Annotated in this window: 114 protein-coding genes and 2 tRNA genes (1 of these 116 running past the window's edge); 35 read left to right on the top strand and 81 right to left on the bottom strand. The window is 43.1% G+C overall.

Features of this window, described 5'->3' with window-relative positions:
* Together QL886_RS11100 and QL886_RS11095 are read left to right on the top strand one after the other, a co-directional pair.
* Positions 1–372, top strand: the 3' end of a protein-coding gene (locus QL886_RS11100) for a DUF2254 domain-containing protein (protein WP_290178738.1). It extends 1245 nt beyond the left edge of the window; the window shows 372 of its 1617 coding nt (coding positions 1246–1617); its start codon lies beyond the left edge, outside the window; it ends in the stop codon at positions 370–372.
* A gap of 154 nt (positions 373–526) precedes the next feature.
* Positions 527–1801: a sodium:proton antiporter gene (locus QL886_RS11095; RefSeq protein WP_201580267.1), complete on the top strand. Its 1275-nt coding sequence runs from the start codon at positions 527–529 to the stop codon at positions 1799–1801.
* Positions 1802–1879: 78 nt separating this feature from the next.
* On the opposite strand, the gene QL886_RS11090 is transcribed toward QL886_RS11095, so the two are convergent.
* The 3 genes from QL886_RS11090 to QL886_RS11080 are packed head-to-tail and all read right to left on the bottom strand — an operon-like array spanning position 1880 to position 4765.
* Positions 1880–2428 carry a DUF2127 domain-containing protein gene (locus QL886_RS11090; RefSeq protein WP_238068996.1) on the bottom strand — a complete coding sequence of 183 codons (549 nt, stop codon included), beginning with the start codon at positions 2426–2428 and terminating at the stop codon, positions 1880–1882.
* Positions 2421–3632 (bottom strand): dihydroorotase, encoded by a 1212-nt coding sequence (locus QL886_RS11085; RefSeq protein WP_290178737.1) that lies wholly within the window; start codon positions 3630–3632, stop codon positions 2421–2423. The genes QL886_RS11090 and QL886_RS11085 overlap by 8 nt, the downstream gene beginning before the upstream one ends.
* 59 nt (positions 3633–3691) lie before the next feature.
* Complete coding sequence (locus QL886_RS11080; RefSeq protein WP_114701674.1) at positions 3692–4765, bottom strand: aspartate carbamoyltransferase catalytic subunit; 1074 nt, start codon at positions 4763–4765, stop codon at positions 3692–3694.
* Between the two features lie 389 nt (positions 4766–5154).
* Here QL886_RS11080 and QL886_RS11075 point away from each other — a divergent pair, with 389 nt between their 5' ends.
* Positions 5155–6138: a class 1 fructose-bisphosphatase gene (locus QL886_RS11075; protein ID WP_290178736.1), complete on the top strand. Its 984-nt coding sequence runs from the start codon at positions 5155–5157 to the stop codon at positions 6136–6138.
* Between the two features lie 105 nt (positions 6139–6243).
* Positions 6244–7038 (top strand): RNA methyltransferase, encoded by a 795-nt coding sequence (locus QL886_RS11070; RefSeq protein ID WP_290178735.1) that lies wholly within the window; start codon positions 6244–6246, stop codon positions 7036–7038.
* A gap of 206 nt (positions 7039–7244) precedes the next feature.
* Here QL886_RS11070 and QL886_RS11065 read toward each other — a convergent pair whose 3' ends face one another.
* From QL886_RS11065 to QL886_RS11030, 8 genes are all read right to left on the bottom strand, one after another.
* A complete protein-coding gene (locus QL886_RS11065; protein ID WP_057758839.1) occupies positions 7245–8177 on the bottom strand; it encodes an FAD-binding protein in 933 nt (310 codons plus the stop codon).
* Between the two features lie 152 nt (positions 8178–8329).
* Positions 8330–9079 (bottom strand): electron transfer flavoprotein subunit beta/FixA family protein, encoded by a 750-nt coding sequence (locus QL886_RS11060; RefSeq protein WP_057758837.1) that lies wholly within the window; start codon positions 9077–9079, stop codon positions 8330–8332.
* 449 nt (positions 9080–9528) lie between these two features.
* Positions 9529–10098 carry a YetF domain-containing protein gene (locus tag QL886_RS11055; RefSeq protein ID WP_290178734.1) on the bottom strand — a complete coding sequence of 190 codons (570 nt, stop codon included), beginning with the start codon at positions 10096–10098 and terminating at the stop codon, positions 9529–9531.
* A 264-nt stretch (positions 10099–10362) separates the two neighbouring features.
* Positions 10363–10575 (bottom strand): cold-shock protein, encoded by a 213-nt coding sequence (locus QL886_RS11050; protein ID WP_057758834.1) that lies wholly within the window; start codon positions 10573–10575, stop codon positions 10363–10365.
* A 363-nt stretch (positions 10576–10938) separates the two neighbouring features.
* Positions 10939–11370 (bottom strand): hypothetical protein, encoded by a 432-nt coding sequence (locus QL886_RS11045; RefSeq protein WP_101204855.1) that lies wholly within the window; start codon positions 11368–11370, stop codon positions 10939–10941.
* A 297-nt stretch (positions 11371–11667) separates the two neighbouring features.
* Positions 11668–12684: a ketol-acid reductoisomerase gene (gene ilvC, locus QL886_RS11040; RefSeq protein ID WP_290178733.1), complete on the bottom strand. Its 1017-nt coding sequence runs from the start codon at positions 12682–12684 to the stop codon at positions 11668–11670.
* Between the two features lie 134 nt (positions 12685–12818).
* Positions 12819–13316 carry an acetolactate synthase small subunit gene (ilvN, locus tag QL886_RS11035; RefSeq protein WP_057758828.1) on the bottom strand — a complete coding sequence of 166 codons (498 nt, stop codon included), beginning with the start codon at positions 13314–13316 and terminating at the stop codon, positions 12819–12821.
* Positions 13316–15028 (bottom strand): acetolactate synthase 3 large subunit, encoded by a 1713-nt coding sequence (locus QL886_RS11030; RefSeq protein ID WP_198551526.1) that lies wholly within the window; start codon positions 15026–15028, stop codon positions 13316–13318. The genes ilvN and QL886_RS11030 overlap by 1 nt, the downstream gene beginning before the upstream one ends.
* Before the next feature lie 990 nt (positions 15029–16018).
* On the opposite strand from QL886_RS11030, the gene QL886_RS11025 reads away from it, so the two are divergent.
* A complete protein-coding gene (locus tag QL886_RS11025) occupies positions 16019–16516 on the top strand; it encodes a DUF4124 domain-containing protein (RefSeq protein WP_101204858.1) in 498 nt (165 codons plus the stop codon).
* A 22-nt stretch (positions 16517–16538) separates the two neighbouring features.
* Here the strand turns inward: QL886_RS11025 and QL886_RS11020 are convergent, their stop codons facing one another.
* The gene (locus tag QL886_RS11020; protein WP_290178731.1) at positions 16539–18362 is read right to left on the bottom strand and encodes an NAD(P)H-hydrate dehydratase; all 1824 of its coding nucleotides are present in this window, start codon (positions 18360–18362) and stop codon (positions 16539–16541) included.
* A gap of 244 nt (positions 18363–18606) precedes the next feature.
* Here QL886_RS11020 and queG point away from each other — a divergent pair, with 244 nt between their 5' ends.
* On the top strand, positions 18607–19764 hold the full coding sequence (gene queG / locus QL886_RS11015) for a tRNA epoxyqueuosine(34) reductase QueG (RefSeq protein WP_290178730.1): 1158 nt from the start codon (positions 18607–18609) through the stop codon (positions 19762–19764).
* A gap of 146 nt (positions 19765–19910) precedes the next feature.
* Here the strand turns inward: queG and lysM are convergent, their stop codons facing one another.
* From lysM to QL886_RS10985, 6 genes are all read right to left on the bottom strand, one after another.
* Positions 19911–20420 carry a peptidoglycan-binding protein LysM gene (lysM, locus tag QL886_RS11010; RefSeq protein WP_057758817.1) on the bottom strand — a complete coding sequence of 170 codons (510 nt, stop codon included), beginning with the start codon at positions 20418–20420 and terminating at the stop codon, positions 19911–19913.
* A gap of 283 nt (positions 20421–20703) precedes the next feature.
* On the bottom strand, positions 20704–20940 hold the full coding sequence (gene acpP / locus QL886_RS11005; protein WP_057758815.1) for an acyl carrier protein: 237 nt from the start codon (positions 20938–20940) through the stop codon (positions 20704–20706).
* 271 nt (positions 20941–21211) lie between these two features.
* A complete protein-coding gene (gene fabG / locus QL886_RS11000; RefSeq protein ID WP_057758813.1) occupies positions 21212–21940 on the bottom strand; it encodes a 3-oxoacyl-ACP reductase FabG in 729 nt (242 codons plus the stop codon).
* Complete coding sequence (gene fabD, locus QL886_RS10995) at positions 21937–22905, bottom strand: ACP S-malonyltransferase (protein ID WP_290178729.1); 969 nt, start codon at positions 22903–22905, stop codon at positions 21937–21939. Before fabD ends, fabG begins: the two co-directional genes overlap by 4 nt.
* A 425-nt stretch (positions 22906–23330) precedes the next feature.
* Positions 23331–23513 carry a 50S ribosomal protein L32 gene (gene rpmF, locus QL886_RS10990; RefSeq protein WP_057758809.1) on the bottom strand — a complete coding sequence of 61 codons (183 nt, stop codon included), beginning with the start codon at positions 23511–23513 and terminating at the stop codon, positions 23331–23333.
* 318 nt (positions 23514–23831) lie between these two features.
* A complete protein-coding gene (locus tag QL886_RS10985; protein ID WP_238068989.1) occupies positions 23832–24425 on the bottom strand; it encodes a YceD family protein in 594 nt (197 codons plus the stop codon).
* A 203-nt stretch (positions 24426–24628) separates the two neighbouring features.
* On the opposite strand from QL886_RS10985, the gene QL886_RS10980 reads away from it, so the two are divergent.
* Positions 24629–25351 (top strand): elongation factor P hydroxylase, encoded by a 723-nt coding sequence (locus tag QL886_RS10980; RefSeq protein WP_290178728.1) that lies wholly within the window; start codon positions 24629–24631, stop codon positions 25349–25351.
* A 232-nt stretch (positions 25352–25583) separates the two neighbouring features.
* On the top strand, positions 25584–26204 hold the full coding sequence (locus QL886_RS10975; RefSeq protein WP_290178727.1) for an L-threonylcarbamoyladenylate synthase: 621 nt from the start codon (positions 25584–25586) through the stop codon (positions 26202–26204).
* 110 nt (positions 26205–26314) lie between these two features.
* On the opposite strand, the gene rplQ is transcribed toward QL886_RS10975, so the two are convergent.
* From rplQ to QL886_RS10810, 33 genes are all read right to left on the bottom strand, one after another.
* Positions 26315–26674 carry a 50S ribosomal protein L17 gene (gene rplQ, locus QL886_RS10970; protein ID WP_021813387.1) on the bottom strand — a complete coding sequence of 120 codons (360 nt, stop codon included), beginning with the start codon at positions 26672–26674 and terminating at the stop codon, positions 26315–26317.
* Between the two features lie 19 nt (positions 26675–26693).
* Positions 26694–27701 (bottom strand): DNA-directed RNA polymerase subunit alpha, encoded by a 1008-nt coding sequence (gene rpoA / locus QL886_RS10965; protein ID WP_021813386.1) that lies wholly within the window; start codon positions 27699–27701, stop codon positions 26694–26696.
* Positions 27702–27781: 80 nt separating this feature from the next.
* Positions 27782–28423 carry a 30S ribosomal protein S4 gene (gene rpsD, locus QL886_RS10960; RefSeq protein WP_057758723.1) on the bottom strand — a complete coding sequence of 214 codons (642 nt, stop codon included), beginning with the start codon at positions 28421–28423 and terminating at the stop codon, positions 27782–27784.
* Between the two features lie 48 nt (positions 28424–28471).
* Entirely contained in the window at positions 28472–28861 is a 390-nt protein-coding gene (gene rpsK, locus QL886_RS10955; protein ID WP_010196728.1) for a 30S ribosomal protein S11, read from the bottom strand.
* A gap of 20 nt (positions 28862–28881) precedes the next feature.
* Complete coding sequence (gene rpsM, locus QL886_RS10950; RefSeq protein WP_021813384.1) at positions 28882–29238, bottom strand: 30S ribosomal protein S13; 357 nt, start codon at positions 29236–29238, stop codon at positions 28882–28884.
* Positions 29239–29485: 247 nt separating this feature from the next.
* A complete protein-coding gene (rpmJ, locus tag QL886_RS10945) occupies positions 29486–29602 on the bottom strand; it encodes a 50S ribosomal protein L36 (protein ID WP_010196721.1) in 117 nt (38 codons plus the stop codon).
* 31 nt (positions 29603–29633) lie between these two features.
* Complete coding sequence (gene secY / locus QL886_RS10940) at positions 29634–30965, bottom strand: preprotein translocase subunit SecY (protein WP_166739245.1); 1332 nt, start codon at positions 30963–30965, stop codon at positions 29634–29636.
* Between the two features lie 19 nt (positions 30966–30984).
* On the bottom strand, positions 30985–31425 hold the full coding sequence (rplO, locus tag QL886_RS10935; protein ID WP_102077937.1) for a 50S ribosomal protein L15: 441 nt from the start codon (positions 31423–31425) through the stop codon (positions 30985–30987).
* Entirely contained in the window at positions 31425–31604 is a 180-nt protein-coding gene (gene rpmD / locus QL886_RS10930) for a 50S ribosomal protein L30 (protein WP_057758718.1), read from the bottom strand. The genes rplO and rpmD overlap by 1 nt, the downstream gene beginning before the upstream one ends.
* 20 nt (positions 31605–31624) lie before the next feature.
* Positions 31625–32140 carry a 30S ribosomal protein S5 gene (rpsE, locus tag QL886_RS10925; protein WP_057758716.1) on the bottom strand — a complete coding sequence of 172 codons (516 nt, stop codon included), beginning with the start codon at positions 32138–32140 and terminating at the stop codon, positions 31625–31627.
* Positions 32141–32142: 2 nt separating this feature from the next.
* Positions 32143–32493, bottom strand: coding sequence for a 50S ribosomal protein L18 (gene rplR, locus QL886_RS10920; RefSeq protein WP_057758713.1), 351 nt, complete (start codon positions 32491–32493; stop codon positions 32143–32145).
* A gap of 11 nt (positions 32494–32504) precedes the next feature.
* On the bottom strand, positions 32505–33038 hold the full coding sequence (gene rplF / locus QL886_RS10915) for a 50S ribosomal protein L6 (protein WP_057758710.1): 534 nt from the start codon (positions 33036–33038) through the stop codon (positions 32505–32507).
* Positions 33039–33214: 176 nt separating this feature from the next.
* Positions 33215–33613, bottom strand: coding sequence for a 30S ribosomal protein S8 (gene rpsH / locus QL886_RS10910; protein ID WP_101204864.1), 399 nt, complete (start codon positions 33611–33613; stop codon positions 33215–33217).
* An 11-nt stretch (positions 33614–33624) separates the two neighbouring features.
* The gene (rpsN, locus tag QL886_RS10905) at positions 33625–33930 is read right to left on the bottom strand and encodes a 30S ribosomal protein S14 (protein WP_010196705.1); all 306 of its coding nucleotides are present in this window, start codon (positions 33928–33930) and stop codon (positions 33625–33627) included.
* A 12-nt stretch (positions 33931–33942) separates the two neighbouring features.
* Positions 33943–34479: a 50S ribosomal protein L5 gene (gene rplE / locus QL886_RS10900; protein ID WP_101204865.1), complete on the bottom strand. Its 537-nt coding sequence runs from the start codon at positions 34477–34479 to the stop codon at positions 33943–33945.
* 21 nt (positions 34480–34500) lie between these two features.
* Positions 34501–34818 (bottom strand): 50S ribosomal protein L24, encoded by a 318-nt coding sequence (gene rplX / locus QL886_RS10895; RefSeq protein WP_101204866.1) that lies wholly within the window; start codon positions 34816–34818, stop codon positions 34501–34503.
* 8 nt (positions 34819–34826) lie between these two features.
* Positions 34827–35195: a 50S ribosomal protein L14 gene (gene rplN, locus QL886_RS10890; RefSeq protein ID WP_010196702.1), complete on the bottom strand. Its 369-nt coding sequence runs from the start codon at positions 35193–35195 to the stop codon at positions 34827–34829.
* Positions 35196–35378: 183 nt separating this feature from the next.
* Positions 35379–35654 carry a 30S ribosomal protein S17 gene (gene rpsQ, locus QL886_RS10885; RefSeq protein ID WP_021813375.1) on the bottom strand — a complete coding sequence of 92 codons (276 nt, stop codon included), beginning with the start codon at positions 35652–35654 and terminating at the stop codon, positions 35379–35381.
* Positions 35651–35848 (bottom strand): 50S ribosomal protein L29, encoded by a 198-nt coding sequence (gene rpmC, locus QL886_RS10880; protein WP_025644397.1) that lies wholly within the window; start codon positions 35846–35848, stop codon positions 35651–35653. Before rpmC ends, rpsQ begins: the two co-directional genes overlap by 4 nt.
* On the bottom strand, positions 35848–36261 hold the full coding sequence (rplP, locus tag QL886_RS10875) for a 50S ribosomal protein L16 (protein WP_025644399.1): 414 nt from the start codon (positions 36259–36261) through the stop codon (positions 35848–35850). Before rplP ends, rpmC begins: the two co-directional genes overlap by 1 nt.
* A gap of 3 nt (positions 36262–36264) precedes the next feature.
* On the bottom strand, positions 36265–36987 hold the full coding sequence (gene rpsC / locus QL886_RS10870) for a 30S ribosomal protein S3 (RefSeq protein ID WP_057758704.1): 723 nt from the start codon (positions 36985–36987) through the stop codon (positions 36265–36267).
* A 3-nt stretch (positions 36988–36990) separates the two neighbouring features.
* Complete coding sequence (gene rplV, locus QL886_RS10865) at positions 36991–37320, bottom strand: 50S ribosomal protein L22 (RefSeq protein ID WP_021813373.1); 330 nt, start codon at positions 37318–37320, stop codon at positions 36991–36993.
* Positions 37321–37330: 10 nt separating this feature from the next.
* Positions 37331–37606 carry a 30S ribosomal protein S19 gene (rpsS, locus tag QL886_RS10860; protein ID WP_010196682.1) on the bottom strand — a complete coding sequence of 92 codons (276 nt, stop codon included), beginning with the start codon at positions 37604–37606 and terminating at the stop codon, positions 37331–37333.
* A gap of 12 nt (positions 37607–37618) precedes the next feature.
* Positions 37619–38446 (bottom strand): 50S ribosomal protein L2, encoded by an 828-nt coding sequence (gene rplB, locus QL886_RS10855; RefSeq protein ID WP_057758702.1) that lies wholly within the window; start codon positions 38444–38446, stop codon positions 37619–37621.
* Positions 38447–38457: 11 nt separating this feature from the next.
* On the bottom strand, positions 38458–38808 hold the full coding sequence (gene rplW, locus QL886_RS10850; protein WP_057758700.1) for a 50S ribosomal protein L23: 351 nt from the start codon (positions 38806–38808) through the stop codon (positions 38458–38460).
* Positions 38805–39407: a 50S ribosomal protein L4 gene (rplD, locus tag QL886_RS10845; RefSeq protein WP_057758698.1), complete on the bottom strand. Its 603-nt coding sequence runs from the start codon at positions 39405–39407 to the stop codon at positions 38805–38807. Before rplD ends, rplW begins: the two co-directional genes overlap by 4 nt.
* 14 nt (positions 39408–39421) lie before the next feature.
* The gene (rplC, locus tag QL886_RS10840) at positions 39422–40060 is read right to left on the bottom strand and encodes a 50S ribosomal protein L3 (protein ID WP_057758696.1); all 639 of its coding nucleotides are present in this window, start codon (positions 40058–40060) and stop codon (positions 39422–39424) included.
* 49 nt (positions 40061–40109) lie between these two features.
* Positions 40110–40421, bottom strand: a complete 312-nt coding sequence (rpsJ, locus tag QL886_RS10835) for a 30S ribosomal protein S10 (RefSeq protein WP_010196670.1) — start codon at positions 40419–40421, stop codon at positions 40110–40112.
* A 410-nt stretch (positions 40422–40831) separates the two neighbouring features.
* Positions 40832–42433: an Rne/Rng family ribonuclease gene (locus QL886_RS10830; protein WP_102092408.1), complete on the bottom strand. Its 1602-nt coding sequence runs from the start codon at positions 42431–42433 to the stop codon at positions 40832–40834.
* A 120-nt stretch (positions 42434–42553) separates the two neighbouring features.
* Entirely contained in the window at positions 42554–43237 is a 684-nt protein-coding gene (locus QL886_RS10825) for a Maf family protein (protein ID WP_290178724.1), read from the bottom strand.
* A gap of 105 nt (positions 43238–43342) precedes the next feature.
* The gene (gene mreD, locus QL886_RS10820; RefSeq protein ID WP_290178723.1) at positions 43343–43828 is read right to left on the bottom strand and encodes a rod shape-determining protein MreD; all 486 of its coding nucleotides are present in this window, start codon (positions 43826–43828) and stop codon (positions 43343–43345) included.
* 141 nt (positions 43829–43969) lie between these two features.
* Positions 43970–44830 (bottom strand): rod shape-determining protein MreC, encoded by an 861-nt coding sequence (mreC, locus tag QL886_RS10815; RefSeq protein WP_102077941.1) that lies wholly within the window; start codon positions 44828–44830, stop codon positions 43970–43972.
* A gap of 313 nt (positions 44831–45143) precedes the next feature.
* A complete protein-coding gene (locus tag QL886_RS10810; protein WP_082624553.1) occupies positions 45144–46172 on the bottom strand; it encodes a rod shape-determining protein in 1029 nt (342 codons plus the stop codon).
* Positions 46173–46206: 34 nt separating this feature from the next.
* Here QL886_RS10810 and QL886_RS10805 point away from each other — a divergent pair, with 34 nt between their 5' ends.
* The 7 genes from QL886_RS10805 (at position 46207) to QL886_RS10775 (ending at position 52925) form a co-directional block, all read left to right on the top strand.
* Positions 46207–46335: a hypothetical protein gene (locus tag QL886_RS10805; RefSeq protein WP_259358613.1), complete on the top strand. Its 129-nt coding sequence runs from the start codon at positions 46207–46209 to the stop codon at positions 46333–46335.
* Positions 46336–46863: 528 nt separating this feature from the next.
* Positions 46864–47178, top strand: coding sequence for an Asp-tRNA(Asn)/Glu-tRNA(Gln) amidotransferase subunit GatC (gene gatC, locus QL886_RS10800; RefSeq protein ID WP_057758683.1), 315 nt, complete (start codon positions 46864–46866; stop codon positions 47176–47178).
* A gap of 81 nt (positions 47179–47259) precedes the next feature.
* Positions 47260–48756 carry an Asp-tRNA(Asn)/Glu-tRNA(Gln) amidotransferase subunit GatA gene (gene gatA, locus QL886_RS10795; protein WP_290178722.1) on the top strand — a complete coding sequence of 499 codons (1497 nt, stop codon included), beginning with the start codon at positions 47260–47262 and terminating at the stop codon, positions 48754–48756.
* A complete protein-coding gene (gene gatB / locus QL886_RS10790; RefSeq protein ID WP_102092404.1) occupies positions 48756–50282 on the top strand; it encodes an Asp-tRNA(Asn)/Glu-tRNA(Gln) amidotransferase subunit GatB in 1527 nt (508 codons plus the stop codon). Before gatA ends, gatB begins: the two co-directional genes overlap by 1 nt.
* A gap of 114 nt (positions 50283–50396) precedes the next feature.
* Positions 50397–50473, top strand: a tRNA-Pro gene (locus QL886_RS10785).
* 141 nt (positions 50474–50614) lie between these two features.
* Entirely contained in the window at positions 50615–51565 is a 951-nt protein-coding gene (locus tag QL886_RS10780) for a hypothetical protein (protein ID WP_290178721.1), read from the top strand.
* Between the two features lie 382 nt (positions 51566–51947).
* Positions 51948–52925, top strand: a complete 978-nt coding sequence (locus QL886_RS10775) for a DUF1853 family protein (protein WP_290178720.1) — start codon at positions 51948–51950, stop codon at positions 52923–52925.
* Between the two features lie 81 nt (positions 52926–53006).
* On the opposite strand, the gene QL886_RS10770 is transcribed toward QL886_RS10775, so the two are convergent.
* The 7 genes from QL886_RS10770 to QL886_RS10740 form a co-directional block, all read right to left on the bottom strand.
* Positions 53007–53549 (bottom strand): DUF2726 domain-containing protein, encoded by a 543-nt coding sequence (locus tag QL886_RS10770; RefSeq protein WP_057758628.1) that lies wholly within the window; start codon positions 53547–53549, stop codon positions 53007–53009.
* A gap of 251 nt (positions 53550–53800) precedes the next feature.
* The gene (locus QL886_RS10765; protein WP_290178719.1) at positions 53801–55006 is read right to left on the bottom strand and encodes a LysM peptidoglycan-binding domain-containing protein; all 1206 of its coding nucleotides are present in this window, start codon (positions 55004–55006) and stop codon (positions 53801–53803) included.
* A 258-nt stretch (positions 55007–55264) separates the two neighbouring features.
* Complete coding sequence (folC, locus tag QL886_RS10760) at positions 55265–56623, bottom strand: bifunctional tetrahydrofolate synthase/dihydrofolate synthase (protein ID WP_290178718.1); 1359 nt, start codon at positions 56621–56623, stop codon at positions 55265–55267.
* Positions 56624–56822: 199 nt separating this feature from the next.
* Positions 56823–57770, bottom strand: a complete 948-nt coding sequence (gene accD / locus QL886_RS10755; protein WP_205962091.1) for an acetyl-CoA carboxylase, carboxyltransferase subunit beta — start codon at positions 57768–57770, stop codon at positions 56823–56825.
* Positions 57771–58167: 397 nt separating this feature from the next.
* Complete coding sequence (gene trpA, locus QL886_RS10750) at positions 58168–58992, bottom strand: tryptophan synthase subunit alpha (protein ID WP_290178717.1); 825 nt, start codon at positions 58990–58992, stop codon at positions 58168–58170.
* A gap of 142 nt (positions 58993–59134) precedes the next feature.
* Positions 59135–60409, bottom strand: a complete 1275-nt coding sequence (gene trpB / locus QL886_RS10745; protein WP_057758619.1) for a tryptophan synthase subunit beta — start codon at positions 60407–60409, stop codon at positions 59135–59137.
* A 160-nt stretch (positions 60410–60569) separates the two neighbouring features.
* Positions 60570–61241: a phosphoribosylanthranilate isomerase gene (locus QL886_RS10740; RefSeq protein WP_290178716.1), complete on the bottom strand. Its 672-nt coding sequence runs from the start codon at positions 61239–61241 to the stop codon at positions 60570–60572.
* Positions 61242–61442: 201 nt separating this feature from the next.
* Here QL886_RS10740 and QL886_RS10735 point away from each other — a divergent pair, with 201 nt between their 5' ends.
* Entirely contained in the window at positions 61443–63107 is a 1665-nt protein-coding gene (locus tag QL886_RS10735; protein ID WP_290178715.1) for a deoxyribodipyrimidine photo-lyase, read from the top strand.
* 22 nt (positions 63108–63129) lie between these two features.
* Here the strand turns inward: QL886_RS10735 and QL886_RS10730 are convergent, their stop codons facing one another.
* A complete protein-coding gene (locus tag QL886_RS10730; protein ID WP_290178714.1) occupies positions 63130–63870 on the bottom strand; it encodes a DUF4230 domain-containing protein in 741 nt (246 codons plus the stop codon).
* Between the two features lie 593 nt (positions 63871–64463).
* Here QL886_RS10730 and QL886_RS10725 point away from each other — a divergent pair.
* Positions 64464–66182 (top strand): proline--tRNA ligase, encoded by a 1719-nt coding sequence (locus QL886_RS10725; RefSeq protein WP_102093514.1) that lies wholly within the window; start codon positions 64464–64466, stop codon positions 66180–66182.
* Between the two features lie 123 nt (positions 66183–66305).
* Here the strand turns inward: QL886_RS10725 and queF are convergent, their stop codons facing one another.
* The 4 genes from queF to QL886_RS10705 all read right to left on the bottom strand — a co-directional run bounded on the left by queF (position 66306) and on the right by QL886_RS10705 (position 69995).
* On the bottom strand, positions 66306–67190 hold the full coding sequence (queF, locus tag QL886_RS10720) for an NADPH-dependent 7-cyano-7-deazaguanine reductase QueF (RefSeq protein WP_290178712.1): 885 nt from the start codon (positions 67188–67190) through the stop codon (positions 66306–66308).
* Positions 67191–67255: 65 nt separating this feature from the next.
* Positions 67256–68029, bottom strand: coding sequence for an ABC transporter permease (locus tag QL886_RS10715; RefSeq protein ID WP_057762348.1), 774 nt, complete (start codon positions 68027–68029; stop codon positions 67256–67258).
* A gap of 29 nt (positions 68030–68058) precedes the next feature.
* Entirely contained in the window at positions 68059–69021 is a 963-nt protein-coding gene (locus tag QL886_RS10710) for an ABC transporter ATP-binding protein (protein ID WP_057758608.1), read from the bottom strand.
* Between the two features lie 317 nt (positions 69022–69338).
* Positions 69339–69995, bottom strand: a complete 657-nt coding sequence (locus QL886_RS10705; protein ID WP_290178711.1) for a c-type cytochrome — start codon at positions 69993–69995, stop codon at positions 69339–69341.
* Positions 69996–70347: 352 nt separating this feature from the next.
* Here QL886_RS10705 and QL886_RS10700 point away from each other — a divergent pair.
* Positions 70348–70424 (top strand) — tRNA-Arg (locus tag QL886_RS10700).
* A 136-nt stretch (positions 70425–70560) separates the two neighbouring features.
* Here the strand turns inward: QL886_RS10700 and QL886_RS10695 are convergent.
* Positions 70561–70923, bottom strand: a complete 363-nt coding sequence (locus QL886_RS10695) for a hypothetical protein (protein ID WP_290178710.1) — start codon at positions 70921–70923, stop codon at positions 70561–70563.
* 35 nt (positions 70924–70958) lie between these two features.
* Between QL886_RS10695 and QL886_RS10690 the strand changes: the two genes are divergently transcribed.
* Positions 70959–71759 (top strand): NAD-dependent deacylase, encoded by an 801-nt coding sequence (locus tag QL886_RS10690; RefSeq protein WP_290178709.1) that lies wholly within the window; start codon positions 70959–70961, stop codon positions 71757–71759.
* A 103-nt stretch (positions 71760–71862) separates the two neighbouring features.
* Here QL886_RS10690 and QL886_RS10685 read toward each other — a convergent pair whose 3' ends face one another.
* The 4 genes from QL886_RS10685 to QL886_RS10670 all read right to left on the bottom strand — a co-directional run bounded on the left by QL886_RS10685 (position 71863) and on the right by QL886_RS10670 (position 75602).
* Positions 71863–72861 (bottom strand): adenosine deaminase, encoded by a 999-nt coding sequence (locus QL886_RS10685; RefSeq protein WP_290178708.1) that lies wholly within the window; start codon positions 72859–72861, stop codon positions 71863–71865.
* Between the two features lie 204 nt (positions 72862–73065).
* Positions 73066–73590, bottom strand: a complete 525-nt coding sequence (locus QL886_RS10680) for a TPM domain-containing protein (RefSeq protein ID WP_101204947.1) — start codon at positions 73588–73590, stop codon at positions 73066–73068.
* Positions 73591–73661: 71 nt separating this feature from the next.
* Positions 73662–74846 (bottom strand): TPM domain-containing protein, encoded by a 1185-nt coding sequence (locus QL886_RS10675; protein ID WP_290178707.1) that lies wholly within the window; start codon positions 74844–74846, stop codon positions 73662–73664.
* Between the two features lie 123 nt (positions 74847–74969).
* Positions 74970–75602, bottom strand: coding sequence for a LemA family protein (locus tag QL886_RS10670; protein ID WP_101204949.1), 633 nt, complete (start codon positions 75600–75602; stop codon positions 74970–74972).
* 956 nt (positions 75603–76558) lie between these two features.
* On the opposite strand from QL886_RS10670, the gene QL886_RS10665 reads away from it, so the two are divergent.
* Positions 76559–78106, top strand: coding sequence for an alanine/glycine:cation symporter family protein (locus tag QL886_RS10665; RefSeq protein ID WP_201569401.1), 1548 nt, complete (start codon positions 76559–76561; stop codon positions 78104–78106).
* Between the two features lie 409 nt (positions 78107–78515).
* Here QL886_RS10665 and QL886_RS10660 read toward each other — a convergent pair whose 3' ends face one another.
* Together QL886_RS10660 and QL886_RS10655 are read right to left on the bottom strand one after the other, a co-directional pair.
* Complete coding sequence (locus QL886_RS10660) at positions 78516–79121, bottom strand: fasciclin domain-containing protein (RefSeq protein ID WP_290178706.1); 606 nt, start codon at positions 79119–79121, stop codon at positions 78516–78518.
* Between the two features lie 422 nt (positions 79122–79543).
* Entirely contained in the window at positions 79544–80098 is a 555-nt protein-coding gene (locus QL886_RS10655; RefSeq protein WP_290178705.1) for a fasciclin domain-containing protein, read from the bottom strand.
* 572 nt (positions 80099–80670) lie between these two features.
* Between QL886_RS10655 and metH the strand changes: the two genes are divergently transcribed.
* Complete coding sequence (metH, locus tag QL886_RS10650; protein WP_290178704.1) at positions 80671–84474, top strand: methionine synthase; 3804 nt, start codon at positions 80671–80673, stop codon at positions 84472–84474.
* 199 nt (positions 84475–84673) lie between these two features.
* Positions 84674–85603, top strand: a complete 930-nt coding sequence (locus QL886_RS10645) for a bile acid:sodium symporter family protein (RefSeq protein ID WP_290178703.1) — start codon at positions 84674–84676, stop codon at positions 85601–85603.
* A gap of 247 nt (positions 85604–85850) precedes the next feature.
* Here the strand turns inward: QL886_RS10645 and QL886_RS10640 are convergent, their stop codons facing one another.
* The 7 genes from QL886_RS10640 to QL886_RS10610 form a co-directional block, all read right to left on the bottom strand.
* Positions 85851–87248 (bottom strand): hypothetical protein, encoded by a 1398-nt coding sequence (locus tag QL886_RS10640; RefSeq protein ID WP_290178702.1) that lies wholly within the window; start codon positions 87246–87248, stop codon positions 85851–85853.
* Between the two features lie 214 nt (positions 87249–87462).
* A complete protein-coding gene (locus QL886_RS10635; protein WP_290178701.1) occupies positions 87463–87609 on the bottom strand; it encodes a DUF2256 domain-containing protein in 147 nt (48 codons plus the stop codon).
* Positions 87610–87660: 51 nt separating this feature from the next.
* Positions 87661–87831, bottom strand: coding sequence for a DUF2256 domain-containing protein (locus QL886_RS10630; protein WP_010196547.1), 171 nt, complete (start codon positions 87829–87831; stop codon positions 87661–87663).
* 68 nt (positions 87832–87899) lie between these two features.
* Complete coding sequence (locus QL886_RS10625; protein WP_290178700.1) at positions 87900–88871, bottom strand: Xaa-Pro aminopeptidase; 972 nt, start codon at positions 88869–88871, stop codon at positions 87900–87902.
* 304 nt (positions 88872–89175) lie between these two features.
* A complete protein-coding gene (locus tag QL886_RS10620) occupies positions 89176–89661 on the bottom strand; it encodes an META domain-containing protein (RefSeq protein WP_290178698.1) in 486 nt (161 codons plus the stop codon).
* 369 nt (positions 89662–90030) lie between these two features.
* Positions 90031–91137: a lipase secretion chaperone gene (locus QL886_RS10615; RefSeq protein WP_290178697.1), complete on the bottom strand. Its 1107-nt coding sequence runs from the start codon at positions 91135–91137 to the stop codon at positions 90031–90033.
* 56 nt (positions 91138–91193) lie between these two features.
* The gene (locus tag QL886_RS10610) at positions 91194–92270 is read right to left on the bottom strand and encodes a triacylglycerol lipase (RefSeq protein ID WP_290178696.1); all 1077 of its coding nucleotides are present in this window, start codon (positions 92268–92270) and stop codon (positions 91194–91196) included.
* 295 nt (positions 92271–92565) lie between these two features.
* On the opposite strand from QL886_RS10610, the gene map reads away from it, so the two are divergent.
* Both map and glnD read left to right on the top strand, forming a co-directional pair.
* Positions 92566–93360, top strand: coding sequence for a type I methionyl aminopeptidase (gene map, locus QL886_RS10605; protein WP_101204961.1), 795 nt, complete (start codon positions 92566–92568; stop codon positions 93358–93360).
* Positions 93361–93599: 239 nt separating this feature from the next.
* On the top strand, positions 93600–96356 hold the full coding sequence (gene glnD, locus QL886_RS10600; RefSeq protein WP_290178695.1) for a [protein-PII] uridylyltransferase: 2757 nt from the start codon (positions 93600–93602) through the stop codon (positions 96354–96356).
* Between the two features lie 81 nt (positions 96357–96437).
* Here the strand turns inward: glnD and QL886_RS10595 are convergent, their stop codons facing one another.
* Positions 96438–97109, bottom strand: a complete 672-nt coding sequence (locus QL886_RS10595; RefSeq protein ID WP_290178694.1) for a hypothetical protein — start codon at positions 97107–97109, stop codon at positions 96438–96440.
* Between the two features lie 260 nt (positions 97110–97369).
* Here QL886_RS10595 and dapC point away from each other — a divergent pair, with 260 nt between their 5' ends.
* From dapC to QL886_RS10555, 8 genes are all read left to right on the top strand, one after another.
* Positions 97370–98599, top strand: coding sequence for a succinyldiaminopimelate transaminase (dapC, locus tag QL886_RS10590; RefSeq protein WP_290178692.1), 1230 nt, complete (start codon positions 97370–97372; stop codon positions 98597–98599).
* 153 nt (positions 98600–98752) lie between these two features.
* The gene (locus tag QL886_RS10585) at positions 98753–100735 is read left to right on the top strand and encodes a DUF294 nucleotidyltransferase-like domain-containing protein (protein ID WP_290178690.1); all 1983 of its coding nucleotides are present in this window, start codon (positions 98753–98755) and stop codon (positions 100733–100735) included.
* Between the two features lie 82 nt (positions 100736–100817).
* Complete coding sequence (locus QL886_RS10580; RefSeq protein WP_290178689.1) at positions 100818–101423, top strand: 3'-5' exonuclease; 606 nt, start codon at positions 100818–100820, stop codon at positions 101421–101423.
* A 151-nt stretch (positions 101424–101574) separates the two neighbouring features.
* Positions 101575–103617, top strand: coding sequence for a D-alanyl-D-alanine carboxypeptidase (locus tag QL886_RS10575; RefSeq protein ID WP_290178688.1), 2043 nt, complete (start codon positions 101575–101577; stop codon positions 103615–103617).
* 69 nt (positions 103618–103686) lie between these two features.
* Positions 103687–104172 (top strand): ABZJ_00895 family protein, encoded by a 486-nt coding sequence (locus QL886_RS10570; protein ID WP_290178687.1) that lies wholly within the window; start codon positions 103687–103689, stop codon positions 104170–104172.
* 185 nt (positions 104173–104357) lie between these two features.
* Entirely contained in the window at positions 104358–104894 is a 537-nt protein-coding gene (locus QL886_RS10565; protein WP_290178686.1) for a YetF domain-containing protein, read from the top strand.
* A gap of 84 nt (positions 104895–104978) precedes the next feature.
* Positions 104979–105467: a 23S rRNA (pseudouridine(1915)-N(3))-methyltransferase RlmH gene (rlmH, locus tag QL886_RS10560; RefSeq protein ID WP_290178685.1), complete on the top strand. Its 489-nt coding sequence runs from the start codon at positions 104979–104981 to the stop codon at positions 105465–105467.
* A gap of 84 nt (positions 105468–105551) precedes the next feature.
* Complete coding sequence (locus QL886_RS10555; RefSeq protein WP_290178684.1) at positions 105552–106442, top strand: class III extradiol ring-cleavage dioxygenase; 891 nt, start codon at positions 105552–105554, stop codon at positions 106440–106442.
* 35 nt (positions 106443–106477) lie between these two features.
* On the opposite strand, the gene QL886_RS10550 is transcribed toward QL886_RS10555, so the two are convergent.
* Both QL886_RS10550 and QL886_RS10545 read right to left on the bottom strand, forming a co-directional pair.
* Entirely contained in the window at positions 106478–107971 is a 1494-nt protein-coding gene (locus QL886_RS10550; protein ID WP_290178683.1) for an amidase, read from the bottom strand.
* 323 nt (positions 107972–108294) lie between these two features.
* Positions 108295–111627: a DNA translocase FtsK 4TM domain-containing protein gene (locus QL886_RS10545; protein ID WP_290178682.1), complete on the bottom strand. Its 3333-nt coding sequence runs from the start codon at positions 111625–111627 to the stop codon at positions 108295–108297.
* Positions 111628–112213: 586 nt separating this feature from the next.
* Between QL886_RS10545 and trxB the strand changes: the two genes are divergently transcribed.
* From trxB to QL886_RS10530, 3 genes are read left to right on the top strand one after another with little or no spacing between them, the layout of a single operon-like run.
* Positions 112214–113236: a thioredoxin-disulfide reductase gene (trxB, locus tag QL886_RS10540; RefSeq protein ID WP_057758497.1), complete on the top strand. Its 1023-nt coding sequence runs from the start codon at positions 112214–112216 to the stop codon at positions 113234–113236.
* A complete protein-coding gene (gene aat, locus QL886_RS10535) occupies positions 113237–114043 on the top strand; it encodes a leucyl/phenylalanyl-tRNA--protein transferase (RefSeq protein ID WP_290178680.1) in 807 nt (268 codons plus the stop codon).
* Between the two features lie 29 nt (positions 114044–114072).
* Positions 114073–114507, top strand: a complete 435-nt coding sequence (locus QL886_RS10530) for a MerR family transcriptional regulator (RefSeq protein ID WP_102078510.1) — start codon at positions 114073–114075, stop codon at positions 114505–114507.
* A gap of 94 nt (positions 114508–114601) precedes the next feature.
* On the opposite strand, the gene rimI is transcribed toward QL886_RS10530, so the two are convergent.
* Positions 114602–115096 carry a ribosomal protein S18-alanine N-acetyltransferase gene (gene rimI / locus QL886_RS10525; protein WP_290178679.1) on the bottom strand — a complete coding sequence of 165 codons (495 nt, stop codon included), beginning with the start codon at positions 115094–115096 and terminating at the stop codon, positions 114602–114604.
* Positions 115097–115343 lie beyond the last annotated feature (247 nt).

Below are 115343 nucleotides of genomic sequence, written 5' to 3'. Positions count from 1 at the left end.
CGACTGGCCATATTGGCACTAGTCACTCATATCCCCAAAATTTCTGACTTTATCAATGTATCACTCGGTGAGATACGTCGTTATGCAGCTGCTGACCTAATGGTCTTAAAAGCATTATGTCAGGCAATGGTCAATTTGAACTATGCACGGGTAAACAGCGCACAGCAGCAAACGCTATTACATGAATTGCATCTGATTCAGCGCGCCGGAGAAGAGAACTTAAATTATCAAGAGTTGGTCGATGATTTGGTCGCTATGTGCGAACAAGCCAAGCAATTTATCCTTGATAATGATGCTCAGCACAAGCATTTTAATTACGTGAGTGAGTTTGAAGCGAATATTCGTCAAGCGTTACAGACACAGTCTAGTTAATGATATGACCAGTTAAGTGTTTAAATAGATGGCAATATTAGCCTTTATAAACACATTACTTATAATCACAATACCTATAGCTAGCAACACTTATAACGTCCCTATAAGCCCTGCGCTTTAGATACTTTTTATATTTATATGAGACCTACTTTTTATGGCATCTGCAACCAGCCTCACCATCCTAGAAATCAGCGCCATATTTTTGTCGATTACTGCTTCATTAACTTATATTAATCACCGCTTCATTGGTTTGCCGACCACTATCGGTGTCATGGTCATCTCTATCTTACTGTCAATTGGTGCGATATTTTTGGGCTTCTTAGGGTTTGATCAGCTGATCGATTACGAAGTCAGTTTATTGGAACAGCTTGATTTTACCGAAGTTCTCTTAGACGGTATGCTATCGATGTTGCTATTTGCAGGCGCGTTACACGTCAATATTGGCGACTTAAGACGTTACAAGTTACCTATCGGCATCCTTGCGGGACTTGGTACGATCATATCAGCGATGCTCATTGCGACCGCGATTTATTTTATGCTGCCGTTGTTTGGTTTCGGCCTGCCGTTTCTCTGGTGCCTGTTGTTTGGGGCGCTTATCTCCCCTACCGATCCTATCGCCGTCATGGGTATCCTCTCATCAGCAGGTGCTCCAAAGAGCATCGAGACCGTCATCGCTGGCGAGTCATTGTTCAATGATGGTATCGGCGTGGTTATTTTTGTCTTACTGCTGGGGATTTTATCTAGCGGTGATATTCCTACTGCCAACTACGTCGCACATACATTAGCGGTTGAAGCTGGTGGCGGCGTTGTATTCGGACTGGTACTTGGTGCGATTTTGTATTACTTGCTCAAGAGCATTGATAGCTATCAAGAAGAAGTGCTATTAACATTAGCAGGCGTCATCGGTGGCTACGCGTTGGCCAGCCATTGGCATTTATCAGGGCCACTCGCCATGGTCATGATGGGTCTGATGGTCGGTAACCGTGGTCGCGAGCTAGCAATGAGTGATAAGACACGGCACTATATTGATTTGTTTTGGGAATTGATTGATGAGATTTTAAACGCCATTTTGTTTGTGCTCATCGGTCTAGAAGTGGTCATGATTGCTTATTCAGGCAATTTATTTATAGCGAGTGGTTTGACGATTTTGATTGCGCTCGTTGCCAGATTTATCGTGGTAGGCATGACGACCAAGACCTTTCATCGTCAGCTTGATTTGCCTACGGGCGCATGGAAAGTTCTGACGTGGGGCGGCTTACGCGGTGGTATCTCAGTCGCGCTAGTATTACAGCTACCAATCGGGGCTGAACGAGAGATTTTATTGGCACTCACTTATGCGGTGGTGATTTTCTCTATCTTGGTACAAGGTCTGAGCGTTGGAAAAGTCGCTAAAAGCATTCGTACGGATGAAAAACCAGTAGACGTATAAGCTAAAAATATAACAGGCACAAAAAATCCAGCATAAGACAAGTATCTTATGCTGGATTTTTTGACTTAAACTTAAACGTTATATCAAGCCCTTTCGTTTCATATTGCGATAAACCACAATAATAATGAGCAGATTAGAAACCAATATTCCAAGCTTAAACCAGTCAAACGGGCTAACGATCAGATAGTAGATTTCTATAGGAATAAATACCCCGTAGCCTAATACCCCAAACCAATACGCCCATGTTTTGTCATGCCATAAGCCATAGGCTTCGAGGAAGCGCAAACTGGCGTAAGCAAATATCAATAATAAAAACATCGGCCAGTTTTTACTTGCTTGCTGAGCAATACGTACGGCACTATCGATTTGCGGGGCAAGCATATGCCCGAAGCTGCGCTGCCAAGTAACCGTTGCGGTCGTTAGCCAATGCTCAAGATTGGTATGCCACCACCATAATGCCCCTGCTCCTAGTAACGCACCAACACCTTTGACTACCTCATAAATGGCCACCGCTTTAATAGACTCACTCGCCGTACTGCGCGATTTTTCTTGCTGACCATTCATAGCAACCCCTTTATCCTTCGAGGATGGCGGCAGACGGTCATCCTGTCGGGGCAAATTAGCCAAAGAATGTCTCCACAACACGTCCTTGCAACTGCTGATTGAAAAACGGCGTGTTTTTACCACTTGATAGCATCGATTGCGCGGTTACTTGCCACTCAAGGTTAGGATCGACCAATACTGCACCGCCGATAGCTTCATACTGCTCACTAATACCTGCGATTTTTGCAGGATTCAGGCAGATTTTATCTACCAGTTGCGAGAGTGTTAAGACATCGTCATTTACCAGCTGACAAGCCAACGCCATAAACGTATCGAAGTTTGAGATACCTGGCGTACTTTCAGCAAATGGTGCTTTTTTGGCGGTACTGTTCAATGGCTCGTGATGACTACAGATAGCATCGATAGTGCCATCCTTTAATCCACGGCGGATTGCCTGTTGGTCAGTATTGCTACGTAGCGGTGGCAACACATATGCCTGAGCATTAAAGCCTTCAAGATTGTCATCAGTTAAATACAGCTGATGCATCGCAACATCACACGTAACCGGCAGACCTTTGTCTTTTGCCCAGCGCATGAGCTCAATGGAAGACTTACATGATAACTGGCTAAAATGAGCAGCGATTCCAGTCTCTTCCACCATCAATAGCTGCGTAGACAGTGCAACAGTTTCTGCAATCCAAGGAATCCCTTGCAGACCATGATAAGAAGCAATATAGCCCTCATGTGCCACGCCATCTCCAGACAGACTTGGCTCATCAGGATAAAAGAATACTTTCATACCAAAAGTCGCCGCGTATTCTAATGTACGTAGCAATACTAAATCATTGCGAAAAGGTCTACGCGCATTGGATACTGCGATACAGCCGCCCTTTTTAAGCCCTGCGATGTTAGAGGGTCGTTCGCCCTCTAACCCTGTGGTCAATGCACCCAAAATATGCAAGTAAATCCCGCCATCACTTAAGGCGCGCTCACGCAAGCCCTTTAAAAGTGAACCATTTTCTAAAATAGGATTGGTATCAGGAGGTGTGACTACATGCAAAAATCCATTACCACGAGCTGCGCTGCCTTCTGATTTTAGCGTGCCGTGTTGCTGCTGGCCTGGCTCACGCAAGCGCGCGCATAGATCTACTAGTGGTGGCAATAACCACATCTCACGGTCAGAATCGAGTGTAGACAGTTTTTCTGTTGCAGTTTGTGGCAATGCATCTTTAAATGCTTTTGGTAAATGGTCAAGAATGGGTGCATCCGTATTAAGCATGGTAGACATAACGTTATTACCGTATCAATAAAATGAAATAAATGAGAATAAGTCGCGCGGCAGGCTGTTTACTTGCCAGCCGCTTGATGAGCACGTTGACCTTCCATCGCAAGCGACAAGACCGCCATGCGAATGGCAATACCGTTATTTACCTGCTTTAAGATAACGGATTGTGCGCCATCAGCCACACTAGAGGCAATCTCAACACCGCGGTTCATCGGCCCTGGATGCATAACTAGCGCATCAGGTTTGGCAAGCGCTACTCGCTCCGGCGTGATCCCATAATGCTTATAGTATTCACTCGATGATGCTAAGAGCGGCGAACCGATACGCTCATTTTGTATTCTTAATCCCATGATCACATCACAATCAGTGACACACTCATCCATGTTTTCATATACTTGCACGCCAAAACGTTCGATACCTTTAGGCAGTAGAGTACGCGGCGCACACACACGGATGTCTGTCACACCTAGTGTTTGCAGTGCACTGATATCAGAGCGTGCCACGCGTGAATGCTTAATATCACCAACGATCGCGATAGACAGCTCTTCGAATGGACGCGGTGCCTCACGATGAATAGTCAACATGTCGAGCATTCCTTGAGTAGGATGCGCATGCCAGCCATCACCACCATTAATGATAGCAATATCAGGCGTCACCTCTGTCGCCATAAAATGCGCGGCACCTGATGCTGAATGGCGTACTACAAAAATATCTGCCGTCATCGCCTGTAGATTCCACAGCGTATCGCGCAGACTCTCGCCTTTTTTGGTACTAGAACGTTCGATATCGATATTGAGTACATTAGCACCCAAGCGTTTTTCTGCCACCTCGAATGTCGTCCGGGTACGAGTCGATGGTTCGAAGAACAAATTCATGACCGTATAGCCGTCTAACTCAGGACGATTGATTAGCTGTCCGTTTTCATCAAAGAAAGTCTCTGCTTTTGCGATAATAGCTTTGAGCTGTGCTTTATTAAGACCTTCAACACCTAAGAAATGCCTGATACTGCCATCGGTGTTGAGCTGCGGACGACTTAGTGAGGTATTGAGCCTTTGATGAATCGTATTGGGATCAAATTTTGCATAATCAGTCGGTGAGACTGGTTGTGTAGCGCTACTATCGATAGAATTTGACATAATGGCGAGTCTTTATTGTGGGTTTATATGAGTCTATAGTAATCACTTATTCATCTTTGTTCGATCATTTATCACTGATAGGTATATATACAAAGGACATTTTGACGCTTATTTGCTACAATTTACCGTAATCAAATTCGACCAAAAAATAGCCTCAGCAGACAATCAGAAAGCGTGAGTAGACATGCTGTATTCTCATAGAGAATAATTCTGACAAAACTATAAATGAATAACAATAGATATAGTGTAGCCGATTTTGTGGTCGGGACAAAGATGCCGTATTAGCTATTTAAGAATTTACCTATTTCAGGTGTGCTAAATGCCACCTACTTCTTTACTTTGACACCTATCCGTTCTTTTACTTTCCATACCATTTATTAGGAAGCCTTATGACGACCTTAGCAGACTATCTAAACCAACATGCTACTAGCCCTGCACTTAACGACGTGATTACCACTGTCACTGATGTCGGTAAGACGATTTCACAACTGCTCAGAAAAGGCGCTTTAGCAGACATTTTGGGCGAAGCTGGTAATCAAAACGTTCAAGGCGAAGATCAGAAAAAGCTAGACGTACTAGCAAATGACTTACTGCTAGATGCATTGGCAAAAAATGCACATTGTGCTGGTGTTGCGTCAGAAGAGCTCGATGACGCGACCCCTGCTAATGACGATGGTAGCCTATTGGTACTATTTGACCCATTAGATGGCTCATCAAATATCGACATCAATATGGCAGTAGGTACGATTTTTTCTATCTTACCGTATGATCGCCAAGGTCAAACCAGTGAAAATAGCGACTATTTGCAAGCAGGTAACAGACAGCTAGCAGCCGGTTATCTGCTATATGGCACCTCTACTGTACTAGCGCTAACCATCGCTGATAAAGTCGTGATGTTTAGCCTAGATCCAGAGACTTCTGACTATGTGCTGATAGAAGACAATGTTCAAATTGATGCCGATACAAGCGAATATGCTATTAATGCCTCAAATTATCGCTACTGGCGCGTACCGATGCAGCAGTACATTGATGAGTTAATCGCTGGCGAGACAGGCGTACGTGGACGCGATTTTAATACGCGTTGGGTAGCCGCCATGGTTGGTGACGTCCATCGCATCTTATGCCGCGGTGGTCTGTTCACTTATCCGTTTGATACCAAATATGCTCATAAAGCGGGTAAACTACGCTTAATGTATGAAGCCAATCCGATGAGCCTATTGATTGAACGCGCGGGTGGCGGTGCGACAGACGCTGTCAATCGTATCTTAGATATCGAACCGACTGATATCCATCAGCGTGTACCAGTGGTACTCGGTAGCAAAAACGAAGTCAATTACGTGAAAGACTTACACGTCAATTATTCTGAAAAATAATTGATTGACGCACCTGTTAAGAGTAGCCAACGTAATGCTAAATCAATAATAGGCGTTATGCTGGTTATCTAAACAACTCCTTTACTCTTCTCTAAGCGATCCACTATGGTATTAAATCCCACCGAGCTGATTACCTCAGATAAGAACACAACAGTGAAGCTTGTGAAAGCACTGTTGTCCCAAGCACGCCAGCGTAAAAAGAACGGTCAGACAGTCATAGAAGGCGTCCATTTGATAGATGCTGCGCTGCGTAGTGACTATCCTTTCGTCCAGATACTACTGTCTGAGTCAGCGCGTAGCCACCCTGAAGTTCAGCAGGTATTGACTCGCCTGCCCACTTATACGCCTATTCTTACTTTGCCAGACTCACTTTATGAGAGTATTCGTAGCTTGGGTACTGGCATTGATATCATGGCGATAATCAAAGTACCAACGCCTAGCCTATCGATGATCGATGAGGACTGCTTAATCTTGAACGACGTGCAGGATAGCGGGAATGTTGGTACGCTGCTACGTACAGCAGCAGCCGTCGGTATCCGCAATATTCTATGTACCAGTGCGACCGCTCAAGCTTGGTCTCCCAAGACGCTACGAGCAGGTATGGGTGCACAGTTTGCCCTGACTATCTATGAGGGCTTGAGTACGCAAGATATTTTAGATCACGTACAAGTGCCGCTTTTGGCGACTAGCTCACATACAGATACTATCATTTACGAGCACGATTTATCTGCGCCTGTGGCTTGGATTATGGGTCATGAAGGCCAAGGCGTTAGCGACGATTTAATGCAATGTGCTACGCCTATCGCTTTACCACAGCCAAATGGTCAAGAGAGCTTAAATGTAGCGATTGCAGGGTCTTTATGTCTTTACGAAACCTTACGCCAAAGACAATACTCTTAGCGTCCATTTATAACTGCTATTAAAATCCTACCTATCAAGCATAAAAAAACCCACTATCAATTGATAGTGGGTTTTTTATTATCTGTCTACTACTGATATAGTCAAAGAAGTCTAAAACGAATACAAGGCAGCCGACTGCAGACTGTACAAGTAGTACATCTAAGGAGGTTAACGCCGTAGCCGTTTAGTAGTTCTGTGACTATATATTAAACCTTGCTGGTTAGCTCAGGTAGTGCTTCGAATAGATCAGCTTCTAAGAAGTAATCAGCAACGCTAGCGATAGGTGCTTCTGGGTCATTGTTGATAGCAACGATGACTTTAGAATCTTTCATACCAGCCAAATGCTGAATCGCGCCTGAGATGCCAGCTGCGATATATAGCTGCGGTGCAACGATTTTACCCGTTTGACCGACCTGCATATCGTTTGGTACATATCCTGCGTCAACAGCAGCACGTGATGCACCAACAGCAGCGCCTAGCTTGTCAGCCAATGGCTCAATGTACTTGGTGAAGTTTTCACCGTTTGCCAAGGCACGACCACCAGAAACAACAATACCAGCTGACGTCAATTCTGGACGATCAGACTTAGCCATTTCTTCGTTAACGAAGCTAGCTTTACCAGTTTCTTGTACATTGTCGATAGTTTCAACAGTAGCTGAACCACCTTCGCTTGCCACTGGGTCAAACGCAGTGGTACGTACGGTTAGTACCACTTTGTCTTCTGTGGTTTTTACTGTCGCTGTCGCATTACCTGCATAGATAGGACGCTCAAACGTTTGCGCATCTACTACACCTGAGATTTCAGACAGCATGCTGACGTCAAGTAACGCAGCAACGCGTGGCATAAAGTTTTTGCCAGTCGTGGTCGCAGCCGCTAGGATATGGCTGTAATCACCAGCGATATCAGCAACCAATAGCGCCACGTTACCTGCCAATTGATGCTCATAAGCAGCATTGTCAGCCAATAGTACTTTAGTCACACCTTCTGCTTTTGCCGCTTCATCCGCAACAGCTTGGCTACCACTACCAGCAACCAATACATGGATATCATCACCCATTTGTTTAGCAGCAGCGATGGTGTTTAAAGTTGCCTTTTTTAGACTGGCATTGTCATGTTCTGCATATACCAAAATTGCCATGGTTTTAGTCCTTTATATATTCGTATTATCTATTCATGCGGTTGTTTGTGTACAAAGCTATTTGAGCAACTATCATTTAATATAAGATAAAGCAGTCAAATTTACAGCCTTGTACAGGATATGCCGTAGCGAAGTATCCAATCATTAAAACATTAAATGACTTTTGCTTCGTTTCTTAGCTTATCGACCAACTCATCAACTGACCCTACTGTAATACCAGCTTTACGGTCAGCAGGTGGCACGACTTTAATAATTTCTTGCTTAGATGTCATATCAACACCGAAATCTGCTGGCGTTTTCTCATCAAGTGGCTTTTTCTTCGCTTTCATGATGTTAGGCAATTTAGCATAACGTGGCTCATTCAAACGTAGATCAGTCGTGATAACCGCTGGTAAATCAAGAGCAACAGTTTGTAGGCCGCCATCGATTTCACGCGTTACGTTTACTTTGTCGCCTTCAACTTTCACTTCTGATGCAAACGTACCCTGACCGATACCCATCAATGCCGCTAGCATCTGACCAGTTTGGTTGTTGTCATCATCAATCGCTTGCTTACCTAATAAGATAATATCAGTGCTTTCAGCTTCGGCGATACTTTTTAGAATCTTAGCAACTTGTAGTGGATATGGTTTTTCGTCACTTACTACTAATACACCACGGTCAGCACCTAGCGCTAGGGCTGCACGAATCTGCTCTTGTGACTCTTTTGGACCGATTGAAGCAACAATGATCTCATCAATGACGCCAGCTTCTTTTAGACGAACCGCTTCTTCTACTGCGATTTCATCAAAAGGGTTGATTGACATTTTAGTGTTTGATAAGTCAACGCCAGAGTTGTCGGCTTTTACACGAACTTTTACGTTATAATCAATGACACGCTTGACCGCTACTAATGCTTTCATACGTTCCTCGTTTATTAATGTTATGAGTTAAAAATTGTCAGTTAAGAACCAAAGGTTCGTTGTGGTTCAAATTGTCGTTCAAAATACTGCTCAAGGTTATTACTACATCAACAGAATATAGTTAACTAAGAAAGATGAGCCAATATCTAAGAGCATATTAGCATTGTATCTCTTACTAATGAAATCTGCTAAAGCTAAGCCAACCGTTATTATCAGACCTATGTATCTTGCGTCAGCAGGCAGATAAGGTCAAGACAACGCCGTGAATAATGCGTCATAAATTTGTCAACACTCTATAATAAATAGTCTATAAGCACATCGTTTCACGATTTTTATTGTTCAGTAGCTTAAAATACTCGTACCTTTATAGCATTCTAAGCCTTAGCTTTACTTAATATTTTGTTATTATTTATCTCTTCAAAGTTAACGGATGAGAATAGTTAGGCAAGCTAGACCTGCGACTTACCATTCTTACTAGCACCAAGCAATAATTCACTATCACGTATATCATCAAATAAAGACCAATCAGGTTCAACGTTATTATTCTTAATGACACTCATATCACCTGTCGTCTCCATAATCACTGCAAACACTTCTGTTTTCGCTTTGATACCATTTTTACGTAGCACTTCCTGCACATCGCTAGTACTAAGATTGGCTTCTTTTAAGTTGTCTTGTAGATACTCACCATGAGCCATTAGGATAATAGCTTGATTATCTATCAAAGCTTTTAGCGGTTTTATTTTGCGCCTGATAACTGAAATAACGCCCTGAATCAAGAATAATACTGCAACAGCAAATAACCCTTGAAGTAGAGAAGGCTCATCTGACAATACCGTCGACGCCAATATACTACCAATACCAACCGTCATCGCAAAATCATGGCTTGATAGCTTGGAAAAACTGCGTAAACCCATCAATCGAGTAAACAACATCAGCCCTACATAAAAGCCTATAGCGGATAAAGAAATCCCGAGCACCTGTTGCCAGTCAATTGAAAGCCAATTTTCCCACTTCATAATACAACCTTATCTATTACATCTTTATTAAATCATTGTTCATTATTACCTGATGATGTTGATCGTCAAAATCAATAGCACTTTATCTAAAGAACACTTTGTCATACCAAAAAAGTCCCATAAAAAAAGCAACCTGATAAGAGGTTGCTTCTTTTTAAAGTCGATACAGTATTTTTATTGTTTTAACAAACAAAGTAATCAATGCATATTGATAATCTTATTGTCATTAAGTTTACTGACAAGCAGTTAACCTAATAAATGAGATTAGATAGCTTCGATTTGCTCAGCTTGTGGGCCTTTTTTGCCATCACCTAAGATGAAAGACACTTTTTGGCCTTCGGCTAGAGTTTTGAAACCGTTACCTTGGATAGCGCTGTAGTGAGCGAATACGTCTTGTCCGCCATTGTCTTGAGCGATAAAACCAAAACCTTTAGCTTCATTAAACCACTTTACAGTGCCTTCAACTTTATCTGACATAAATTTTCCTGACTCTTTAACTGTTGGCGAGACTTGTGTCATCACCGATTAATTGATATATACCCTAATATTTTCTGCTAAATGCGGCGGCCAAAAATGCTAAATGTTCTTAAAGAAAATTTGAATTTTTTGCCTCAAATATTTTGAGTACCGTCTGATTATAACAGTTTTCCATGGTAGGAACAGTCTAAATTGCTGATTTTTGTAAATAAATACTAACTATTGTTGCAAGCTAACATCGATAGTAATCAGTTCCATATCTAATTGATATAAAATATTTTTTATTTATAGATGTACTACAACTTCATCAATAAACTACTAATTAAATAAGTCAATATAGATGATAGTAGGTCGGAATATTAGTTATTGCAATGGTGATGTTGGTAGCCATGCTGAACTCAATACAAGCAAACATAACGCAAAAAACACCAATGAAAATGACTGACTATAGGCAATATACTTGGCTGGAATGACCAAGTCTTTAGGAGAGTCAGGGATGCCTTTGCGCTTCAGCAGCTTGGTACCATATATCCAACCAAAGGTCGTGTATATGCCATATGCTGCAGGCACTGCGATAGCTAATGGGGTCAAATCAATAACGTATAAAATCACTACCGATATAAAGAACCATAGAGTATCTAACAATGAACTGACTTTAAAGAATTTAGATTGAGGCAGTTTACCATCGGTCTGTTTGAGCATCTCCCCTTCTATCCAAATTAAAACTGCTACCACAGCGCTAAGAGTAATATATACGAATTGCGGCGTTAGCCAGTCTGAATAAGATATTTGCACAGCATACAACCTATTATCTATAGAAAGTGAGAATGAAGCATCCGTCCGCTTCAATTACTTAGAAACGAATGAGAACAATGATGAATATTGATCGCAAAGGCGCTTTAGCCAATGTTAAGGTGCATGCTTATATTGGGCAGCAATTAATGGTTTTCAACCGATAACCCTGATTCAAATCAAAGCGGAAAACATCTATCAAATACTTTGCATAAAAAAACCCATGCTATCAAGTGATAACACGGGCTACTTCATCTAAATTAGATTATTATCTGATTTAGACTTTTATCTGTATAAAACTTAGTTTTTGTCTTTATCGATGATTTTGTTGCCGCCGATCCATGGCATCATGCCACGTAGCTTAGCACCAGTGATTTCGATTTGATGATCAGCATTGTTACGACGACGCGCAGTCATTGATGGATAGTTGGTTGCGCCTTCAGAGATGAACATCTTCGCGTATTCACCAGACTGGATGCGCTTTAATGCATTACGCATGGCTTCACGTGACTGCTCATTGATAACCTCAGGGCCAGTAACATATTCGCCGTATTCAGCGTTGTTACTAATTGAGTAGTTCATGTCAGCGATGCCACCTTCATACATCAAGTCAACGATAAGCTTTAGCTCATGTAGACATTCGAAATAAGCCATTTCTGGTGCATAGCCTGCTTCTGTTAGTGTCTCAAAGCCCATTTTAACTAGCTCTACTGCGCCACCACAAAGTACGGCTTGCTCACCGAATAGATCCGTTTCAGTCTCATCTTTGAACGTTGTTTCGATGATGCCTGAACGACCACCACCAACACCAGCAGCATATGATAATGCTAACTGTTTGGCTTGACCAGAAGCGTCTTGATAGATAGCGATAAGATCAGGGATACCGCCGCCTTTAGCGAACTCTGAACGTACAGTATGACCTGGTGCTTTTGGTGCAACCATGATGACATCAAGATCGCCACGTGGTACAACTTGGTTGTAATGAATCGCGAAACCATGAGCAAAAGCTAGCGTAGCGCCTTCTTTGATATTTGGCTCGATCACATCATTATAAAGCTCTTTTTGGAACTCATCAGGCGTCAAAATCATGATAACGTCAGCAGCTTTTACCGCATCTTCTACTTCAGCGACTTTTAGACCAGCATTTGCAGCTTTTTTCCATGAGCTTGAGTTTGCACGTAGACCAACAGTTACATCGACGTCTGAATCTTGTAGGTTAAGCGCGTGTGCATGGCCTTGTGAACCGTAACCGATAATGGCAACTTTTTTACCTTGGATAATAGATAGGTCACAATCTTTGTCATAATAAACGTTCATAAATAGAGTCCTTGTTCTCAATCATGGCTTGCCATGGATAGTAAACGCTTATGCTGTAGTCAATATAATAACTAAGATAAGCGCTTTGTTGATTATATAAATAACTATTGGTTTACACTGGTTTTGATAAATAATTAAATGCTTAGGGTTTTTTCACCGCGGGCAATACCAATCACACCTGAGCGAACCACTTCCATAATGCGCTCACGGCCAATCACATCGATAAAACCATCAAGTTTGGCTTTGTCACCCACGATTTGAATCGTATATAAGTTCGAATTTACATCGACGATTTGTGCGCGGAAAATATCTGCACTACGTTTGATCTCTTCACGAACACCGCCTGTTGCACGGACTTTAATGAGCATCAATTCACGCTCAACGTGTACGTTCTCCGTCAGGTTAAGTACTTTAACCACTTCAATCAATTTATGCAATTGTTTGGTGATCTGCTCAATTCTTTCAGGTGATGTAATGGTCGTAACCGTTAGACGTGAGATACTCGGGTCATCAGTAGGCGCGACGTTCAAAGTTTCGATATTGTAGCCACGTTGTGAGAACAAGCCGACTAACCGCGACAACGAACCCGCTTCGTTTTCCATCAATACCGAAATCAGATGTTGTTGTTGCATTAGGTACGCTCCCCTTTTGTTAACCACATATCACGCATGGCCTGTCCAGCGATTTGCATTGGATATACATGCTCATTACGATCGACGTAAACATCGATAAATACCAGTTTGTCTTTCATAGCCATTGCTTCAGCCAATTGTGCTTCCATAGTCGCAGGATCAGTAATTTTGATACCGACATGACCATAGCTTTCAGCCAATTTGACAAAATCTGGTAAGGAATTCATATAAGACTGGGCATGACGACCTTCATACAGCATATCTTGCCACTGCTTCACCATACCTAGCTGCGCATTGTTAATGTTCAGAATTTTAACTGGTAAGTTATATTGCAAGCAGGTCGATAGCTCTTGGATATTCATCTGAATAGAGCCTTCGCCAGTAATACAAACCACATCACGCTCAGGGTTGGCAAGTTTGGCAGCCATTGCATACGGCAGACCAACACCCATGGTACCAAGACCACCTGAATTCAGCCATTGACGTGGCTCATTGTAAGTATAGTAAAGTGCCGCAAACATCTGATGCTGACCGACGTCACTTGTGATAATAGCGTTACTGTTAGTCACTTTATCTAGAGCTTGTACGACACTTTGTGGCTTAATACCATTATCTGTGCTGGTGTCATAACGTAAGCCATGACGCTTACGCCACTCATTAATTTGTGACCACCAATCGAGCAATGCGTGCTGCTCTAACTGCTTGTCTTGACCAACAATCTCTAGCATGTCCGTTAAGACCGACTTCACATCACCTACGATAGGAATGTGCGCAAGAATCGTTTTTGAAATTGACGCAGGATCGATATCGATATGAATGATGGTTGCGTTAGGGCAGAATTTTTTAACGTTATTGGTCACACGATCATCAAAACGCGCGCCGACAGCTAAAATCACATCAGCGTGATGCATGCTCATATTGGCTTCGTAAGTACCGTGCATGCCAAGCATACCTAAGAACTGACGATCAGAGCCAGGGAACGTACCAAGACCCATCAAGGTATTGGTCACTGGTAAATTCAGACGATGTGCAAGATCGGTTAATTCTTCGTGCGCATTGCTCCAAATCACACCGCCACCTGCATATACAACAGGACGCTGCGCTGCTAATAGCGCTTCAATGGCTTTTTTGATTTGACCACTATGACCTTTGAGTGAAGGCTGATACGAGCGTATAAATACTTCTTCTGGATATTCGTAAGCGAACTTTTCGCTAGGCGCAGTCATGTCTTTTGGCACATCAATGACAACAGGGCCTGGGCGACCAGTCTGGGCAATATAAAATGCCTTTTTTACAATCATTGGAATTTCGCTAGCATGGCGTACTTGAAAGCTATGCTTAACGATAGGACGTGATACACCTACCATATCTGTTTCTTGGAAAGCATCTTCACCGATTAGGCTGCTTGGTACCTGACCTGCGATTACAACCATTGGTACAGAATCCATAAAGGCAGTAGCAATAGCTGTCACGGTATTGGTCGCACCAGGGCCTGATGTGGCCAACACGACACCAGTATTACCAGTCACTCGCGAATAAGCATCGGCCATGTGGCCCGCTGCTTGCTCATGACGTACTAAGATGTGCTCAATATTTTCTTGCTGAAACAGCGCATCATAAATGTGTAAGACCGCGCCACCTGGATAGCCAAAGATGTATTCGACACCTTCGTCAGTCAGTGCTTGCACCAGCATTTCAGCGCCCGATAGCATCACAGGCTGTGCACTACCTTCTGCAAGACGTTGTTGCTTTTGTTCAAAATTTTTGGCGGCATTACCCGTCTGGGTATGTCCCGTCATGTTCGGACTTTGCGTGGTTTGCGTCACTGTCATCACCTTTTTTTGCGGCGAGAATTTGCGGGATTCTATGAGTAAAAATAATTACTTACCGTCATTATTTCTACTTACTGAATGATCGCTAATTCTTGTCCATATCAAGAATATCTGCCCAATAGGTTTAATTAAAACTGTCTCATAGGACAATACTAATCAAACATAGCAGTGTATTTTAGGTCAGCTTTGTGATGGATGTTTATCGATATACAGTGACAAGATGCGAGTGCATCTATAAAAGAAGGCGCTTATTATTGAGGTTCGATACTAGCAAGTACCTATTGTGACTTTATTTGTGTGACTTTATTTGTACAGATGCATCGATATACACAAGCAAAAAAACTTCATAGCCAATGCTAAATTATAAGATGTTTAGAACTTACAATAGGCTTTGGGGAAATCTCTTAACAGCATACTATATCGCGTTTGATACAACTGCTAAAAACACATTTAGCACATTTCAAATAATAAGTTTATCTTAGTCATTGTAGACAGATAAGTCCGGAGACAATGTATCGCTATCAACAGTGGTCGTTATGCCACTATACTTGCTATATCATTATCACAAAGGAAATAAAACTGCGTAAGCTACCGATAAGTAACTCGTCGTTTTCTTTCTCAAGTGCCACGGCAACATCGTAAAAGCCGCTCACTGACCAATCAACTGCTATTATATTCGATGGTTTACGAGTTATTGTCAAGAAAAACTTCTAAAGCCTATCCCAAACTAATAGTTATTAAATAATACACATTGATAAGTATTATTTGCTAGAATCGATAGTCGATACATTATTACTACCAATAAAACGTTCAAGTGTTATATTTACACCCATATACATTTGATTTTTATTAAATAAGAGGATTGCTACTATGGCATATGCGTCTAAGATATATACCGCTGCCAAACTGTTGATGAGTACCGCGTGTATGCTAATGCTGTCCATGAATGCCAGTCAAGCCATTCAAGTTTATAAATCTATTGGTGCACATGGTGAAGTAAAATATAGCCAACATGCGCCCCAAGTCGGTAAAAATATTGAACTGATTGAGTTTCGTAGTGACGGTAGACAGAACAACGCAGGACAAATGGCAGGGAAAACAGATCCTAACCAAAGCAGCAATGCTCAAACGGCAGAAGAACAACGAGTAGCAGCACTTGAAGCACGTATTAAAGAACAAGAAGCTCAGGCTAATGCTCAGCGCTGCCAATCATTACGTAATAACTTGACCAACCTAAATGTAGGCGGCCGTATCTATGAGATGGATGCTAACGGTAAACGTCAGTATCTAGATGGTCGTGAGATTGAGCTTAAGCGCGAGCGCGTTCAGCAAGCGATTACTCAGTATTGCTCCAACCCTTCTACCTAGTCAGACCTACTGAAAGCAAATATCAAATTATCATAAGCTGCATTACGTGACGAATGGCTGCTGGCATATCTTGAGCTTGTAGCCCTCGTTGCCCTACTAGCAATGTATTGGTGTTGCTATTCGCTTGATTGACTAATACATCTCCTGCAAACCCATGTATAAGAACCGCTTGATGTAAGCTACGTGCCTCTGCTGATAAGTCTTGCTGTGACAATAGTCCCGCGGTCACCCCAGATAGCACATCACCCATGCCAGCGGTTGCCATGCCAGCATTACCCACATCACAGACGTATACGTTTTCTCCTCCCTCTTCTTGTTCTAACACTAAAGATCCTGCCCCTTTTAATACCCAATTACCACCATATGTTGCAGCGCACTGTTTTATAGCTTGTAGTCTATTGGACTCAATCTCACTTATCTTTTGATCAAGCAATCTAGCTGCTTCCCCACTATGCGGCGTCAAGCAAACCCGATGATTAGTACTATATTCTCGTAGCTCTGTTATTAGCTCATGATTATCCGTATGCAGTGATGCCAAGTGATAAAGTCCATCAGCATCTATAACTATTGGCTTTTCCGCTGTCATAGCAGCTTGTATATAATTTACGAATAATGCTTGTGCTTTATCGTCACGGCCCAACCCCATCCCAATGGCAACAACACTAGCCTGCTTTATTAAATCTTTTACACCGCTTATGTCATGTAAATTAATAGTCATCGCGTCTGGCAATGAGGTCAGCAACGACCCATGAAAAGCTTCATGGCAGGCAACTGTTATTTTACCAGCGCCTGTCGCCATCGTACTGGCCGCAGACAGTATGGCAGCACCGCCCATACCCTGAGAGCCATCGACGCGATTTCCGCCAATGACTAGCACATGACCATAGCTGCCTTTGTAGCTGTTTTGGCGACGCAGACTCATACTATGCGCAGCTATCAGCAGCGTGGCAACTGGCTCAAATGCTTGGCTAGCATTTTTCTCAGCTATCATATGATGGCTAGCTGTTTGCTGACACACCTTTTGATGAGGTATCAACGGTATATCGACTATGTCTCCGCTATAGTCTGTACCATCTTTGGTGTGTAGACCAAACTTACGCGCAATCAAACATAGAGTCACGTCAGCTTGTATTGCTATTCGCTCAAACACCTCACCGGTAGAGGCCACTAACCCACTCGGAACATCAACTGCTATTGCTAAGGCGTTATTTTGCTGAGTAAAGTTATTAAAAGCTTTAATAGCTGATTTATAAACGCCTTCTGGTGCACGATCTAAGCCAATACCGAATAATGCATCGATATAAACATCAGCTGGCAAGTTTCTTTTATCCGCATCATCGTGACTAATAATGTCTTCAAATCGTTGATAGTGACAGCTGCTCGCTAGGGCTATCTGTAATGCCTTTGTCGCGTCAGTAATATTGCTACTATCGCTATCTTTATCGCTAGGAGTTTTAGAAGTTACTGATTGATCATGGATATCAAAATCATTTTCGCTAAAGCCAACCGTCATTACTTCTACTTGCCAGCCAGCTTGCTGTAAATAATGAGCGATAAGCCAACCATCACCGCCATTATTACCTTTCCCTACCCAGATACTTGCTCGACGAGGATGAACACTACGGTGATAAACGTTAGTATTAGTAGAATGGCTGGCACTGACATTTCTTCGCTCATAAATCTGCTCTATTTGCTGTGTCATTTGCCAAGCGGCTTGTTTCATCAAACCAAAACTGTCGTATCCTTGTGCAAACCAAGCCTGTTCCATCGCATAAATCTGCTTACTACTATATAGCGCAATAGGTTTTGTATTTTTTATAGGTGATAACTTGGTACTATTTCTCATAACTTATCCTTGGTGGTTCTACTCATTTTTTATTTTATCTAAATTTGGTTGCTCATTTCTCATATCAGCTTAGCAAAAGCTTACCTCGACTTATGTATCAATATGAATGTGAGTTTATTTTCTTTTATACTTGCACTCATTGCTCACTGGCTTATCATAGCGGTATTTACATTATCTCTGATTGTCAGATATGAATAATCTGATTAAAACAAACGAGAAAACATCTAATAAGCACCTACTATCTATGCCTACTGATAAAAACAAAATTACCATTACCAATCCAACTGTATTTACAACCACAGCTGATGTTAAGCAGTGGATTACAGCACAAGCACAGGAACTAGGGTTTGCTGATTGTGGTTTTTTATCCGTACATCATCCTTTGTTTACTAAGCAGATTGAACAACTACAGAAGTGGCTAGATAAAGGTTATGAAGGTCAACTGCAGTTTATGCATAATAATCATGATCTGCGCGCTCACCCTGATCAGTTAGTCGAGGGCGCAAAGACCATCATCAGCGTACGTATGGATTATCTAACTCAATCACCGACGCCGCGAGCTGTCACTGATAACGACCATCCTAATAAAGGCATCATTGCGCGTTATGCAAGAGGGCGCGACTACCATAAAACGATGCGTAGCCGTTTAAAGCAATTGGCTTTGAAGATAGAAACAATGCTTCCTGAATGGCAACATTTGGATATCGGTTCAGAGAAAGAGTTTGTGTTTAGACCTTTTAGCGATTCGGCGCCTATCTTTGAGCGGCCTATTGCAGATGCAGCAGGTCTCGGTTGGACAGGTAAACATACACTACTTATAAATAAGCAAGCTGGCTCATTTTTTGTACTCGGTGAGCTGTTTTTGAGCCTTGAGCTACCCGATGACAAACCAGTCAAGGAGCATTGCGGTAGTTGTAGCGCTTGTATTGACATATGTCCTACTCAAGCAATTGTAGCGCCTCATGAGCTCAATGCCGCTGCTTGTATCTCTTATTTGACTATCGAGCACGATGGAGTCATCGATACCAAATATCGACGCGCAATTGGCAATCGGGTTTTTGGCTGTGATGATTGTCAGTTAATCTGTCCATGGAATCGCTATGCAAGCCTTACGACCGTCAATGACTTCGCACCAAGGCATGGATTGGATAATAGTAGCTTGCTTGAACTATGGCAGTGGCAAGAAGCCGACTTTATGAAGAACACTCAAGGTAGCCCATTAAGACGCACCGGCTATGTGAATTTTTTACGTAATATTGCTATCGGCCTTGGCAATGCTAATGCCAGCTTAGAAGTGGTCGAACAGTTAAAATCTAAATTAACCATACATAATGACATGCTAGATGAGCATATCGAATGGGCTCTAACTGAGCAGCACAACAAGCTAGACTCGACTAATTAACCAATCACTTTATAACTATCAAATATCCCTGAGATAAAATGGTTATTTGAAGTGTACAACATAAAAAAAGCCTCTTAATAATAAGAGGCTTTTTTTATTAGAATGTCATATTTAAAATATTATTTTTCTATACGCTTCTTATAGAATTATGGCTTCGGAATGCGTAGTACTTGACCTGGATAGATTTTATCTGGATCAGATAACATTGGCTTGTTCGCTTCGAATATCTTCATATAATCGCCAGATGAACCATAAACTTCTTTAGCAATCTTAGATAAGCTGTCACCAGACTTTACCGTATACATCGTAGATTCAGGTGCATCTTCTTCGATATCGATGTTATCAATAACTTTTGCAACGTTTTGCACGTTACCGATAGCGATAATGGCTTTTTCACGATCAGCTTGAGTTTTAGCATTACCGCTAATCTCTGCAGTATCTGTAGAACCATTATATTTAATTTTTAGGTTACTGATATTGAGGTTTTGCTGCTGAATACGGCGCAACAGAATATTGGCAACTGATTGTGCACTCGGCTCACTGCTTTGTACTGGTGTATTGGCATCTGCTTTTGTTTCTGTCTTAGCATCATGCTTTTCGTCATCACGGTTAAAAATCTTATCACCGATATCTTTTGCAAAGCTAAACATACCCATATATCTACTCCTTGAAATATTATTATTTATCATTCTTTTAATAAAACACATAGTCAGACAATATACTGAAAATCTAACTGGCGTCTTTTTCTACGACTTACCATTATGAGTATAGATAAAGTTAGTCGATGTAGATAGTAATAGTATGTTGAATAATGTTGAATTGACGTAGTCAATGTTAAATTCGATTACTGCGTTTAAAAATAACAATCACGCGCCCATAAAAAAAACCGCCTATCTAATCAGATAAGCGGCATTATAAATCTGCTAAATAAGTAGCAAATTATAGTTGGGCTTGTACGTAATCGATTGCTTTTTGAACAGTAGTCAATTCTGCAGAATCTTCATCAGGAATAGTGATACCAAAATCACTTTCAAATGACATAACCAATTCAACTAGGTCTAAAGAATCTGCACCTAGGTCTTCCATGAATGAAGCATCGTTATTGATGTCTTCAACATTCATACCTAGTTGCTCAGCTACTGCTGCTTTTACTCTTAGCTCGATATCATTACTCATGTAGATCACTCCGTTATCATCTATTATTTTTAATAAACTGCTATATCGCCTTGTTTAAACGCTATAGCATGGTATATAAAATGCGTTTGCCAGACCAGCAATGCTGTCTGAGTACTCTATGACATGTTATACAGTCTGTCTGATGTCTAATAAAACCCTGCTATCATACAGGGCTTTGACTCAAAAGTATCCGTCATTATAGCACCCTTTATTATAGTTTACACTCGTTCACACAGTTTTTTATTATAACTATGTAACGCTCGTATATTGACTACATATACATGCCGCCATTGACAGGAATGACAGCACCTGTGATATAGCTGGCCTCGTCGCTAGCCAAGAAATGTACCGCTGCAGCGATGTCTTCTGGCTGACCAAGACGGCTGATAGGTACAGCATCTAACATAGAGTTCAATAAGCGCTCATCAAGCTCATCTGTCATATCTGTTTCGATCAAGCCTGGTGCCACACAGTTGATGGTCACTTGGCGTGAACCAATCTCACGTGCAAGTGTACGGCTAAACCCTTCTACGCCAGCTTTGGTCGCCGCATAGTTAGATTGCCCGGCATTGCCCATTTGAGCGACGACAGAAGTGATGTTAATAATGCGGCCACGGCGTGCTTTCATCATACCGCGTACAGCACGTTTGCTCATGCGATATACCGATGTCAGATTGGTATCGATAACATTTTCCCAATCTTCGTCTTTCATGCGCATCAGTAGACCATCTTGGGTAATACCAGCATTGTTAACCAATACTTGTACCGCACCATAGACGCTTTCAATCTCTTCAAATAGTTTGTCAATTTGAGCAGTATCACGTACGTCTAAAACACGACCAATACCACCAGTGTCATGAAGGTAGTCATCGATAAGCTCTGCGCCCTTTTCAGTGGTCGCAGTTCCAATGACAAAATGTCCTTCTTTAGCAAAACGTTTGGCCACTGCTTTGCCAATACCTCGGCTAGCGCCAGTCACTAATGTAATCGTACGGCTCATAATAACACCTCCAATAATTTTTCTAGACGGGCAGGCTTATCAGTAGGATAGCTTGCGATTGGCTGCGCTTGACGCTTCGCCAAATTGCTCAGTACATTACCACTGCCACATTCGATTAAGATATTGATTTGCTTGTCAGCTAACTCTTGCATGGTTTTTGACCACAGTACTGGCTCGCTCAGCTGTTCGGTCAATGCTTGCTTGATACCGACCGCACTGGTTTCGACGCGTGCATAGCGATTTTGTATAACAGGAATGGTTGCCTGATCAAACTTGATACCCGCTAGTATCTCAGCCAATGCATTGCTGGCAGGTTCCATAAGTGCGCAATGAGAAGGCACACTCACTTTTAGAGGAACAGATTTTTTGCCCGTGTTTTTGACTTTATCAATAACAGCATTAACACCAGCAGCGTTACCTGAGATAACCACTTGTCCTGGACTATTAAAGTTGGCTGCACCGACTACGGCATCATCAACGTGTTCGGTTGCTTGTTCACACAAGTTTTCGACTCGGTTGTCTTCTAGTCCTAGTACTGCTGCCATAGCAGTATCGACACCTACAACGGCCTCTTGCATCAACTGACCGCGCTTATATACTAAGGTGACTGCATCACCCAGCGATATCACATTGGCAGCACACAGGGCACTGTACTCGCCTAGAGAGTGACCAGCTAAATAACAAGGCGTCTCTTCTATTTTTTGTTGTAGGACACGCCAAATAGCAATACTAGCTGTCAAAAGCGCAGGCTGAGTATATTGGGTTTGATTGAGTTTTTCTTCGTCCTGACAGATTGCCCACAAATCCTCACCAAGCGCCTCACTCGCTTCGGTAAATGTATCGCGTATCTCTGGATAGATTTCGGCAAGCTCACTCGTCATTGCGACTGCTTGAGATCCTTGTCCAGGAAAAATAACCGCGATACGAGCGGGTTGCTTTTTTACCATATCGGGTACAGAAGCCATAACCAATATTCCTTATCTGATTAGAAATATCCCTAAAAACAATGGGGTGTATTATATTATTAGATGTTATACAAAGCCGCTACTTCAAGTATTTATGCAAGAAAACGGATTGTCAGTAAACTATACACTGACAGACACTATTATCATAGCGGATGCAAACCAAACAGCAAGAGTAACGCTGCTCAAATTAAAGGAGCAGATTATATCAGTACATTTTTGAATCTACCAAAAATAACAAGCGAATTAAGCAATAAGTCTAGTTATAAATAACAAAAAGCCAAGTTATCCAGCCACATAATATATGATAGCGAAATAACTTGGCTTTTTTTAGCTCAAAGCTTATTGACTAATAATAGCTAGGCAAAAACAATAATAGTCACCAGTACTATTATCATCTTCGCCTAAGCTATCATAGAGCCAATGTCTTAGGCGTCTTGGCTGACTTTGAACAGTTGACGACCACGGTAGAAACCATCTTTAGTCATGTGATGACGACGATGTTTTTCACCAGTAGTAGCATCTACGCTTAGTTCAGCAATTTCCATACGGTGATGTGAACGGCGCATGTCACGACGAGAACGGCTTTTACGACTTTTTTGAACAGCCATGATATAGCTCCTATACTTAAAAGGGATAAGCTTGAAATTCAGCTTAAGTCGATACTGACAGAGGCTATATAATCACAACAACCTAAGTCTTAAGCATCATTAGTTAAATAGATTGCCACTCACATAAAGCACTGACCAAGGCTGAATCTTATAAAAAATTTACCCAGTCAGTTTCTATCAGCAAGCAACAGGTTGCTCGAATGCAATAAACCGGACATTATACGCATGTTTATTAAATTAATAAAGCCCTGCCTCGCACTCTTCTGTACAAAGCTGATAAAAGGTTTTTTAAATGCATCGAGTAGATAGTTTTAGTGCTTATAGTTTGCCTTTTAGCGAGGCTAAAGCAGCGAAAGGATTTTCACCTTCCTCTTCTTCTGGTATTTCACCAAACTGCTCAACAGACATTTCACAATCGTCATGCTTTGGTGCCATTGGGGTTTTGAGCAAGATTTCGTCTTCTACCAATTTCTTAAATGGTAACAGACGCTCTGGAGATTGCTCGGTAACGATTTCATCCAGTAATAAATAATCTTGTTCATCTTTAACTAAACGAACCTGACTATCGTTTTCGAGTAGCGCGATGTCATAATCATCAGACAAGTCTATAGCGATTGGTTGTAAACAGCGCTGACAAGTTAGCCAAACATCACCTGTCAAAGTAAATGCTAGATGCAAGACGTTGTTACGACGATATAAGTTAGCGTTGAGCTGTATATCTGACTGCTCATGTTCAGTACTCAAAGTAGTAGCAAGACGATCAAACGAGCTTGGTTTGACCTCTCCTGACCATTCATAACCAGTATCTGCCCATTTATCTAAGGAGATGTGCTCAGGCATGCCAGTAGATACAGGCACTTTTTTGTTGTCAGCGTGAGATGCTGACGGTTTAGTTTCTGGAGTGCTTGACATGCGCGGCCTCATTCATAAAAACGGTGTATAATATTGCCTGCCATACTAACGGAAAGTGCCATATTCTGCTAGCGCTAGTATGTTAAGATTTTTTGATAGCAAATTTGTTTAAGCTCTTTTACTACTTACCTTTTTACCTAAAGTTTTTTGTCTTTAGTATTTATTAAGTCAATGTCTTCTCTATGAATCTATCCGATAATAAAATGAATTTTTCTGATTTACTTTCTCCTACTGAAGCAAGTTCGTTGCTGCAACAGCTTACTCAGTTAGGGAGTCATACTGAAAATTCAGCCAACAACAAACTGAATCTTGATAAAGATGAGTATTTAAACGAATGCAGAAGTCAGTGGCAAAGGCTGTATAGTACTCAATCTGACAATACCTACTCAGCAGAATCGATAGTTGATAGCGAACGATTAGCTACCGATTGGCTCATACAGTTATTTAATACTTTATTCGCTGATCAGCAAGTTATATTGGTTCGTAGCAATGATGAACCCGAATATTTTCCAGCTCAAAATGATAAGCCTGCCAGAATTGAATTCGCTCATGGCTTTTTTGCTAGTGCTCTGCATGAAATCAGTCATTGGTGCGTAGCTGGTGACGCTCGTAGACAACTATCTGACTTTGGCTACTGGTATGCGCCAGATGGACGCTCAGCGGCTCAGCAGCAGGCATTTGAGCGTGTAGAAATCAAACCTCAAGCATTAGAGTGTTTATTCACCTTGGCGTGTGGACGAAATTTCCAAATCTCCCAAGATAACTTGTTTGCCGACTTCGACACCAGTAGTAGCACCTTTGCTATTGATGTCTATCAGCAAGTCCAAAGCTACATAGCCAAACCTCATACTCTGCCGCGTGACGCTAAGACTTTGCTGACTGCGTTACTTAGCGCTTGCACCTCTTCATCTGAAATCAACGCTTAATTCAAATTACTAAGCGTTCCTACTTATTAACGATTTTCTACGGTTGGTAACGCCTTGCCACTAAACTTATATCTACTTTGAGCTATACTGGTAACTGAAGTGGTATTTTGAAGATATCGATCTGCTTTAGTTCTAGAATAGTTTTTCTAATATATCCAGTGGTTGAACCACATCTAATTAATGAAAAATTCGTCTCAATTAAAAACCAATAATTATAAAATAAGGAACCATTATGGAAGTCTTCTATATTCACCCCGATAATCCGCAGCCACGTCTCATTGAGCAAGCCGCTGACCTATTGCGCAAAGATCAGCTAATTATTTACCCAACTGATACCAGTTATGCTTTTGGTTGCCGTTTGGGTGCAAAGGATGCCCTAGCTAAGCTTAAGCAAATCCGTGAACTCGATGATAAGCATCAATTTACCTTGCTATGCCGCGACTTGAGCGAAATTGCCAACTATGCAACAGTTGATAATGTGCAATTTAAACAGCTAAAAGCCCACACCCCTGCCCCAATTACTTTTATTCTTACTGCCACCAAAGACGTACCGAAAAAACTGGCGCATGCAAAGAAAAAAACCATTGGTATTCGTGTACCTAGCAACCCTATTGCTCAAGCATTATTAGAAGCGATGGATGAACCTATCTTAACCAGCTCACTGATTTTGCCTAATCAAGACGATATTTTGGATGACCCATTTGAGATTGAAGACTTACTAGGCAACCAAATCGATGGACTGATCAATGCAGGTATAAAGACGACCAAGCTTACTACTATCGTAGATATGACTAGCAGCGTTCCTGAAGTTATCAGGCAAGGTGCTGCCAATGTCGATTCGTTATTACTCTAAACAGCTAGGTATTGCTTTAAACAGCTACTAGTATATTTAGTCAAATTTAAGACAAAAAAAAGCTCCAATTGCATTGGAGCTTTTTTATGGAATATGTCTTAGGTGTAAAACTAGTCACGATCAACCAATTCTACATAAGCCATTGGCGCATTGTCACCATCACGGTAACCGCATTTTACGATACGCAAATAACCACCTGGACGCGTTTGGTAACGAGGACCTAACGTGCCAAATAATTTGCCTACCATAGCTTTGCTACGCATACGGCTGAATGCTAAACGACGGTTAGCAACGCTGTCTTCTTTAGCCATAGTGATCAATGGCTCGGCAACGCGACGTAGTTCTTTAGCTTTTGGTAAAGTTGTTTTGATCAGTTCATGCTCAAATAATGAGTTAGTCATGTTCTGAAACATTGCCTTACGATGACTGCCGGTACGACCCAGCTTGACTCCACTCTTACGATGGCGCATAGTCAAAAATCCTTAAAGTTTAACGGCTACGATAAGAAAAGCGATCATCAACACGTAAATCAGCTGGTGGCCAGTTATCTAGGCGCATACCGAGCTCTAAATCTTTAGACGCTAATACGTCCTTGATTTCTGTCAATGATTTCTTACCAAGATTTGGGGTTTTTAGAAGTTCAGTCTCTGAACGCTGTACCAAATCACCGATATAGTAAATGTTTTCAGCTTTCAAGCAGTTGGCTGAGCGAACCGTTAGTTCAAGATCGTCCACAGGGCGTAATAGCACCGGATCAACCTCTTCTTTCTCTTTCACAGGCTCAGGCGCTTCTTCAGCTTCTAGGTCAACAAAGATAGAAATCTGTTGTTGTAAAATAGTGGCTGCTTTACGAATTGCTTCTTCTGGATCTATAGTGCCATTAGTTTCAAGCTCAATGATAAGACGATCAAGATCAGTACGCTGCTCTACACGAGCGTTCTCAACCTGATAAGCAACACGAAGCACAGGACTAAAACTTGCATCAAGCTTTAAGCGTCCAATTGCTTTAGTATCACCATCTTCACGGCGCTGGTTTGCTGGCTCATATCCACGACCCATCACTACACGCAAACGCATCTTAAGATGACCACGATCGCTCAATGTACCCAAGACCAATTCTGGATTGATGATGTCAACATTGTGCGGCAACGCGATGTCTGCAGCAGTAATAGTGCCTGGACCTTGTTTATCCAAGGTCAAAAATACTTCATTTTGGTCATGAAGCGTAATTGCTAAGCCTTTTAGGTTCAAAAGCAAATCAAGTACGTCTTCTTGCAGGCCTTCAAGCGTTGAGTATTCATGGTCAACACCATCAATCTCAGCTTCAATGACTGCAGCACCAGGTAATGAAGATAATAAGATGCGACGCAGAGCATTACCTAGGGTATGCCCAAAGCCGCGTTCTAACGGTTCGAGCGTGACTTTCGCAATCGTTTCGTTAACCGTATCCACATTAATGGCATTCGGCGTTAGAAACTCAGTTGCATTTAGCATCATGATGTCACCTCGATTTATTAAACTGGTTTAATTAACGTTAATTGCTCAATGCCATTTTCATAACATTGAGCATTACGTCATTACTTAGAGTATAGCTCAACGATCAAGCTTTCGTTGATTTCAGCAGGTAGATCAATACGATCAGGCGCATGTTTAAACGTGCCTTGTAGTTTGCTGTGATCAACATCAAGCCATTCTGGAATACCACGTTGTGTCGCTAATTCGATAGCGTTTTTAATACGTAGCTGTTCGCGAGATTTCTCTTGGATAGCGATGACATCACCATCTTGAAGCTGAATTGAAGGAATGTTCACACGAACAAACTCATCACGGCCAGCTTTTTTTACCATAACAGTACGATGACTGACTAGCTGACGTGCTTCTGCGCGAGTTGAGCCAAAGCCCATGCGATATACAACGTTATCTAGACGGCTCTCAAGCATTGCTAGCAAGTTTTCACCAGTAGCGCCACGCTTACGAGCAGCTTCTTTATAGTAGTTCGCGAATTGACGCTCTAGTACACCATAAATACGCTTAACTTTTTGCTTTTCACGCAACTGTAGAGCATATTCTGAGGTCTTGTTACGGCTTACGCCGTGCTGACCTGGTGGACGACCAGCTTTCTTCGTTTTTACGTCATACGGTTTAACGCCAGACTTAAGGCCTAAATCCGTACCTTCACGACGTGATAATTTCAGTTTTGGTCCAATATAGCGGGCCATTGTTATGTCTCCTATAAGCTTTTAGTATAAAAAGCTTCGTCTTTAATATTAGACGCGGCGCTTTTTCGGCGCACGGCAACCATTGTGTGGGATTGGGGTTACATCAGAGATGCTGTTAACTTTATAACCCAATGCACCTAGTGCTCTTACCGCAGACTCACGACCCGGTCCTGGTCCTTTGACCAAAACATCGATATTCTTAACACCATATTCTTGGGCCGCTTTACCAGCGACTTCAGCTGCAACCTGAGCTGCAAATGGTGTAGATTTACGTGAACCACGGAAGCCTTGTCCACCTGAAGTGGCCCAAGCCAATGCATTACCTTGACGATCGGTAATCGTAACAATGGTGTTATTAAAAGACGCATGGATATGGGCAATGCCCTCCGATACTGAACGACGAGCCACCTTTTTGCGACTGCGAGTGTCTTTTGCCATCTTTTAGCTTCCTAAGTTAATTATCTTTTGAGAGGGCGTGTCGGACCCTTACGAGTACGAGCGTTGTTCTTGGTGTTCTGACCTCTAACTGGTAGGTTACGACGATGACGGATGCCACGGTAACAACCAAGATCAACTAAACGCTTGATGTTCATTGAAACTTCACGACGAAGGTCACCTTCAGTCATGTAGTTTGCAACTTGTGCACGGATAGCATCTAACTGTGTATCATCTAACTGACTGACTTTAGTAGTAGGGGCGATGCCAACTGCTTCTAAGATTTTCTGAGCAGTGGTACGACCTACACCAAAGATGTAAGTTAGTGAAATAACAGCATGCTTATTATCCGGAATGTTTACGCCGGCAATACGAGCCATTGATTTCTCTCCATTAAAGAAAAATAAGCGTTATCTAGCGATAAGGCTTTACTCTTCAGATTTGTTGCTGTTAATACTAGAGCTTTTATAGTCATTATCGATGTTTTGACTATAAGTCTGCTCATCGATTCTATTATAAAAGATTTTGTATAAACACGGCAAGTGGCGGATGATATCGCATCCGCCGTTATTTTTCAAGTATTAATTTAATTAGCAGCGAAAACTAGATGTTTTCTAATACTAAATATTAACCTTGACGTTGCTTGTGGCGAGGTTCTGCTGTACAAATAATATGTACACGGCCTTTACGGCGCACAACTTTACAGCTACCACAAATCTTTTTAACTGATGCTTGAACTTTCATAGCATGCTCCTTGAAATATCGTACCACTCATTTAAGGTTGAGTGGGCGATTGAATTAACGTCTGATCATGATATTGATGGGTCATCAAATGCGCTTGAATCTGCGAGATGAAGTCCATTACCACAACCACCATAATCAGTAAAGACGTACCACCGAGTTGAAACGGCACACCAAACGATGACTGGACGACCATTGGCATTAAACAAATAACCGTCATATACATCGCGCCAATAAAGGTCAGTCGGTTTAATACATGATCGAGGTAACGCTGAGTTTGTTGTCCTGGGCGAATACCTGGGATATACGCACCACTACGTTTAAGGTTCTCTGCTACTTCACGCGGACTAAATACCAGCGCCGTATAAAAATAACAGAAGAAAATAATCATTGCGCCAAACAGTACTAAATATAGCGGCTGCCCTGGAGACAGTACCAATGCCATATTTTGAAGTATTTTCTGTACAAAGGTAGGATCAGTCGATTGACCAACCCACTGCCCTAAACTTGCAGGAAACAATAACAAAGAACTGGCAAAAATAGCTGGGATAACCCCTGCCATATTTAGCTTAAGCGGCAAATGTGATTGCTGCTGAGCATAAATTTTGCGACCTTGTTGCTGTTTTTGTGCGTAGTTCACAGGAACACGGCGTTGAGCACGTTCAATATAAACGATACCCGCAGTAACCGCGATACCTAGCAGTACAAAAATAAATAGTACAATCAAGTTCATCTGACCTTGATTGACCTGTTCAATAGACTGCGAAATCATACCTGGCGTACCAGCCACAATACTCGCAAAAATGAGCATTGAAATACCATTACCTACGCCGCGTTCTGTAATCTGCTCACCAAGCCACATTAAGAACATTGCGCCTGCTACTAAAGAAGTAACAGCTGGAATATAAAAGGTAAGACCAGTAGATAAAGTAAGGTTTTGGCTGATTAAGCCGGCACACATTCCTAATGACTGTACTAGGGCTAAAGCAAGCGTTCCCTGACGGGTATACTTGTTTAGCTTGCGTCGTCCCGCTTCACCTTCTTTTTTGAGGGCTTCAAGCGATGGCAATACTGCAGACATCATCTGTACGATAATCGATGCTGAGATATATGGCATGATGCCAAGTGCCATGATAGACATACGCTCTAGCGCACCACCTGAAAACATATTAAACATGCTCAGAATGGTGTTTTCGTTGCGCGAAAACAGATCAGCCAAGTTAACTGGGTTGATACCCGGAACTGGAATATGTGACCCTAAACGATAAACAATCAATGCGCCGATTAAAAATAATAAACGCGTCCATAGCTCATCATACTTACGTATAAATGCGAATGGATTAAGCGGTATACCAGCCGATGACATTGATTGTTTTGACACGTTACTACTCCTCGATGCTACCACCAGCAGCTTCGATAGCTTGCTTAGCACCTTTAGTCACTTTAATACCTTTGAAAGTATAAGCTTTAGTGACTTCGCCTGATAGCATTACACGAGCACGTTTCATATCGTGACGGATAAGGTTAGCAGCTTTAAGTGTTTCAAGGCTAACTACATCGCCTTCAATTTTATTCAGTTCAGAAAGACGTACTTCAGCAGTCTTCATAGCCAGTTTACTGGTAAAACCAAATTTTGGTAGACGACGATATAAAGGCATCTGACCACCTTCAAATCCTGAGCGAATGCTAGAACCTGAACGAGATTTCTGACCTTTTACACCACGACCACCAGTCTTACCAAGACCTGAACCGATACCACGACCACGACGTTGGGCAGTTTTCTTTGCGCCAATACCTGGTGATAATTCATTTAATCTAAGACCCATTACGCTTCCTCCACTTTTACCATGTAGTTAACGCGATTGACCATACCACGAGTCGAAGGAGTATCTTCTACTACTACAGTATGATTAATACGGCGTAAACCCAATCCTTTCAAGCTCGCTTTGTGGCTCTTTAGGCGATGGGCACCCGATTTAAATTGAGTGACTTTCATTTTTTTCATCGTAACTCACCTAGTCTAAGTTAACCCAAGATTTCGTCTACAGATTTACCACGTTTAGCTGCCATCTTCTCTGGAGTTGACATATCACGTAAACCGTTAAACGTTGCGCGAACAACGTTAGCAGTATTGGTAGAACCATAACATTTAGTCAAAACATCTTTGACACCAGCAACTTCTAATACAGCACGCATTGCGCCACCAGCGATTACGCCAGTACCTTCAGATGCAGGTTGCATATAGACTTTACTAGCACCATGACGTGCTTTGATTGGATGATGCAAAGTTGCATCATTTAGCTCAACAGTAATCATATTACGTTTGGCAGCTTCTAGTGCTTTTTGGATAGCAGCTGGCACTTCACGTGCTTTACCGCGACCAAAACCTACACGACCATTGCCATCGCCCACTACAGTCAATGCAGTGAAAGAGAAAATACGACCACCTTTAACAACTTTCGCTACGCGATCAACGGTAACTAAGCGTTCTACTAGACCGTCAGTCTGTTCATTTTTATCATTTTTATCATTTCTAGCCATGATTAAAACTCCAATCCGTTTTCGCGAGCAGCTTCTGCTAAAGCTTTAACTCGACCATGATATTTGAAACCACTACGGTCAAAGGCAACTTTAGTAATGCCAGCTGCTTTTGCGCGTTCTGCGATCATTTGGCCTACAGACGTTGCTGAATCAGCATTACCAGTCGCGCCTGAACGCAAGCTGCTGTCTAAGGTAGATGCCTGAGCAATCACTTCACCACCATTTGGAGAGATAATCTGGGCATAAATATGTTTTGACGTGCGGTTAACCGTTAAGCGATGAACGCCTAAGAAACGGATATGCGCGCGTGTTTTCTTAGCTCGACGCAGACGAGCTGCTTTTTTATCAAACATTTCAACTCACCTTATTTTTTCTTAGCTTCTTTGCGAATCACATGCTCGTCACTATAACGAATACCTTTGCCTTTGTAAGGCTCAGGTGGGCGGAAACCACGGATGTTGGCGGCTGCTTGACCAAGCTGCTGTTTATTGTTTGATTTCAAAACAATTTCAGTTTGCGTTGGCGTTTCAGCTGATACACCTTCAGGTAACGTATACTCTACTGGATGAGAATAACCAACGTTCAAGGTTACTTTGTTACCAGTAACTTGCGCGCGATAACCAACACCAATCAACTGAAGACGTCTTTCAAAGCCTTCGTTCACGCCAGTAACATAGTTGTTAACAAGAGCGCGCATGGTGCCAGTGTGCATCATAGCTTCTTTTGAATCGACTGTAGGTGAGAAAATGATAGCATCATCTTCCTGTTTCAGCTCGACCAATTCATGCAGGCGTAAAGACATAGAACCGTTCTTGCCTTTAACTTCGACCTGCCGATCGTTCAAAGTAACGCTTACGCCGTTTGGCAGCGTCACTGGGGCTTTAGCCACACGAGACATAGGAATATTCCTTAAAAAATTTAACTTCTTTATATTAGCGAAAAAACTAACAGGCTAAAAAGCGTGTTAGTTTAGCATAGTTGACTGTGTTAGACATCTATCAATTCGAAATAATTTAATATTACTCAATCAATAGAAGCCTAACAACCATCAAATAGACTTCATCGTCGTATAGCTTACGCTACAAATGCGACGATTTCACCACCGATACCAGCAGCGCGTGCAGCACGATCGCTCATGATACCTTGGCTAGTAGATACGATAGCAACACCCATACCTTGCTTAACAGTAGGGATAGCGTCTTTACCGCGGAACTGGCGTAAACCAGGACGGCTATAACGTTGGATAGTTTCGATGACAGCACGGCCTTCGAAATATTTCAATTCAATAGTAAGGGTTGCTTTGTTGTTTTCTTCTTCAGCAACAACAGCGCTAGCCACATAACCTTCGCTAACTAGTAAATCAGCAATTGATTTACGTAATTTAGAGCTCGGCATTGCTACCGATACTTTGTTAGCCATTTGTGCGTTACGGATACGGGTTAGCATATCCCCAACGGTATCTTGCATACTCATATAGTTACTCCTTACCAGCTTGCTTTACGAACACCAGGCACATCGCCTTGCATGACACGCTCACGCAGCATATTGCGTGATAAGCCAAACTTGCGGAAGTAACCGTGAGGACGACCGGTGATAGCACAACGATTACGCAGACGTACTGGTGATGAGTTGCGTGGAAGAGCTTGTAGCTCTAACATCGCTTCCATACGAGTTTCGTCACTTGCAGTCATATCACTGATAGTTTCTTTTAGCTTGATACGCTTTTCAGCATATTTAGCAACCATTTTTTCGCGCTTTAATTCGCGGTTAATCATGCTCTTCTTTGCCATAACGTCTTTACCTTATTTAAATGGGAAGCCGAATGCTTTAAGCAACGCACGACCTTCTTCATCAGATTGAGCTGACGTGGTGATTGTCACATCCATACCACGGATACGATCAATCTTGTCAAAATCTACTTCTGGGAATACGATTTGTTCTTTGATACCCAATGAGTAGTTACCACGTCCGTCAAAGGCTTTAGGTGAAAAACCGCGGAAATCACGAATACGAGGAATTGCAATGGCAACGAGACGATCTAAAAATTCGTACATTTGCTCACCGCGTAGCGTTACTTTACAGCCAATTGGCCATTCTTCACGAATCTTAAAGCCAGCAACTGATTTACGCGCTTTGGTGACAACAGGTTTTTGACCAGCAATCGCGGTCATATCAGCTACAGCACCTTCCAACAATTTCTTGTCTTGAGACGCGCCGCCTACACCCATGTTAAGTGTGATTTTAGTGATTTTAGGCACTTGCATCACATTTGCCAAACCAAGCTCTTCTTTGATTTGCTGCTTTAGTTCATCGTTATATAAAGATTTTAATCTTGCCATTACCATTACACCCTTAGTGTCTTACGCAGTCGCCACTACTTCACCGCTTGAACGATAGACGCGTTGTTTCTTGCCGTCTTCGCCAAACTGATAAGTAATACGGTCTGCTTTTTGGGTTTGCGCATTTAAGATTGCGACATTTGAGATATGCAGAAAAGCTTCTTGCTTAAGAATGCCACCTTCAACGCCAGTTGCCTGATTTGGCTTCTGATGTTTAGTGACAATATTAATGCCTTCAACTTTAATACGATCGTTTTTTACAGCTTGTACAGTACCTTGCTTGCCTTTGTCTTTCCCAGCAATCACGATAACTGTATCGCCTTTACGTAATTTTGACATGGATTACCTCACAATACTTCTGGTGCTAGTGATACAATTTTCATAAACTGATCACCACGTAGTTCACGAGTTACCGGTCCAAAAATACGAGTTGCAATCGGCGCTTTGTTTTGGTTCAACAATACCGCAGCATTGTCATCAAAACGTAACACAGAACCATCTGGACGACGAACGCCTTTTTTGGTACGTACAACTACTGCATTCATCACGTCGCCTTTTTTAACACGACCACGAGGAATGGCTTCTTTAACCGTTACTTTAATAATGTCGCCAACTGATGCATAACGACGATGAGAACCACCCAGTACTTTAATGCACTGAACTCGCCTTGCACCGCTATTGTCTGCAACTTCCAGCATTGACTCAACCTGAATCATAGCGTTACTCCACACGTATGAGCAATAAAAACCAGTTGCTGCCGCTAGCACAGAATGAGTAGGACGGCATTTTAATATAAATAACCGCGACTTACTCTTAATGTGAGTGATATACGCTCGGCGCAATCAGCATCCTTAAAAAGGCGGCTATTTTAACAGCTTCTGGCTTTTAATGCAATTTACTTAGATTTTTTCTACTTTTTCAACCACATCAACTAAAGTCCAAGACTTAGTTTTTGAGATTGGACGCGTTTCTTTGATGCGGACAAGGTCGCCTTGTTGGCAAACGTTATTCTCATCATGAGCTTTGATTTTCGTAGAACGACGAAGCTGCTTGCCATACAAAGGATGACGAACCAGACGCTCAATCAAAACTGTGATGGACTTGTCCATCTTGTCGCTGACAACTCGTCCTGTCAATACGCTAGCATTGGTAGCTGTTTGATTGTTATCGCTCATGAGTCGCCTCGTTGTTTCTCGTTAATCAAAGTCTGAAGCTGGGCAATCGTGCGACGATTGGCTCTAACTTCATGGGTATTACCCAACTGACCAGTTGCTTTAGCCATACGAATACGGAAAGCATCAAGTTGCTTTTCATCAAGTAACTGGGTCAGTTCTTCTAATGATTTATCACGTAATTCACTGATCTTCATTACATTATCGTCCGCTTAACAATGGTAGTTTTAAAGGGCAATTTTGCTGCAGCGAGCGTTAATGCATCACGAGCAAGCTCTTCAGATACCCCTTCAATTTCATATAGCACTTTACCAGGTTTGATTTCGCATACCCAATATTCTACTGGACCTTTACCTTTACCCATACGTACTTCTAATGGTTTGTTGGTAATCGGTTTATCAGGGAATACACGAATCCAAATCTTACCGCCACGCTTAATTTTACGAGTGATGGTACGACGTGCTGCTTCGATTTGACGAGCTGTCATACGACCACGCGTCAATGATTTTAGACCAATTTGTCCGAATGCAACGGTGCTTCCACGATGAGCTAGCCCAGTGTTACGACCTTTGTGCATTTTACGAAACTTGGTACGTTTTGGCTGTAACATAGTTTAACCTCTGTCTGAGTTTCGACGGTTTCCACGACCACGGCGTTTTGGCGCACGAGTCTGCTCTTCTTTGACGGGATTATATACACTGTTCATACCGTCAAGGATTTCGCCACGGAAAATCCAAACTTTAACACCGATGGTGCCGTAAGTTGTCTCTGCACGAATTGACGAGTAGTCAATATCAGCACGGAGTGTATGCAATGGCACACGACCTTCACGGTACCATTCACTACGAGCAATCTCAGCACCGCCTAGACGGCCAGACAACTCAACCTTGATACCTTTAGCACCAGAACGCATGCTGTTCTGTACTGCGCGTTTCATCGCACGACGGAACATAACACGACGCTCAAGCTGGCTACCGATGCCGTCTGCTACCAAACGTGCATCAAGGTCAGGTGACGTGATTTCTTCAATGTTGACCTGAGCAGGTACGCCCATAATTTTGGTCAATTCTTTTTGAAGTCTTTCGATATCTTCGCCTTTCTTGCCGATAACAATACCAGGACGCGCAGTGGCGATGGTAATCTTAGCAGCGCCAGTAGGACGCTCGATCATGATGTTGCTGATCATAGCGTTGTCTAGCTTTTTGCGTAGATATTCACGAACTTGAATGTCGTTGATTAGGTATTCTGAGTATTGTTTAGGGTTAGCATACCAGTTTGCGTTATGCTTTTTTACAACACCAAGACGAATTCCGATTGGATGTACTTTTTGACCCATAACTTATTCTCCTACCTTTATAGTGATGTGACAAGTACGCTTGCTGATACGATCAGCACGGCCTTTGGCACGTGGTAGGATACGTTTTAGCGTAATGCCTTCATCAACATAGATAGTAGCGACTTTTAGGTCGTCAATATCTAAGCCGTGATTATGTTCGGCATTGGCGATGGCTGAGTTAAGGCATTTCTTAACAAACACAGCGCCTTTTTTATTGCTATACGTTAGGATATCCAAAGCACGCTCAATAGATTTGCCACGAACTTCATCAGCAACGAGTCTAACTTTTTGTGCCGATATGGCGGCACCGCGTAATTTTGCAGTTACTTCCATGGTAAGCACCTTATCTCTTAGCTTTTTTGTCAATGCCGTGACCACGATACGTACGAGTCGGGGCAAATTCACCTAGTTTATGACCAACCATCTGCTCGCTCACGATAACCGGTACATGAGTACGGCCGTTGTGAACAGATAAAGTTAGGCCAACCATTTGTGGCAGAATCATCGAGCGGCGCGACCAAGTCTTAATTGGCTTGCGTGAGTTGGTGTCTAATGCATTCTCAACTTTAGCAAACAAGTGCGCGTCTATGAATGGACCTTTTTTCAATGAACGAGGCATGAAATTCTTCCTTTATTTCTTCTTGGCGCGACGGCGGATGATCATGTTGTCAGTACGCTTATTGTGACGCGTTTTAAGTCCTTTAGACTTCTGACCCCAAGGGCTGGTTGGATGGCGACCTTTGTTACGACCTTCACCACCACCGTGTGGGTGATCAACCGGGTTCATAGCGACACCACGAACAGAAGGACGAACACCACGCCAACGTGAAGCACCGGCTTTACCAAGTGATTTCAAGTTGTTTTCAGTGTTAGAAACTTCACCAATAACAGCGCGGCAATTTACGTGTACACGGCGAGTTTCGCCAGAACGCATACGTAGAATAGCATAAACACCGTCACGACCCAGTAACTGAACGCTAGCACCCGCAGAACGAGCCATCTGTGCACCTTTACCGATTTTAAGCTCGATATTGTGAATCACAGTACCCAATGGGATGTTTTTTAGCGGTAAGCAGTTACCTGGACGAATTGGAGAAGTCTCGCCTGACATTACTGTATCACCAACTACTTGTTTCTTAGCAGCGATAATGTAACGACGTTCGCCATCAGCATACTTAAGTAGAGCAATATGAGCAGTACGGTTAGGATCGTATTCAATACGCTCTACCGTTGCTGGGATATTGTCTTTAGTACGTTTGAAATCGATAATGCGATAATGTTGCTTATGACCACCGCCAATGTGACGAGTAGTAATGCGGCCATTATTGTTACGACCACCTGACTTGCTTTTTGATTCTAGAAGTGCTGCAAACGGACGACCTTTGTACAGGTGTGGATGCACTACTTTTTCAACAAAACGACGGCCTGGTGATGTTGGCTTTGCTCTTACGATAGGCATGAGTGTAATCCTTATTCGTTATTCGCTGTTTCACTAGTAGAATCAGTAGTATTCGCTACTTCTTCACCAGCATCAGCCATTTGTACATCTTGACCAGCTTTTAAGGTAACATAGGCTTTTTTGTAGTCGTTACGACGGCCGATGCTTTTACCAAAACGCTTTGTCTTACCTTTAACATTCAAAGTGTTTACTTTAGTGACTTCAACACCTTCAAACATCAACTCAACTGCTTTCTTGACTTCAAGCTTAGTAGCATTAGAATCAATTTTAAATACCTGCACACCAAGTGAGTCGCCAAGCATTTGAGATTTTTCTGAGAATACAGGCCCTCTTAAGACCTGATAAAGTCTTGCGTTATTCATGCTAGTGCTTCCTCAAATTGTTTCGCAGCTTCAACTGACATGATCACTTTATCAAATGCGATCAAGCTCACTGGGTCCACTTCATTTGTACCAAGTACATTGACATGTGGAATGTTGCGAGCAGCTAAGTATAAGTTTTCATCAACTTCTTTAGTAACGATTAGTGCACGAGGTGCATTTAAATCGTTTAACTTAGCAATCAGTTCTTTGGTTTTCGGCCCAGAAACGCTCAACTCTTCTACCAAAATCAGACGCTCTTGACGAATCAATTCTGCTAGGATGCACTGCATCGCACCGCGATACATTTTACGGTTTACTTTCTGTGACCAATCTTGTGGTTTTGCAGCGAATGCACGACCACCTGAACGCCAGATTGGGCTACGAATAGAACCCGCACGAGCGCGACCAGTACCTTTTTGGCGCCATGGCTTAATACCACCGCCAGAAACTTCGGCACGTGTTTTTTGTGCGCGTGTACCTTGGCGAGCACCAGCTAAATAAGCGGTGACGACTTGATGCACTAGTGCTTCGTTGAATTCACGACCAAATGCCGTATCAGAAAGCTCAACCGCCGCACCTGTAACTGTTTTTAAATCCACGTTAATCCCCTTGCTTAGGCTTTGACTGACGGACGTACGATAACATCGCCACCGGTGGCACCTGGGATAGCACCCTTGATGACAAGTAACCCTTTTTCGGCATCAACCGAAATCACTTCTAGGCCCTGAACGGTAACACGTTTGTTACCCATCTGACCCGCCATCTTCTTGCCTTTGAATACTTTACCTGGTGACTGGTTTTGACCAGTTGAACCATGCGCACGATGAGACACTGAGTTACCATGAGTAGCATCTTGCATACTAAAGTTGTGACGCTTAACAGGGCCTTGGAAACCTTTACCTTTGCTCTGTCCTGTCACATCAACCATCTGACCTTGTTCGAACAAGTCAGCTAGAATCTCGCCACCAATCTCACGACCTTCAAGATCGCTTTCGTTGGCACGGAATTCCCAAACACCACGGCCAGCTTTAACACCAGCTTTAGCGAAGTGACCCTTTTGTGCAGCTGTTACGCGGCTGTCACGACGAGTACCTGTGGTAATTTGGATGGCTTGATAACCATCTACATCAGTATTTTTTACTTGAGTAATGCGGTTTGCATCGACCTCAACAACTGTTACAGGGATAGATGCGCCTGTTTCAGTGAAGACACGGGTCATGCCGCACTTTTTACCGACTAAACCGATCGCCATTTTAGACCTCTTTATATCTTATATTAATGGGTTGGGTGTTTAATGTGCATTAACCCAAAGCAATTTGAACGTCAACACCCGCCGCTAAATCTAATTTCATTAGCGCATCCACAGTTTTGTCAGTTGGCTGAACGATATCAACCATACGCTTATGAGTACGGATTTCGTACTGGTCACGAGCGTCTTTGTTAACGTGTGGTGAGGTTAGAACGTTGAAGCGCTCAATGCGAGTCGGCAACGGTACAGGACCACAAACTTGCGCACCGGTGCGCTTTGCAGTATCAACAATCTCTTGTGCAGATTGATCAATCAGACGATGATCAAAAGACTTAAGACGGATACGGATTCTCTGGTTAGCCATGCCAGCAAGCTCCTAATATGTGCCTTTGTCATTCTTGCGTCGCAAGACCATGATCAAAAGCAGTTTGGTTAAATATTCACTTAAAGCGGCCTTCTGTTCTTAACCAGAATGAGTTCTTTATCCGAACTTATAGCGTGCCAAAAGCAAAATAGTTTAAAGCCCCGCCAACCCTCCTATTAATTGGAAAGTAGCAAAGACATAATGAAATAGTGCTAGAAACGATGCTCTAGCTGTCATAGCGCCAGCTTTTTTTATTCAGCTGCGCATATATAATTCAGTGGTGTATATTATACATAGTATTTTAGGTATTGCAAGAGCAATCTCTAATGTGATTAGAGATGCTCTTTCTTAGACTGGTTACTAACCGCACAAATATTTTTATCTAAAATTATCATTTGTTTTGAATAATATTAATCTAAAACAATATCATATTGCTCTTGGGTATATAGATTCTCTACATCAAAAGTAATGACCCTACCCAGTAAATACTCTAAATCGGCCACTGTGTCTGACTCTGTCGTGAGTAGTAAGTCAATGACTGCCGCATGAGCCACCACTGTGAACTTCTTAGGAGAATTATAAGTGCGTGCGCAGCGCATAATCTCACGGAAAATCTCAAAGCAAACGGTCTCTGCCGTTTTGACAAACCCACGACCTTGACAAGTTGAGCATGGTTCACAAAGCTGCTGACCTAATGATTCACGCGTTCGCTTACGTGTCATTTCCACTAAGCCAAGCTCACTGACCTGCGTAATTTTGGTTTTTGCATAATCTTGGGTAAGCTGCGCCTGTAAGCTCTCAAGAACATCATCTTTATGCTGCTGTTCAAGCATATCGATAAAATCTAGAATAATAATGCCGCCTAGATTACGTAAGCGCAACTGTCGAGCGATAGCATGTGTGGCTTCTAGATTAGTCTTATAGACCGTATCCTCTAATGAGCGACCGCCCACAAAAGAACCTGTATTAACATCAATCGTCGTCATGGCTTCGGTCTGATCGATAATCAGATAACCGCCAGACTTTAGATCGACACGGCGCTTTAGTGCATCACGCAAGTCGTCCTCGACACGGTGTACATCAAACAACGACTGCTCTGCGGTGTAATGCACGATTCGGTCATAGACAAATGGAACAAACTCTTTGGCGAAGTATCTGACTTGCTCATAAATCTGCGTATTATCAATGATGACTTTTTCGGTATCAGCGTGAACCAAGTCACGGATAGAACGTAATGGTAGTGACAGTTCTTGATAGATCAGCTCTGAGCTCTGATGATGATTAATCTCTTGACGACGAGCACAGATAGTACGCCACAGCTGCAATAGATAATAGATGTCCTCTTCTAGCTTATCGACAGGCACACGCTCAGCAGCGGTACGGGCAATCAGTCCACCTTTTAGATTGACCGTCTGCATTAGGCTACTAAGCTCAGTCTTTAATCGGCTACGCTCTTCTTCACCATCGATACGCTGCGATATGCCAATATGATCACTCGATGGCAAATATACTAGATAACGTGATGGTAGTGAGATATTAGTTGTTAGACGGGCACCTTTACTTCCTAACTGGTCTTTGGTTACCTGTACCAAAATACGCTGACTTTCATGCAGACGATGCTGAATCAATGTTTTAGACGCTGGTACGATCTCTGTGCTTTGCGCACTGACAATAGGCGGTGTCACAGCCAAGCTATCAGCAGAAGCATTGGTAGTCGCATCGTCCTCATTTATCTCGTGCTTAGTAGCCTTAGCCGCTTTATTTTTTTCTGCAACGGGTCGTGGTTCACGCTGCATATCATTGACATGTAGAAATGCGGTCCGCGACTGACCAATATCTACGAAGGCTGCCTGCATACCAGGAAGGACACGTACGACCGTCCCCAGATAGATATTGCCGACCAATCCCAGTTTGTGATGTCGTTCAATATAAATCTCGCCCAAAATACCATTGTCTAAAACCGCAACACGGGATTCCATTGGACTAATATTAATCAGCAGCTCTTCGGACATAGTTTTTTCTCTTATCTCTCAGCTTTCTTATTAGACGGTCATCGTCTATTAGATTGACAGTGTAACAAATGCGACTTGCTCTTGCCCATTACCCTACCGTGTCATTATGTGCATATCCCATTATAACGGGTTGACTGTGTCCACACTGCCTTCTGTCATTCCTTTAATTAGTGCCAGCGTTTGTGCCAGTGGCAGACCAACGACATTGGTATAGCTGCCGTTGATACGACTGACCCAAGCAGCACCCAGTCCTTGAATGCCATAGCCACCTGCTTTATCAGCAGGTTCGCCACTATCCCAGTAGTCGCTCATCATCTGTGTCGTCAGGGGTATAAAAGTCACTTCCGTACGCTCAGTAATTCGCTGTTGGTTGATAATTTGCAAGCACTGTGTAGGTTTTGCTTTGCTTGGTTCTGCTTTAGGCAATAACTGTACTTGAGTCGCCTGCACCGCAGTCCATACTTCGTGGACGTTATCAGACATACGCTGCCACATACTATATGCGTGTTCACGATCGATGGGTTTGACCAATACTGTATTACCATCTGACAGCACGCCAATAGTATCAGAGGTCAAAATCATAAATGGTGATGTGAAGCTATCGTAATCCGCTTGAGAGGTATCGCTTAATTGTTGTATCGCGGCATCAGCTTTGGTTGCGACCATGCGTTCGATATAGTCTGTTGGCGACTCATTATCTAACGGCGTCTCATCAATATCCACGCTTAAGATAGTAAAGTCTAGTTGCGCTCTTTCTAGTAGCTCACGACGACGCGGAGAGCCAGATGCCAAAACGATATCCATCGATATTCTCTTCATTTATAAATTTATGATGTGGGTGGTCATACAGTATTGTGGGCCGAGCAAGCTAAGCTGTTAATCAGAGTAACAGCTATAACTAGTGATTCATTAACGCGAAAACTTGCGCAAAGCAAACAGCACGAGTGGCCAGCTGATGATACTCATAAACAGTGACAAAGCAGACTGGGCGACAAAGACGTTTTGAATAAACATCTGTAGTATCCATAGATTTAACTGAAAGACAACCAGTCCTAGACTAGCAATCAGCCACGCACTAACGGTATTCAACTGTCTGACATAGATACTGGTAATTTTGATAACCAGTGCAACCACAACAGCGGCGAAAGCTTGCTGACCTAAATGCGTATCCATCAATAAATCAGCAATTAGCCCAACCGTAAACGCGGTAAAAATGCCGACATAGCGCGGCTGAAACAGTAACCAATAGATCAGCACCATGATCATGACCATGGGACGCAATGTGGCCATGCTTGGGCTTAATGGATAGACATTGAGTGATGATGCAGCGATGAAACTCAGAACAATCACAACTATCAATAGTACCGTGGCATTCTCAGAATCAGGATACGACATGGGTACTTACCTTAGCGAGTGTTTGATGGTTGCGGCGATATTGTTGATTGAGTATTGGCAAGATGAATACCATAAATGGAAAGCTTTAAAACATTAATAAGCCAGCTAATTAGCCGTCAATACTGTGGCTTACGTCGTTATCTATGGAGCAATAGCAGCAGCATTGTTCTCATTTAACAGCTTGTCTTGAAGTATTAAGACATAGGCATTGTCAATAAAGTTAGCGGCTGGAGTAACTTCGATCGTTCTAAAGTTGTCAGTTTGCTCATCTTTGACATGCGCGATACGCCCTACTCGATAGCCTGCCGGAATACGACCGCCCAATCCTGACGACACTAGCTCATCACCTACTCGCACATCCGATGTTTTGAAGACGTAGTTGAGACTTAATGAAGATGGGATGCCTTGACCTGTGACGATAGCGCGCTGACCGGTACGCTTAACAGTGACCGCAACTGACTGCTGCTCATCTGTAATCAACAACAGACGGCTAGTATTCGGATAGACATTGATAATCTGCCCTAATACACCGTCTTCATCGATGACCGTTTGCCCAACTTGTACGCCATCTTGCTCACCTTTATTAAGCACGACAATCTGTCTGAGCAAATTGGTATCTGTACCGATGACTTGCGCCAAATTAAGATCGAACTGCTCAGGCTTAGTGGTAGATAAGATACCTTGCAGGCGTGCGTTCTGCGCCAAAATATAATCTTGCTGTTGTAGCTTGGCATGCGCGTGTATCAATTGCGACTTCAGCTGCATGTTTTCGCGACGCAATGCTTCTTTTGATTGCAGACTACCACCAGCCCAATGCTTGGCATAGCTTGGTAGGAGAGACAGCTCATAGATTGGCTGCATGGCGGCATGGCTGGTGCTACGTACAGGCTTGAACCAATCAGAGTTTTTGCTATCAAACCACATCAAAATTAAGGCTGCTATCAATACAATAACAGTCTTACGAAGTGATAACGGCTGGCGCGCAAAAATACTTGGAGTCATAAGTCGTCTGATTTAAGGATTCTAAAATGAACAATAGCACTTATTTACAGCATGAGTGTTTATCGAGGATATTGGGTTCTAGCACAAATGAATGCAATTAAAGGTAGCACAATCGGCTACCTTTAATTTTATATATAGTCAATTTTCTATAAATTGGATACGGTGTCAGTCACGCTCAGCCTAATACTTGTAGTACTTTCGCTTGCCTTCCCTGTATCCAAGTTTTATTAAACCGACTATATTGATAGTTTCATTATTCACATACATCATCATATATTGCCAAGACTATATAGCAATTAAGGATAAAGATGAATTAAACAAAAATCATGTTCAAACTTTTGTTATTGATAAAATCAAGCGCGATACCACCACCGCGACTAACGCAGGTTAGTGGGTCTTCTGCTACCGTCACTGGCAAACCGGTCTCTTGCGAGATAAGTTTGTCTAAGTCACGTAATAGCGCGCCGCCACCTGTCAATACGATGCCACGCTCAGCGATATCTGACGACAACTCTGGCGGAGTCTGCTCAAGTGCTACTTTTACAGCGCTAACAATACCACTCAATGGATCAGTCAATGCTTTTTGCACTTCTTCTGAGTTGACAGTAAAGGTCTTTGGCACACCTTCTGCCATGCTACGACCACGAACTTCTACTTCTAGTTGGCTGTCTTCATTCAATGCCGAACCGACTTCTTTTTTGATGCGCTCAGCGGTCGTCTCACCGATGACACAACCATGCGTACGGCGTACATGGGTGATGATCGCTTCATCAAACATATCACCACCGATACGAATCGACTCAGCATATACGCAACCAGATAGCGCGATAACGGCAATCTCAGTCGTACCACCACCGATGTCCACCACCATAGAACCACTGGCTTCATGAACTGGCATACCAGCACCGATAGCCGCAGCCATTGGCTCTTCTAGCAATAGTACTTTGCTCGCACCTGCTGATGATACTGCCTCACGAATCGCCTTGCGCTCAACTAGAGTAGACTTACATGGTACACAAACCACGACGTTAGGCTGTGCCATAAAACGCTTGGCTTTTACTTTAGCGATAAAGTGCTTAAGCATTTTTTGCGTCACTTCAAAATCAGCAATCACACCGTCTTTTAACGGGCGAATTGCTGTGATGTTCGCAGGCGTACGACCTAGCATCTGCTTGGCATCGATACCAACAGCGGCGACGGTCGGGTTCTGAGTACGATTGCTTCGTAACGCGACCACCGTAGGCTCGTCAAGCACGACGCCTTTATTAGGAATAAAAATTAGGGTGTTCGCAGTACCGAGGTCGATAGCGATATTATTTGATAAAAATCCAAACAGGTTCATGACTAATATATCCAGCGTCTTACGAATGAGGCGAATGAGATTGACTGAGGTGTTACTCGTCAGTGTTGAGCAGGTCGTCGTTAAACATTACTTGTGGCAACAGTTAATCATTCCAACAAGTCAAAATCCAAACAATAATGATGAAATGAAAAAACTGAGCTAAATTATACCGATTTAGCTCAAAAAAAACATAGATATTTGCATCAGTAAGTAAGGATTTTTGTCTTAGACGCCAAAAGTTGTTACAAAGTTTGAAATAGTAGTGAATATCATTCAACTCAATGAAACATCATTTAATCTGATAACTAACAAGGCTCTACAGGCAGATGAATGTTTTGCTTAATAGCAGATGCATACTGTAACGTATTTTAGAAGCTAATTGGAGAGCAATTGAGGAACAATGATGAATTAGGGGATCAGTTTTGCAATTCTCTGTAAATCATTGTGTCTTAATTGGCATTATGGCTTGTCTGACACCATATCTTATTTAATATTACGTCTTTATCAATTCAGTCTCTTGGTTGAGATTGTGCATCAATCAAGCGTCATGCTCTGTAAACTTGAGTCAGATGCTTTATAATAAGCCCACTTACTATTTGTTTGTATTTTAGTTGTTTCTATTTTAGCGCTTATGTATTTTCGTTTTCGTAATCAACTATTCTAACAAAAACTGTCCTTAACTGGAGAAACTATGTCTCAGCAGCCAGCAACGTCTGACAGCAACGTCAGCCGTGAAGAAATCCTAGAAGTTGCCAACCTTGCCCGCTTAGGTGTCGATGAAAGTACAGCCGATAGCTATGCTGATGATATCAGTAAAGTATTAAAACTGATGAATACGCTATCTAATGTTGATACTACAGACATCAAGCCACTAGCCAATATCCATGAAGCTTGCCAAGAGTTACGTGCTGATGTAGCAAAACACGATATTAATCGTGAGCGTAATCAGTCAGTCGCACCCGCCGTAGAAGAAGGCTTATATCTAGTGCCTCAGGTGATTGAATAATAGTGGCTGAATAATACAATCACGCATTTGCCATTATCTCATTTTATTTTATGCTATTAACATTTTGACGGACGACACCTTATGTCTGAACTTCATTTATTAAGTACCGAGCAGCTCATTACTGGCTTGCAAAACAAACAATTTAGCAGCGCAGAATTAACCGAACACTACATCAAGCGTATCGATGCGCTAGATAGCAAGATTAACAGCTTTATCACTCATACTTCTGAGACAGCACGCGCACAAGCAAAAGCGGCAGACGGGATGCGTGCACAGGGCGACCAACGTCCACTACTTGGCGTACCAATGGCGCACAAAGACATCTTTTGTACTCAGGGCGTACTGACCACTTGTGGCTCAAAGATGCTACATAACTTTGTCTCACCATATGACGCGACTATCGTTTCTAACATCGACAAAGCTGGCATGATTAGCTTAGGTAAGCTCAATATGGACGAGTTTGCGATGGGCTCAGACAACAGTAGCTCTTACTACGGCACCGTACAGAACCCTTGGAACCTAGAGCGCGTCCCTGGTGGCTCGTCAGGTGGTAGTGCTGCCGCCGTTGCCGCTGGTTTTGTCCCTGTTGCTACCGGTAGTGATACGGGTGGCTCTATTCGTCAGCCTGCTTCATTTTGTGGCCTAACAGGTATCAAACCTACTTATGGCCGTGTGTCACGCTTTGGTATGATTGCCTACGCCTCAAGTCTGGATCAAGCGGGTAGCATGGGACGCAGCGCTAAAGATTGCGCCTACCTACTCCAGCCAATGATTGGTCATGATCCGCGCGATGCCACTTCTATCAAATACGAGATGCCTGACTATGTACAAGACATCAATAATGCAGAAGCCGCTGCTGGTGATAAGCCATTTGCTGGCTTGCGTATTGGTGTGGCCAAAGAATACTTCGGCACAGGGCTTGATAGCGAAGTTGAGCAAGCAGCACGTGCTGCGCTCAAAAAATACGAAGAGCTGGGCGCAACAATTGTAGAAGTAAACATCACTGACCCTGAGATCACGCTTGCCACCTATTATATGCTAGCGCCTGCTGAAGCATCATCGAACCTGTCACGTTTCGATGGCGTACGTTTTGGCTATCGCTGTGAGAACCCAACGGACCTTATCGATCTATACACGCGCTCACGTTCTGAAGGCTTTGGCCCTGAAGTACAGCGCCGTATCTTGACAGGGACGTATGCGCTATCGGCTGGCTACTTCGATGCTTACTATACTAAAGCACAGAAGATTCGCCGCTTAATCGTCAAAGACTTTGATGAAGCCTTTGCTAGCTGTGATGTGATTGCTAGCCCAACCGCACCGACTGCGGCTTATAAGCTCAGTGAAGACCTAGATCCTGCAACGATGTATTTAGGTGACGTTTATACCATCGCGGTCAACCTAGCAGGTCTACCCGCTCTTAGTCAGCCAGTTGGTTTGACGAAAGAAGGCCTACCTATTGGCTTGCAATTGATCGGTAAGCATTGGCAAGAGAGTCAATTGCTCACGACTGCGCATCTATTCCAGCAGCATACTGATCATCACCTACAACACTCTACCATCGCAAAGGAGACGGTATAATGAGTACAGCTACTACTGATAACAATGCCGTCCGTGAACACGCCGTGCGTAAAGAGCTATTTGTCGATGGCTATGAAGTGGTCATCGGTATCGAGATTCACTGCCAGCTAAATACGGAAAGTAAGATCTTCTCAAGTGCGCCGACTGATTTTGGACATGAGCCAAACAGCCAAGCAAGTATCGTCGATTTGGGTTTGCCTGGCGTATTGCCAGTGCTAAATGCTGGCGTGGTCGATCGCGCATTAAAATTCGGTATCGGTGTCAATGCTGAGCTGGGCCTGTTTAATACGTTTGACCGTAAAAACTACTTTTACCCTGACTTGCCTAAAGGCTATCAAATCACTCAGATGGCCAATCCTATCGTGGGTGAAGGCTATATCGATGTCGTCGTCAACGAAGGCGAAAAGAACGAATATCCTAAACGTATGGGTATCACCCGCGCGCATCTAGAAGAAGATGCGGGTAAATCTGTCCATGACGCAGTCGATGGTATGACAGGTGTAGATTTGAACCGTGCTGGTACGCCGCTGATCGAAATCGTCTCTGAGCCAGACATGCGCTCAGCTCACGAAGCACTTGCCTACATCAAAGCCATCCATCAGCTAGTCACTTGGCTAGGTATCTCAGACGCAGTAATGGCTGAAGGCTCATTCCGCTGTGACTGTAACGTCTCTGTGCGCAAACCAGGCGCTGATCTCGGTACGCGTACTGAGCTAAAGAACCTAAACTCGTTCCGCTTTATCGAACGTGCTATCAATCGTGAAATCGAGCGTCAAATCGATATCCTAGAAGATGGCGGCAAAGTTGTCCAAGCAACGATGCTATATGATCCAGAGCGTGATGAAACGCGTACCATGCGTACCAAAGAAGACGCCAACGACTATCGCTACTTCCCTGATCCTGACCTGCTACCTGTCCGTATCGAGCAGCATACGGTTGATGCGATCAAAGCAGCGATGCCTGAGCTACCAGTTGCTCGTCGCGCACGTTTTGAAGAAGCGCTTGGTCTGTCAGAATACGATGCTCGTATCTTGACTGGTAGTCGTCAAATTGCTGATTACTTCGAAGATGTGGTGGCTGAAATCGGTCAGCAAGATGCTAAAATGGCTGGCAACTGGGTCATGGGCGACTTGCTCGGCGCCCTGAACAAAGATGACACAGACATCATCGACTCCCCTATCAGCGCCAAGCAATTGGCTGGCATGCTCAAGCGTATCAAAGATGACACGCTATCTGGCAAACTGGCCAAGAAAGTCTTTAGTGCTCTATATGAGCGCGAAGGCGGCGATGGCGATGATGCAGCAGATAAAATCATCAAAGATAAAGGCCTCAAACAAGAAACCGATACTGGCGCTATCAAAGCGATGGTCGAAGAAGTCATCGCAAAAAATGAAGCGATGGTCGAAGAATATCGCGGCGGTAAAGAAAAAGCCTTTAACGGTCTGGTCGGTCAGGTCATGAAAGCCAGTCGCGGTAGTGCTAACCCACAGCAAGTGAACCAAATTCTAAAAGAATTATTGGGTTAATATTGGCTGCTAAGCGATTATACTGACTATGCTATGCAGAATAATATTGTAGAGTTTGGCTGCTATAAATAGCCCTTGCAATATACATAATTTTGCGTAAAATAGTCAGTCACTCGGGGCGTAGCGCAGTCTGGTAGCGCACTACACTGGGGGTGTAGTGGTCGCAGGTTCAAATCCTGCCGTTCCGACCAAACATGGCAGTAAAGAGAAAAGCCAATCATTGTTTTCAATGGTTGGCTTTTTTTTGTGCTAAATTTGTTTAGTTAGTTTGTGGTGTACTAAATAGAAAGTGAGCTAGACTCGTTCAATCTAAAGATGTAGGAATATAAATTATGAGTTTAATGGATAAACCTAAAACAGACTTCTACAAAGAATATGTATCCATAAAAGATTTTCTTTTCTACGTTGCCTTCACTCAAAAAGAAACAGTTAGCGACGTTGCTTCATGGTTACTTTACAACGCCTTTTCAAAGGATATTACATCTTATGAAATTGATCGGCACTACAGAGTCTTTAAAGGGAAGATAAAATCTGGAGCTGATAAAAACATAGAAAGATTTTTTGAACAGATTACCTTTGATGGTTACCATGCTTACCATGCGTATGTATGTTTCATTAGAGACAAAGAAGACGGTATAGATAGTAGTCATTGGAAAGATAGCTTTATAAACGAAGATTACTATAAATTAGTTTATTCCAACTTCTACCTAAATAAAGCAGAGCTTTACGAGTTAGATTACATAAAAGGCTTGAATCTCAATTTTGATCAAGCAAGTGATTATATTTATCATACTTATAGCTGTGATGGTATTGATGCTACGGTAAAGCCTGAGGGGATTTCTAGCGGTACGGGTTGGCATCCTATTACTTTACAACAGAAAAAAATAAATTTAGCTAAAGAGCGTGATAAAGATGTCCCACAACCTAAGCTGTCATTAGAGACATTAAACAAGGCTATAGATCTTATAGCATCAATGCCTAATGAGATACCACAAAAAGAAGCGCTAACAAAAACTATAAATGAAGAAGTTAGTAGTAGAAGCCAAGATAAAAAATTGATAGCAATGTTAGCGATTTTACTTGCTCAAAAATCCAATGTATTCCAAGTAGGTAATAGACCTAATGCGACACAGATAAATGAAGCTATCGTTAACCTTGCACAACAAGAACTACAAGTTATTGATGATGATATGTTTGGACTAAAAGGTAATACAGCTAAAATAAGCAACGCCATTAAAGAGTATTCTCACATTATTAAAAATAAGCTGAAAGATGAACTTTAACTTTAACTAATCAACCTTAATTTATTCACTAACTTCACCTCATAAAATACTTCCATACCAGCCGTAGCAATCGAGTTACGGTAAATTATGGAGCTAGACAATGACCCAGCAAAATTACAACCTTCTCAATTCAAAGCAGCAGCCACCGCATAACGCACCCAGAAATCCATCAAAATGGTTATTACTAATAATCAGGACAATACTCAGTATTCTATTACCCTACCTGCTATCACCGCCTGATATCAGCATTCATATTTATCACATTAATATCATATTTTAGCGCCAAAAAGCTTAGTACTACCCTAGCGGATACTTGTCATCTATAGACTTTTATAGAGCGAGCCGTTAGGGTAAATGCTACATCTTTACACTGGTTTACTCTATGATCGAGCCTGTCAATCAGCCCACATTTAATCACCTCATAGATAGCGCACCTTGGGAACGTTACCGCCGACCTTATGTGCGTGATTTGGCTTATGTACTGGCATGTCCCAATGTTTTGACGCAGTGGCTAGACTTTGCGCCACATCAGAATACACATACGGTTGCCGTGCATAGCGCGCAATTTTGGCAGGCGCAGTTTGAGGCGTATGAGCAGCGATTAACAGAGCTAGACACCACTGCCGCCTATCAAGAGCTGACTCGCTATTTACTCAAACGCCCTAGCCCCAATCGTCTGGGTTTTCATTTTGAGGGCTTACTGTCATTTTGGTTAGAGGATGGATTTGCGCGCAAGCTGCATCCGTATGAGACACTGGCTAGCAACGTGCAGCTCTATAATGGCAAGCAGACGACTGGTGAGCTTGATTTGATTTTATATAACCATGCAGAACAGCTGGTTGAACATTGGGAGCTAGCGATTAAGTTTTTTATGGGGTCAGCACCTTTTGAGCCTGTAAACTGGGTTGGGATTAATTCTAATGATAATCTACAGCGCAAGATGACACACATGCAAACCAAGCAGTTTCGAGCGGTGTGGGTAGATACGGAAAATCATGGACAGGTAAAAATCGATAAGCGTTATGGCGTGATCAAAGGCCGATTCTTTCTACCGATTAACACAACTGGTTGCGGTGATTATGACTGGCCATATTGGCTAACGCCGAGTTTTCCAATACATGAGTGGTGTGATAAAAGAGACATGGCAAGTCTTGCAACGATTGACACTACAGATTTGCGAGCCGCGCATTATATTGAGTGGTTCACCAAGCGCGACTTTTATGATGAGCGAAATGCTTATGATAGTCGCCAGCAGCCGATAGTTTGGTCAGATAGCGAACTACCTAAGACAGGTTTATATTTTGAAGGCAATCGACCAATCGTTATTTATCCAAGGCAGTCAGACCAACTCGATGAATAAATTTAGCTAACCTAAAGTTTTAAAATGAAACTGCTTAGATAATATTCTGGTCTTAACAATCAGACAGCTTTCACAGAATGCTTAATAACTCTCAATCACTTGCATTAGCTCATATCTAAGCATATCGGCACTCGGCATACGCTCAGCGTGGAAGCGCACCATCGCAATACCTGCACTGGCAAGCGCCTTATCTTTTTTATCATCCGCTTTTTGGCGCGCTTTGCTGCTATGCGTCCAGTCATCAAGCTCGATAGCCACCAATGTGGTCTGAGCATCGACATCCACGATCACATAGTCAACGCTCTGACGGCAGATACGATTGAACCAAAAGCTACGCTCTGATGTCTCACTACTATTAGCCTCAATGATCCGTGACAGCTGTACTTGAACAAATATGTGATACTCCGGCAGCGCATTTTTTAACTTATTAAAAAATATCACTTCCGTATCGGTCATGATTGGCATCGGCGCAAATGGCCAAATAGCCAACTCATCGCCGCGCACAGGTTTTGGGTCTGGCTCAACGACAGGGCGCTTCGTCAGTAGTGTTGGTAGCAGCTTCGGTAACGTAATCAGCCCCAAAAAGCCAACGGCCAATATCAAAAATATAACACCAAACGACATGGTTCTACCTTATACAATATGAGAGTGATGGGCTAATTGTCATTATTGATAGCAATTAATAATGCGCCGACCACGACAAGGCAACCTATATAGGCTGACAGGTTATACAACAACGGATTATAAAAATGGCGCTCATCTTAACTAAGGCGGCGCCAATCAGCAATCTATAAAACAAAAAACACGACAGTATTTGTCGTGTTTTTATATAAAGTAGATAAAAGCCGAATCGAGACCGCTAGAAAAGCTCTAGCTTAACGCCAATAAAGCACCCAAGCACTGGTTGTATTTACTTTAGGGTCACTATTGATTTTATCTTTTAGTGCCAATGCTGCGACTTTGCCGCGTTCAGGCCCAACCACGACACGGACACCGCGGCTAGTTGCACTGGTCTTGACTTGATAACCTGCTGCTCGGAACTTTTTCGCTAACTCATCCGCTTTGGCTTGGTCATTTGCTAGAGCTACTTGCACCCCAAAGCTACCTTTAGCGTCTGTTTCTTTGACTTCTTTACGCGCTTCACTCAGTTTTTGTTGCGCTTCACGTTTTGCATCGGCAGATTTCTTAGCCAGCGCTTCTTCTTGTTGGCGCTTCTTCTCACGCGCTTGTTCGGCTGCCGCCGCTTCACGCTCTAAACGCTGTACCTGTTTGCTCGATGGGATGGTAATGCTTTGACCCAGTTGTAGTGCTGCTGATGGAGATAGGTTGTTGGCTTGAGCCAATACTTCTACAGGCATATTGTATTGTCTTGCCAGTTTGATAAGTCCATCGCCTTTCTTGATTTGGTATTCAGAAGGCGATTTTGGTGGCTCGTTTTTAGCCGCTTCAGCTGCTTCTCTTTTTCTCTCAGCCGCTGCTTGGGCTTCCGCCTGCTTTTTTGCTTCGGCTAGTTTCTCTGCCTCCGCTTGTTTTTTACTCTCGGCAAGTTTTTTAGCGGCCGCTTGCTCTTTGATAGCCGCTTGCCTTTGGGCTTCTTGTTGCTCTTGAGCCGCTTTTTGCTTCTCGGCTTCGCTAGACTTTGTAGTATCAGTAGTAGACTGACTCTCAGTACGAGGCTGAACGGTCAGATCTGCAGTAACGTCTTTTGTAGACTCGGTACTGCTGGTTTCATCAGTAGCTGGCGCACTATTATCGACATATTGCTGGCTCTCAGCACGTGCCTTAGCCAACGCTTCTGCTTCTGCAACTTCCTGCTCTGTCAAAAACTCTTTTGCACGTTTTTCTTGCTCTGCAACGCGGGCTGCACGTTCTTTTTGCTTTTGCGCAAGGATACGTTTTTCTGTTTCGATATCAGTCGTAAGCGGCTGCGGAGACTCTTGCTCCGAGCTTAGTTTGTCAACCATCGCTGACATCGGCTCTGGTTGATCGCTATCGCCAATCTGTTGCACCATGGCGTATAGCATCACGCTACCGCCGATAATCATCCCAATGCCCAATAAGGCTTGTCTCGAAAAGTTCATCCGTTTACGTCTCTTAGTTGGTAATAAGGTTGATTGAGCGGCGCAGCGACTATCTCAAAGCAGTATATCCAATCGCTTTAATCATGATCTCTTACCGCCAGTTACTGTCAGTTAATGCCATCAGGGTTCAAAATTTGTGCCGACCATCTTCTACTGGTCTGGCAAATCATTTTGATTATAAAGCATATTTTTCATGCTGTCTGCTATCAGGCTATGACTAAGATTAACATTAAACAGGTACTACTTTAACTTAAATTATCATACGCTAAGGGCACTTAATGCTTCCCCAATCGTATGAAACGAACCGCATACGACGATAAGGTCTTGCGGTTGGCTCGCCTCTATCACTGCATGGGTCGCTGTATGCAAACCATCGAACTCATATATATTGGTGCTATCGATATATTTAACCAAAACATCTTGTAGCTGCTCAGTAGTCGCAGCACGAGGGTAATCAATCTCAGCGATAAACCAATCACTAATCGGTAAGCCTGCTTGGGTTAAGCGCTGCATAACCTTATCAATATCTTTATCACCTAACATAGAAAATAGCATTTTTATCTTTGGTGTAGGGATATTCGCTAAGCTATCTTGATTACTTTGCTTGGCTACATGCTGCTGCCAAAATGGTAATAGCTGCGCTAGTAAGAACTCAACGCCTTGCTCATTATGCGCCACATCAAACAACCAATGGCGGCTATGGCTCTCACGATAATCGAACCGACCTGCCAGTTTGACAGTTTGTAGCGCTTGCTTAATGGCATTGATATCGATATCCAATGGGCTTGCTAATACTGCTGATAAGGCATTGGCGGTGTTAGTCAACGATAGCGCAGGACGTGGTAACTGCAAGGTAACCGCCGCGTTACTGTATTGCCAAGTCGTTGAATTAATATCGCGGTAGCTAAAATCTTGTCCAATCTGATAACAAGTTGCCTGCTGAGTAACGATAGCCTGTTGCACGCTAGCTGGCATCTCAGTAGCACCATAAATCAGAGGAATGCCGTTGCGCAAGATACCTGCTTTTTCGCGACCAATATCCTCGACATTGTCACCCAACCAGTCAACGTGATCGATACCGATATTGGTAATGACCGCCATGTCAGGATCAATAATATTGACCACATCTAGCCGTCCACCCAATCCTACTTCTAATACCCACACGTCACAATCTGCCTCAGCGAATATCAATAGCGCTGCTAGTGTGGTCATCTCAAAGAACGACAACGTCAACTCGCACTGTAAGCGTGCTGCCTCTACTTTGCTAAAAGCCTTAATCAGCGTCTGATCGCTGACCATCTCGCCATTGATACGTACACGCTCGTTGAAAACGCTAAGATGTGGCGACTGATATAGTGCCGTCTTATAACCTGCGGATTTACACATTTCGGCGATGACAGCAGTTGTAGAGCCTTTGCCATTGGTACCTGCCACAGTAAATACATAAGCGTCATCTTTGGCTGACTGCACTACGCCTAACGCTTCTGCGACAGGCAATACACGTGACAATCCCATATCAATTGCAGACACATGAATCTGCTGCATATAATCGAGCCATTCAGTTAGGCTAGCACTTTCATTAGGACTATGGGCATTGGGGCTGCGAAGGTCAGACATGGATAAAACCTATATAAAATTTAATAAGAGATAAAAATATATGTGTTAGCTAAAACCAAAAATAGCACTTACCGTGCAATGACGATAAATGCTATTAGGGGTCTTGCATATGCAGTAGATGTTAGCACGCAGCTAAGTCATTATGCACTCAATAAATGATTCATTACACTGAGTCACCTACCTTATTGAGTATCTCATTTTACTGAGCATCTACATTTGGTACGCGGCATAGTTTTGCAAGTAGACGATAGATCGTATCGATTAGCTGATGGCGATGTACCACTTCATCTACTACACCATGCTCTAATAAGAACTCAGCGCGCTGGAATGGCTCTTCTAACGTCTCACGTACAGTCTGCTCAATTACACGCTTACCAGCGAAACCGATCATCGCTTTTGGTTCTGCTAGATGAATATCACCCAGCATCGCCAGTGATGCAGTTACGCCGCCGTACACAGGATTGGTCAATACCACAATGTAAGGAATCCCAGCGATTCTTAGACGCTCAATCGCTGCTGCCGTGCGTGCCATTTGCATCAACGATAGCAGGCCTTCTTGCATACGTGCACCACCAGAAGCGGCAAAGCAAACCAAAGGTACTTTTTGCTCTAGCGCTTTTTCAGCTGCTTGGACGAAACGATCACCAACGACTGAACCCATTGACCCGCCCATAAAGCGGAAGTCAAAAGCACAGGCGACGATATCAAGGTTACGCAGTTTGCCATACATAGCAACCAACGCCTCAGACTCACCTGTTTTTTCTTGTGCTTCACTCATACGCGCAGGATATGGCTTACTATCCACAAAGCTCAATGGATCTTTTGCCGTAAACTCTTGTCCTGTCTCGCCGTCTACTTGATCAAGTAACCAGTTCAAACGCTCACGAGCACTCATCGGTAAATGATGATCACAGTGTGGGCACACATAGCAGTTAAAAATCAGCGCTGTGTTGGTAATCATTGAATGACAATTACTACACTTAGTTGACGGTTCAGTCTCTACCGCAGACAGTGGCGCAGTCAAATGCTGTTTGATGCCTGGAATAGGACGGTTAAACCATGACTGCCTATCCGTATTGCTGTTTGGCACGGCTTTAGCAGTATTGTTATCGGGTTTTGTTATTGTATCAGTCATATTATTTGCCATCATAAAAGGCTTATTGACAAGTTTGCTCATTCGCTTGTCATTGAGAGTTTAATGGTTGTCTAAACAAAGCGTCTAATACCGTCATAACATGAGCAGTCATGCGACATACTGATAAATAAATCTCGTATGTCGGTAATTTGATTATGCGCTTGTTGATAGATAATGTATTCGCCAATCAAAATGACGAATAAACCACTGCTATCAGACACCATATAATAGTGATGTTAGTTTACACTCGTAAACTAATTTTAGCAAAGTCATTTAGTATTGTCTTCACGTAAAGCATTTACGTAAAGTCTTAGGTAAACAATAGCTGCAATTTGACTTTGCCGTTTCAAATAACTACTTCTTCAAATAACTATCTCTTCAAGTAACAACAATATGAAAGCAATAGCTATTAGGCGCTTAAGCTGTCTAACGCTTCGCGTAGCTCATCCATTTTTGCCATGATGTTCTGCTGCGCGTTTGCAACCGCCGCGGTATCATTAGCATCAATATCGGCAAAATTCTGTACCAAGGCACTACCGACGATAACGCCATCCGCATGGGTACCAATCGCTTTTGCAGAAGCACCATCACGGATACCAAAGCCGACGCATACTGGCAGGTCTGTTTCTGCTTTGATCGCTTTAACTTGCGTGGCAACGTCATCAGTATCTAGTGTGGCTGAACCAGTCACGCCTTTTAGTGATACATAATAAATATAGCCGCCACAATGAGTCAATACTTGCTCACGGCGCTCAGGCAAAGTTGTTGGCGATAGCAAGAAAATCTCATTCATCGAATGATCGGTCAAATGCTGAGTGAAGCTGCCCGCCTCTGCTGGCGGTAAATCTACCATCAATAAACCATCAACGCCTGACTGCTCACATAGCGCCACAAAGTTGTCATAGCCGATGATTTCAACAGGATTTAGATAACCCATCAGAATAATTGGCGTTTGCGTATCTGTTTGACGGAACTCTGCGACCATTTTTAGCGCATCACGAGTACTTGTACCTGCTGCTAATGCACGCTCGCCAGCCAATGCCACAGTTGGACCATCGGCCATTGGGTCAGAGAATGGTAAGCCGACTTCGATCATATCAGCGCCGTGTTTCACTAAGTCGTGCAACAGACCTACCGTAGTGGTCGGATTAGGATCGCCTGCCATGACATAAGGAATCAAGGCTTTTTTATTTTGTGATTTTAAGGTTTCAAAGGTACTTTCAATTCTGGTCATAGTGGTCTCTTAATTGTTATAAACTGGCTTGTTTGACCTTTCGTTTAATAATCCATATTGAACAATAAAAGGTCAAACAATTTTTCTTATAAAGAAAAATCTAGTAACTTATAAATTTGATAACTTATAAAGATACTCGTTACTACAACTCAATCCCTTCTGCTTTCATCACTGAATGCAGATCCTTGTCACCGCGACCTGACATATTAACGATGATCGTTTGGTCAGGCGTCATGGTTTTAGCCAGTTTCAATGCATAAGCGACGGCATGAGCAGTCTCAAGCGCAGGGATGATGCCTTCCTTGCGAGTTGCTTCATGGAAGCCTTCCAACGCTTCTTTGTCAGTACAGCCGACATACTCAACACGCTTCATATCTTTTAGGAAGCTATGCTCTGGGCCGACACCAGGATAATCAAGACCCGCTGAGATAGAATGCGTCTCTTGAATCTGGCCATCATCATCTGCCATTAGGTAAGTACGGTTACCATGCAGTACACCGATACGACCAGCAGCCAATGGTGCTGAATGACGACCTGACTCGATACCATCACCTGTTGCTTCAACACCATACATTTTAACTTCAGTATCGTTTAGGAAGTCAAAGAACAAACCAATCGCGTTCGAGCCGCCACCGACACACGCAACCAATGCATCAGGCATTTTGCCTGTTTTTTCTAGATGCTGAATGCGTGCTTCTTTACCGATAATCGCTTGGAAATCACGAACCAATAGCGGATAAGGATGCGGGCCTGCCACAGTACCGATAATGTAATAGGTGCTATCGACATTGGTCACCCAGTCACGCATGGCTTCGTTCATGGCGTCTTTGAGCGTGCGTGAGCCAGAAGTGACTGGCACAACTGTTGCGCCAAGCAAGCGCATACGATAGACGTTCATTTTTTGACGCTCGACATCGTCAGCACCCATATAGACGATACACTCTAGCCCTAAGCGTGCCGCAATCGTTGCCGTCGCGACGCCATGCTGTCCTGCACCAGTCTCAGCGATGATACGTTTTTTGCCACACATTTTGGCAAGCAGTGCCTGACCAATGGTGTTATTTACTTTATGCGCGCCTGTATGGTTTAGATCTTCACGTTTGAAGTAAATTTGCGCACCGCCAATCTCATCGCTCAAACGCTTAGCATGATACAGCGGCGTTGGACGACCGACATAATTGACCAAATCGTTGTGATACTCTTCCCAGAATGCTGGGTCTGCTTTTACTTTGGTATAAAGCGTTTCTAGCTCTTCTAGAGCAGCCATTAGCGTCTCAGAGACAAAACGCCCCCCATGTACACCAAAGTGACCGCGCGCATCAGGATACTGGTTAAAGTCCTGTACATTTTCAGGGTTGGTAAAAGTATTTACAGATTGTGCGGTAGCAGATAAATCTTTGTTCTCGACATGACTCATGATAATTCCTACTGTAATAAGTGGTATTTTTTAGATAACTTTAGATAAATAGAGAGAAAATAATAAAAGGGATAACAATCTAATAAGATTTAAGCAGAAAAATCGGAATAACGATCAACTAAGCAGATTACGTATAGCGAATAGCTTGATACAAACCTACTTAGATGGCGCCAGTGACCGTAGCGTTTTGCCATCGATCGCGCTTGACCGCTTTCATAAAGGCACGCATTTTGGCAGCATCTTTTTTACCTTTATCAACCTCAATACCACCGCTCACATCGACGCCATAAATAGGTAAATCTAATGTCGCGGCAACATTGTCAGCATCGAGTCCACCAGCCAAAACGATCGGCAGTGCGCTGTCATGTGGAATGAGACTCCAGTCAAAACGTGCGCCTGTACCGCCATACTTATGCTGATGATAAGCATCCAATAAAATACTACTGGCACCTGCGGTCGCAAATTGATTAATTTGGACGCGAACACTATCGAGACTGTCTTGCTCTGTATTGATACGCAATGCTTTGATCCAGCGTTTATTGACCATACCTGCCAGCTGTTGGCATTGCTCAGGTGTTTCATCACCATGGAATTGGATAATATCAAAAGAGACGTTGTTTGCTAATTTGATTAGCTCATCTTTGGGCATATTGACTACCAATGCCACCACGCTGACAAAAGCAGGTACGGCAGCACTCAGGGTTTGCGCCTGCTCTATCGTGACCGCACGTGGACTTGGTGGATAAAACACCAAACCCACTGCATCTGCACCTAACTGTGCCGCAGTCTGTATATCACTAAGCTGAGTAAACCCGCAAAACTTAACGTGCATTTTGTGACCTTGCGTTTCATGGTACTAAATATGACACCAATTATAGCGGCATCAGATAGGTTCAAGCCAAAGATAAATCGTTAGATGTGATGAGGTTTTGTTAACCAAACAGCAAAGCCATTGCATCCAAAAACTTATCCTAGCATACTTTTATCCTTAGTTTTGTTTATGATTGCGATTGATTAATATAGGGATACTTTGATGTCTAAGACTGCACAGACAGCCGCTACTGATACTGATACTGATACTGATACTGATACTGATACTGATACTGATACTGATACTACCGACAATGCTACTAGCAAAAATCCACCGCATTACTTGATGTGGTTTCGTCGTGACCTACGCATTCATGACAATACCGCTTTAGCAGCGCTTTGTGAACGTGCAAAGGAAGACAACGCTTCAGTGTCTGCCGTATTCTTTTTGACGCCTGAGCAGTGGAAAGCACACGATACGTCCCTTGTACAAGTCGATCATATTGCTCGCACGCTACCTATTCTAGCAAAGGAATTGCAATCAAAACTGAACATCACCTTAACAGTACAACACTGTCCAAGCTTTACTGACTGTATAGAAGCGCTCACGACTTTATGCAATGACAATGAAATCAGCTGCGTCATGGCTAATCACGAGTACGAAGGCAATGAGATTGATCGTGATGAACAATTAAGCAAACAACTTGCAAAAGGCGATATCGAGTTTGTCCGCTGGCATGACCAATGCATTTTGCCACCGCAAAGCATTACGACCAATGATGGCGATAGTATGTATAAGGTCTTCACCCCATTTTATAAAAAATGGCGACATACGTTGGACGTCAGCACCATCCAAATGCATGAAGCATCCGCAGTGGATAGCGATTATAAAATCAAACTACCATCATCGCAAACGTTTGCCAATACAATCGACGATATCGAAGCACTAAGTGAGAAAATGCTCAGTGACTATCAGCAGACATTAGAGAACAACGAGTCATTGCAACATATCGATATGACAGCTCAGCTTGACCAAGCAAGAGACGCCTATCCTGCAGGTGAGTCTGCCGCTTGCCAGCGTCTAGAGGCATTCGTCGATGATGATATCAATGATTATGATGTGAGCCGTGATGTACCGCACCTACATGCCACCAGCCAGCTATCAGCTTACCTCACCATAGGCTCTATCAGTCCTAGACTCTGCTATCTACAGGCGAGCAAAGCACAAGAAAAGCTACACGGCAATGATGGTGATAATGAAGACATCAATCGCTGGATAAGTGAGCTTGCGTGGCGAGACTTTTATCGCCATGTACTGGTCGAAAAACCAAATCTGATTCGTCATAAGGCTTATAAAGAAGATACCGACAATAAGGTTAATTGGTCATATGACAATGATGATTTTATGACATGGTGCACTGGTAAGACAGGCGTACCGCTCGTAGATGCAGCAATGCGTTGCCTGAATGCGACAGGTTTTATGCATAATCGCCTGCGAATGGTCACCGCGATGTTTTTGACGAAGGATTTATTGATTGATTGGCGCTTGGGTGAGCGTTACTTTATGCAACAACTAATAGATGGGGATTTTGCGTCCAATAACGGCGGTTGGCAATGGAGCGCGTCGACAGGTACGGACTCAGCGCCCTACTTCCGTATTATGAACCCCTTTAGCCAAGCCAATACGCACGATTCTAAAGCTCTGTTTATTAAAACTTGGCTACCAGAGTTAAAAGATATTCCTAACAGTATCTTGCACAACGAAGACAAGATGCGTAAAGAATTGGCAAAAGGTGGTAAGTTTGCCGATGTCGACTATCCTGCGCCAATGGTCGAGCATAAATCGGCACGCAAGCTAGCTATTGCCGAATTTAAAAAAGAAGCTTAAGTTTAAAAAAATAACTGGCAGACTAGCCATTGGTAGTGACTGGCAACTGACACGCGCCCGCGCCCTGAGTGGTAACCGTCACTACCGCTCCTGTGAGTGCAAACAGCTGCTGCAATTGGGTTTGGGCATTTTGCAGCGCCATATTCATGACATCTCCTCGGCAGGCACGCTCTAACACTTCTTTTTTTGCCATGGTCTGTGCTTGTGCCAATATCTTAGGATCGACTTGCATCATGCCAAAAGCTCCTGTCTGCCAGTCATAAATCTCAATATCATCTAGATATACTGAAAATATCTCTATGGGCGGCAAAGTAATATTGATTTGTGGCATAGTGGCAGCTGGAGAGCTGGGCTCAGCTACTTGCTCTTCATCCTCATTAGCTTGAGCAGGTTGCACTACTTGTACCATCTCAGGTGTCAGTGCACTCAAATCAACGCCTGCTTCTACGCGACCATGAGCGATAAACAATGCCTTTTGCTCATCCTGCCACAGTTTCATCCAGCTCCCAGGTCGCTCGCTCGTAATCACTGTATCGACACTAAATGCGACGGTATGTAAGCGATTTAACTGCTGAATTTGCGTAACCACCCCTTCGCGAGTAATAGTTTCTATCGGCGCTTCTTCTGGTTTGTTTTGCGCGCTATAAATAGCAAAGACAATCGCTACTAAGCCAATGAGTAATATCACCCACGACATTGTCGCAATAGGACGTTTCTCAGGCTTTTGAGTGGCTTTAGCGTTATTCATATCAGGATTATCCATAGAAGCTACCTTTATAATATTGCATCGTTTGGTAAGGCTAAGAGCGTTGTAAAAATGGAACAGATGCTTAGTCTATAAATGCGACTATTGTGCAGTAACTTCAAGTAATGGCTACCATTCCTCTACATAACTTTATCCATAAACCTCTACGCAACCACCTCAATAAACTGTCGCCAAAATAAGCAGTACTTTCGCTATAAAATCATATGAATAGTTCAATTATTTATCCCTTATTGAAGCCTTTGCGTCACGTTCGGTCTGAAAAGACAAAAAGTCATTGCGTCTTAGGCGAACTTTACCTAACATAGTCAGATTGTATGAATAAAATGTCAGTCTTAAAGCATTTATCAGGGTTTTGACCTGAATATATTGCATTTTTGGCATATTGATACATCAAATCAAATTTGCCTCTCTTTTATGAGAGTGGTTTTTACTGATGTGCTTTGTATATAAGCAGGTTGGTAACTAGGAAATACCCTAGATTATTGCTAAGTGATAAAGGTAAGCTTGCGGCGGCAATGAAACGATTAGCCATACGCTCAACATCCTACTATTTCTTATTTTTTTATCGTTGATAAGGTTACGCTTTATTTATGAAAGCCAGTCAATTTTTATTTGCCACACTAAAAGAAACCCCAAGTGACGCCGACATTGCCTCAAGCCAATTGATGGTGCGTGCTGGTCTTATCCGCAAGATTGCTTCTGGATTGTATATTTGGTTGCCTATGGGTCTGCGCGTCTTGCAAAAGGTCGAACGCATTGTTCGTGAAGAGATGCAAAACGTTGGTGCACAAGAAGTGCTAATGCCGATGACTCAGCCTGCTGAACTTTGGCAGACGACCGGACGTTTTGATGATTATGGTCCTGAGTTATTGCGCTTCAAAGACCGTCATGATCGCGACTTTGTACTTGGTCCAACGCACGAAGAAGTCATCACCAATCTAGCACAAGGTGAGCTACGTAGTTATAAACAACTACCGATTACGTTCTTTCAGATTCAAGGTAAATTCCGTGATGAGATTCGTCCACGCTTCGGTGTGATGCGCGCACGTGAATTCACCATGAAAGATGCTTACTCTTTCCATGTGGATCAAGCCTCATTGGCCAAGACTTACCATGACATGTATGACGCTTATACACGCATCTTTACCCGCTTGGGCTTAGATTTCCGTGCGGTACAAGCAGATACAGGCTCTATCGGTGGTTTTGCCTCACATGAGTTCCATGTATTGGCAGATAGCGGCGAGGACGATATTGCGTTTTCGGACTCATCTGACTATGCAGCCAACGTAGAGCTAGCAGAATCTGTCAGCACTGCTGAGCGTCAACCGCCAAAAATGGAGCGTGAAGACGTTCTAACTGAAGGCATGACCAGCTGTAAAATGGTTGCTGAACACTTGGATATCCCGTTAGAAACGACGGTTAAAACCTTGATCGTTCATGGTCATACCGAGAATGATGAGCCACAACTGATTGCTATCGTGTTGCGCGGCGATCATCAGCTCAACACTATTAAAGCTGAGAAAATCGAAGAAGCCAACGTACCATTGACATTAGCATCTGACGAAGAGCTAAAAGCAGCAGGTCTGCATAAAGGCTATATCGGCGTTAATTTAGATATGCCTGTATTTGTTGATCGTTCAGCAGCGGCGCTTTCAGATTTTGTCTGCGGTGCAAACGAAGTGAACAAACATACTATCGGTATGAACTGGGCGCGTGATACTCGTATTACTCGCATCGTTGATGTGCGCAATGTACAAGAAGGCGACCCGTCTCCTGATGGTAAAGGCAGCCTAAAAATCAAACGTGGTATCGAAGTCGGTCATATCTTCCAGTTGGGTGATAAATACTCACAAGCGATGAACTGTACGGTTTCTGGTGAAGATGGCAAACCTGTCACCTTGATGATGGGCTGTTATGGTATTGGTGTTAGCCGTATCATTGCCGCTGCTATCGAGCAGAACAATGATGAAAACGGCATCATGTGGCCAAAAACGCCAACGGTTGATGATTCAATCGCTCCTTTTGAAGTCGCTATCATCCCGATGAAGTCTAAAGAAGAGACGGTCATGCAGACGGCAACCGCTCTGTATGAAGAGTTAAAAGCTCAAGGCATCAACGTACTACTGGACGATCGTAACGAGCGCCCAGGCGTTAAGTTTGCTGATCTTGAGTTGATTGGTATACCGCATCGTATCGTCGTTTCTGATCGTAACTTGGCTGAAGACAAGTATGAGTACGTCAATCGCCGTGAAGCCGAAAAGCAAATGCTAAGCCGTGAAGAAGTCATGGCAAAAGTAAGCGGTAAATAGTCTTGTAATTAAAGACTATATAACAAAAAGCGCCTATCTCACCATGTGAGATAAGCGCTTTTTTATGAGCTTAAAAACTATTTAACATTGTATTTTTATGAACATCGTATTTTTAGCAAGAACTTACTGGCGGATCAAACGGCTTGGCTTAGGCAATAAACGTATATCACTGACACGGCATGGATTGATATCGATACCACCGCGGCGCGTATACCATGCCCGTACCATTAGCTCACTTGGCTGATAGTATTGGCTTAAATCAGCAAATATCTGCTCGACACACTGCTCATGGAAACCATTGTGCTGACGGAAGCTCAATATATAACGCAGCATATTTGCATTATTAAAAGGCTTATCAGTAGTAATTGATACGGCCAACGTACCCCAATCTGGTTGATTGGTCACTGGGCAGTTACTACGCAGTAGATTGGAATAAAAGGTATACGGCTGCGTACCATCACTTGCCACGCTTTCGTCGCTAGCCTCTAATTCGTTAGTACTTAGCAATGACGCATCAGGATGTTCCGTTAATGCAACTTTATCCGTGCTATCTGCTAGTGCCTCATCAATACAAACACCCTCAGGCTGAGCGATCAATAACGCTGTTTCGTTACCATCTAGATCATCATTCAAACCAAATAATGCTACCTGTACGTCTGCTTGCAAACAAGCTGACAAGTCTTTCGCAATCAACGCTTGTACATCGTTCCAACTGGCGAACTCGGTAAAGTTAATACTATTCAAATATAGCTTAAGCGATTTTGATTCTACGATAAACGGTGAGCTAGCAGGGATACTAAAGCGTGCGATAGCCACTTGCGAGATACCTTGCGGATTTAACCAAGATATCTCAAAAGCCTGCCACCAATCGACACCAACGGCTAGCTTGTCGTCTTGCCAACCAATCGCATCACGTCCCATGCTGCGCGCAATCGGATATAGCGTCTCTGGGCTATACTCAGTTGGATAGTCTGTAGTTTGCTCACCCAAGATACCGTGAATACTCATCTGTCTTCCTAATATTAAACCGTTTTAAATTTGCTCTAAATAATATGCTTAGCGAATAATACACACTACAAACGTACACGTGAACCGTTACTTAGCAAGCGATAGGCGATGGTATAGAATATCGCACAGAACACAAAAATAGCCGCCATCGAATACCAAACATTGACATCAGAATAGCCAAGAATACCGTAACGGAATGAGTTGACCATATAAACGATAGGGTTCAATAGCGAGATATTTTGCCAAAATGGCGATAAATTCTCCATCGAATAAAACACACCGCCAAGATAGGTCAATGGCGTCAATACAAAGCTTGGGATGATAGAGATATCATCAAATGAGCGTGCAAATACCGCATTGATAAAACCGCCTAATGAAAACAAGATAGACGTGCCAAGTACCGTAAATACAGTCACAAATAAATGCTCAATACCAAGATCGGTAAAGAACAGCGCCACTATCGATACAATCACACCGATAGCCAGTCCACGGAAGATACCACCACTGATATAACCCATCAAAATAGCATGCTTGGATACGGGTGAGACCAAAAGCTCTTCGATACTAGACGTGAACTTAGCACTAAAGAAGCTTGAGACGACGTTAGAGTAACTGTTGGTAATGATCGACATCATGATCAAACCAGGCACAATGAACTGCATGTATGGCACACCGCCCATCTCACCCACACGCGAGCCAATCATCTTACCAAAAATGACAAAATACAGACTCATCGTGATAACTGGTGGTAGCAACGTCTGCGGCCAAATACGTAAAATACGGCGCACTTCTTTGAACCAAATAGTACGAAACGCAATCCACTTCTTACTCAATGACATGGTTTTATTATGATCGATTAGTTCCTGACTCATAATCCCGCCTCCTTCATGCTATCTGCACTTTGAATGTTTTTGTCTACCAAGCGCATAAATAACTCTTCTAGTCGGTTGGCTTTATTGCGCATACTTGCCACACTGATACCTTTCTCAGACAACTGATCAAAGACACCGTTTAGTGACTCACCTTCTGTCAAGGTAACTTCTAACGTTTGCTCATCTGGTTGCGAGACCCCTGTGACTCCTGTCAGAGCCAATTGCTCAGTGAGCGGCGTATCCAAATCAAATACAAACGTCTCTACCGACAACTGCGCCAGTAGCTCTTTCATTTCTGTATTGATTCGAATCTCGCCGTGATCCAAGATCGCAATGCGTTTACATAATTGCTCAGCTTCTTCGAGATAATGAGTCGTCAGAATAATAGTGGTGTTTTCTTCGATATTAATCTGCTGCATGAATTCCCACATTGAACGGCGAAGCTCGATATCAACACCAGCAGTTGGCTCATCAAGAATCAATAGCTTTGGTTTATGAATCAAAGCACGGGCAATCATCAAGCGGCGTTTCATACCACCAGATAGCTCACGTGATTTACTGTCGCGTTTATCCCATAGTCCTAGCGCGGTTAATAGTCTCTTTGCGCGTGGTTTGGCTTCTTTTGCAGGAATACCAAAATAACCCGCTTGCGTAATCAGGATATCTTCGACTTTTTCAAACATATTAAAGTTAAATTCTTGCGGTACAACGCCAAGATATTGCTTGGCAATCGAAGGGTTCTCTAATAGGTCTGTGCCGAAAATATGAACGCTACCGGTGGTTGGTTTAAACAATGAGCTAATAATACCAATCATGGTAGATTTACCTGCGCCATTTGGCCCAAGTAACGCAAAGAATCCACCTTGTGGTACCGTTAAATCAACCCCTTTTAATGCCGAAAACCCATTGTCGTAGGTCTTGGATAGGTTTTTTATGGAGAGTGCTGGTGCATCAGACATGAAGACCTCTTTATTTGTTATCAATTTGTATAAAATGCGATTTTAGAATAATAGGCCGTGTTGAACATTCGACTATCATTATCATATAGGCAAAAGCCGTATAAGAATGTTCAACACACTCTACTATCTAAAGGTGACAATGTACGGTAATAAACGAACTAATCTCATAAAATGAGGCTACTCATGACGAATTTCAACTGCCTTATATTCGAAGTACCATATTAATAATACTCATCATGAAAAAGCGCCTATCTCATCACTGAAATAGGCGCTTTATAGATAACTATCGTAAAAGCTTGGAAGGTAATCAACAAAGATTAGCTTGCTTCTGCGACCATATAATCTACGGCATTTTGAACTTCTTCATCAGGAATATCAGCGCCACCTTTGGCAGGCATCGCATTGAAACCATTAATAGCATGGGTATATAGCGTATCTTTACCTTTTGCGATACGTGGGCCCCAAGCGCCAGCATCACCAAAGATAGGAGAGCCTAGCAAGCCTGCAGTATGACAAGTATGACATACAGCATTATATACCGCTTTACCGTCACGAGGACCGTCGCCAGCAGCTGGGCCAGATGAGCGTGCCGTTACATCACAAGCTTCACCGTCTTCAAAACAGATATTGGCAACAGGCTGGATACGCGCAATCAGATTAGGATACAAAGCAATTAGCTTCTGTACTTGCGGCGTATCTTGTGGAATTGGCTCTTCATCAGCGGCAGGCGCTGTTGCTGCAGTTTCTTCGCCTTCTGCTGGAGCGGCTTCGTCAGTAGGCGCAGCACCATCTGTCGTATCTGCAGCAGCTTGGGTATCGTCACCTAGCGTTTCAGGAGCAGCGTCTACGACCTCTTGGCCTTCTGCTACGTCTGACGCAGTTACGGGAGTGTCTACAACATCTTCAGCTTGGCTCACCGCGATACTAGCGATTCCTAGAATGGCAGCTGCCGATAACATAACTACTTTTCTCATTCGTCACGTTCTCTTATTACGTATACAAGGACTAGCACGGCTCGGACATTCTGTCTGTCCTCCTTTGACGACCTCTAAGTCTTCAATAGCAGACAGCCATCCCGCGTGCCAGCGCACTTGCAATCGGTGATTATAAATATGAATTCTCCCCAACATTATAAGGGAAAAGGCAGGTAAATTGCCATGCTTGTTTAATGACTTGGCTGTTTTTTCTTAAAAAACCTCAATCGCGACTGTCATTTATTGGCTTTATGCTTTTTATTTGTTAGACTAAGCGGTCTTTATTTCTAGACACCTTATGCTAATTATCATGCGCATCTAAGCGTGACAGTCAGACATATCGTTATCGTATGCGCTCGTAGCTCAGTTGGATAGAGTATCGGTCTCCGAAGCCGAGGGTCGTGGGTTCGATTCCCGCCGAGCGCACCAATCATATTGTTTATAACCTCGCTCTACCCTTCCCTTAGTACTACCTTAAAATTCCTATACTAATCAAACCTCCATATCAAAATGTTTGCGGTTTTTCTGTGCTTATATACTTCTAGTGCTCTCACCTATATAAAACTCACTCTGCGTCCTGTAAATTAGCTGTTAGCTGAGCACGGCTAGGTATACGGTGATAATTAATCACGGGCACATCACCCAAACGGCGCTGACCTTCAGCAATCTTTTTATCAATCGTAATCATTGCAATTTTTTTGTCTTGTTTGCTAACGAGTAAATGATTTGCCTTACGTGTGACTCGATAATCAGAAAAATTCTGCTTTAATATCGCTGATGTTTTTTGCAGCGCATCATTCGGTGTTGCATTTTTTGGTTTTGCACCGCTATGCTTTTCGCCTGCTTTTGCACCTCGCGATTTTGCCACGAGCCATAAAGCTGCGATGACAGCGAACAATATGACAAGCCACCAAATTCCGTCTATCATAAGTAAAAATATCCATTATTAGCAAGGGTTGGCTCATGTTAGCAGAATTATCACCAGCGTTAATAGCAGAAGTAAAACTTGCAGCACAACTGTTGTCATCGAAACAGCGTATTTGCGTTTTGACTGGGGCTGGCATTTCAGCAGAAAGCGGCATCCCAACGTTTCGAGATAAGCAAACAGGACTGTGGGAAAACTACGGTGTCGAAGACTTGGCAACCCCTGAGGCGTTTACTCGTGATCCAAAGTTGGTGTGGTCATGGTATCAATGGCGTCGGCAAATGGTCGCAGACAAAGCGCCAAATCCAGCCCATCATGCGTTGGCTCAGTGGCAATATCATGCGCAAACCTCCGAGCAGCAGGTGACACTTATCACCCAAAATGTCGATGATTTGCACGAGCAAGCTGGTAGCGCGGTGACTCACCTGCATGGTCATCTTTGGCGTAACCGCTGTGGTCAGTGTGAGATACCTTATCAAGATCAATCGAGAGCATCGTACGATAATCGAGGCACCATGAGCTTTGATGAATCACTGCTTAGCTGTCCGCATTGCGATGGTTACATCAGACCAGATATTGTTTGGTTTGGCGAAGCTCTACCTGTACAGGCATGGCAGACTGCCGAAGAAGCTGCGGCTAATTGCGAGGTGTTTATCAGTATCGGTACCTCAAGCTTGGTTTATCCTGCTGCTGGATTGGCACAATCAGCCAAACAGAATGGCGCGCAAGTTATTGAGATAAACCCTGATCCAACACCAAATACCATCGTCGATATCACATTAGCAGAAAAGGCTGGAGTAATACTACCACTGCTTATAGCAGAGATTACTACTTTATAAACGCTACTACTTATAAACATTGCTGCATGACAGACAATAAAAAAGGCTTAACGATTTATATAAACCGTTAAGCCTTTGCTATTAAAAACAAGCTCGTTATAGCTTATTTTAATGCCAGATCAACTCTCGCCAAGTAAGCTTCTTTTAATTCATCACTGATAAATGCCGATTTAAATGAGTTTTTTACTAAGGTAATAACATCGTCTTCCGTAATCGGTAAATTTTCATATAGATTGACAAAGTTTTGATTCACATACCCTTTGAAATACGCAGGGTCGTCTGAGTTAACACTAATATTCAGACCATAATCTAAAAGCTCTTTAATATTGTGCTCTTTATAAGTCTCAAAGACTTTTAGCTCGATATTTGAGTTCGGGCAAACCGTCAGTGGCATTTGCTCATCTTTAAGTCTTTGCATCAACTCTGGGCTTTTTATAGACTGCACACCATGATCGATTCTATTGATATTCAATAAATCTAATGCTTCGTAGATGTACGAAAAGTCTGCTTCTTCGCCTGCGTGAGCGACCAATTTAAAGCCTTCTTCTTTGGCTTTTTGGAAAACTTCTTTAAATTTCGATGGTGGGTTGCCCAATTCTGATGAATCAAGGCCAACACCGATGATGTCATCTTTATACTCTAGTGCTTGCTCTAACGTTTCAAACGCTTCTTCTTGCGATAGATGACGCAAGAAACACATGATGATGCATGACGTGATACCGTATTTTGCTTTGGCATCGGCGAGCGCTTCTTTGATACCTGTGATGACCGCTTCAAAAGGCACGCCGCGTTCGGTATGCGTCTGCGGATCAAAGAATATCTCTGTATGGATGACATTATCTTCAACACATTTAAGAATATATTCCCATGTCAAATCATAAAAATCATCTTTGGTGAGCAGGACGTTTGCACCCGCATAGTAGATATCTAAAAAGGTCTGTAGGTTGGTGAAGTTATAGGCACTGCGTACATCTTCGATATCTTTATAAGGTATCTCTACATTGTTCTTCTTGGCCAATCTAAACATCAGCTCAGGCTCTAGCGAACCTTCAATATGTAGATGAAGTTCAGCTTTCGGTAGTTTCTTTATTAATTCAATCATAGTATTCCAATAATGGTGTTATCGAGACGAGCCCTAGTAGATATTGCACAGTAGGATAATCAAACCATACATATATGAGGCGTTATTTGTCTCAGAAAAATTATTTTAACACTAAAAGCATATCGCCTAAAACAAAACCCTTTGACCGTATAGATAAGCTACTTATAAAAGCAACCTTCTTAATAAAACCGTGTAAGGTGCAAACTACTTTAAAAATACCACTGTATCAGACAGCTCATTACCTTCTGGATCATGCTCTAAATGATAGTATTGACGTAACACTTGCCCCACTTCGTCTAGCAGTTCAGCCAAGCTCTCTTCTGTCTTTTGGGTAGCAATACCAGATACTGCCTTTTCGCACATTGCATTCCATACCGTTGGACTCACATGGGCACTGATACCTCGGTCTGCGACAATCTCTAGTTTTCGCTCGCATACATTGACATAGATTAAGACACCCGTATTTTCTTCCGTGTCCCAGACGCGATATTCGCTAAACAAATCAATCGCACGCTCACGGCAGTTCATGCGATAGGCTTCTTGGATAGGCAAATGATTTTCTACAATCAAAAACACCTCACCACGATGCCCACGCTCGGCTCGTGTCACAGCATCTGTTAAACGCGCCTTAGATTCTGTTGTTAGCCACTTACTATGTAATAAAGGGACGAACAAAACTTGACGCCACCAGCGGGCAAAACTGGGGTTTGAAGCGTTGTCTTCTACCATTATATTATTTCCTCAAGTACGTCGTTTTCGATGGTTATGTAGAGTTTATTTTGTTTGAGTGTGTGAAATACTTACCACGAGCCACCTGCGCCGCCGCCGCCGAAACCACCGCCGCCACCGCCAAAGCCGCCGCCTCCGAAACCACCGCCGCCAAAGCCGCCTCCACTGCCGCCGCCCATACCGGGTAAGAAAATCATGCCGCCTCTGCGCCCACCTTTACCGCCGCCGCCTTTTCCACCGCCACCGCCGCGTGAGATCAAAAACATCCAGATAAAGATTGCCATAATCAGCGTCATGAAGAAACCGCCGCCTAAGGCCATCGAACCTGCAAAAAACCCGCCAGCGGTAATGATAGAACCAAATACTCGGCCCAATATATTAGTAATAAAGCTACCAAAAATCATCGCCATGATAAATAAGAAAATAGGTGATGGCAGCTCGTCTGAGCTTTGCTGAGCAGTGCGTTCTGCGGCTTGTGCATCAGCACGGGCTAAGACTTCAGGATCAGCAGTTAGGCGTGTTTTGAGCGCTTCAACGCCAGCGATTATCCCTGCACCATAGTTATTTTGCTTAAATAACGGCGTGATATCTTCCCGAATGACACGGTTGACTGCCGCATCAGGTAAGACACCTTCTAACCCATAGCCAGTTAAGATATACATATCACGGTCATTGACAGCGACGACAATCAGTAGACCATCATCGATAGCTTCATCACCCAATTCCCACTTTTCAGCAACTTGCAATGCATAATCAAATATTGGTACGCCATTGGTAGTTGGTACGATAACCACCGCTGCTTGTGCTAATCCCTGCTGATAGATACTTCTAAGCTGCGCCTCTAGGCGTAGCTTCTCTTGAGGATTTAAAATATTGGCTTGATCAACGACTGGTTCATTGAGTATCAACTTATCAGCGTCAACACCCTCGGCACTGGAGCGTACGGGTGGCTGAGCGGTTGTTTGGGCATTGGCTGTACCATTTACTGTGCTTTGGTTATCTGCGTTTTGATTGATAGCGTCGTTGCCAAGCACTGCCCCATTGATAGCATCGTTATTTAAAACAGCATCATTGATTGCTTCGTTAGACTCGCCTGCTTTAGCAACGGCCACCAACTCTTCGACACTACGGTTTTGCAGATCCGAGGTGCTATCTGTCGCCACCGCTGTATCATTGGGTGCAGCATGCAATGCAGGCACGCTGACGACACCTAACGTAAACAGTAATGCTGATAAGATTGCTTTTGAATTATTCATCTAATCTATACCACCTCAGATAACATCTTTACCAATTGATAAACTCTAACTAATCATCATTGAACCATTAGCTAAATAAACAGAGCTGCCTATGCTGCTCTGTCGTCACGTTCATTCTAAATTTTATTCAGCTGACTTTTCTGCAGAGTCGCCAAAATCAACACTTGGTGCGGTTGAAATCGCTTCTTCATTGGCCACACTAAAGTTGGGCTTAGTGTCCATACCAAATACTTTTGCAGTGATGTTGGTTGGGAACTGACGTACCGTTGTATTGTATCCCTGCACTTCTTGAATATAGCGGTTACGAGCGACAGCAATACGGTTTTCAGTACCTTCTAACTGTGCCTGCAAATCCTGAAACAGTGCATCTGATTTTAGATCAGGATAACGCTCAGACACTGCCATCAAACGCGATAACGCACCTGTCATCTGCTCTTGCGCTGCTGCATAACGCTCCATCGCTTCTGGATCATTAAGCACTTCTGGCGTCACCGTGATACCACCCGCACGTGAGCGAGCTTCTGCCACTTGGGTGAAGACTTCTTGCTCTTGCTCGGCATACTGCTGTACGACTTTGACTAAGTTTGGCACCAAATCAGAACGGCGCTGATACTGGTTGACCACTTCTGACCATGAAGCAGTGACCTGCTCATCTTGTGCCTGCAGGTTATTGTAGCCACAGCCGCTTAGACCAACCGTAGAAGTTGTCAATAAAGCGGCTAGCAACATCGGCTTCATAATAGATTTACGCGTCATTGTTGATTCTCCTAATAATGATAAATAACAAATATCCAGTACCACGTTTTTAATATTTTTAAGTTTTCTTGGTATTCATACGGCAGTCATACGCTCTATATATTGTATATCTGCGCATCACTCTATCAGCATGATATCAAAAGAAGTTGTCCTAATGATGGCGTTATATACGGCTTTTTACAATTGACCGTTACCAAAACACAACCGCATAGCGTTAACGATAACGCGTTTTTATCATGATAGATATAGAGCAAAAATCTAGCAGTCTAGCGCAATCAGACTAAATGTTATGAAAGTACAAACAATTATTTATATATAATCTAAATTTTGCTAATGTATCAGCAAAATAAAATACGAATATATCTACCGTCTACAAAGAAATTTCTAGTAATTAGTACAAAAATATGGCAAATTGCAGTTACGTAGCCGTACGGTTTGAATACATTTGGTAGTGGACTTATAGTTTGATTAGTATTAGCGAGTTGTTAATTTCTTAATAAAAACATCAATTAACTGTCAAATTATCGCTAAATACTGTCAATTCGCCATACCAGTCATGTATTTATTCAAGACAGCTCATAGTAAGTTGAATGCCATCATGGTGATGGATATTTAATTATATAACCGCCTGTTTTATCCGCCGGTCAACTTATGACTCATCTGATGTATAACATGATGATAGAAGACCGCAGTAGTTGAGGTTGTAGAATAATAGTAAACGCAGCTGATATTAATATTATCAGTGATAAGCGCTATGCAAATAGTCCGTATTACTGATGAGATACGCGGGTAAATACAGACAACTACAGTCCATTCTTGGTGGCCAAGCACATGAGACTTAGACAATAAATAAGTCGATGCAGAGACTTTAACTGCTTAACTTAAATAAGTAAGTTAACCAGTTAGTTTACTCCTAGCAAACAGTGCCACCTTGAGACAGTACTAGGAACATAAATATGGAAGGTTTAGTTAACTTAGTAAATGGAATTATCTGGAGCCCAGCGCTGATTTATCTCTGCTTGGGTGCCGGTCTGTTCTATTCCATTATGACGCGCTTTGTACAAGTACGTCTATTCGGTGAGATGATCAAACTCCTATTCACTGGTAAATCTAGTGCACAGGGTATCTCATCATTTCAGGCACTTGCCGTCTCACTCGCCGGCCGTGTGGGTATGGGTAACATCGCTGGGGTAGCTGCTGCTATCGGCTTCGGTGGCCCAGGTGCCGTTTTCTGGATGTGGATCGTAGCCTTCCTAGGCGCATCTACAGCCTATGTCGAATCTACTCTTGCTCAGATTTACAAAGAAAAAGATGTGGTAACTGGCGAGTATCGCGGTGGCCCAGCTTATTACTTTGAACGTGCCCTTGGTCAAAAGTGGTACGGTATCCTCTTCGCAATCGCTTCTATTTTATCATGTGGTATGTTCTTACCTGGTGTACAGGCGAACGGTGTTATCAGTGCATTTGCACAGGTAATGGGCGAAGGTACGATCATGAATGTTGCAGGCCTAGAAGTTGGCTCTATGCGTTTGGTCGGCTTGGCTATCATCTTAGTGGTGCTAGGTATCATCATCTTCGGTGGTATTAAGCGTATTGCAACCTTTACTGAGTTTGCAGTACCTTTCATGGCATTAGGTTATATTGCCCTAGCGCTAATCATCATGTTCAGCAACTTCAGCTTGATTCCAGATGTATTTGGTATGATCGTTGGTGATGCATTCACTGCACAAGCAGGTTTTGGTGCTGCTATCGGTTGGGGTGTGAAACGTGGTATCTACTCTAACGAAGCTGGTCAGGGTACGGGTCCTCACGCTGCTGCTGCTGCTGAAGTTGAGCATCCATCACAGCAGGGTCTCGTTCAGGCATTCTCAGTATATGTTGATACATTACTAGTATGTTCTGCTACTGCATTCATGATCTTGTCTACTGGTATGTACAACATTCAAGGTACGCTACCAGATGGTCAGTTCATCGTACAGAACGTTGCTGCTACTACTGAAATCAATGCTCCTGCGTTCACGCAAATGGCAATGGAATCTGTATACGGTACGTTTGGTAATGCCTTTATCGCAATCGCTGTATTCTTCTTTGCCTTTACAACAATTCTGGCTTACTACTACATCGCTGAAGTCAACGTCGCTTACTTAACACGTTTCCTTGGTCGTAGTGCGAACAGAACTGGTTTATTCCTAGTGAAAGTGCTTATCATGGCGATGGTTGCTTATGGTGGTCTAAACTCAGCTGGTTATATCTGGGCAATCGGTGATATCGGTGTTGGTCTTATGGCTTGGCTTAACATTGTTGGTATTCTTGTCATTTTCATCGTGGCTCGTCCAACACTTACTATGCTTAAAGACTATGAAGCTCAGCGTAAAGCTGGCGTAACTCGCTATAGTTTTGATCCTGCTAAATTCGGTATCAAAAACGCACCATATTGGGAAGAGCGTCATCTAGCACAGCAAAAAAGCATGAACGCTGACCCATTACGTAAAGATAAAGTGTAAGTTGATTTAATAGGATTGCTATTTAATCTTATTGAATAAAAAAAAGCCCGAGACCATGTTCTCGGGCTTTTTTGTTTGGATGTTTTTCTACACCGCTACAGAATGGCTTACCGAAAAAACATTGAAGCCCACGTTCATACGAGCTGATTTAATACCTTAAAATTACCTTTCTAACTTTTAAAATTAACTTGTATTTGGCACAACATATAACTGTCATTTTGCATTTTTCCTGCCTTTGTATAGAGCTTACTTTGGCATTTTATATTTCCATACTGATCGGGTAGCCGTACCAGTATAGGTAAACCACAACTCCCCTATTTTTAATTTATAGACATAAAAAAGCCTAGCACGATGGCCAGGCTCTCTTTAAATAACTTGTAGATTCAAGACCTACAAACTAAGAAATAGCTTATTCAGGCATTAATACTGCATCGATAGTATGAACCACACCATTGGTTGCCATAATATCTGTACCAGTGATATTTGCTGTGTTACCAGTAGCATCAGTAATTACATTGTCTTCACTGATAGTGATGGTTTTACCGTTTGCTGTTTCAATCTCAGTACCATATGGGATATCAGCCGCTTTAACTTCCATTGCTAGTACATGGTAAGGAAGGACAGTTTTTAGCAAATCTGTATTGGCCAACAACTCTTCTTTAGTCACGCCTAATTTTTCTAGTACTGGCGCAAATGCATCATCAGTTGGGGCAAATACAGTATGCTTGGTTTCTTCCATTAGCATGGTATCAAGACCAGCAGCCTGTAGCGCAGCGGTTAAAATAGTTAGATTTTCGTTTTCTGCTGCGATTTCAGCGATAGTTTGAGTCGCTTCCATGTCCATTTCGGCCATTGGCTCTGCTGCAACAGCTTCTGTCTCAGCAACTGGCTCAACTGCCATCTCTTCAGTCGCTTCTGGTTCAGTTGGCTCTGCAACAGTCTCAGTGTCGTTACACGCTGCTAGTGACATGGCTGCGGTTACAACTGCGATAGATAACAAGTTCTTCTTTAACATAGGTAATTCCTTTTTGGATAAATAATTGATTAAGGGATTTATTTAAATTAATAACTTTCGATAAATATAATGGCGACCAATGATTAATAAATGTATCAATTACTTAGTCATACTATTTGGTCCATTATATTGATAGTTCTCAGTCTAACTGTTTAATTTTTAAATGGTATTTACTTAAGTAGCAACACTGTATCAATCACGTATATAGCATTGTTTGCTTGTATATCAGTTATTGCGATATTTGAGACGAAATGATGGTGATTAACTATTTCCGGATTTTTACTTTAAAAATCTAACCTAAATAGAAACTTATATAGATAAAGCTCTACAGTCTAAAACAGCCATTGTCTGATAATGAAATCATCACAAACAATGGCTGCTTAGTCTTACAATAAATACAGTGGGTATGCCTCAGTTAATACTTATTTAGGCAACAATACTCTATCAATTACATGGACGACACCATTGTTGGCAGCGATATCAGTCTTCACGATATTCGTTGTGCGACCATTCTCGTCCATCAATTTGCCTTCTTTGGTTACCATCAACGTATCTTTGCTAGCGGTCATTACGTTACCAGGCTTCACATCTTTGGCATACATAGCCATATCACCAGCGACTACGTGATAACCCAATAATTTGGTTAATAGTGGTTTATTGGCAAATAACTGTGCTTTGGTCATGCCTGTTTCTTGCAATGCTTGCATAAAGGCAGCATTGGTCGGTGCAAATACCGTATAGTGAGCATTAGGATCAGACAACATATCGACTAAGCCTGCTGCTTGTACCGCTTCTACCAATACTGAAAAATCAGGATTGCTTTGGGCAACTTGTACAACATTCATCTTAGCCATACTCTGACTGTGCATCGGTGCTTTCATGTCGCCCGTCTTCGCTGGCATCATATTATTACAAGCACTTAGACCTGCGATTGAGATAGCCAATGTACCGATGGTGGCAATTTTAGTAAGTTTCATAACATTTTCCTTAATGATTTGAATTTCTTTGACGTTGGTATTGTTTCAACTATGATATTACTGTCTTACAGATCATCCTGCCTGCTAATGCCATTTGCTCACCATACTATACTGCTAACATTGATACTCTTAATACCAGTTATTGTTAATAAATGAGCCTGTATTTATAAGTAGGACTTACTAAGACCTTGTATTTCTGAAATTAAATTAACATGTAAGCAATCTTTATCAACCTGCCTTTGCGCAATTTTTTGTAGTATGGGTGTAAATTCTGTCTGACTTCTGAGCGTTCCCGTTGGCTTTCATTTGCAAAAGAAAAGCTTTATGTAAGCCCTTAGCGAAATGATATTCATTTGTGCGTATCTGCTTTATGAAATAGACTCTAATACCTTGCTTTGTTACTTAGCTCTCCTCTTATTTATCTATTGCCAAAGAGGAATATGCAGTATCCATATGTAGCAAACTTTTCATGCTAAAATAATGCAAATTTGCGGTCCTCTTCGTGAGACTCTGCACGCTACTGGTTTGTTATTCCTTCTTTTTTTAATAATTACGATATAAGCAGCACACCTATGATTCCAACGACGACCTCACCAAACGATTCTCATACCGATACCGCCTCTAGTTCCTCATCCGCTAATGACTTTATATTGACGCCACCTGCTGTATTTCCGTTTAAGGAGCAGCAGCTAACCGCTCGTGCCCGTATTACTGAGCAGATGGCATCACGCATTTTGATGTTAGACGGTGCGATGGGTACGCAGATTCAGACTTATAAACTAGAAGAAGCGGATTATCGTGGTGAGCGTTTTGCTGATATTGACCAAGATGTACGCGGCAATAACGACCTGCTGGTACTGACTCAACCGCACATGATCAAAGACATTCATCACGATCATCTGCTAGCGGGCGCTGATATCATCGAGACCAATACCTTTAATGGTACGCGTCTGTCGATGGCTGACTATGACATGCAGTATTTGGTCCCAGAACTGAACAGGACGGCGGCCAAGATTGCTCGAGAAGCAGCAGATGAATTTACCGCAAAGACGCCTGAGAAACCGCGCTTCGTTGCAGGTGTTGTGGGTCCGACTTCACGTACGTGCTCGTTATCGCCTGATGTTAATGATCCTGCATTTCGTAATATTACCTTTGATGAGTTGGTACTCAACTACCGTGAAGCGACTTTGTGCCTGATAGAAGGCGGCGTCGATATCATCTTGATTGAGACAATATTTGATACGCTAAATGCCAAAGCGGCGATATTTGCGATCACTGGTGTGTTCGATGATATTGGCTTTGAGTTACCAATTATGATTTCGGGTACGATTACCGACGCGTCAGGTCGCACGCTATCTGGTCAAACAGCTGAAGCGTTTTACAACTCTATCCGCCATGCCAAGCCTCTATCTGTTGGCTTTAACTGTGCGCTAGGTGCTGATGCGCTGCGTCCACATATTCAGACATTGTCAAACATCGCTGATACTTACGTCTCTGCGCATCCAAACGCTGGTCTGCCCAATGAGTTTGGTGAGTATGATGAAACCGCTGAAGAAACGGCTGCCCTACTTGAAGGTTTTGCCAAAGCAGGTATCTTAAACATTGTCGGCGGCTGCTGTGGTACGACGCCTGAGCACATCCGTCAAATTGCTAAAGTTGTGGCAAACTATCCACCGCGAGTTATCCCTGAGATAGCACCTGCCTGCCGACTATCAGGTCTAGAGCCATTTACCATCAATTCTGATAGTCTGTTTGTCAATGTCGGTGAGCGTACTAACGTCACAGGCTCTAAAAAATTCTTACGTTTGATTAAAACCGAAGCCTATACCGAAGCACTCGATGTCGCTCGCGATCAGGTCGAAGGCGGCGCGCAGATCGTCGATATCAATATGGACGAAGGCATGCTCGACTCCAAGCAGGCGATGATTCATTTCGTCAACTTGGTTTCAGGTGAGCCAGATATTAGCCGTGTGCCACTGATGATTGACTCGTCTAAATGGGATATTATCGAAGAAGGCCTAAAGCGTACGCAGGGCAAATCTGTCGTTAACTCTATCTCGCTAAAAGAAGGTCATGCTGAGTTCGTTGAGCGTGCAAAATTATGCATGCGTTATGGTGCCGCGATTATCGTCATGGCATTTGATGAAGACGGACAGGCTGACACTTACGAACGCAAGATTGAGATATCTAAGCGCAGCTATGATGTGTTGGTTAACGAAGTCGGTTTCCCATCAGAAGACATTATCTTTGACCCAAATATCTTTGCCGTCGCCACAGGTATCACCGAGCACAACAACTATGGTGCTGACTTTATTAATGCCACACGCTGGATTACAGAAAACCTGCCGAACGCCATGGTCTCGGGTGGCGTATCCAACGTCTCGTTTAGTTTCCGTGGTAACCCTATCCGTGAAGCGATCAACTCCGTATTCTTATACCACGCGATCAAAAACGGTCTGACCATGGGTATCGTCAACCCAGCTATGCTTGAGCTGTACGATGATATTCCAAAGGAAGCCCGTGACGCTATCGAAGACGTCATGCTCAACCGCAATCAAGGTGAGACTGGTCAAGATGCGACTGAACGTCTGATGACCGTCGCTGAAAACTACCAAGATGGCGGCAAGAAAAAAGACAGTACTGTCGATATGAGCTGGCGCGAAGGCACGGTAGAAGAACGTATCGCCCACGCACTGGTCAAAGGCGTGACCACCTTTATCGAAGCGGATACCAAAGAAGCATGGGAGAAGTACCCTAAACCGCTAGAAGTCATCGAAGGGCCGCTCATGGACGGTATGAATATCGTCGGTGATCTATTCGGTGCTGGTAAAATGTTCCTACCGCAAGTCGTAAAATCTGCCCGCGTGATGAAGCAATCCGTCGCATGGCTAAACCCATATATCGAAGCGGAAAAAGTCGAAGGCGAAGTCAAAGGTAAAATCCTGATGGCAACTGTCAAAGGCGACGTCCATGATATCGGCAAAAATATCGTCGGTGTGGTACTCGGTTGTAACGGTTATGATATTGTCGATTTGGGCGTGATGGTGCCATGTGAAAAAATCCTCGATACTGCCATCGCAGAAAAAGTTGATATCATCGGTCTGTCTGGTCTGATTACCCCAAGTCTCGATGAGATGGTCTACGTTGCCAAGCAAATGCAAGAGCGCGGCATGACGCTACCATTGATGATCGGCGGTGCAACGACGTCGAAAGCGCATACTGCCGTCAAGGTCGAGCCACAATATCAAAACGATGGCGTCATCTATGTATCGGACGCTTCGCGCTCAGTCGGCGTGGTGACCAAATTGCTATCAAAAGAGCACCGTCAAGCGCTCATCAATGAGACACGTGAAGAATATGTCAAAGTGCGTGAACGTCTGGCTAAGCGTCAACCAAAAGCCGCCAAAGTCACCTATGCTGAATCGGTCAAGATTGGCTTTCAGTACGACTGGGAAACTTATGTACCACCAGTACCAAATAAGCTAGGACAAGTCATATTGGATGACTATCCAATCGCGAATCTGCTACCTTATATTGATTGGACACCGTTCTTCATCTCTTGGGGTCTGACCGGTAAATACCCGAAAATATTGCAAGATGATGTGGTTGGTGAAGCAGCTCGTGATCTGTTTGGAAATGCAGAAGAGCTACTACAAAAGATGATTGATGAGAAATCAATCGTGGCTAAAGGCGTGTTTAAACTGATGCCTGCGCGCCGTACTGGGGCCGACACCGTGACTGTGTATGATAATGACCCACAAAATGGTGGCAGCCCAACGTATCAGTTCGAACACTTACGTCAGCAAAGCGACAAAGCTAGTGGCAAGCCGAACTTTAGCTTGGCAGACTTTATCTCGCCATCAGAGACGCATACTGATCACTTGGGCGGCTTTACTGTCTCCATCGTCGGTACAGAAGTACTTGCTGAGCAATATAAAGCAGCAGGCGATGACTATAATGCCATCATGGTACAGTCACTGTCTGACCGCTTAGCCGAAGCATTCGCCGAGCATCTACATGAGCTCATCCGTAAAGAATACTGGGGCTATCAGCCGACTGAATCACTTACCAATGATGAGATGATTAAAGAAAAATACGTTGGCATCCGCCCTGCCCCTGGCTACCCTGCCTGTCCTGAGCATACCGAAAAAGGCAAATTGTTTGACTGGCTCGGTACGGTAGATGCTATCGGTACAACGCTAACCGAGAGCTATGCGATGTGGCCTGCGTCATCGGTCAGCGGCTTCTACTATTCACATCCTGACAGTGAATACTTCAACGTCGGAAAAATCAGTCGTGATCAGTTAGAGAGCTATGCTGAGCGTAAAGGCTGGGATATGAAAACGGCTGAGAAGTGGTTAAATCCAAACTTGTAGTCTATTGGCTAATGCAATTATAAAAACCTAACAGTTCTTTTTTGGCTTACTTATTTAATATGGGTAAGCCATTTTTTATGGCATTCTATTTTGCCTACCCTCAGCAAACTTATCGCTACGTTCATAGCAAAATACTTTTATCATTTACTGACAAGAACCATGCTAGATTATTGTCTACTTTATTATTTTGAGACAGGCTATGAATCAGATTGCATTACTTTCTAGTTGGATTGGCAAAACTTTTGCAATTTGGGCATTGGTCAGTGCTGTTTTGGGATTTATTTTTCCTGAGTTTTTTGCCTCGTTGGCTTTTTTGATCGTTCCTATACTTGGCATCATTATGTTTGGGATGGGCATGACGCTCAAAACGGAAGATTTCCTAGAGATTGTCAAACGCCCCAAGCCTGTACTGGTTGGACTATTAGCACAATTCACGCTAATGCCTCTCATTGCTTACTTGTTGACAGTGATTTTCAACCTTGATCCTTTAATAGCAGTCGGTGTTATTTTGGTTGGTTGTTGCCCGGGCGGCACGTCGAGTAACGTGATTACGTTCTTAGCCAAAGGTGATGTGGCATTGAGTGTGGCGATTACCTCTATCTCTACCCTGCTTGCGCCTTTTTTGACCCCGATTCTATTAAATGTGTTTGCTGGTCAGCTCATTGATATCAACCTAGCCAGTATGATGATGACCATTACTAAGATTGTCATTTTACCGATACTGCTAGGCGTCGTCTTTCATAAGTTTTTGGGTAAAAAAATCGAGTTCGTCACTGAGGTATTACCGATGGTGTCGGTATTGGGTATCTCTATTATCATCGCGGCAGTGGTTGCCGTGTCTAAAGCAACCATCTTAGATAGTGGTGCTATCGTCTTTATCGTCGTTGCCTTGCACAATATGACGGGTTATACCTTGGGATATGTAATCGCTCGCTTGTCTGGATTTACGGAGAAACAACGCCGCGCGATTATGGTGGAAGTGGGTATGCAAAACTCTGGTCTAGGCGCTGCCCTTGCAGCGACTTATTTCAATCCTGTCGCGGCCTTACCTAGTGCAATATTTAGTGTCTGGCATAACTTTAGCGGTGCGTTGGTTGCGAATATTTTTGCTAAGAGAAATGGTAAGTAAGTAGCATCTTCTAGTACTCACATCCTGATAGCGAGTACTTCAATGTCGGACAAATCAGTCGCGACTAGTTAGAGAGTTATGCTAAACGTAAGGGCTGGAATATGAAAACTGCTAAGAAGTGGTTAAATTTTAATTTGTAGATTATATGCATGTATTCATAAGAAAAGACGCTTCACGTGTTGGGGAGCGTCTTTCTAAGAAGGTAAATTAAATATATATGCCAAATAAATTAGACTATAAGTCATATTCAATCTAATGGCTTTTCTGGTGGGGTGAATAACATATCATCAAGCATACGACCAAGAATCGTCTGCACATCAGCCGAATGATATCCTTTACTAAATATTGAATCAGCAGAACCATTGGCAATAACTGATTTATCTGTTTGAATATTCCACATATACCCTAAATTTTCAGCATCGTTTGCTGCTGTATAATATAAAGGTTTAAAAATTGTCGTCCTATAATGAGTATCCCCATCTATATCAAGGTTATTCTTATATAGGTATCTTGTCTCATCACAAATCCTTGTTTGCTCATCTTGACTATCCTGATTTGGGTCGCGTAAAGGTATTTCGAACCATTTTTGGCTAGTAGGGCTGCATTTCTTATTACCGTACAAGACGTTTTTCTTATTTACCGTAACCCAATGAGAAAGGTACGGCATATAGTGACCAATTGCTTTATGTGTTTTATCCATACCAATCTCTACGGATTCATCAGAGAGATTTTGGCCAATAAGACGCGCTGAGGAATAAATCCAGTTAGTAGCCTTATCGTCTTCGGAGGTCATATTTAACCAAATAGGTCGTTGCACATCAGATCCCTTCCCAGGCATATTTTTAAATACTTTGTCAAAAGCATTTGCACCTATCGCAGGGTTCAAGTTTACTAGTAATGAACGACTTCCTAAAGGCCAGTCTTCAATTGACTTCATTTGAACTAAGTCATTAATAAATGCCTTAGATAAAAGTCTCGCTCCAAAGGATTTACCCATGATAAGAGTGTGCCCTGAGTGAGGATTCCTTTGGACATTATTTACCATAGATATGATATCAGCTCTCAGATGGCCTTTTCCGCCAATCCTATCCGCAATATCTGACACAGATTTTGGAGTTATCCACTTTGTTGGAGAGTACTTATACTTCTCACCTTGCCAACCAATATATACCCCGATAACATTCATATCGGGATTTCGAAAGCTGCTACGAGCTAAAATATATGGAAAGTACTTTGCCTCTGGAGTTATCTTAGATGACTCTTTAGTATTTGCATTGTTGTGCCAACTATTAACATAAACATTTAAGTAAATTGGCTTGTCAGAAGTTTCTATAGCACGTTTAATAATATCTAACTGTCTGTTTCCCTCAAACTTCTCACCATCTTCGTTGTATTCCAAATAGAATATACTAAAGGACGTCTCCTCAACTTTATCCTCCTCAACTTTATCTTTACCCCTCTTTAATATCGACCATCCATTCATAACTACATAGTCATTTTTAGGTTCGATATCGATATATGAATCTAGTTCCGCTTTGGAACAAGCATCTGGATTAGCGCAGGCAATTTTATGATAGGCCTGATCAGGTATAGTCGCACAGGAACTTAAAATAAAGCAGCAAAAACAAGCGAATATGTATTTCATAATAAACATCCTTGTATTTATTTTACTGACATAAATTATAAGTTCCTCGTAATGCAGTAAGTTATATCGGATATATAAAAAGAACCTATAACGCAAAATCATATAATATTCAATATATGACATATAATAATATACAAAACTTTTACCAAAAGTTAAAGCTCATATTTCATTAATATGATTGTCTAATTAGTGGTTTATTCGTAAGCTCTTAATGTTAATCACTTTTCCCTTTACTCCGCCGACACCGCTCCGAACAATAAATCACCTGAACCCAGTCCTTTTCCCACTTCTTACGCCACGTAAATGGGCGCTGGCAGACAGAGCAGGTTTTTTGCGGTAGATTTACTTTTTTATGTGCCATGAGCTGCCCCCTTGTGCCGTATATCTAATATCTATGGTTAATGTTCACTGCCTACTTATCTTCTTTTTGATGATCCAGTCCTTCGTACTTTTTAACACGGCGACATTGGTCGGAGCAATAGACCATGCTCTCCCAGTTTTTATCGAGCTTCTTAGTCCAGCTAAACTCGCGCTCGCAGACAGGGCAGAGTTTTTTGCGGACGTTCTTTTTTTTGTGCGCCATACGTTTTTATCCTCAGACTTATCTTACTTTTGAATTAAATATTAGAATTTCAATATGCGTTTAATACATTAACGACCCCATATCGGTGAGCGAACTACTCCATCATTTTGGCCGCTAATAGCATAGCTGGTATTGCCTGACAGCGAATGTATAACCAGGCTACCACCATTTTGGCCTGCTGCTTGCCCGCCCACATTCAAGCGGCGAGTTGGATAGATGGCATAATTGCCAGAGGGAGATAGACGTGCAGGCTCATCAAGCCCTGTTTCTGCTAAGTTAACCACTTGTCCAGTCGTCAAGGTCATGACAGCCGCCTTGCGACCATTTAAGTAGGCCATACGCTGACCATCTAAGCTAAGCTGAGGGCTGGCCACATACCCATTTGTTGACACAGGTGTCGCATTGCCCGTAGCGAAGTCATAACGATAAATACGGGGCCGTCCAGCACGGACTTTATCACTGGTATAGACAAAGCTTTTGCCATCGGCAGCATAACTGGGCTGTACCTCTGTACTCGGCAGAGTCGTTAACTGCTGAGTATGACCATCACTCAGACGCATCTTATAGATATCAGCATTACCACCGACAGTAGAGCTATAGAGCAAATCTTGACCATCGGGTGAAAATGACGCTGACATATTGCTGCCTTCAGCATTTACCACTAGATTGCGCGTATTGCTACTACGATCATAAATATAAATTTTAGGATGCTCACGCGGGGCTTGTTTGCTATAGGCAAGCAGTTGTCCGTCTGCCGACCACGCTGGCGCATAGATATAGCCATTAAGCTGATCGATTAACTGACGATCGCTACCGTCAGGACGGATACTATAGAGTGACGATACTTTTGCCGTACCTGCGCCCTGCTCTTCTATGTAGGCAATGTATCCTCGGCGATCAATCACTGGCATACGTGCAGTCAGCGGACTGGTCTCAACTGTACTGATTGGCTTTTTTATTGAGCTATTAGGTAATGTCTGACAGCCAGTGAGGACGGTAACTATAGCTATCGTAGTAATGACTTTTATGGTTTCAAACATAGCGTGGTATCCAATAGATCCTAATGATAAAAGTATTGTGAATAATTAAAAAACTATCGTCACTGTTGCCGACTCAACGCCATAGCTAGTATCTTACGATATCAAAGGTATTATAGGGTTATTGCTCTAGTGTAGCCTAAACTGAGTCAAACTTTGGATAAAAAAATGCCCCACTTGATAGCGAGGCATTTTGCGTTTCAAGAAGAGTAGCTTTAAATGAGCAATTTTAAACGAGTAGTTTTAGACAAATAATTTTAATTGTTTAAACTCACGAACCAGTCAAATTGTTTACTCAATCATTAAGCTATTTTGTAACGGCTTTAAAATAAGCAACTTGATCATCATTTTTGATTGTCAAAATAGGCACATTGTTGGCATTCTTACTAAGGCTATATTTACCTTTTACAGTGGCTAATGCAGCAGTATCAAAGCTGGCTTGCGGTTCAGGACATGCCATCATAGTACTGATGCCGCTTTTAATCTCGACTTCACCGTTTTCGACACTGTATCCAGCGCCCATGTTATTACAGGTATTCATAAATGCCACGTAATCTCTACCGTTATCATTCATAAAATTTAACGTTAACGGCTTGGCTGGGTCAAAAAACAGCTGCGTTACTTCATCACCATTGCTACGTTTGGCATCAACGAGCTGCCAGTTGTGCGCTTGCAAGATATCTGCAGTGATTGGCTGACTGACTGGCGCAGGTAAACTCGTCGTCTGGCAACCCGCAGCAAACGTACCAACCGCCAACGTCGCGACCATCATTACTTTACTCATGTTTTTCATATCAACTCCTCGCTTTATTGCATCCGATACTTTTACTAAACACACTATCTGCATGAGCCATCAGCGCTAACAGACAAACTATAAGCTCTAATAGACATAGTAAAAGCTCAGATTTATTATGATTCATTTATTGTTTTATTTAATGCTCTAAACAATGACAATATTGTGCATGACTCACAGAGAGGTGTCATCATAAACTGGGTAGTTATTCAGAATGCATTTTGTACTACTTTGCAAATATCTAGCTACTTGCTCTTGCCAGTAGCTAAATGAGCTGCTAACTACCATCTGCTAACTATATCCATCCGTATCAACGATGGTTATTAATGGTTATTGACGACAACTATTAACGGTAGCTAGTGACGGTAATCATGGAGTATTGACAGCTTGCTGTCGTTGCAATGCCGCATAACCATCTAGACGCTTACGCTCAGTGTCATTAAATAGTTGCTGTTCAAGCTGATTGATTTGAATTTGCGCTTGGGCGGCATCGACACCTTGACTTAATAAGCGATTTTTTTGAGTTTCATACTGGGTGAAGCGTTGGTCAAAATTCGCGTCTTCTTGATCTATTTGTGCCAGTCTTTCTGCTGCTGGTGCGCCTACTAGCTCTCGGCGCATATTATATAACTCCTCAGGCGTTGCACCACGAGCTTTCATCTGTTCAGTGCGAGTCATCAACTCGCTAATATTGGCCTGTTGCATGATATTGGCTTTAGTAGCATTATCTGGCAATCGACTGATATAGTCCTGACGGGCAGCTTGTTTTTGTACGTCAGACATCTGCTTGTTTTGGTCAATTCTGACCATCTCTATACTATAGTTATCGTAGTCATCCTCTGCACCAAAAAATGCTGTGATGGTTTGCTTATCAAAGTACTGCTGACGTAGATTAGCGATATCTTGTTTTTGCTGGGCAACTGCGTTCAAATCCAGCTCGCCACTTTTGGTTGCCTGTAATTGCAGATTACCATAGCGCTTTTCTATCTCAGGAAGTGCTTTAAGATAAGCAACATATTGATTAAAAATAGTGACCGCTTGGCTAGCGGCAGGCTCTGGTGTGTGATGGCGAATATAACTCTCCACACGGGCAAATATAACCGCATCTTCTTCCTCACCTAGGGCGGATAAAAAATAATCAAACAAACGCCGCAGACCTTCAGTGACGACCAACTGTTTATTTTCATCGATAATGATTTCACCATCAATTTGGGTGCCCTTTAATGAGCGTGGTAAATTTTCTAATCCTGTGACAAATTGAGACTGGCTGGGTGTCATTGTCGCTTTCACGACTTGTCCCGCAGCCAGCTCAGTTGTCACTGACTCGTTAGTCTCATTATCAGAGACCGACGGTTTGGTTGAAGTTGAATTTACATCGTTACTAGGCTTGAACCACAAAATAACCGCCGCTGTGGCAATGATAACCACGGCGATGATAGCAATTGTTGCATAGGTTGGACGGCGGTTATTCGACATAAACGATATTTCTCAATTAATGAGCATTCTTGTTTTGCATTATTTTGCATTTCGGCTTATAGGTTGGCGTTTTTCAGACGGTTTACCTGAGTACGATAGATAGATTTTGGCTCAGACTCTCCCCATGCCGTCAGACCCAAGACTTGATCAGCGGAATCCAAATGGTTCATTCTATAATTATCACGAATCACATAGCCAAGACGACTTGAGCAAGCAGATACCAATCCATCATTAGACTCCCCTGCAAACGGTACGCCCGTTGCGGCTAATAGGTAATCGCTAGGATCAAGTGCGCTCGTTATTTGCCCGACGCCGCTAAACGAATAGTACTTGATGCCATTGACCGCCGTACTAGTCGGTTGACCACAATAGTTTTTTGGCATTGCTGCAGGAAATTTGGCATTGAACTTAGCAGCACCATCGGTCGATAGAGCCACGAGCGCTTGCCAGCCATCTTGTTGTTGAATTTGATTGAAACTGATACCAGAACCAATATCTGTAAAGCCACCAATCAGATTAAACACGCCTGATACTAGCTGGGTGGTGACATTAGATGGCTGTCCAGAAGTATTATTTGGCTCAAGGACATTTTTAACAAAATCAGCGGTTTTTGATCCTTGCTCTGGGCTTGATACCGCAGTTACTGAAGCCACGTACTTTGGCGCGACGCCAGCGACATAACGGATATCTATACCGCCCTGACTGTGTCCAAATAAGTTGACTTTAGATTCGCCTGAAATGGCGGCAATGGTCTTGACCTGTTGTAGCAGTTGCTCACCTCGCACTTCGCTATTATTGACCGCTGATGTTTTGGTGGTATATACCTCGGAGCCACCTTTCATCAAGTCTTCTGGAATCCCGTTAAAATAATCAATGACTCCAAATAGCGTTGTGAAGCCGCCAAGCCCATGTGCCAAGACGACTGGATATTGAGTTTCAGTGTAACTAGAAGTGAAGTATTTACTGTCCACCAACTTGCAACCGTTAGCATTGGCACAATTATAGTATTGTCCTGCAGCTTGAGCAGAAGTGGTTTGCATGGTCATTAGAAGCACACCAGCACTGATTGAACCTAGTATTGGTAACAATGTCTTTGGTGTGAGAGCTGCACGAATGTACAAAGAAAGCGTCATAACAACATCCTTGTTATCATTGATTTGGTTATTTTTACTGCACAACTACAGTAAAAATTGCTGCTAATTCCGTTAGCAGGCAAAATTACATTACTTATATATTCTGCAACATTCAACTAATTTGTCAAAATATGAATATATTAGTCTGACTAATGAGTCATATAAGCTCTCACCGTGCTGTAAAGCAATTATTATCAATGATAATGATAGGTTCACTATCACTTAACGTAAAAGTGTCACTAGTACGTTTATGGTATAATCTATCCACAACGAACCCATAATTATAAGATATACGATGATGACTAAAAAATCCCTTATCCAGTCTCCAGAAGCCATAGAAAAAATGCGTGTGGCCGGTAAACTCGCTAGTGATGTCCTTGTCATGCTCGACGAGCATGTCAAAGTGGGCGTCAGTACCGAAGCACTCAATCAGATCGCCCATGACTATATTGTTAATGTGCAACAGGCTATCCCTGCCCCACTTAACTATAATGGTTTTCCAAAATCTATCTGTACCTCAGTCAACCATGTTGTCTGTCACGGTATCCCAACTGAAAGCAAGCTGCTAAAAGATGGCGATATTATCAATATCGACGTGACTGTCATTAAAGACGGTTACTATGGCGACACCTCAAAAATGTGGATTGTCGGTAACGGCTCTATCATGGCACAGCGTATTTGCAAAGTGGCACAAGATGCTCTTTATGCGGGTATGAGCGTGGTCAAAAACGGTGCTCGTCTCGGTGATGTCGGCGCTGCTATTCAGGCCGTTGTCGAGCCTGAGCGCTTCAGTATCGTTCGCGAGTTCTGTGGTCATGGTATCAGTGATGAATTCCACCACGAGCCACAAGTCATGCACTATGGCAAAAAAGGCACTGGCTTTGAGCTAAAAACAGGTATGACGTTTACCATCGAGCCTATGATTAACCAAGGCACGTGGCAAACTAAGATCTTGCCTGATGAGTGGACAGCGATTACTAAAGACCGCAAATTGTCTGCTCAATGGGAGCACACCATGGTCGTAACAGACAATGGTTGTGAGGTATTTACCACTCGCCCCGAAGAAGATTTAAGTTTTTTGACGCAGTAGTACAATCAAAGATCGCTTAGGCGGTCTTTTTTTTGGTCTTTAATTAGGGCATATTGAGTATTGTGCTTATAGGCGCTTTGTCTTTATACTCAGATCACCTAATAACTTCTATTAATATATTTAGCAGCATCTTTATTAATAGTTGCTATTCGTGACTTTTATTAGCCATCAGCACATTAGATGCCCAATAGCGCTCAGCTCAAACGTTCTATTTCTAAACTCTTAACTGGATAACACTCATGTTTAATTGTGATATCGCCTCTGTTGATTTGACGCCTTTACCGATACTACCAAGTGAGGTGGCGACAGACTCATCCCCACTGTCAGCCAAAAATGTGACAGACAAAAACCTACTTGGCATTCCTGAATGGTTGGCTCAGATCAACGACGATATCAGCCGCTCACTAGAACGTGGTACTAATATTCGCCAACTGGTTGCAGCACGTGCTTGCGCTATCGACAGCCTATTGATTGCGTTGTTTAAATGGTTTGAGTTAGATAAGACTGATTTGGCATTTTTTGCGACTGGTGGCTACGGGCGCGGTGAGCTATCGCTCTATTCAGACATCGATATTTTGCTACTGTCTCCTGGTGAAATAGGTGCTGATGCCAGTAGTAAAATCGACAAACTGGTCGCTCTACTATGGGATATAGGACTAGAGCCTGCACTTTCTGTACGTAGTGTCAATGATGCGCTAGAGGCTGCGCTTGACCATACGATTGCCAGTGCTCAGCTAGAGGCTCGACTCCTAATCGGCAACGAAACATTGCAAGACATGCCTGCTCAAATCGTCAACAAACAGTGGTCTCCTCGCGCCTTTTTTGATGTAAAAATGGAAGAATCCAAAGCGCGTTATTTGCAGCACAATGCCACCGAATACAACCTTGAACCCAATATCAAAACAGCACCAGGCGGGCTACGTGATATCCATATCATCGGCTGGGTCACCAAGCGTTATTTTCGCGTGAGCAAGCTATATGATTTGGTGCAACAGAACTTTTTGACCGAAAAAGAATTTGATGAGTTAAGCTTTGCCGAAGGGTATCTATGGCAAATTCGACATTACTTACATGTACTGACTGGCCGTAATGAAAACAAGCTGTTGTTTGATTATCAGCGTGAGATTGCTCAGCTAATGGGCTACGAGACCCAGCCTGATGACCAGCCTAATGCTGCGGTCGAACGGTTTATGCGTGACTATTATCGCTGTGCGATGCAGATATCAACACTGTCTGAGATGCTGACCAATCATTATTATGAAACGATCATAGAGCCGCAGCTGCCTGACGATGAACGTCCAAAAAAACAGCCTATAAATGCGCGATTCAACCGTATTGGCAACCAGATTGCCATTGCGCATCATCGAGTTTTTGCACAGCACCCAGATTCTATCTTAGAGATGTTCTTATTGATGGGTCAGCATGGCATCGATAAAGTTCGCACCCATACCCTGCGCGCACTCAAAATTGCCGCACGAGGCATCGATCAGATATATAGAGACAACCCTACTCACAAAGCGTTGTTTTTATCGAATCTAAAAGAACAAAACTACCTATTCCATCGTCTACGTACCATGAATCGCTATGGAGTATTGGGTAACTACATTCCTGCTTTTGCGCAAGTCACTGGCCTCATGCAATATGACTTGTTCCATCGTTATACGGTAGATGCGCATACCTTATTTTTGATTAGAATTTTGCACCGATTTACAGATCCGACCTTTCACGAAGAGTTTCCACTGGTCAGCTCTATCTTTCAGCGTATCGAGCGTAAAGAGATTTTGGTACTGGCAGCGATGTTCCATGATATTGCTAAAGGCCGTGGCGGTGACCATAGTGAGCTTGGTCAAACAGAATCGATTGAGTTTTGCTTATCGCATGGTATGAGCTTGGCTGATGCGAACTTAGTAGGCTGGCTCACGCGCTATCACCTTCTTATGTCGATTACTGCACAGAAAAAAGATATCTCAGACCCTGAAGTGGTGACTATTTTCTCTGATCTCATCGGTAATGTGACTCATCTAAACCATCTGTATGTACTGACGGTGGCTGATATGAATGCGACCAACCCACAGCTATGGAACAGCTGGCGGGCAACCCTCATGAAACAGCTATACTCACAAACTCGGCGCATCTTGCGCGCTGATATCGATGCGCCCACTAATCGTCAAGATATGATTAGTGCCACACGTAAGCAAGCGTTGACGATGCTAGATAATGTCAATAACCAACATATGAACCGCGATGAAGTATTGCGTCTGTGGGACGACTTGGGCGATGAGTATTTCTTGCGAGAGATTGCAGAAGATATCTTATGGCATACCGAAGCTATTTTGAATCACCCACCGATTGGGCTTGCTTCTAATGCTGATAGTCCACCGTTGGTCGTTTTGCGTGAACATCGCGAATTGGCACTTGATGCAGTACAGGTATTTGTTTATACCCAAGATCAGATGAACCTATTTGCCGTTACCATGGCAGTATTTGATCAGATGAATCTTGATGTTTTAGATGCACGCATTATCACAGCGACCCGAGACTTTGCTTTGGATTCTTATGTCTTGCTAGATCCTAGTGGCACATTGCTGGTTGATGAAGACAGTCAACAAGAGCTAAAACAACGCTTAATTGACTCGTTCAAAGACCCTACCGTACTTAAACTGACGAACAAGCGTATGCCGCGTCAGTTAAAACACTTTGAAGTAAAAACGGTGATTAACTTCGAATTCAATGAAGCATCAGATCAGCACATCTTGAGCTTAGAAACGCTTGATCAGCCAGGGCTATTGGCGCGAGTTGGGCAAGTGTTTTTGCAAGAGCAAATCGAAGTACATGCTGCGCGTATTACTACTCTAGGTGAGCGTGCTGAGGATATGTTTTATATCAGTGATCAAAACGATAAGCCACTATCACCTGATAGACTTGAAGCATTAAAGGCAGCGCTATTAGCCAGTCTTACCGTTCAGAAAGAGCATAATAGCGTAATGTATTTTTGATACGGCTAGATAGTTTTGATTAGCCATTATTTTGAATATTAACTAGCAAAAGTAGTCTGATAGTCATCATAGAAGTACGTTTTATAGCGTACTTCTATAAGTTATCTCGCTGGCATGTTCGTTCAGTTCATCATCAGCAAGCTCTGGCGGCAAAACACCTACTTCAGGTGGCTGCTGCTCCATGATTAATCGTCCAGCATCGACTTCTTTTTGTAGCAAACATTGCAGGCTTGCTAGGTGAAACTGTCCATCTAGATAATCGTCTAACGCTTCTAAAGAAATAGGCGACTTGGCATGTACATCAGGATACAGACTATCCTCTGCCAAAATAATCATCTCATTGAGCGCTTCTTCGCCCATCAGCTCATCGTTGTCTATCTTGCGCTGTAGTTTATTTGCCAACTGGCCTTTAGCAGCAAGTGTACTGACAAAAAATATAGTCTGCATCACAAACAAAGAGACGTATTGCCATAGCGGTAATGAGATGCCAAATATATTATTGAGCAGCATCAAGGCCATGGCCACTACCACGTAGCCGACCAATTGCCACAACAGCCACATAATTAGGCTGTTTTCACCATACCAAAACATTTTCTTTTCTTGACGTTCGATCAGTTGCTGGCGCGCTTGCCACCAGCTCTGTTCACGCTCTTTGAGCAGCTTATACAGGTTCGAGCGCTGCAAACTGTTATCAAGTTTTTCATTATTGATATCTTTAGCGATGAGATCATCATTATTTAGCACACTAGACATATCAAACTATCCTTAAAACGATCTACCACTTTTGTGAATAGTCATTTTCTATATTGTTATAGGTTATAAATTATGAAATGTTCAAAAGACTTTTGAGCGACTACCTATTTGGTAGTCATATGATGAATAGCTTACGCTTGGTAAATGCCTACTCACGATATAAGAAGAAAAGGACAAAAAATTAGAGAAGTGCTACACTGCTCTAATGTAAATTTTCTTTATAACTTTATTATTAATTGTCTATTATAGTTATCACACTTATGAATCACAACTTAAAGCATCTACATCCTTATCCATTTGCAAAGATGGCAACCTTGCTTGGCGATAGCAAGCCTGCCAACGGTTACAGTGAAATAAAGCTCGGTATTGGTGAGCCAAAACACGAGCCACCTGCATTTGTGCTGGACGTCCTACGCGAAAACTTGGACAAAATAAGTCGTTATCCAACTACAAACGGTATGTTTGAGCTACGTCAAACCATCGCCCACTGGTTAGAGAAGCGGTTTTTTCTAAATCATGTCGATGCCAATACTCAAGTATTACCCGTGATGGGCACACGAGAAGCGATTTTTAGTTTTGTACAAGCGGTCGTTGATCATGATGTAGCTGACACAGAGAGCAATGCTCCAGCGTCTAACACATCGCCTACGGTTGTCATGCCCAACCCGTTTTATCAGATATATGAAGGTGCGGCGATACTGGCACAGGCAACACCTTACTTTGTCCCTTGTACATCAGATAATGACTACAAAGGTGACTATCGCGCGGTACCAAAAGACGTTTGGACTCGTACGCAGCTATTGTTTGTTTGTAGTCCAAACAATCCAACAGGCTCAGTCATGACAATGGATGATTGGGAATACCTCATTCGTCTATCAGATCAGTACGGTTTTATTATTGCCAGTGACGAGTGTTATAGCGAGCTGTATTTTGATACAGCACCGATTGGATTGCTCCAAGCTTGTGCTGCTCTCGGTCGCCGTGATTTCAAAAACTGTATCGTGTTCCACTCTCTATCCAAACGTTCAAACTTACCGGGTTTGCGCTCTGGATTTGTGGCTGGTGATGCCAAAATTTTGCAGGCTTATTTGCAATATCGTACTTACCAAGGTTGTGCGATGCCGATACCTCATCAGCTGGCCTCTATCGCTGCGTGGCAAGACGAAAAACACGTCGCTCATAATCGAGCGCTATACCAAGAGAAGTTTGCCCTATGGATGTCTGAGCTTGGGGAATTGCTAGAGTTACGCATGCCTGATGCTGGATTTTACTTCTGGGTCAAAGTACCTGAGCAGTTCGGCGGTGATGATGAAATTTTTGTCAAAGCGCTGTATGAGCAAGCCAATATTCATGCATTGGCAGGACGTTATTTGTCACGTGAAGTTGATGGTCATAATCCTGGACAAGGTTATGTGCGTATCGCTCTGGTCGCGAGCGTCGATGAGAGCCGAGAAGCAATCAGTCGTATCCGAAAATTATTAGGTGCTTAAAGCTAATTAGAAAAATCTAATGTAGCTGGGATAAATATCGCTATATTAAAAAGCCTCCAATAACCCTATTTATATTATGGTTATTGGAGGCTTTTTGTTTTATTAATGCTATAGTAAAGTCTCTACCGAAAATATGCCATCAAGGATGATGCCATGCCCCATCTTGACTTTAGCCAACCGCCCTTTGATGTATTGAGCTTAGCTGAGCGTCAAAGCATTAGAAAAAACACCCAGATACGCTACCTTGCCAAAAATGAAAGCTTGCCTGCAGAAGAACTGCAATGTCTATATGTGGTCATCAAAGGGCAGATCGAGCAATCACTAGATGGTGAATTTGTCGCGTCCTATGTAGGGAGCAATCACGCTGACGGTCTGAACAATAATGATTGGTTTGATAGTCGCCGCCTGCCTGAATCACTTGCCAAGGATAATCAGCTAGAGCCTGAAAGTACGCCTATACAGCCTTATCAATTCCGAGCTAATGAAGAGACGTTACTGCTCCAAGTCGCTGGCACCGCTATTGATAAAATCAGCGCGCAAAATCATTTGGTACGCCAAATGCTATCAGACAAACTGCCTGAACGATTAAAAGCATTGCGCCAACGACGTCATAATAAAACGCTAGATCCTGCCAGCTATACCAACCAACAAGAAGTACAGCAAATTATGCTGCAGCCAGTGATAGATGTTCATCTATTACCAGTACATATCGTCGATGCCAATGATAGCTTGTACGAAGCGGCCCGTATCATGACTAAAGCTGGATTAAAACATGTGCTAGTCCGACCGCTACATGGCTTAGATAGTTTGGATGACTTACAACTAGATGATTTAGGTGGCTCACGAACAGCGCAACATGAGACAGGATTACTCTTAGGGATTTTGACCGATACTGATATTTGTCGCGCGGTAAGTGACAGACAAGATCCTGCCACTACTCCTTGCCAGCGCTATGCAAACTTTAATCTGCGCACCATCAAAGCCACTGATGAGATTGGCGATGCGCTACTGACCATGACTCGCTACCGGATTCATAGACTGCCAGTCATTGATAAGAGTGGCGATGTCGTCGGTGTGCTTGGGCAAAGCGATATGCTCGCTCACATTGGCCATCATTCACAGCTCATTAGTATTCAAATCGAACAGGCACAGGACTTATCAAGCCTAGATACCGCTGTTGAGCTGATCGGTCGCTATATTCGAGCACAGCATCACAATGGTGTCAAAATCGGCAATATCAGTCGTATGGTACAGACGCTAAATGCGCAGGTATTTACCAAGCTATGGCAGCTAATCGTACCTGATGAAGTGGTGGCCAATACCTGCCTTATCGTTATGGGTTCAGAAGGGCGCGGTGAGCAAATCATGCGTACCGATCAAGACAACGCGCTCATCATTCGTGATGGCTATACACACCTTGATTTAGCACAGTTTGCTGATACTTTTAATAGCCATTTAGCAACGCTTGGCTACCCACTGTGTGATGGCAATATCATGATGACCAATCCTATGTGGCGACAACCGCTCAAGCAATTCACTGCGCAAATTGGCCTATGGTTTAGTAACTCCGACCCAATGCATGGTATTTACTTGTCTGCGATACTAGATGGTGAATACGTCTGCGGCGATGAGTCACTGCTTACTCAAGTACGTCAGCATTTAAAGCTTGCTCATAGCCAGGCAGACCCTATGTTTGTCAGGCAGTTTGCCCGGGCAGCGCTACAGTTTGGCGATGTTAATCAATGGTGGCAAAAGTTTGTACCTTTACTAGGTGGCAAATCAGCATCGTCCGACATTGACCTAAAAAAAGCCGGTATCTTTCCCTTAGTCCATGGTATCCGCACTTTAGCATTAGAAAATAATGTGCTCGATGTGCCTAGTACCAAGGCGCGTTTAAAGTCCTTGGTACAGGTTAGTGCTATGACCCAAGAGCGCGCCGATACTTTGCTTGAAGCATTAGAGTTTTTTATGGCGCAGCGCTTATCTGTGGCGCTCTCAACCGACGATAAGCATGCACGGCAAGTGGATCCAACGACTTTGACTGCGCTTGAACGTGACCTGCTAAAAGAGTGTCTAGCCGTAGTCAAAAGCTTTAAGAATCAATTGCGTCAACACTATCAACTAGAAATCGCATAAATGTGGCCGTCTTAATACAGAGGCTTCATAAATACAGAAATTTTATAGATAAAAAAATAACATACATGAGTGAATGACTAATATGAGCTGGTTACAGCAGTTATCTTGCGCTTGGCAAAAGACACAATTGCAGCGTCCAGAGCTGGCCTCAATGTTTACGACACCTTCGGCTGAACAGTGGGTAGCGATTGACTGCGAGATGACAGGATTGAACCCCAAGAAGCATCACCTGCTGTCTGTAGCAGCGATACATATTAATGGCAATACCATCGACACGGGTAATGGCATGCATTTGGTTTGCAGACCTCCTGTGATGCCAGACCGCAACACTATTGTCATTCATGGCTTGCGTACCGCCGACGTTGAACATGGCATGAGTTACGATGACATGTTGACCCTACTACTACCATTCATAGGTAATCGACCAATTGTTGGATTCTGCACACAGCTAGACATGGCTTTTTTAAATCCTTTGGTCAAACGCTATATGGGAACATCTCTACCAAACGAAGTCATAGATTTGCGGCACCTTTACAGTCGGCGTATCAGTGGTTACACCCAAGGCCTCTCTAGCCAAGCTCAACATCTGAATCGTATCCTAGCCCATTACAACATTCCTGAACTGGGCGCACACGATGCTTATAACGATGCTGTCATGACGGCGATGGCTTTTTTGCATGTTCGTTAGCAGCAAACCATGCTCTCAGTTTAATCTATAGTTGGAGTTAGTTATCTAAATAAGGGCGTTGTTATTGCTAAAATTGTGCTTCTGACGTCGTGCGCGAAAACAGCAACTCATGTTACCATAGGCTGTTTTTGCCACCTGATGAAAGATGCTCATGCGATACCCTTCTAAACGCCGTCATTACTCTACTGCTGCAACCAAAACCACCACGCTTTGTCGTCATTTGCGACCACTGAACCAACCTAATAAACGTCTATCTAGGTTAGCGTTATTGGCAGCAATTGTGGTCGCGCCGATACATGCACAAGCAGCATTGCCCGCAGCCATTCAAAAAGCCTTGGCGCGTGCCGATCTAACAGAAGCGGATATCAGCATCGTTATTACCCCTGTGGGTGATAAGGCTGCCAGTCGTCTGCCTACTCCTATTCAAGTCATTGATAGTGATGAACCTGACAGCCAATCTGCATCTACTATAGTATCTGAGCACCCAACTACAGGCACCTCTACGGATACAATTAGCAGCTACCCGAGCCATCAGAGCGCGTTAGTTACCATAGAGCAGCGCACTATTGAGAAGCACGAGCAAAAAATACATGCTTATACCGACGACCCTTATACTTATCAGAGCGTAGAGAGCATTCCAACGGTTATTCCTGACGAACCTCAGCATACGCTTGATCAGAATGCCAAAGTACAAGATACCGCGAGCAACAATAAAACCTCTATAAAGATTTCATTTTCGCCTTTGCTAGATCACCAGTCTGACATCCCTCGTACGCCTGCCAGCACCATGAAACTCGTGCCTAGCTTTATCGCTTTGGACACTTTAGGGGCAGATTTTGTGTGGCATACACGGGTTTATCATACTGGCCTTATCATCGGCAACCGTCTACATGGTGACTTGATCATTCAAGGTAGTGGCGACCCAAAAATGACCCACGAGCGCTTAAAACAGTTGCTGTATAAAGTGCAAGCATCCGGTATTCGTCATATCGATGGTGATATCATCATCGACAGCGCTGTTTTTAACAATGTTAGTAAAGATCCTGCCGCCTTTGATAACTCACCGCTACGTCCCTATAATGCCAGCCCAGATGGGTTTTTGGTTAACTTTAGCACCATTGGAATCAAAACTTACCCTCAAGATAATGGCCAAGCAAGTGTGACCTATAAGCCGCGGTTAGCAGACTATCAGCTACCTGCTAAAATCCATACTCGTGCAGCCAGTTGTGGGCAGGCAAGCTATAGCCTAGCGCCGCAGTGGCAAAACACGCAGCTTGTGTTAAATGCCAGTCTCCCAGAGAGCTGCGGTGAGCATGTCTTTTACGTAGCATATCCCAATGCCAAAGAGTTTGCCGCACACGTTATCGCTGCCAAATGGCAAGCATTAGGGAATACTTTGAGTGGACAGGTAATCTCACAAGAAACCCTTTACGAGATTACCAAGACGACGAAACGAGCGTACGGGCTTACGGCTATCGCGATGTCGCCTCTACCTATGGTCAGCTATCCGTCGTTGAATTTAACCGAGCAGATTCATGACATTAACCACTTCTCAAACAATGTCATGGCTGAGCAAGTGGCGCTATCTATAGGCGCTTATGATAAAGAAAGGCTGACTCAAACAATACCTGCTAGCATAACTGCGACTAGTCCAAGCAGTCATGAAGTCAAAGCTAGTAATGAGATGGATAATAAAGTAGCGGCTGATAAATCTAATGGTAAAAAGGCGGATAGCTTATATCAGTTTGGTAAACCTGCTACGACAGATTACCCTGCAGCCTTACAAACCATCAATCAATGGTGGCAAACCAATCTCAGTACGCCGCCGCCTCATTTGACCAATGGCTCAGGACTTTGCCGTGAGTGTACAATCACCGCCGCCAACCTAAGCGAGCTACTGACTTATGCTTATAGTCGACCCAATTTTGAAGCCTATGTCGACTCGTTAGGTGTCGCTGGGGTTAGTGGTACTATTGCCGCTCATAGCGATCGCTTGCCTGAATCAACAGCCACTGGCCGTGCATGGATAAAAACTGGTACGTTAAATAACGTCACTTCAATGGCAGGTTATGTTAAAGGACTGTCAGGACAAGATTACGTTGTCGTTGGTATAATCAATACTGATCAAGCATTAAATCCTTATGCAGCGCGACCTGTGTTAGATGCCATGCTCGACTGGACAGCAAAGCGTTGATATTTTAATTAACGCTTTAAGTCGACTTATTATCAAGAATCTATTTTTTACCTTTATAAAGGTTAGCTTATGTCACGCCAGACAACCAGTCTCAACAAACCTCAGCCGCTTATACAAGTGCAGCCCAAACTGGCTCGATATGTCGGTTTTTTTGCGATTGGATACACGCTTGCCAGTACCATATTTATGATGATACAGACCAAGCTTGCGCTCAATCCACAACTGGTCATGGTAGTTTCTATTATCGTGGGTGCTTATATCGCTGTCAGTAAATTTATCAAACATCAGAAGCGAGCATTAGCGCGAGATGAGATTAATAAATTGATGTTCGGTGGGGTTGTGATTGTCTGGATGCTGACGGTTATTTATTTTTCAGCCATCTGGTTTTGGCTGTTTGATACGATAAGCCGTGAGGTATTGTTTGAGATGGCAATGCAGCGTCCATTGCCCCTGCTTTCATCGTTAATGCTAATGCTAGTCCTTACTCTGGTCAGTGCGCGAATCAGTCTATGGTCTATCAATCGATTATTAGACCCTATACGCAAATCAACGTAAGTACAAACCATCATCTACAAGGTGCTACAAAGTTTTCCCCTGCTAATGCGTAAAATCCGTTAGGCTAAGTTTAAGGCGTGTCATTATTTTAAGAATAGTACTAAAAATTAGACAAAGTAAGGCGCGCCCTAGTAAGTAGTATTTTAGCGATGACTTGTTTTACCTTCATAATAGGAGCGAACATTATGGACATGATCTTTTTTGACAACATAGACAAGCTTGGTCGTATTGTTTTGACGACTGTTATGGTTTACGTGTTGATCGTGACAGTTACCAAAATCTCTGGCAAACGCTCAACGTCACAGCTTAACAACTTCGATTGGATCGTGACGGTCATGATCGGCTCGTTGGGAGCCAGTACAATTTTGCTCAAAGATATTCCCTTTGTTGAAGGGGTTTCGTCTATTTTAGTATTGTACCTATTGCAATTTGTGGTGACCAAATATGCGTCTGTTTCACCGCAATTTAGTAACTTTATTTTATCAGAGCCGCGTATCGTTTTTTATCAAGGGCAGTTTTTGCCAGATGCCATGCGTGATGAGCGCTTGACGCGTCAAGAAATCGAATGTGCCATGCGTTCTGAAGGGATTAATAGTTTTGATGATGTCGAAGCTATTGTTTTTGAGTCTGATGCAAAATTGACTGTCATTCCAAAGCCAAGCCAAGTGGACGATCAAAGCGCAAGTAGCAACGTATCAGAGACGATCAACCCTTTGATGTAAATTGCAGACAATAAACAACGAGCGATACAACTATTAAGAACACGGCCTAATAAGCTTGAATTCAATTATCGAGATGTAAGCATTATGAAAGTAAGGATTTTGACCGTTGGCAATAAAATGCCTAGCTGGGTACAGACGGGTTTTGATGAATATTACAAACGCATTCAACCGATGCTAAGCACAGAAATTATCGAGATTGCGGCAGCCAAGCGGGCAAAAAACCCTTCAGATGCCAATTTGGCACAGTACCGTGATCAGGAAGGTCAGGCTATATTAGCTGCTCATAATGCATCAAGCCGAGAGCAATTGTGGGTATTAGATGTCAAAGGCAAGATGATTTCGACAGAAGGACTGGCTGATAAGCTCGCTGATGGCATGCTGCAAGGCGATGATATTGCCTTGGTCATCGGCGGTGCAGATGGCGTCTCACCAGAAGTATTGGCAAAGGCCGATGCAAAATTATCACTATCAGCACTGACATTGCCGCATCCGCTAGTACGCGTCGTACTTATGGAGCAATTGTATCGCGCGATGAGTATCAATAATAACCACCCTTATCACCGTGGTAATTAAATAAAATACTAAGCTATTTTTTTGATTTGGAACATCAGTCGCAGAATAGATTGAAAAATTGGTGCACGCCCTAATAAATGCAACATGAAATATCCAAAACATGCGACACCCAACGCCTCTAAGCCTTCTCATCAACGTGATGACCATCATAGTGTGCAGACGCCTATCACAGCGGCTGCCGCATGGGAAAATACGTCTGATGTAGCGACGAATACATCTAAGCTACCAGCGCTCTTTATCTCGCATGGCGCACCTACGCTTGCAATTGAGCAGTCTGCGACGACCAGCGCACTGGCACGTATCGGTCAAAACTTACCTAAGCCACGTGCCATCGTCATTATGTCAGCGCATTGGCAGTCAGCAAAGCTAGAGATTAGTAGTAATCCACAGCCAAAGACATGGCATGACTTTTCAGGGTTTTCGCCTGAACTTTACGACATTCAGTATCCTGCTACAGGCCAGCCAGCGTTGGCTGAGACACTTGCTCAGCAGCTGACCGCACGTGGCATTACTTGTAGTGTCAATCCAGTACGTGCCTGTGATCATGGCGTGTGGGCGCCGCTTAGACATCTGTATCCAGAAGCCGATGTACCTATCGTACAGATATCATTGCCGCAGCATTATGACAGTATTGCCTGCTATCAGTTAGGTGCACAGTTAGCACATCTGCGTGATGAGCAAATCCTCGTAATTGGCTCAGGTAACATTACGCATAACTTACAAGCATTGCGCTGGGAAGCCGACAGCATCGATCAAGCAGCCAAAACGTTTAAGCAATGGTTGTTGCAGCAGCTCAAAATAGACGTTCCCACGGCGCTCGACTGGCAGCAATACCCAGACTACAAGGACATTCATCCAAGTGATGAGCACTTGCTACCGTTGTTTTTTGCATTAGGTACTGGTCAGCGCGTCTCTGTCGTTCATCAAAGTATGGCCCATCATAGTTTGGGTATGGATATCTATCGCTTTGATTGATTGAGTGCGACCAATGCGAACACTAAAATTTAACCCTACTTCTCAAAAGCGTGTTTGGTAAATAAACCAGCGCGCTCCATCTCGCCCGCCACACTGAATAATGTCGCTTCATCATTCATACGCCCGATTAACTGCATACCAATCGGTAGGCCTTTTTTGCTCATACCAACGGGTACTGACATCGCAGGTAACCCTGTAACATTACCCAATAATGTAAAGCCCATTTTACCTAATACAGGGGCACTAAGCTTTTCTATCATGCCTGAGTTAAAGGCATATCTACCCATATTAAAACCTTTATTAAGCACCTCAGCGCTACGCATCATCATCTCATCCATACGGCTAGGCGGTAACACACCATGCTTTACCGCAGGCGTGGGCACAGTCGGGCATAAAATCATGTCGTAGTCTTCTAGCAATAGACCCGTCTGATACTGGCTATGATGCCAGCCATGTTTGGCATGTGCCAAATCAACCGCTGATAGCGAACGCCCAAGCAGTGCCATATTATAGGTTTGCGGCTCTAGGTTTTTGATCTGGTCAGCCCCAAATTCACGCTCGATGTTATCAATTGTAAATGCCGTATGCGCGCAGACCACAACGATAAAGTCATGCCAAAACTGCTCGATATTGATGTTTGGCTCGGCTGGTACTACTTCATGACCCATAGACTCTAGTTGCTTAGCCGTTTGCTCAAGTACCGCCAACACTTCTTTGTCCACTGTCGTATTGGCTATCAAAGGCTGCTGATGCAAAGCTATTTTTAGCTTTCGCGGTGCACGCATCGCCGCTTGCAGAAACGTACCGTCTGGCGGAGCTATAACATAAGGGGCGCCAATCTCTGCTCCACTAGTGGCATCTAGCATCGCTGCACTATCGCGTACCGAACGCGTAATGACATGGTCAGCAACGGCGCCTTCCCAACCTTCACCAAGATTAGGGCCCATTGGATTGCGTCCGCGGCTTGGCTTTAACCCAAACGTACCGCACCAAGCCGATGGAAAACGTATCGAGCCGCCACCATCACCGCCGCCTGCCATCGGTACGATACCGCTCGCAACTGCTGCTGCACTGCCCCCTGACGAGCCGCCAGAGCTATAGCCTTTCTTAAAAGGATTATGAGTAGCACCATGCGCTTTTGGCTCAGTGGTGATAATCAAACCAAACTCAGGCGTATTAGTCTTGCCAAAGGTATTAACGCCTGTCGCTTTCATCCTTTTGACGATTTCGCTGTCTTTCTCTGAAATGATATTGACACTGCGACTGCCCATCGTAATCGGCTCATCGGCAAAGCTGAAAGATAAATCTTTTAGTAAATACGGCACGCCAGTAAATACACCTGAAGGTAAACCTGCCTGCGCGGCATTATAAGCACGCTCATCAAATCGATGCACGATAGCATTTAGCTTAGGGTTGATTTGATTGGCTTGATGGACAGCAGCATCTAGCAATTCCTTCGCGCTGACCTCACCTGAATTGACCAATGCCGCTAAAGCTAGCCCATCATATTGAGTATATTCTTTAAACATAACTAACCTTCCTTGGAGAGTAATTTTATTAAGACTATGTAGCATTCATATTTTCTAAAACTAATGACTATTTTTTATAAACTCTTGTCAGTTTAGTATAAAAAAACGTACCTGATATTTGATAAACGGACTCGTTAGTCATCTTGTCGATTTCACTAGTTAATGAGCCAGTATACGAATCTACTTTTCACACCCTAGAGCATACTGAATAATAAGAGCTTACTTCTAAGCCCTCAATTTATAAAAGCATTATTAAGTTTCTTCCATAAAAAAACGAGCCATTTTCATGACTCGCTTTTTCGTTATCAACTTAATAATTGATCCTACATCAATAGTTCACGCTTACCACTTTTGCCCATCGAGCTGACCAATCCAGCTTCTTCCATAGAGTCGACAATACGCGCAGCACGGTTGTAGCCGATGCTGAATTTACGCTGAATGCTTGAAGCAGAAACTTTACGTGTTTCCATGATAAAGGCCACGGCATCATTATATAAATCATCATCTTCACCAGAGGCATTGGCTGTACTACCACCGCCTGGGCTAGATAATTCAAAGTTGCCTGCCATATTATCAATATAGTCAGGGGCGCCGCGCTCACGCCACGCATCACAGACACGGTTAACTTCTTCGTCACTGACATAAGCACCATGTACACGATCCGGCTCAATCTGCCCTGGTCCCAAGAACAACATATCACCGTTACCTAGCATATCCTCAGCACCGCCACTATCCAAAATCGTACGTGAATCGACTTTTGAGTTGACTCGTAGTGCCGCACGCACTGGGATGTTGGCTTTGATCAGGCCCGTAATGACATCGACTGACGGACGCTGAGTCGCTAGCATTAAATGAATACCAGCAGCACGCGATTTCTGCGCCAAACGTGTGATGAGCTCTTCGGCTTGTTTACCAACTTGCATAATCATATCGGCAAACTCATCCGCGACAATAACAATCATGGGTAAGGTTTTTAGCTTGGGTGCTTGGCTAATACTTACGCTGTCATTCGGACGCCATAGAGGATCGAGCATTGGATTGCCTGATTTTTCCGCCGCGATGACCTTCTTATTGAACTCATTGAGCTTACGAACTTTTAGTAAGCTCATCAATTGATAGCGTCGTTCCATCTCAGCCACACACCATGACAAGCTACTGGCCGCTTCCGTCATATCGGTGACTACTGGCGTTAACAAATGTGGAATATCGTTATAGTTAGCAAGTTCAAGCTGCTTTGGATCAATCAAGATAAGACGCAGCTCATTGGGTGTATATTTGAGTAGCATCGATAGTAGCATCGAGTTGACCAATACTGATTTACCAGAACCTGTGGTACCAGCGACTAGCATATGCGGTGCACGCGCAAGGTCGGTAATGATTGGGTTACCACCGATGTCTTTACCCATCGCCATGCTAATCTGCGCTTTCGGGTCTTTGAACGTTTCGGTGTTGAGCAATTCAATCAAACGTACCATTTCACGTTTCTTGTTAGGTACTTCGATACCGATGTACGGTTTACCCGGAATTACTTCGACCACACGCAAAGAAGCCATCGATAGTGAACGCGCTAAATCACGCGAGATACCTGTGACTTTACTAGCCTTCACACCAGCAGCCAGCTCCACTTCGAAACGGGTGACGACAGGGCCAGGGATAGCATTAACCACAGAGGCCTTTACATTAAATTCTTGTAGTTTAATTTCTAGCAATTCAGACAACTTTTCAAGCTCAGCCACAGTATAGCTAGGCTTGCGGTCAGGATCTGGCTTATCCAATATAGAGACTTCTGGAATAGGTGTTAGACTGCTGCGATAAGCTGCCGTTTGCATCGAGCGTGATTTCTGACTGAAGGCTGCGTCATCACTAATATGTGGCATGACCGGTACATTGGTGTCGTCATCACTGTCATCCTCTGGCATCATATCGGTGATATGGTTGCTGCTATCGCCTTCTGGGACAGCAAAACTGACAGATGGCTGGGTAGGCGTTTTAGGCTCAGGCTGTACATTGGAGACTGGGCTAGTCACTTCTACCGTTGGCGCTGCTTTTGGATTGGCAGGAGGCGTATTGGTTGGTGTCATGTCTGAAGCGTCTGACACATCTGGCAATGCAGGCTCAGTCTCTACTGTTACCGGAGCGACTTCAAGCTCAGAGACTATTGCCGCATTATTAGTCTGTGGCAACTCTACAGGCGTATCAGACAGTTGATTGGCTGAATCCTGTGCAAAACTAATAGGCTCTTCAACCGTAGGTTCTGGTGTCTTCTCTGGTACTACTGGCTCAGCTGCTACAGTTTCCTGAACAGGCTTAGAGTCTTCATACGTTTCTACAACAGATTCTGTAGGTTCTGATATATCAGCATGCTCTGCCAACCATGCTTCTGCTAATTTATCTACTTCTGCAGTCTCATGTGTCGTAGAGACTTTAGGTACATTAGGTTCAACGACTGGCTGACTGGCTAAATTACTACTCACTGGCTCATCAACTGATGACTGAGCTAATGATTCTTTATCATATACAACTGGTTGAGCAACCGCTTCCGTCATGATAGTGGTCACAGTAGCAGGTACTGTTTTTTCTAACGATGCCGTGGTACTAGTACCCGTTTGGGAATAGTTGGGTACAGGCATAGCCGAGCTGTCCATGCCATGAGCACTGTAAGCCATCTGCTCACTTGCAAGTAAATCATCGACCGTATTGGCATCATTCCACGCAAAGCTTGGCTCAACTTTGCGAGCAATAGGTGCAGTCAAGTTTGAGGCTAATGGCTGGACTGCATTGTCGGCTGTATTATCAGTAGCAGCTTTAAACTTTTCTGTATCGGTATTTGCCTGCTCACCTTTTGAGCTATTAGGTGTTGCCGCTGCTTTTGCTGCGATGACAGAGGCTTTGACACTATCTGCCAACCCTGAGGTTGCCAAAAAGTCTGACAAGACACTACCGAAACGTCCACTACTGCTGACGTCTTGAGTACCACTAGAATTTTCCGCAGACTGTAACTCAAGTGGGAGCTGCTCATGCTCTACTTTTTTATCTACCGGTTCATCTAAGTTTTGGCTATCATTTTCTGATGCAATGCTCGGTTCAGTAGCTTCGATAGCATTCTGACTTTTTACACCTGAGCCAAGCCATGATAGTGTACGAACCTTTTGATATATCGTCATCCAATGGATGTTAAAGGCAAACGTAGCGGTAATCACAACGAATACTGCTAAGAAAACCACACTCCCCCACTGCGATAGCAGCTGTGTCAAACGCGCCTGTAACTCTAGCCCGATAATACCACCAGCGACACCTTCGAGGCCGATTGCGTCAGGGTTCGTGACTTGTTGAACTAAAGAGACCAATTGTGCAAACAATGCGCTAGCACTTAATAGTAAAAACACATAAGCGACCAATCGCATGAGCCAAAACGTTGGCTTGTTTTCCCACCAAATTAGGATAGATTCATAAACCACGAATGCCAAAAACCACCAAGCGCCAAACCCAAAAAAGCTGTAAAGCAAATCGGATAACCATGCACCTGCCTCGCCGCCCATATTATTAATCGTGGTCATGTCACTACTAATGTGCGACCAGCTAGGATCGTTGCCTGTGTAAGTCATCAAAATGACAAACAGATAAACGGCCAGTATTAACCCAAGGAGGGTAAACATTCCCTTTTTTAAATACTCAATAAGCGGTGCTGATATCACGTAAGATCTGCCTTGTTATTAATACTAAATGGTCGCCAATGCATGACTAAGCCTAATCATGCTGACATAAAGTGTTGACATAAATGTACCGAGCGAAGTGTTTGTTTGGCATGTGCCGATCATAGAGCCTTCAAACAACCGTTATCGCTTGGCTCCTACTACACTTGGCATAACTTCTTATAATAACAAATACATAGGTGCAGTGGCGACAGTCTTCTCAAGAAAGCGTGTAAGAAAGTAAATCAGTAGACACTTTGCGTAAGAAAACAGCTGGTTAGCGAAACACGAGTGGCAAAATATGGCTAACTGTATTGCCTAAATTCTATAAAATAGTCTCTGTTTTTGCACTTATGTTCCAAAGTTATTTATTCTTTGATTCTAATGATACCTGTGTTTGTTTTAGCAAACTTGCACTTTGTGCGCTGTGCCCTTATGTTATTATCACACAGCAATTAGAAGAAGCATATTCGTAGTCATTTTTGATATTCCTCTTTTATTATATTTATAACTTACATTTTTAATTCGTATATTTAGCAAGGAACAACTCATGGCAACTGACACTACTGCTCCACGTCACGAAAAGCTCATTATTTTAGGCTCAGGCCCTGCTGGCTACTCTGCCGCAGTCTATGCAGCACGCGCTAACCTTAAGCCAGTTATGGTTACTGGTATGGAAGTCGGTGGACAATTAACCACCACTACTGAAGTCGACAACTGGCCAGGCGATGCGCATGATTTGACAGGTCCTGCATTGATGGAACGTATGAAAGCACATGCTGAACGTTTCGGTACTGAACTGGTCTATGATCATATCAACGAAGTAAACCTAAATGAGCGTCCTTTTCAATTGACAGGTAACAACGGTAGCTATACTTGTGACGCACTCATTATCTCAACTGGTGCATCTGCACAGTACTTGGGACTAGAATCAGAAACCAAGTTCAGAGGGCTTGGTGTATCAGCCTGCGCCACTTGTGATGGTTTCTTTTATAAAAACCAAAAAGTTGCGGTAATTGGTGGTGGTAATACAGCGGTTGAAGAAGCTTTGTACTTATCTAATATTGCGTCTGAAGTGACCTTAGTACATCGCCGTGACAGCCTACGCTCTGAAAAAATCCTACAAGACAAGCTGTTTGAAAAAGCCAAAAATGGTAATGTCAAAATCGAATGGAACCACCAAGTAAAAGAAGTGGTCGGTGATGACATGGGCGTCAATGGCGTCGTCATCGAATCAATGATTGATGGCAGTACCAAACAACTAGATACAATGGGTATGTTTGTCGCTATTGGTCATAAGCCAAATACTGACTTGTTCAAAGGTCAGTTGGATATGAAAGATGGCTATCTAATCGTTAATAGTGGCTTGAATGGTAATGCTACTCAGACCAGTATCGAAGGTGTGTTTGCCGCAGGTGACGTAGCTGATCACGTTTACCGTCAAGCCATCACTTCTGCTGGCACTGGCTGTATGGCTGCGTTGGATGCTGAAAAGTACTTGGATGCACTGGGCGAAACCGTCGCTCGTGATCACACTTACGATTCAACCCTAACTGCAGATAAAGAAGCCTAAATGAGCAACTTTACTCAACAGCACGATAAACACATTACGCCTGAGACTTTAAGAAGTCTTGGGCGTTATGACTTTCCTGATCCTATTTCTATTGATCCTGATGGTATTGGCATCGTCGCTATGGGCGGTGACCTAGCACCTGAAACGCTGATATCAGCCTATGCTCAAGGACTATTTCCTTGGTTTAACGAAGATGAGCCTATTGCTTGGTGGTGTCCTGAGCCGCGTTGCGTGATTGTCCCATCTGCCTATCAACCGAGTAAGTCTCTACGTAAGCAAGCAAATCGCGAACGTTGGCAAGTGACGCTTAATCAAGCTTTTAACGATGTCATACATGCCTGTAGCTTACCGCGCAGTGATGGCCTTAATGACAATCATCCCGAAGGTGAGCATACTTGGATTCATGATGAGATGATCGAAGCTTATACCAAATTGCATGCGCAAGGCTTTGCTCATAGCATTGAAGTTTGGAACGAGGCAGGTCAACTGATTGGCGGATTATACGGGTTAAAAATAAACGGCATCTATTTTGGTGAATCAATGTTTCATCGAGCATCTAATGCATCAAAGCTAGCGTTTTGGGGTCTGATGCGCTTATGTGAACAAAGTGATGTCGCACTCGTCGACTGTCAGTTACCGAACGATCATTTGATGAGTTTAGGTGCGACCACCTTACCGCGTGCTGATTTCCTAGCTCAGTTAGACAACTTAATAGGCAGCCAGTCTGTGCCATGGCAAAAGCACTCTCATAAACCGTTAGCCGTGTCACTACTGGATAGCGAATCGCCTTGGCAACTAGAGTTATGATTATCATAGCGAAAAAATAAGAGGTTATTATGGCACTTGATACATCGTTTCTATTGATTGGTGAGCTAGCAGCAAAGGCCAATACGACCAAAGATACGGTTCGTCATTACGAGCAATTAGGCCTACTAAAATCTCGCAAGCGTCAGGCAGGCTCACGTCTATATACCGAATTTCATCCAGAATGTATCGAACGCATAGAGCTGATCAAAAGTGCGCAAGCTATTGGCTTCACCCTTACTGAAATTAAAAACAGCTTAAATGATTATTATGATGGTCATTTGGATATTGATTCGCAGCTCATACTCACTCAGCAAAAGCTAGAACAAGTCAAAAAACAGCAAGCCAATATCAGCATAATGGTTGAGCTACTAAGCGAACGCTTGGATATTTTAGGTCGAATGAAAGCAGATAGTGATTATCAGCTTGATGTGGAAGTCTGTAAAAAGAAAATTCCTTTGCAATAAAGCTTAAACCTTAGTTAATCCTGCTTTTATGTCATAGCTGTTATCGCCACTTTTATTATCACTGCTTATTTTTTATCAAGCTTTATTTTCTTTGTTAAATATAAGTATGCTGCATGATCAATGCATCGACTGCTGGTTTATGTGGCATTTTATAATATCCTTTACGCTTATGAATAATATTGAATGCCTGTTGCTCGTATAACGCTATCGCCGCCGTATTGTCTGCACGTACTTCTAACAAAAGACTCTCTACTTGATTGAGCTGTAACACCTCATGCAGTTTATTCAATATCTGTGAAGCAATACCTTGTCGTTGATACTTTGGATCAGTTCCGATACGCAACACCTCTGCTTGCTCAAAAGTCATTTGATATAAACAATAACCAACTATCTTACGATGAGAAACACTCTCTTCTTTGGCTTGATCGTAAGCAATCAGCAGACGAATACTGTCCTGCTCAAGCAACTCAGTCAATGTTTTCTGATTCCAAGCATCATCTGGTTGCACCATCGCTTCTATATTAGCAACGGTTTGAATAACGTTTTCAAGTTCTACTGCATTTGTTGGTAATACTTCTATCGCAAACATGACGTTCCTTTTACATGATTATTATTAGGCTGTTTTTATTATTATATTATGCTTAGATGATATATGTAGAGCTTGCCATACATTCATGTAGACTCGTAATTATACAATCAATTTTCTCCAATAAAAAAAGGCCACCCTAGATAGGATGGCCTTTTTTATGACTAATTCATAAGCTCATTGCTGAAACTTAAGTCTTAGTTCAATACGTTAGCAACAACACCAGCGCCTACAGTACGGCCGCCTTCAC

It is taken from the genome of Psychrobacter sp. APC 3281, from assembly GCF_030407815.1.
Taxonomy (GTDB): domain Bacteria; phylum Pseudomonadota; class Gammaproteobacteria; order Pseudomonadales; family Moraxellaceae; genus Psychrobacter.
Note: the sequence above shows the minus strand (reverse complement) of the source record. Positions and strands in the feature narration are given on the sequence as shown.

Coding starts and splice junctions, on each gene's coding strand:
- QL886_RS11095 (WP_201580267.1), top strand. CDS start 527: ATGGCATCTGCAACCAGCCTCACCATCCTAGAAATCAGCGCCATATTT.
- QL886_RS11085 (WP_290178737.1), bottom strand. CDS start 3,632: ATGTCTACCATGCTTAATACGGATGCACCCATTCTTGACCATTTACCA.
- QL886_RS11080 (WP_114701674.1), bottom strand. CDS start 4,765: ATGTCAAATTCTATCGATAGTAGCGCTACACAACCAGTCTCACCGACT.
- QL886_RS11075 (WP_290178736.1), top strand. CDS start 5,155: ATGACGACCTTAGCAGACTATCTAAACCAACATGCTACTAGCCCTGCA.
- QL886_RS11070 (WP_290178735.1), top strand. CDS start 6,244: ATGGTATTAAATCCCACCGAGCTGATTACCTCAGATAAGAACACAACA.
- QL886_RS11065 (WP_057758839.1), bottom strand. CDS start 8,177: ATGGCAATTTTGGTATATGCAGAACATGACAATGCCAGTCTAAAAAAG.
- QL886_RS11060 (WP_057758837.1), bottom strand. CDS start 9,079: ATGAAAGCATTAGTAGCGGTCAAGCGTGTCATTGATTATAACGTAAAA.
- QL886_RS11055 (WP_290178734.1), bottom strand. CDS start 10,098: ATGAAGTGGGAAAATTGGCTTTCAATTGACTGGCAACAGGTGCTCGGG.
- QL886_RS11050 (WP_057758834.1), bottom strand. CDS start 10,575: ATGTCAGATAAAGTTGAAGGCACTGTAAAGTGGTTTAATGAAGCTAAA.
- ilvC (WP_290178733.1), bottom strand. CDS start 12,684: ATGAACGTTTATTATGACAAAGATTGTGACCTATCTATTATCCAAGGT.
- ilvN (WP_057758828.1), bottom strand. CDS start 13,316: ATGCAACAACAACATCTGATTTCGGTATTGATGGAAAACGAAGCGGGT.
- QL886_RS11030 (WP_198551526.1), bottom strand. CDS start 15,028: ATGCTATCGGGCGCTGAAATGCTGGTGCAAGCACTGACTGACGAAGGT.
- QL886_RS11025 (WP_101204858.1), top strand. CDS start 16,019: ATGGCATATGCGTCTAAGATATATACCGCTGCCAAACTGTTGATGAGT.
- QL886_RS11020 (WP_290178731.1), bottom strand. CDS start 18,362: ATGAGAAATAGTACCAAGTTATCACCTATAAAAAATACAAAACCTATT.
- queG (WP_290178730.1), top strand. CDS start 18,607: ATGCCTACTGATAAAAACAAAATTACCATTACCAATCCAACTGTATTT.
- lysM (WP_057758817.1), bottom strand. CDS start 20,420: ATGGGTATGTTTAGCTTTGCAAAAGATATCGGTGATAAGATTTTTAAC.
- acpP (WP_057758815.1), bottom strand. CDS start 20,940: ATGAGTAATGATATCGAGCTAAGAGTAAAAGCAGCAGTAGCTGAGCAA.
- fabG (WP_057758813.1), bottom strand. CDS start 21,940: ATGAGCCGTACGATTACATTAGTGACTGGCGCTAGCCGAGGTATTGGC.
- fabD (WP_290178729.1), bottom strand. CDS start 22,905: ATGGCTTCTGTACCCGATATGGTAAAAAAGCAACCCGCTCGTATCGCG.
- rpmF (WP_057758809.1), bottom strand. CDS start 23,513: ATGGCTGTTCAAAAAAGTCGTAAAAGCCGTTCTCGTCGTGACATGCGC.
- QL886_RS10985 (WP_238068989.1), bottom strand. CDS start 24,425: ATGTCAAGCACTCCAGAAACTAAACCGTCAGCATCTCACGCTGACAAC.
- QL886_RS10980 (WP_290178728.1), top strand. CDS start 24,629: ATGAATTTTTCTGATTTACTTTCTCCTACTGAAGCAAGTTCGTTGCTG.
- QL886_RS10975 (WP_290178727.1), top strand. CDS start 25,584: ATGGAAGTCTTCTATATTCACCCCGATAATCCGCAGCCACGTCTCATT.
- rplQ (WP_021813387.1), bottom strand. CDS start 26,674: ATGCGCCATCGTAAGAGTGGAGTCAAGCTGGGTCGTACCGGCAGTCAT.
- rpoA (WP_021813386.1), bottom strand. CDS start 27,701: ATGATGCTAAATGCAACTGAGTTTCTAACGCCGAATGCCATTAATGTG.
- rpsD (WP_057758723.1), bottom strand. CDS start 28,423: ATGGCCCGCTATATTGGACCAAAACTGAAATTATCACGTCGTGAAGGT.
- rpsK (WP_010196728.1), bottom strand. CDS start 28,861: ATGGCAAAAGACACTCGCAGTCGCAAAAAGGTGGCTCGTCGTTCAGTA.
- rpsM (WP_021813384.1), bottom strand. CDS start 29,238: ATGGCTCGTATTGCCGGCGTAAACATTCCGGATAATAAGCATGCTGTT.
- rpmJ (WP_010196721.1), bottom strand. CDS start 29,602: ATGAAAGTTCAAGCATCAGTTAAAAAGATTTGTGGTAGCTGTAAAGTT.
- secY (WP_166739245.1), bottom strand. CDS start 30,965: ATGTCATCGGCTGGTATACCGCTTAATCCATTCGCATTTATACGTAAG.
- rplO (WP_102077937.1), bottom strand. CDS start 31,425: ATGGGTCTTAGATTAAATGAATTATCACCAGGTATTGGCGCAAAGAAA.
- rpmD (WP_057758718.1), bottom strand. CDS start 31,604: ATGAAAAAAATGAAAGTCACTCAATTTAAATCGGGTGCCCATCGCCTA.
- rpsE (WP_057758716.1), bottom strand. CDS start 32,140: ATGGCTAGAAATGATAAAAATGATAAAAATGAACAGACTGACGGTCTA.
- rplR (WP_057758713.1), bottom strand. CDS start 32,493: ATGTTTGATAAAAAAGCAGCTCGTCTGCGTCGAGCTAAGAAAACACGC.
- rplF (WP_057758710.1), bottom strand. CDS start 33,038: ATGTCTCGTGTGGCTAAAGCCCCAGTGACGCTGCCAAACGGCGTAAGC.
- rpsH (WP_101204864.1), bottom strand. CDS start 33,613: ATGAGTATGCAAGATACCGTTGGGGATATGCTAACCCGTATCCGTAAC.
- rpsN (WP_010196705.1), bottom strand. CDS start 33,930: ATGGCAAAGAAGAGCATGATTAACCGCGAATTAAAGCGCGAAAAAATG.
- rplE (WP_101204865.1), bottom strand. CDS start 34,479: ATGGCAAGATTAAAATCTTTATATAACGATGAACTAAAGCAGCAAATC.
- rplX (WP_101204866.1), bottom strand. CDS start 34,818: ATGTCAAAATTACGTAAAGGCGATACAGTTATCGTGATTGCTGGGAAA.
- rplN (WP_010196702.1), bottom strand. CDS start 35,195: ATGATTCAGGTTGAGTCAATGCTGGAAGTTGCAGACAATAGCGGTGCA.
- rpsQ (WP_021813375.1), bottom strand. CDS start 35,654: ATGAGCGATAACAATCAAACAGCTACCAATGCTAGCGTATTGACAGGA.
- rpmC (WP_025644397.1), bottom strand. CDS start 35,848: ATGAAGATCAGTGAATTACGTGATAAATCATTAGAAGAACTGACCCAG.
- rplP (WP_025644399.1), bottom strand. CDS start 36,261: ATGTTACAGCCAAAACGTACCAAGTTTCGTAAAATGCACAAAGGTCGT.
- rpsC (WP_057758704.1), bottom strand. CDS start 36,987: ATGGGTCAAAAAGTACATCCAATCGGAATTCGTCTTGGTGTTGTAAAA.
- rplV (WP_021813373.1), bottom strand. CDS start 37,320: ATGGAAGTAACTGCAAAATTACGCGGTGCCGCCATATCGGCACAAAAA.
- rpsS (WP_010196682.1), bottom strand. CDS start 37,606: ATGCCTCGTTCATTGAAAAAAGGTCCATTCATAGACGCGCACTTGTTT.
- rplB (WP_057758702.1), bottom strand. CDS start 38,446: ATGCCTATCGTAAGAGCAAAGCCAACATCACCAGGCCGTCGTTTTGTT.
- rplW (WP_057758700.1), bottom strand. CDS start 38,808: ATGAATAACGCAAGACTTTATCAGGTCTTAAGAGGGCCTGTATTCTCA.
- rplC (WP_057758696.1), bottom strand. CDS start 40,060: ATGGCGATCGGTTTAGTCGGTAAAAAGTGCGGCATGACCCGTGTCTTC.
- rpsJ (WP_010196670.1), bottom strand. CDS start 40,421: ATGGCTAACCAGAGAATCCGTATCCGTCTTAAGTCTTTTGATCATCGT.
- QL886_RS10830 (WP_102092408.1), bottom strand. CDS start 42,433: ATGTCCGAAGAGCTGCTGATTAATATTAGTCCAATGGAATCCCGTGTT.
- QL886_RS10825 (WP_290178724.1), bottom strand. CDS start 43,237: ATGGATATCGTTTTGGCATCTGGCTCTCCGCGTCGTCGTGAGCTACTA.
- mreD (WP_290178723.1), bottom strand. CDS start 43,828: ATGTCGTATCCTGATTCTGAGAATGCCACGGTACTATTGATAGTTGTG.
- mreC (WP_102077941.1), bottom strand. CDS start 44,830: ATGACTCCAAGTATTTTTGCGCGCCAGCCGTTATCACTTCGTAAGACT.
- QL886_RS10810 (WP_082624553.1), bottom strand. CDS start 46,172: ATGAACCTGTTTGGATTTTTATCAAATAATATCGCTATCGACCTCGGT.
- QL886_RS10805 (WP_259358613.1), top strand. CDS start 46,207: ATGAGATTGACTGAGGTGTTACTCGTCAGTGTTGAGCAGGTCGTCGTT.
- gatC (WP_057758683.1), top strand. CDS start 46,864: ATGTCTCAGCAGCCAGCAACGTCTGACAGCAACGTCAGCCGTGAAGAA.
- gatA (WP_290178722.1), top strand. CDS start 47,260: ATGTCTGAACTTCATTTATTAAGTACCGAGCAGCTCATTACTGGCTTG.
- gatB (WP_102092404.1), top strand. CDS start 48,756: ATGAGTACAGCTACTACTGATAACAATGCCGTCCGTGAACACGCCGTG.
- QL886_RS10780 (WP_290178721.1), top strand. CDS start 50,615: ATGAGTTTAATGGATAAACCTAAAACAGACTTCTACAAAGAATATGTA.
- QL886_RS10775 (WP_290178720.1), top strand. CDS start 51,948: ATGATCGAGCCTGTCAATCAGCCCACATTTAATCACCTCATAGATAGC.
- QL886_RS10770 (WP_057758628.1), bottom strand. CDS start 53,549: ATGTCGTTTGGTGTTATATTTTTGATATTGGCCGTTGGCTTTTTGGGG.
- QL886_RS10765 (WP_290178719.1), bottom strand. CDS start 55,006: ATGAACTTTTCGAGACAAGCCTTATTGGGCATTGGGATGATTATCGGC.
- folC (WP_290178718.1), bottom strand. CDS start 56,623: ATGTCTGACCTTCGCAGCCCCAATGCCCATAGTCCTAATGAAAGTGCT.
- accD (WP_205962091.1), bottom strand. CDS start 57,770: ATGGCAAATAATATGACTGATACAATAACAAAACCCGATAACAATACT.
- trpA (WP_290178717.1), bottom strand. CDS start 58,992: ATGACCAGAATTGAAAGTACCTTTGAAACCTTAAAATCACAAAATAAA.
- trpB (WP_057758619.1), bottom strand. CDS start 60,409: ATGAGTCATGTCGAGAACAAAGATTTATCTGCTACCGCACAATCTGTA.
- QL886_RS10740 (WP_290178716.1), bottom strand. CDS start 61,241: ATGCACGTTAAGTTTTGCGGGTTTACTCAGCTTAGTGATATACAGACT.
- QL886_RS10735 (WP_290178715.1), top strand. CDS start 61,443: ATGTCTAAGACTGCACAGACAGCCGCTACTGATACTGATACTGATACT.
- QL886_RS10730 (WP_290178714.1), bottom strand. CDS start 63,870: ATGGATAATCCTGATATGAATAACGCTAAAGCCACTCAAAAGCCTGAG.
- QL886_RS10725 (WP_102093514.1), top strand. CDS start 64,464: ATGAAAGCCAGTCAATTTTTATTTGCCACACTAAAAGAAACCCCAAGT.
- queF (WP_290178712.1), bottom strand. CDS start 67,190: ATGAGTATTCACGGTATCTTGGGTGAGCAAACTACAGACTATCCAACT.
- QL886_RS10715 (WP_057762348.1), bottom strand. CDS start 68,029: ATGTCATTGAGTAAGAAGTGGATTGCGTTTCGTACTATTTGGTTCAAA.
- QL886_RS10710 (WP_057758608.1), bottom strand. CDS start 69,021: ATGTCTGATGCACCAGCACTCTCCATAAAAAACCTATCCAAGACCTAC.
- QL886_RS10705 (WP_290178711.1), bottom strand. CDS start 69,995: ATGAGAAAAGTAGTTATGTTATCGGCAGCTGCCATTCTAGGAATCGCT.
- QL886_RS10695 (WP_290178710.1), bottom strand. CDS start 70,923: ATGATAGACGGAATTTGGTGGCTTGTCATATTGTTCGCTGTCATCGCA.
- QL886_RS10690 (WP_290178709.1), top strand. CDS start 70,959: ATGTTAGCAGAATTATCACCAGCGTTAATAGCAGAAGTAAAACTTGCA.
- QL886_RS10685 (WP_290178708.1), bottom strand. CDS start 72,861: ATGATTGAATTAATAAAGAAACTACCGAAAGCTGAACTTCATCTACAT.
- QL886_RS10680 (WP_101204947.1), bottom strand. CDS start 73,590: ATGGTAGAAGACAACGCTTCAAACCCCAGTTTTGCCCGCTGGTGGCGT.
- QL886_RS10675 (WP_290178707.1), bottom strand. CDS start 74,846: ATGAATAATTCAAAAGCAATCTTATCAGCATTACTGTTTACGTTAGGT.
- QL886_RS10670 (WP_101204949.1), bottom strand. CDS start 75,602: ATGACGCGTAAATCTATTATGAAGCCGATGTTGCTAGCCGCTTTATTG.
- QL886_RS10665 (WP_201569401.1), top strand. CDS start 76,559: ATGGAAGGTTTAGTTAACTTAGTAAATGGAATTATCTGGAGCCCAGCG.
- QL886_RS10660 (WP_290178706.1), bottom strand. CDS start 79,121: ATGTTAAAGAAGAACTTGTTATCTATCGCAGTTGTAACCGCAGCCATG.
- QL886_RS10655 (WP_290178705.1), bottom strand. CDS start 80,098: ATGAAACTTACTAAAATTGCCACCATCGGTACATTGGCTATCTCAATC.
- metH (WP_290178704.1), top strand. CDS start 80,671: ATGATTCCAACGACGACCTCACCAAACGATTCTCATACCGATACCGCC.
- QL886_RS10645 (WP_290178703.1), top strand. CDS start 84,674: ATGAATCAGATTGCATTACTTTCTAGTTGGATTGGCAAAACTTTTGCA.
- QL886_RS10640 (WP_290178702.1), bottom strand. CDS start 87,248: ATGAAATACATATTCGCTTGTTTTTGCTGCTTTATTTTAAGTTCCTGT.
- QL886_RS10635 (WP_290178701.1), bottom strand. CDS start 87,609: ATGGCACATAAAAAAGTAAATCTACCGCAAAAAACCTGCTCTGTCTGC.
- QL886_RS10630 (WP_010196547.1), bottom strand. CDS start 87,831: ATGGCGCACAAAAAAAAGAACGTCCGCAAAAAACTCTGCCCTGTCTGC.
- QL886_RS10625 (WP_290178700.1), bottom strand. CDS start 88,871: ATGTTTGAAACCATAAAAGTCATTACTACGATAGCTATAGTTACCGTC.
- QL886_RS10620 (WP_290178698.1), bottom strand. CDS start 89,661: ATGAAAAACATGAGTAAAGTAATGATGGTCGCGACGTTGGCGGTTGGT.
- QL886_RS10615 (WP_290178697.1), bottom strand. CDS start 91,137: ATGTCGAATAACCGCCGTCCAACCTATGCAACAATTGCTATCATCGCC.
- QL886_RS10610 (WP_290178696.1), bottom strand. CDS start 92,270: ATGACGCTTTCTTTGTACATTCGTGCAGCTCTCACACCAAAGACATTG.
- map (WP_101204961.1), top strand. CDS start 92,566: ATGATGACTAAAAAATCCCTTATCCAGTCTCCAGAAGCCATAGAAAAA.
- glnD (WP_290178695.1), top strand. CDS start 93,600: ATGTTTAATTGTGATATCGCCTCTGTTGATTTGACGCCTTTACCGATA.
- QL886_RS10595 (WP_290178694.1), bottom strand. CDS start 97,109: ATGTCTAGTGTGCTAAATAATGATGATCTCATCGCTAAAGATATCAAT.
- dapC (WP_290178692.1), top strand. CDS start 97,370: ATGAATCACAACTTAAAGCATCTACATCCTTATCCATTTGCAAAGATG.
- QL886_RS10585 (WP_290178690.1), top strand. CDS start 98,753: ATGCCCCATCTTGACTTTAGCCAACCGCCCTTTGATGTATTGAGCTTA.
- QL886_RS10580 (WP_290178689.1), top strand. CDS start 100,818: ATGAGCTGGTTACAGCAGTTATCTTGCGCTTGGCAAAAGACACAATTG.
- QL886_RS10575 (WP_290178688.1), top strand. CDS start 101,575: ATGCGATACCCTTCTAAACGCCGTCATTACTCTACTGCTGCAACCAAA.
- QL886_RS10570 (WP_290178687.1), top strand. CDS start 103,687: ATGTCACGCCAGACAACCAGTCTCAACAAACCTCAGCCGCTTATACAA.
- QL886_RS10565 (WP_290178686.1), top strand. CDS start 104,358: ATGGACATGATCTTTTTTGACAACATAGACAAGCTTGGTCGTATTGTT.
- rlmH (WP_290178685.1), top strand. CDS start 104,979: ATGAAAGTAAGGATTTTGACCGTTGGCAATAAAATGCCTAGCTGGGTA.
- QL886_RS10555 (WP_290178684.1), top strand. CDS start 105,552: ATGAAATATCCAAAACATGCGACACCCAACGCCTCTAAGCCTTCTCAT.
- QL886_RS10550 (WP_290178683.1), bottom strand. CDS start 107,971: ATGTTTAAAGAATATACTCAATATGATGGGCTAGCTTTAGCGGCATTG.
- QL886_RS10545 (WP_290178682.1), bottom strand. CDS start 111,627: ATGTTTACCCTCCTTGGGTTAATACTGGCCGTTTATCTGTTTGTCATT.
- trxB (WP_057758497.1), top strand. CDS start 112,214: ATGGCAACTGACACTACTGCTCCACGTCACGAAAAGCTCATTATTTTA.
- aat (WP_290178680.1), top strand. CDS start 113,237: ATGAGCAACTTTACTCAACAGCACGATAAACACATTACGCCTGAGACT.
- QL886_RS10530 (WP_102078510.1), top strand. CDS start 114,073: ATGGCACTTGATACATCGTTTCTATTGATTGGTGAGCTAGCAGCAAAG.
- rimI (WP_290178679.1), bottom strand. CDS start 115,096: ATGTTTGCGATAGAAGTATTACCAACAAATGCAGTAGAACTTGAAAAC.